This window comes from Nonomuraea sp. NPDC049269 (assembly GCF_043197155.1).
Lineage (GTDB): Bacteria > Actinomycetota > Actinomycetes > Streptosporangiales > Streptosporangiaceae > Nonomuraea.
Genome location: NZ_JBICSO010000015.1, coordinates 112,959 through 196,467 on the forward strand (window position 1 = coordinate 112,959; position 83,509 = coordinate 196,467).

Annotated in this window: 77 protein-coding genes and 1 pseudogene (1 of these 78 running past the window's edge); 46 read left to right on the plus strand and 32 right to left on the minus strand. The window is 70.1% G+C overall.

The annotated features are described in order from the left end of the window. Both ACGFNP_RS57495 and ACGFNP_RS57500 read right to left on the minus strand, forming a co-directional pair. On the minus strand, window positions 1-238 hold the 5' end (the start) of the coding sequence (locus ACGFNP_RS57495; RefSeq protein ID WP_393333137.1) for a lysylphosphatidylglycerol synthase domain-containing protein. It extends 722 nt beyond the left edge of the window; only the first 238 of its 960 coding nucleotides appear in the window; the start codon lies at window positions 236-238; its stop codon lies off the left edge, out of view. A 9-nt stretch (window positions 239-247) separates the two neighbouring features. Beyond that, window positions 248-646, minus strand: a complete 399-nt coding sequence (locus tag ACGFNP_RS57500) for a hypothetical protein (RefSeq protein WP_393333140.1) — start codon at window positions 644-646, stop codon at window positions 248-250. Between the two features lie 9 nt (window positions 647-655). Here ACGFNP_RS57500 and ACGFNP_RS57505 point away from each other — a divergent pair, with 9 nt between their 5' ends. Next, entirely contained in the window at window positions 656-793 is a 138-nt protein-coding gene (locus ACGFNP_RS57505) for a hypothetical protein (protein WP_393333143.1), read from the plus strand. Window positions 794-941: 148 nt separating this feature from the next. Here ACGFNP_RS57505 and ACGFNP_RS57510 read toward each other — a convergent pair whose 3' ends face one another. Continuing rightward, window positions 942-1,658, minus strand: coding sequence for an SPFH domain-containing protein (locus tag ACGFNP_RS57510; RefSeq protein ID WP_393333146.1), 717 nt, complete (start codon window positions 1,656-1,658; stop codon window positions 942-944). Between the two features lie 97 nt (window positions 1,659-1,755). Here ACGFNP_RS57510 and ACGFNP_RS57515 point away from each other — a divergent pair, with 97 nt between their 5' ends. The 7 genes from ACGFNP_RS57515 (at window position 1,756) to ACGFNP_RS57545 (ending at window position 11,627) form a co-directional block, all read left to right on the plus strand. Beyond that, window positions 1,756-2,583, plus strand: coding sequence for a class I SAM-dependent methyltransferase (locus ACGFNP_RS57515; protein WP_358335677.1), 828 nt, complete (start codon window positions 1,756-1,758; stop codon window positions 2,581-2,583). A 38-nt stretch (window positions 2,584-2,621) separates the two neighbouring features. Then, window positions 2,622-3,479 (plus strand): lysylphosphatidylglycerol synthase domain-containing protein, encoded by an 858-nt coding sequence (locus ACGFNP_RS57520; RefSeq protein ID WP_393333149.1) that lies wholly within the window; start codon window positions 2,622-2,624, stop codon window positions 3,477-3,479. Window positions 3,480-3,551: 72 nt separating this feature from the next. Then, a complete protein-coding gene (locus tag ACGFNP_RS57525) occupies window positions 3,552-4,691 on the plus strand; it encodes a glycosyltransferase family 4 protein (protein WP_393333281.1) in 1,140 nt (379 codons plus the stop codon). A gap of 20 nt (window positions 4,692-4,711) precedes the next feature. Beyond that, window positions 4,712-5,803, plus strand: coding sequence for an NDP-sugar synthase (locus ACGFNP_RS57530; RefSeq protein ID WP_219537448.1), 1,092 nt, complete (start codon window positions 4,712-4,714; stop codon window positions 5,801-5,803). A gap of 299 nt (window positions 5,804-6,102) precedes the next feature. Further along, entirely contained in the window at window positions 6,103-6,996 is an 894-nt protein-coding gene (locus tag ACGFNP_RS57535; RefSeq protein ID WP_358336088.1) for a DNA-3-methyladenine glycosylase 2 family protein, read from the plus strand. 48 nt (window positions 6,997-7,044) lie between these two features. Then, window positions 7,045-9,801, plus strand: a complete 2,757-nt coding sequence (locus ACGFNP_RS57540) for a bifunctional FO biosynthesis protein CofGH (protein WP_393333152.1) — start codon at window positions 7,045-7,047, stop codon at window positions 9,799-9,801. An 80-nt stretch (window positions 9,802-9,881) separates the two neighbouring features. After that, the gene (locus ACGFNP_RS57545; RefSeq protein ID WP_393333155.1) at window positions 9,882-11,627 is read left to right on the plus strand and encodes a substrate-binding and VWA domain-containing protein; all 1,746 of its coding nucleotides are present in this window, start codon (window positions 9,882-9,884) and stop codon (window positions 11,625-11,627) included. A 62-nt stretch (window positions 11,628-11,689) separates the two neighbouring features. Here the strand turns inward: ACGFNP_RS57545 and ACGFNP_RS57550 are convergent, their stop codons facing one another. The 3 genes from ACGFNP_RS57550 to cofD all read right to left on the minus strand — a co-directional run bounded on the left by ACGFNP_RS57550 (window position 11,690) and on the right by cofD (window position 14,756). Next, window positions 11,690-12,424, minus strand: a complete 735-nt coding sequence (locus ACGFNP_RS57550) for a lytic polysaccharide monooxygenase (RefSeq protein WP_393333158.1) — start codon at window positions 12,422-12,424, stop codon at window positions 11,690-11,692. A gap of 77 nt (window positions 12,425-12,501) precedes the next feature. Further along, the gene (locus ACGFNP_RS57555) at window positions 12,502-13,821 is read right to left on the minus strand and encodes a coenzyme F420-0:L-glutamate ligase (protein WP_393333161.1); all 1,320 of its coding nucleotides are present in this window, start codon (window positions 13,819-13,821) and stop codon (window positions 12,502-12,504) included. Next, entirely contained in the window at window positions 13,818-14,756 is a 939-nt protein-coding gene (gene cofD / locus ACGFNP_RS57560; RefSeq protein WP_358335697.1) for a 2-phospho-L-lactate transferase, read from the minus strand. The genes ACGFNP_RS57555 and cofD overlap by 4 nt, the downstream gene beginning before the upstream one ends. Window positions 14,757-14,949: 193 nt before the next feature. On the opposite strand from cofD, the gene ACGFNP_RS57565 reads away from it, so the two are divergent. The 4 genes from ACGFNP_RS57565 (at window position 14,950) to ACGFNP_RS57580 (ending at window position 21,659) form a co-directional block, all read left to right on the plus strand. Then, entirely contained in the window at window positions 14,950-16,872 is a 1,923-nt protein-coding gene (locus ACGFNP_RS57565) for a hypothetical protein (protein ID WP_393333165.1), read from the plus strand. 322 nt (window positions 16,873-17,194) lie between these two features. Beyond that, on the plus strand, window positions 17,195-17,455 hold the full coding sequence (locus ACGFNP_RS57570; RefSeq protein WP_214633495.1) for a WhiB family transcriptional regulator: 261 nt from the start codon (window positions 17,195-17,197) through the stop codon (window positions 17,453-17,455). A gap of 92 nt (window positions 17,456-17,547) precedes the next feature. After that, window positions 17,548-20,352: a glycosyltransferase gene (locus tag ACGFNP_RS57575; RefSeq protein WP_393333168.1), complete on the plus strand. Its 2,805-nt coding sequence runs from the start codon at window positions 17,548-17,550 to the stop codon at window positions 20,350-20,352. Then, window positions 20,352-21,659 carry a DUF5719 family protein gene (locus ACGFNP_RS57580; protein ID WP_393333171.1) on the plus strand — a complete coding sequence of 436 codons (1,308 nt, stop codon included), beginning with the start codon at window positions 20,352-20,354 and terminating at the stop codon, window positions 21,657-21,659. Before ACGFNP_RS57575 ends, ACGFNP_RS57580 begins: the two co-directional genes overlap by 1 nt. Here ACGFNP_RS57580 and ACGFNP_RS57585 read toward each other — a convergent pair. From ACGFNP_RS57585 to ACGFNP_RS57595, 3 genes are all read right to left on the minus strand, one after another. Then, window positions 21,619-22,794, minus strand: a complete 1,176-nt coding sequence (locus tag ACGFNP_RS57585; RefSeq protein ID WP_358335712.1) for a methyltransferase domain-containing protein — start codon at window positions 22,792-22,794, stop codon at window positions 21,619-21,621. The genes ACGFNP_RS57580 and ACGFNP_RS57585 overlap by 41 nt on opposite strands. Then, window positions 22,794-22,943: a hypothetical protein gene (locus ACGFNP_RS57590; protein WP_358335715.1), complete on the minus strand. Its 150-nt coding sequence runs from the start codon at window positions 22,941-22,943 to the stop codon at window positions 22,794-22,796. The genes ACGFNP_RS57585 and ACGFNP_RS57590 overlap by 1 nt, the downstream gene beginning before the upstream one ends. Window positions 22,944-23,050: 107 nt before the next feature. Next, a complete protein-coding gene (locus ACGFNP_RS57595) occupies window positions 23,051-23,443 on the minus strand; it encodes a metallopeptidase family protein (protein ID WP_214633498.1) in 393 nt (130 codons plus the stop codon). Window positions 23,444-23,626: 183 nt separating this feature from the next. On the opposite strand from ACGFNP_RS57595, the gene ACGFNP_RS57600 reads away from it, so the two are divergent. From ACGFNP_RS57600 to ACGFNP_RS57620, 5 genes are read left to right on the plus strand one after another with little or no spacing between them, the layout of a single operon-like run. Next, window positions 23,627-23,995: a DUF3499 domain-containing protein gene (locus ACGFNP_RS57600; RefSeq protein WP_214633499.1), complete on the plus strand. Its 369-nt coding sequence runs from the start codon at window positions 23,627-23,629 to the stop codon at window positions 23,993-23,995. A gap of 41 nt (window positions 23,996-24,036) precedes the next feature. Continuing rightward, a complete protein-coding gene (locus ACGFNP_RS57605; RefSeq protein WP_358335718.1) occupies window positions 24,037-25,386 on the plus strand; it encodes a phosphomannomutase/phosphoglucomutase in 1,350 nt (449 codons plus the stop codon). Beyond that, window positions 25,383-25,550, plus strand: a complete 168-nt coding sequence (locus ACGFNP_RS57610; RefSeq protein WP_214633501.1) for a Trm112 family protein — start codon at window positions 25,383-25,385, stop codon at window positions 25,548-25,550. The genes ACGFNP_RS57605 and ACGFNP_RS57610 overlap by 4 nt, the downstream gene beginning before the upstream one ends. Continuing rightward, on the plus strand, window positions 25,547-26,653 hold the full coding sequence (locus ACGFNP_RS57615; protein WP_358335722.1) for an SIS domain-containing protein: 1,107 nt from the start codon (window positions 25,547-25,549) through the stop codon (window positions 26,651-26,653). Before ACGFNP_RS57610 ends, ACGFNP_RS57615 begins: the two co-directional genes overlap by 4 nt. Before the next feature lie 51 nt (window positions 26,654-26,704). Next, window positions 26,705-27,631, plus strand: a complete 927-nt coding sequence (locus tag ACGFNP_RS57620) for a cation diffusion facilitator family transporter (RefSeq protein ID WP_393333178.1) — start codon at window positions 26,705-26,707, stop codon at window positions 27,629-27,631. 12 nt (window positions 27,632-27,643) lie between these two features. Here ACGFNP_RS57620 and ACGFNP_RS57625 read toward each other — a convergent pair whose 3' ends face one another. After that, window positions 27,644-29,368 (minus strand): phosphatidylglycerol lysyltransferase domain-containing protein, encoded by a 1,725-nt coding sequence (locus tag ACGFNP_RS57625; protein ID WP_393333181.1) that lies wholly within the window; start codon window positions 29,366-29,368, stop codon window positions 27,644-27,646. Between the two features lie 115 nt (window positions 29,369-29,483). Here ACGFNP_RS57625 and ACGFNP_RS57630 point away from each other — a divergent pair, with 115 nt between their 5' ends. Beyond that, window positions 29,484-30,569, plus strand: a complete 1,086-nt coding sequence (locus ACGFNP_RS57630) for an alpha/beta hydrolase (RefSeq protein ID WP_393333184.1) — start codon at window positions 29,484-29,486, stop codon at window positions 30,567-30,569. Window positions 30,570-30,583: 14 nt separating this feature from the next. On the opposite strand, the gene ACGFNP_RS57635 is transcribed toward ACGFNP_RS57630, so the two are convergent. The 3 genes from ACGFNP_RS57635 to ACGFNP_RS57645 form a co-directional block, all read right to left on the minus strand. Continuing rightward, window positions 30,584-31,381: an SAM-dependent methyltransferase gene (locus tag ACGFNP_RS57635; RefSeq protein ID WP_358335734.1), complete on the minus strand. Its 798-nt coding sequence runs from the start codon at window positions 31,379-31,381 to the stop codon at window positions 30,584-30,586. A gap of 80 nt (window positions 31,382-31,461) precedes the next feature. After that, complete coding sequence (locus ACGFNP_RS57640; protein WP_358335743.1) at window positions 31,462-31,917, minus strand: GerMN domain-containing protein; 456 nt, start codon at window positions 31,915-31,917, stop codon at window positions 31,462-31,464. Window positions 31,918-31,928: 11 nt separating this feature from the next. Next, a complete protein-coding gene (locus tag ACGFNP_RS57645; protein ID WP_358335746.1) occupies window positions 31,929-32,288 on the minus strand; it encodes a MerR family DNA-binding transcriptional regulator in 360 nt (119 codons plus the stop codon). A 103-nt stretch (window positions 32,289-32,391) separates the two neighbouring features. Between ACGFNP_RS57645 and ahcY the strand changes: the two genes are divergently transcribed. Together ahcY and ACGFNP_RS57655 are read left to right on the plus strand one after the other, a co-directional pair. Further along, entirely contained in the window at window positions 32,392-33,819 is a 1,428-nt protein-coding gene (gene ahcY, locus ACGFNP_RS57650) for an adenosylhomocysteinase (RefSeq protein WP_358335749.1), read from the plus strand. Window positions 33,820-33,979: 160 nt separating this feature from the next. Further along, complete coding sequence (locus ACGFNP_RS57655; RefSeq protein ID WP_393333191.1) at window positions 33,980-35,215, plus strand: adenosylhomocysteinase; 1,236 nt, start codon at window positions 33,980-33,982, stop codon at window positions 35,213-35,215. On the opposite strand, the gene ACGFNP_RS57660 is transcribed toward ACGFNP_RS57655, so the two are convergent. After that, on the minus strand, window positions 35,212-35,844 hold the full coding sequence (locus tag ACGFNP_RS57660) for a DUF305 domain-containing protein (protein WP_393333194.1): 633 nt from the start codon (window positions 35,842-35,844) through the stop codon (window positions 35,212-35,214). The genes ACGFNP_RS57655 and ACGFNP_RS57660 overlap by 4 nt on opposite strands. Before the next feature lie 174 nt (window positions 35,845-36,018). On the opposite strand from ACGFNP_RS57660, the gene ACGFNP_RS57665 reads away from it, so the two are divergent. Next, window positions 36,019-37,410, plus strand: coding sequence for an LVIVD repeat-containing protein (locus ACGFNP_RS57665; RefSeq protein WP_393333196.1), 1,392 nt, complete (start codon window positions 36,019-36,021; stop codon window positions 37,408-37,410). A 102-nt stretch (window positions 37,411-37,512) separates the two neighbouring features. Here the strand turns inward: ACGFNP_RS57665 and ACGFNP_RS57670 are convergent, their stop codons facing one another. After that, a complete protein-coding gene (locus tag ACGFNP_RS57670; RefSeq protein ID WP_393333198.1) occupies window positions 37,513-38,634 on the minus strand; it encodes an aminotransferase class V-fold PLP-dependent enzyme in 1,122 nt (373 codons plus the stop codon). A gap of 85 nt (window positions 38,635-38,719) precedes the next feature. On the opposite strand from ACGFNP_RS57670, the gene ACGFNP_RS57675 reads away from it, so the two are divergent. After that, window positions 38,720-39,256 (plus strand): XRE family transcriptional regulator, encoded by a 537-nt coding sequence (locus ACGFNP_RS57675; protein ID WP_358335760.1) that lies wholly within the window; start codon window positions 38,720-38,722, stop codon window positions 39,254-39,256. A 26-nt stretch (window positions 39,257-39,282) separates the two neighbouring features. Continuing rightward, the gene (locus ACGFNP_RS57680; RefSeq protein WP_393333202.1) at window positions 39,283-40,671 is read left to right on the plus strand and encodes an LVIVD repeat-containing protein; all 1,389 of its coding nucleotides are present in this window, start codon (window positions 39,283-39,285) and stop codon (window positions 40,669-40,671) included. Here ACGFNP_RS57680 and ACGFNP_RS57685 read toward each other — a convergent pair. Then, the gene (locus ACGFNP_RS57685) at window positions 40,665-41,639 is read right to left on the minus strand and encodes an RDD family protein (protein WP_393333205.1); all 975 of its coding nucleotides are present in this window, start codon (window positions 41,637-41,639) and stop codon (window positions 40,665-40,667) included. The two genes, ACGFNP_RS57680 and ACGFNP_RS57685, sit on opposite strands and share 7 nt — an antisense overlap. Before the next feature lie 51 nt (window positions 41,640-41,690). Between ACGFNP_RS57685 and ACGFNP_RS57690 the strand changes: the two genes are divergently transcribed. Further along, entirely contained in the window at window positions 41,691-42,683 is a 993-nt protein-coding gene (locus tag ACGFNP_RS57690; RefSeq protein WP_358335768.1) for a stage II sporulation protein M, read from the plus strand. 56 nt (window positions 42,684-42,739) lie between these two features. On the opposite strand, the gene ACGFNP_RS57695 is transcribed toward ACGFNP_RS57690, so the two are convergent. The 5 genes from ACGFNP_RS57695 to ACGFNP_RS57715 are packed head-to-tail and all read right to left on the minus strand — an operon-like array spanning window position 42,740 to window position 48,113. Then, window positions 42,740-44,113 carry a DUF58 domain-containing protein gene (locus ACGFNP_RS57695; protein ID WP_393333208.1) on the minus strand — a complete coding sequence of 458 codons (1,374 nt, stop codon included), beginning with the start codon at window positions 44,111-44,113 and terminating at the stop codon, window positions 42,740-42,742. Further along, on the minus strand, window positions 44,113-45,078 hold the full coding sequence (locus tag ACGFNP_RS57700) for a MoxR family ATPase (RefSeq protein WP_358336094.1): 966 nt from the start codon (window positions 45,076-45,078) through the stop codon (window positions 44,113-44,115). Before ACGFNP_RS57700 ends, ACGFNP_RS57695 begins: the two co-directional genes overlap by 1 nt. Window position 45,079: 1 nt before the next feature. Further along, window positions 45,080-46,267: a DUF4350 domain-containing protein gene (locus ACGFNP_RS57705; protein WP_393333210.1), complete on the minus strand. Its 1,188-nt coding sequence runs from the start codon at window positions 46,265-46,267 to the stop codon at window positions 45,080-45,082. Next, on the minus strand, window positions 46,264-46,896 hold the full coding sequence (locus tag ACGFNP_RS57710; RefSeq protein ID WP_393333213.1) for a DUF4129 domain-containing protein: 633 nt from the start codon (window positions 46,894-46,896) through the stop codon (window positions 46,264-46,266). The genes ACGFNP_RS57705 and ACGFNP_RS57710 overlap by 4 nt, the downstream gene beginning before the upstream one ends. Further along, a complete protein-coding gene (locus ACGFNP_RS57715) occupies window positions 46,893-48,113 on the minus strand; it encodes a glycerophosphoryl diester phosphodiesterase membrane domain-containing protein (protein WP_358335779.1) in 1,221 nt (406 codons plus the stop codon). Before ACGFNP_RS57715 ends, ACGFNP_RS57710 begins: the two co-directional genes overlap by 4 nt. Window positions 48,114-48,382: 269 nt before the next feature. Here ACGFNP_RS57715 and mtrA point away from each other — a divergent pair, with 269 nt between their 5' ends. The 6 genes from mtrA to ACGFNP_RS57745 all read left to right on the plus strand — a co-directional run bounded on the left by mtrA (window position 48,383) and on the right by ACGFNP_RS57745 (window position 55,521). Beyond that, the gene (gene mtrA, locus ACGFNP_RS57720) at window positions 48,383-49,060 is read left to right on the plus strand and encodes an MtrAB system response regulator MtrA (protein WP_043620615.1); all 678 of its coding nucleotides are present in this window, start codon (window positions 48,383-48,385) and stop codon (window positions 49,058-49,060) included. An 18-nt stretch (window positions 49,061-49,078) separates the two neighbouring features. After that, entirely contained in the window at window positions 49,079-50,824 is a 1,746-nt protein-coding gene (mtrB, locus tag ACGFNP_RS57725; RefSeq protein WP_358335782.1) for an MtrAB system histidine kinase MtrB, read from the plus strand. 7 nt (window positions 50,825-50,831) lie between these two features. Next, on the plus strand, window positions 50,832-52,628 hold the full coding sequence (locus ACGFNP_RS57730; protein WP_358335785.1) for an LpqB family beta-propeller domain-containing protein: 1,797 nt from the start codon (window positions 50,832-50,834) through the stop codon (window positions 52,626-52,628). Window positions 52,629-52,688: 60 nt separating this feature from the next. Further along, entirely contained in the window at window positions 52,689-53,363 is a 675-nt protein-coding gene (locus ACGFNP_RS57735; protein WP_393333217.1) for a ComF family protein, read from the plus strand. Window positions 53,364-53,992: 629 nt separating this feature from the next. Continuing rightward, complete coding sequence (gene hpf / locus ACGFNP_RS57740; protein WP_358335791.1) at window positions 53,993-54,652, plus strand: ribosome hibernation-promoting factor, HPF/YfiA family; 660 nt, start codon at window positions 53,993-53,995, stop codon at window positions 54,650-54,652. Window positions 54,653-54,822: 170 nt separating this feature from the next. Beyond that, entirely contained in the window at window positions 54,823-55,521 is a 699-nt protein-coding gene (locus ACGFNP_RS57745) for a response regulator transcription factor (protein WP_214633525.1), read from the plus strand. A 447-nt stretch (window positions 55,522-55,968) separates the two neighbouring features. Here the strand turns inward: ACGFNP_RS57745 and ACGFNP_RS57750 are convergent, their stop codons facing one another. Continuing rightward, the gene (locus ACGFNP_RS57750; RefSeq protein ID WP_358335794.1) at window positions 55,969-57,153 is read right to left on the minus strand and encodes a DNA glycosylase AlkZ-like family protein; all 1,185 of its coding nucleotides are present in this window, start codon (window positions 57,151-57,153) and stop codon (window positions 55,969-55,971) included. Between the two features lie 245 nt (window positions 57,154-57,398). Next, window positions 57,399-57,659, minus strand: coding sequence for an HGxxPAAW family protein (locus ACGFNP_RS57755; protein ID WP_358335797.1), 261 nt, complete (start codon window positions 57,657-57,659; stop codon window positions 57,399-57,401). 223 nt (window positions 57,660-57,882) lie between these two features. Here ACGFNP_RS57755 and secA point away from each other — a divergent pair, with 223 nt between their 5' ends. Beyond that, window positions 57,883-60,675 (plus strand): preprotein translocase subunit SecA, encoded by a 2,793-nt coding sequence (gene secA, locus ACGFNP_RS57760; protein ID WP_393333221.1) that lies wholly within the window; start codon window positions 57,883-57,885, stop codon window positions 60,673-60,675. Window positions 60,676-60,795: 120 nt separating this feature from the next. On the opposite strand, the gene ACGFNP_RS57765 is transcribed toward secA, so the two are convergent. The 3 genes from ACGFNP_RS57765 to ACGFNP_RS57775 all read right to left on the minus strand — a co-directional run bounded on the left by ACGFNP_RS57765 (window position 60,796) and on the right by ACGFNP_RS57775 (window position 63,596). Next, entirely contained in the window at window positions 60,796-61,164 is a 369-nt protein-coding gene (locus ACGFNP_RS57765) for an Rv3235 family protein (RefSeq protein ID WP_358335802.1), read from the minus strand. Between the two features lie 356 nt (window positions 61,165-61,520). Next, window positions 61,521-62,831 carry a PTS transporter subunit EIIC gene (locus ACGFNP_RS57770; RefSeq protein ID WP_358335805.1) on the minus strand — a complete coding sequence of 437 codons (1,311 nt, stop codon included), beginning with the start codon at window positions 62,829-62,831 and terminating at the stop codon, window positions 61,521-61,523. Window positions 62,832-62,855: 24 nt separating this feature from the next. Continuing rightward, window positions 62,856-63,596, minus strand: coding sequence for a GntR family transcriptional regulator (locus tag ACGFNP_RS57775; protein ID WP_214633529.1), 741 nt, complete (start codon window positions 63,594-63,596; stop codon window positions 62,856-62,858). 116 nt (window positions 63,597-63,712) lie between these two features. Here ACGFNP_RS57775 and ACGFNP_RS57780 point away from each other — a divergent pair, with 116 nt between their 5' ends. From ACGFNP_RS57780 to nagZ, 6 genes and pseudogenes are all read left to right on the plus strand, one after another. Beyond that, window positions 63,713-64,747, plus strand: coding sequence for an SIS domain-containing protein (locus tag ACGFNP_RS57780; RefSeq protein WP_393333287.1), 1,035 nt, complete (start codon window positions 63,713-63,715; stop codon window positions 64,745-64,747). Window positions 64,748-64,778: 31 nt separating this feature from the next. Beyond that, window positions 64,779-65,018 (plus strand): annotated as a pseudogene (locus ACGFNP_RS57785) (glucose PTS transporter subunit EIIB); the annotation flags it as partial. Window positions 65,019-65,029: 11 nt separating this feature from the next. Continuing rightward, window positions 65,030-65,476: a PTS glucose transporter subunit IIA gene (locus ACGFNP_RS57790; RefSeq protein WP_358335811.1), complete on the plus strand. Its 447-nt coding sequence runs from the start codon at window positions 65,030-65,032 to the stop codon at window positions 65,474-65,476. Between the two features lie 47 nt (window positions 65,477-65,523). Then, window positions 65,524-65,784 carry an HPr family phosphocarrier protein gene (locus ACGFNP_RS57795; RefSeq protein ID WP_214633533.1) on the plus strand — a complete coding sequence of 87 codons (261 nt, stop codon included), beginning with the start codon at window positions 65,524-65,526 and terminating at the stop codon, window positions 65,782-65,784. Beyond that, the gene (ptsP, locus tag ACGFNP_RS57800) at window positions 65,781-67,493 is read left to right on the plus strand and encodes a phosphoenolpyruvate--protein phosphotransferase (protein ID WP_358335815.1); all 1,713 of its coding nucleotides are present in this window, start codon (window positions 65,781-65,783) and stop codon (window positions 67,491-67,493) included. Before ACGFNP_RS57795 ends, ptsP begins: the two co-directional genes overlap by 4 nt. Window positions 67,494-67,611: 118 nt before the next feature. Beyond that, window positions 67,612-68,919 (plus strand): beta-N-acetylhexosaminidase, encoded by a 1,308-nt coding sequence (nagZ, locus tag ACGFNP_RS57805; protein WP_393333228.1) that lies wholly within the window; start codon window positions 67,612-67,614, stop codon window positions 68,917-68,919. On the opposite strand, the gene atpB is transcribed toward nagZ, so the two are convergent. After that, window positions 68,916-69,707, minus strand: a complete 792-nt coding sequence (gene atpB, locus ACGFNP_RS57810; RefSeq protein ID WP_393333231.1) for a F0F1 ATP synthase subunit A — start codon at window positions 69,705-69,707, stop codon at window positions 68,916-68,918. The genes nagZ and atpB overlap by 4 nt on opposite strands. A gap of 139 nt (window positions 69,708-69,846) precedes the next feature. Here atpB and ACGFNP_RS57815 point away from each other — a divergent pair, with 139 nt between their 5' ends. From ACGFNP_RS57815 to ACGFNP_RS57835, 5 genes are all read left to right on the plus strand, one after another. Further along, complete coding sequence (locus tag ACGFNP_RS57815) at window positions 69,847-70,491, plus strand: HAD family phosphatase (protein ID WP_358335823.1); 645 nt, start codon at window positions 69,847-69,849, stop codon at window positions 70,489-70,491. Window positions 70,492-70,525: 34 nt separating this feature from the next. Beyond that, complete coding sequence (locus ACGFNP_RS57820) at window positions 70,526-71,032, plus strand: DUF6912 family protein (RefSeq protein ID WP_358335826.1); 507 nt, start codon at window positions 70,526-70,528, stop codon at window positions 71,030-71,032. Between the two features lie 103 nt (window positions 71,033-71,135). After that, complete coding sequence (locus tag ACGFNP_RS57825) at window positions 71,136-71,591, plus strand: DUF2690 domain-containing protein (protein WP_358335829.1); 456 nt, start codon at window positions 71,136-71,138, stop codon at window positions 71,589-71,591. A 102-nt stretch (window positions 71,592-71,693) separates the two neighbouring features. After that, window positions 71,694-72,320 carry an HAD family hydrolase gene (locus ACGFNP_RS57830; protein WP_358335831.1) on the plus strand — a complete coding sequence of 209 codons (627 nt, stop codon included), beginning with the start codon at window positions 71,694-71,696 and terminating at the stop codon, window positions 72,318-72,320. 30 nt (window positions 72,321-72,350) lie between these two features. Further along, window positions 72,351-73,115, plus strand: coding sequence for an HAD family hydrolase (locus ACGFNP_RS57835; protein WP_393333236.1), 765 nt, complete (start codon window positions 72,351-72,353; stop codon window positions 73,113-73,115). Window positions 73,116-73,178: 63 nt separating this feature from the next. On the opposite strand, the gene ACGFNP_RS57840 is transcribed toward ACGFNP_RS57835, so the two are convergent. Continuing rightward, entirely contained in the window at window positions 73,179-74,738 is a 1,560-nt protein-coding gene (locus ACGFNP_RS57840; RefSeq protein ID WP_393333239.1) for a penicillin-binding transpeptidase domain-containing protein, read from the minus strand. 115 nt (window positions 74,739-74,853) lie between these two features. Here ACGFNP_RS57840 and ACGFNP_RS57845 point away from each other — a divergent pair, with 115 nt between their 5' ends. From ACGFNP_RS57845 to ACGFNP_RS57855, 3 genes are read left to right on the plus strand one after another with little or no spacing between them, the layout of a single operon-like run. Then, the gene (locus ACGFNP_RS57845; RefSeq protein WP_358335840.1) at window positions 74,854-75,771 is read left to right on the plus strand and encodes a LysR family transcriptional regulator; all 918 of its coding nucleotides are present in this window, start codon (window positions 74,854-74,856) and stop codon (window positions 75,769-75,771) included. Continuing rightward, a complete protein-coding gene (locus ACGFNP_RS57850; protein WP_358335843.1) occupies window positions 75,768-76,625 on the plus strand; it encodes a serine hydrolase in 858 nt (285 codons plus the stop codon). Before ACGFNP_RS57845 ends, ACGFNP_RS57850 begins: the two co-directional genes overlap by 4 nt. Before the next feature lie 58 nt (window positions 76,626-76,683). Further along, window positions 76,684-78,645 carry an acetoacetate--CoA ligase gene (locus tag ACGFNP_RS57855; protein WP_358335846.1) on the plus strand — a complete coding sequence of 654 codons (1,962 nt, stop codon included), beginning with the start codon at window positions 76,684-76,686 and terminating at the stop codon, window positions 78,643-78,645. 14 nt (window positions 78,646-78,659) lie between these two features. On the opposite strand, the gene ACGFNP_RS57860 is transcribed toward ACGFNP_RS57855, so the two are convergent. Together ACGFNP_RS57860 and ACGFNP_RS57865 are read right to left on the minus strand one after the other, a co-directional pair. Further along, window positions 78,660-79,223 carry an NAD(P)H-dependent oxidoreductase gene (locus tag ACGFNP_RS57860; RefSeq protein ID WP_358335849.1) on the minus strand — a complete coding sequence of 188 codons (564 nt, stop codon included), beginning with the start codon at window positions 79,221-79,223 and terminating at the stop codon, window positions 78,660-78,662. After that, window positions 79,220-80,134 (minus strand): NADP-dependent oxidoreductase, encoded by a 915-nt coding sequence (locus ACGFNP_RS57865; protein ID WP_393333244.1) that lies wholly within the window; start codon window positions 80,132-80,134, stop codon window positions 79,220-79,222. Before ACGFNP_RS57865 ends, ACGFNP_RS57860 begins: the two co-directional genes overlap by 4 nt. Before the next feature lie 90 nt (window positions 80,135-80,224). Here ACGFNP_RS57865 and ACGFNP_RS57870 point away from each other — a divergent pair, with 90 nt between their 5' ends. Next, window positions 80,225-81,184: an AraC family transcriptional regulator gene (locus ACGFNP_RS57870; protein ID WP_358335855.1), complete on the plus strand. Its 960-nt coding sequence runs from the start codon at window positions 80,225-80,227 to the stop codon at window positions 81,182-81,184. On the opposite strand, the gene ACGFNP_RS57875 is transcribed toward ACGFNP_RS57870, so the two are convergent. Together ACGFNP_RS57875 and ACGFNP_RS57880 are read right to left on the minus strand one after the other, a co-directional pair. Further along, window positions 81,181-81,810, minus strand: coding sequence for a GNAT family protein (locus ACGFNP_RS57875; RefSeq protein ID WP_358335858.1), 630 nt, complete (start codon window positions 81,808-81,810; stop codon window positions 81,181-81,183). The two genes, ACGFNP_RS57870 and ACGFNP_RS57875, sit on opposite strands and share 4 nt — an antisense overlap. A 42-nt stretch (window positions 81,811-81,852) precedes the next feature. Then, entirely contained in the window at window positions 81,853-83,313 is a 1,461-nt protein-coding gene (locus ACGFNP_RS57880) for an FAD-binding oxidoreductase (RefSeq protein WP_393333249.1), read from the minus strand. Window positions 83,314-83,509 lie beyond the last annotated feature (196 nt).

Below are 83,509 nucleotides of genomic sequence, written 5' to 3' on the forward strand. Positions count from 1 at the left end.
ACATGATCCGTCCGGTCACCCGCAACGGCATTGGCGACCCGAGCCCGGCCAGCACCTTCCGCCAGGCGAGCAGCATGCAGAACTGCCCGGCCAGCACCTCGGCGAACGCCCCGAGCACCGCCCAAGGCGACAGCGCGGCCACGGCCGCGATGGTCTCATCCCAGTTCCTGGCCAGTCCGTACCCGAGGAAACCGAGCGCGACCAGCGCGAGGAAGACGCGCAGCAGGCGGCGGAGCATTGGCCAAGGCTAACCGTGGTTGACCGCGTATATCCAGACGGCGCCGGTGACCACCGTGAGAACGGCCAGCACCACGAGCATGATCTTGACAGTGCTGTAGGGCCGGTCTCCCTGCACCTCGCCGTTGATCCCGTTGATGAGCACCTGGTACGCCTTGCCGCCGAACAGGTAGCAGCCGATCCACACCGGCAGCAGCATCAGCTTGAACGTGACGTCGGAGTAGTAGGTGTCGACGGAGTGCACGCGCTGCTCGTCGCCGCCGATGTCGTCGCGGCAGTCGCCCTCGATGACCTTCGCCATGCGGCCCTTGGCCTGCTCCAGAGCGCTCTGCGGCTCGGTGTCGTAGCGCAGGCTGTGGTGCCCGGCGACATAGCCCGGCTGGTAGGCACGGCGCTCTTCAACGGCCACGGTTCGAGCTTGTCGAGCCGCTCCTTGCTGACCTGGTCAGTGGCGCTGACCAGCACGTCGTCGAACGCGCGCGACACCCTGCCGCCGGCGGGGTACCAGCGGGTCTTACGGACCCGGCGGGTCCTGGTCTGGCCGTTCTCCATGTAGCTCTCGGTCACCCAGTAGTGCTCGCCGCGCTGGCCGGTGTAGTCGGAGACCGTACCGGCGTCGAACGTCCAGTGGGGCAGGTAGGTGCTCTTCATCGACTCCGCCTCGGAGACCTTCTTGAGGCGGTTCGGGGCGAACCAGCGGGTCTTCACCCAGCCGCGGAGGTGCTGCCGGGCGCCGTGGCGGTCGAGGGCGAACGGGAGCACCGCTTCCGGGGCGATCTGCGCGTCGGCCGTGGTGTCGGCGACCAGGGCGGTGCCGCAGAACTGGCAGAGCTTGGAGATCGCGTCGCTCTCGGTGCGGGCGTGGCAGCCCGGGCAGGCGAACTGGTTCGGGGCCGTCGACCGTACGCGTGGCTTGGCGAGGAAGGCGTCGTAGGAGTGCTCGCGGACGGCGCGGGCGGCGGCGGCCCCTGCTGCGCGGGCTGTTCCGGCTTGAGCGCGGCCGCCATCTGCTGACCCGCGGCGATGCCCATGCCGAGGCCCATCCCCTCGCCGACCCCGCCCGAGTTCTCCAGCGCGTTGGCCGCCTGGAACTTCGCGTACTGCCCCAGATCGCCCAGGATCCCCATCTGCGAGCGCTTGTCCAGCGCCTCCTCCACCTCGGGAGGCAGCGAGATGTTCTCGAAGGTGAAGTTCGGCACCGAGATGCCCACCCCGGCCAGATCCGCCGTGAGCACCTCGGCCAGTTGCCGGCCCATCGCGTGCTGGTTGGCCGCCATGTCCAGCACCGGCACGTTCGCGGTGCTCATGGCGTGGGCCAGCCGGCCGACGATCATCTGGCGGAGGTAGCCCTCCACCTCCTCGGTACGGAACTGGGCATCGGTCCCGGCCAGCTCGCCCCGGATCTTAGCGAAGAGCGCCATTTCTTCCCCGTCTTCCGCTATCTCACACAGGCGGGCAACCGTACCAAAGTCGTTTCGACCGGTCAGCGCCTCTCACACGCGGGTACTGTTGGGCGGCGTGGGTAAGGAACGGGTCGCACAGCTGGAGTACTCCGAGTTCCAGTCGGCGATGCTCGACGAGAAGAAGCGCCGGCGCAAGGCCGCGAAGATCATCGCGGTGGTGGAGCACTTCCACGGCCCGCTCGGCGGGCTGACCGTCGGCGATGTCGGCTGCTCGGCCGGGTTCATCGCCGACGAGCTGGCCGGGGCGGGGGCCAAGCACACGCTGGGCATCGACATCGACGTCCCCGGGCTGCGCAAGGCGGCGGACCGGTTCGGCGAGCGGGTGGCGTTCGTCTGCGGCGACGGCACGGCGCTGCCGTTCCCCGACGGCTCGGTGGACGTGCTGGTGTTCAACCACATCTACGAGCACGTGGTCGACCCCGACGCCGTGGTGGCCGAGATGCACCGCGTGCTGTCCGACGACGGCGTGCTCTACCTGGGGCTGGGCAACCGGCTCGGCGTCATCGAGCCGCACTACAAGCTGCCGTTCCTGTCGTACCTGCCGCCCGCGCTCGCCGACCGCTACGTGCGCGCCTCCGGTCGCGCCGACCACTACTACGAGCGCTTCCGCACCCGGCGCGGGCTGCGCAGGATGCTGCGGGCCTTCCACGTGTGGGACTACACCTTCCCGGTGCTGGCGACGCCGACCCGGTTCGCCGGGTCCGAGCTGTTCCCGGGCGCGCTCGGGCGCGTGGTGCAGGCCGTGCTCGCGCGTACGCCGCGCGCGGTGCTGCGGCTGCTCCTGCCGGTCGTGCCCACGTACCTGTGGGTGGCGACGAAGACTGCCCGGCGCCCGGCCGGCGCCGACCTTCCGCAGCCGCCCGAGCGGGTCCGCCCGCTGTGAGCACCATCAAACCCGGTACGTCAGGCAAGGCGCCCGTCGTGCGGAAGGTCGTGCGGTTCGGGTTCCTGCTGGTCGCCCTCGGGTTCGGCGTGTGGGCCGTGGCGTCGCAGTGGGACGCCGTGGTCGCCGGGTTCGCCCGGCTGAGCTGGCCGCTGCTCGCCGCCTCTCTGATCGGTGTCGTGGGCGCGCTGCTGGGCGCCATGCTGACCTGGCGCACCCTGCTGGCCGACCTGGGTTCGCCGCTGCCCCTTCGCTCCGCGGCCAAGGTGTTCTTCGTCGGCCAGCTCGGCAAGTACATCCCCGGCGCGGTCTGGCCGGTGCTCGCCCAGATGGAGATGGGCCGCGACCTCGGCGTGCCCCGCCCGCGCAGCGCGGCGGCGTTCTTCCTGACGATGCCGATCCAGCTGGCCACCGGCCTGCTCGTCACGCTGGTCACGCTCGGCTGGGACCGGTTCGGCTGGCTGCTGCTCCTCGTCCCCGTGCTGCTGGTGCTGCTGGAGCCCAAGGTGATCAACGGGCTGATCGGGTTCGGCCTGCGCCGGCTCAAGCGCGAGCCGCTCGAACACCCGCTCACCCGGCGCGGCATGCTCACCGCGCTCGGCTGGGCCCTGGCCGGCTGGGTCTGCTACGGACTGCACCTGTACTTCATCGTGCCGCAGGCCGGCCTGCTCTTCGCCATCGGCGCCTTCGCGCTGTCGTGGTGCCTGGGCATCATGTCGGTCGTGGTGCCCGCCGGGGCCGGTGTTCGGGAAGTGGTCATCGTGGGCGTGCTGTCGCCCGTGATGCCCTCGGGCCAGGCCATCGCCGTGGCTCTTTCATCGCGAATCGTCATCGTCATTGGTGACCTGATCTGCGCGGGTATGGCGGGAATCGCGGCTCGGCGCGACTCGGTGTGATTTAGGCCACGATTTGGGGGACGCTGGTCATAAGCTGAACCTAGAGGGGGATGACAAAGTCCCACGTTGATCTTGAGGGGAGAAGATCTTCGTAATGCCTCGTGTGCTCGTCGATGCCGCGGCGGTCCCCGCAGACCGTGGTGCGTTGATCAGATATGTGGACGGGCTCGTCGCCGGGCTCGACCGGGCCGGCGCCGACCTCGCCGTGGTCTGCCAGCGGGCGGACGCCGACCGCTATGGGCGGCTTGCGCCCTCGGCGCGGATCATGCCGGGCCCGGTCGCCATCACCAACCGGGCCGCCAGGCTCGCCTGGGAGCAGAGCGGAGTGCCACTGCTCGCCCGCCAGGCGGGGCGCAGGTCATTCACGCCCCCTACTACTCGATGCCGATCCGCGCGGGCCTGCCCACCGTGGTGACCGTGCACGACGTCACCTGGTTCACCGAGCCCGACCAGCACAGCGCGGTCCGGGCGTCGTTCTTCCGGTCCGCCACCCGCACCTCCGTACGTCACGCCACCCGGGTGATCGTGCCGTCCAAGGCGACGAGGGACGAGCTGATCCGGGTGCTCGCCGCCGATCCGACCCGCATCGACGTCGCCTACCACGGTGTCGACCAGCAGCTCTTCCACCCGCCGGACGAGGTCGAGATGCTCCGCGCGGCCACCAGGTGCGGCCTGCACGGCCAGTCGTACGTGGCCTTCCTGGGCGCGCTCGACCCGCGCAAGAACGTTCCCAACCTCATCCGCGGCTTCGCCATGGCCGTCAAGAGCCTGGACAGGCCGCCCGCGCTGGTGCTCGGCGGCGGGATCCACGAGGACGACGTCGACGCCGCCTGCCGGGAGGTCGAGGCCACGGTCAAGGTGGTGCGGCCGGGTTTCCTGCGCGTTCCGGACCTGCCGGGGTTCCTCGGCGGGGCGGCCGTGGTGGCGTTCCCGTCGCGCGGCGAGGGCTTCGGGCTGCCCGTGCTGGAGGCGATGGCCTGCGGCGCGCCGGTGCTCACCACGCACCGCACCTCGCTGCCCGAGGTGGGCGGCGACGCCGTCGCCTACACCGAGCCCGACGCCGACAGCATCGCCAGCGAGCTGGGCCGGCTGCTCGCCTCCCCCGAACGGCGGCGGCAGCTCCGCGAGGCCGGTCTGGCCAGGGCCCGCGAATTCACCTGGGAGGCGTCCGTGGAAGCGCATCTCAGTTCCTATCAACGCGCAATTGAATAGTCAGATAACCTCACCGAGTGATGGAGAGCTCTTTGCCGGACCTCGAGGCGATCCTCCTGGTCGGGGGGCAGGGCACGCGCCTGCGTCCGCTGACACTGGGCACGCCCAAGCCGCTGTTGCCCACCGCCGGAGTGCCGTTCCTGGCACACCAGCTGGCCCGGGCCCGATCGTTCGGGGTTCGCCGGATCGTCTTCGCGACCTCGTACAAAGCATCCATGTTCGAGCCGGTCTTCGGCGACGGGTCGGCGTTCGGGCTCTCGATCGAATACATGACGGAGGAGACGCCGCTCGGCACCGGCGGGGCGATCCGCAATGCCGCCGAGGCGCTCGGCTCGGGTCCCGACGACCCCGTGCTCATCCTCAACGGCGACATCCTGTCCGGTCACGACATAGGTGACCAGATCCGCACTCACCTGCGGCGATCCGCCGCTGTAACGCTCCATTTGACGGAGGTCGACGATCCGACCCGGTTCGGCTGCGTGCCCACCGACGACGACGGGCGGGTGACGGCCTTCCTGGAGAAGACGCCCAACCCGGTGACCAACCGCATCAACGCGGGCTGTTACGTGTTCACCCGCTCGGTCATCGACCAGATCCCCCGGGGCGAGGTGGTGTCGGTCGAGCGGCAGACCTTCCCGGGGCTCATCGAGTCGGGCGAGCTCGTGCTGGGCTACGCCGACCGCACCTACTGGCTCGACGTCGGCACGCCCGCCGCCTTCGTCCGCGGCTCGCGCGACCTGGTGCTCGGCCGGCTGGCCTCGCCTGCGCTGCCCGGTCCGACGGGCGAATACCTGGTGCTCGACGGCGCGGTGGTCTCTCCCGAGGCCAAGGTGCAGGGCGGCTCCACGGTGGGCGCGCGCGCCGTGGTCGAGGCTGGGGCCTCGGTGATGGGCAGCGTGCTGAGCGACGACTGCGTGATCCACTCGGGCGCGACCGTCACGGACTCGGTGGTGGGCCGGGGGGCGCGGGTGTGCGCGGGCGCGGTGGTGTGCGACGCCGTGATCGGCGACGGCGCGGTGGTGGGCGCGGGCAACGAGCTCCAGGCGGGGGTGCGCATCTGGCCGGGCATCGAGCTCCCTGAGCGCGCGGTCCGCTATTCGAGCGACGTCTGATTTCTGGCGAAAAGCCTTTTGTTCCTGTACGGCAAGCGGTGGGCACCCGCCACCCGCCGTACAGGGCTGGGGGCCTCCAGGAATACGGCCGCTGAGCCCGCACATGGTCGGGCGCCGATACGCGCGCCCGTGACAGGCGGCCACCGGCACCCGAGGCGTATCGGGACCCCCGGCACCCCGAGGCGGATCCGGACGGCGCCTCTTCACGGGCCCCCGGCACCCGGAGGCGGATCCAGACAGCGCCTCATCACAGGCCCACGGCACCCCTAGTCGGAATCGGACGGCAGACTGGTTGGGTGATGGAGCGTTGGTGGGTGCCTGAGGGGGCGCTGGATGTGGGCCTAGTGCTGGGGCCGCACCGGCGTGGTACCGGGGACCCGACCTGGCGGGCCACGCATGACGGCGCCGTCTGGCGTACCTCCCGTACCCCTGATGGGCCTGGCACGCTGCGGGTGAGCGCGCGGACGGGCAGTGTGCGCGGACAGGCTTGGGGGCCGGGGGCCGAGTGGCTTCTTGAGGGGCTGCCCGCGCTGCTCGGGGCCGAGGACGACGCGTCGGGGTTCAGTGTCCGGCACGCCGTGCTGGAGGACGTGGCCAGGAAGCACGCGGGGCTGCGCATCGGCAGGACCGGCCGGGTCATGGAGGCGCTGGTGCCTGCCGTGCTCGAACAGAAGGTCGTCGGGCGTGAGGCCTGGCGGGCCTGGCGGTGGTTGCTGAACCGCTACGGGGAGCCTGCCCCGGGACCCGCGCCCGAAGGGATGCGGGTCGTGCCCGAGGCGAGTGTGTGGCGGGAGGTGCCGTCCTGGCACTGGCATCGGGCCGGTGCCGAGGCGGTACGCGCCAGGACCATCGCCACCGCCGCCTGGCATGCCGACAAGCTGGAGGCCGCCGCCACCAGTGAGGAGCTCGACCGGCTGCTGCGGGCCCTGCCGGGGGTCGGGGTGTGGACGTCGGCGGAGGTTCGTCAGCGGGCCTTCGGCGATCCCGACGCCGTGAGCGTGGGCGACTTCCACCTGGCCAAGCTGGTGGGCTACGCGCTGACCGGCGAGAAGACCGACGATCCGGGCATGATGCGGCTGCTGGAGCCGTACAAGGGGCACCGGCACCGCGCGACGGTCCTGATCTGGCTCACCGGACTGCGTCCGCCGGCGCGCGGTCCGCGAATGCCGGTCCGCGACTACCGGGCCTTCTGACCTGCCCTAGGTGCGGGCCACGAACCCAGCCCACGTAGTGTGCCCGTTATGAGTCTCGTCAGTGAATCCGCACTTCGCCGTGCTCTCGCCAGGGCCCGCGATGGCAAGACCCTCGACGTCGCCGAGGCGACCGTGCTTCTCCACGCCCGCGATGAACACCTTGACACACTGCTCGAACACGCCTCGCGGGTCCGGGATGCCGGATTGACGGCGATAGGCCGGGAGGGGGTCATCACCTACAGCAGGAAGGTGTTCATCCCGCTGACCAGGCTCTGCCGGGACCGTTGTGGTTACTGCACGTTCGCGACCGCGCCGAACAAGTTGCCCGCGCCGTTCCTGAGTCCCGACGAGGTGCTGGAGATCGCCGCGCAGGGGGCGGCGATGGGGTGCAAGGAGGCGCTGTTCACGCTGGGGGACCGTCCCGAGGATCGCTGGCACCAGGCCCGCGAGTGGCTGGACGCGCACGGCTACGACGACACGCTGTCGTACGTACGCGCGATGTCGATCAGGGTCCTGGAGGAGACCGGGCTGCTCCCGCACCTGAACCCCGGCGTGCTGAGCTGGCGCGACCTGCAGCGGCTCAAGCCGGTCGCGCCGTCGATGGGCATGATGCTGGAGACGACCTCGCGGCGGCTGTTCGAGGAGAAGGGGGCGGCCCATTACGGCTCCCCCGACAAGGACCCGGCGGTACGCCTGCGCGTGCTGGAGGACGCGGGCCGCTCGAACGTGCCGTTCACCACCGGGATCCTGATCGGCATCGGCGAGACCATCGAGGACCGGGCCGAGTCGATCTTCGCGATCCGGCGGGTGGCGCGCGAGTACGGCGGTGTCCAGGAGGTCATCGTGCAGAACTTCCGCGCCAAGCCCGACACCGCCATGCGCGGCCTGCCCGACGCCGACCTCCAGGAACTGGCCGCCACGATCGCGGTCGCCCGGCTCGTGCTGGGGCCCCGGGTACGACTGCAAGCGCCGCCCAATCTGGTCGACGCGGAGTACGAGCTGATGATCCGGGCGGGGATCGACGACTGGGGTGGGGTGTCGCCGCTGACGCCCGACCACGTCAACCCGGAACGGCCATGGCCGCAGATCGACGACCTGGCGGCGCGGACCCGGGAGGCGGGGTTCGTGCTGCGGGAGCGGCTGACGATTTATCCGGAATATGTGTTGGCGGGGGAGCCCTGGCTGGATCCTCGGCTGTTCGGGCATGTGGCGGCGCTGGCTGATCCGGTCACCGGGCTGGCTCGGGAGGACGCGGTGCTCCAGGGGCGGCCGTGGCAGGAGCCGGATGGGGGATTCGCGGCTTCCGGGCGGGTGGACCTGCACGTCGAAGTGGACACCTTGGGCCGGACCAATGATCGGCGTGACGACTTCGACAACGTCTATGGCGACTGGGAGGCCCTGCGCGAACGCCTGGACCCCGCCGTACGCATTGCGCCGCCCGCCGCCGACCACCTCCTCGCCGCACCGGTGCCGGGAGAGCGGGCCGCCGTACCGGATCAGGGAGAGCAGACCGTACCCGCTCCCGGCCGGGGAGAGCACGGGAGCCCCGGGCAGGGGGAGCGCGCCGACTCCGGGCGGGCAGATCACGGAGACCCTGGGCAGGCAGAGCGCGCCGCGCGGGCGACTGGGGGACACACGCCCGCTGAAGTGCGGGCGGCGTTGCGGCGGGCGGAGGCGGATCCGGCGGGGTTGAGTGAGGCCGAGGCCGTGGCGTTGCTGTCGGCCGACGGCGAGGCGCTCGACGAGCTGGCCCGCATCGCCGACGACCTGCGCGCGCAGGCGGTCGGCGACGAGGTGACGTACGTCGTCAACAGGAACATCAACTTCACCAACGTCTGCTACACCGGCTGCCGCTTCTGCGCGTTCGCCCAGCGCAGGACCGATGCCGACGCCTACACGCTGAGCCTCGACCAGGTGGCCGACCGCGCCGAGGAGGCGTGGCGGGCCGGGGCGACCGAGGTGTGCATGCAGGGCGGCATCCACCCCGACCTTCCGGGCACCGCCTACTTCGACCTCGCCAGGGCGGTCAAGGCCAGGACACCGGGCATGCATGTGCACGCGTTCTCCCCGATGGAGGTCATCAACGGCGCCAGCCGGACGAACCTTTCCATCGAGGACTGGCTGCACGCGGCCAAGGAGGCGGGGGTCGACTCGCTGCCGGGCACGGCGGCGGAGATCCTCGACGACGACGTCCGCTGGGTGCTCACCAAGGGCAAGCTGCCCACCAGGGAGTGGATCGACGTCATCACCACCGCGCACCGGGTGGGCATCCCGACCACGTCCACGATGATGTACGGCCACGTGGACACCCACGTGCACTGGGTCAGGCACATCAAGCTGATCAGGCGGCTGCAGGAGGAGAGCGGCGGGTTCTCGGAGTTCGTGCTGCTGCCGTTCGTGCACACCAGCTCGCCGATCTACCTGGCGGGCGTCGCCCGGCCGGGACCGACCGCGCAGGAGAACCGGGCCGTGCACGCGCTGGCCAGGATCCTGCTGCACGGCGCCATCTCGAACATCCAGTGCTCCTGGGTCAAGCTCCAGGACGACCTGTGCCACCAGGTGCTCCAGGGCGGGGTGAACGACCTCGGCGGCACGCTGATGGAGGAGACCATCAGCCGCATGGCCGGGTCGGAGAACGGCTCGTACAAGACGATCAGCGAGCTGCGCGCGATGGTCGAGATCACCGGCCGGCCGGTCAGGCAGCGGACGACGGAGTACGGCCACCCGGACGGCGAGCGGCTGGCCGCGTCGGCGGCGAGCGACGGTGTCTGCCAGAGCGTCAGGCGGGTGCTCCCGATGGCTTAGATATAACAAGTTCTACCGACTCTTGCGCCAGTCGTGGGCGGCGCTGGGAGAATCGGCAGTCCCCTGGAGAGAGGTGCACCGTGCGGCTGGGTCGACACCGCGCAGCGCTGCCAGCCGAGCAGCGCCGCAGGAAGGCGCTGCAACGCGGCCTGCTGGCGGGGGCGGCGGCGCTGGCCATCGTCACCGCCACCGTGGTCGTCATCTTCGGCGGAGGTGGCGCGCTGTGCACGACACGAGAGCCTGTTCTGGTCAGCGTGGCCGCCGCGGTGGACGTTGCTCCGGCGGCCATGGAGGCGGCCGGACGCTTCAACGACGAGAAGAACACGGTCGGCAGCCGGTGCGTGCTCGTCCAGGTCACCGAGCAGCCCCCGGCCACCGTGCTGCGCACGCTGATCGGCGACCGGGCGGGGGTGCTGCGCGAGCGCCCCGACGGCTGGATCGCCGACTCCTCCGCCTGGATCCGGCTGGCCCGCAAGCAGGGCGCGAGCGCGTTACCCGCGGGTGAGAGCGTGGTGGCGACGTCGCCGCTGGTGTTCGCCACACGGTCCTCGCTGGCGCAGCGCTTCTCCGTCGGCAAGACCGAGATGAACTGGCGGATGGTCTTCCCCTCGACCGTGCGGGGACGGCTCACGCCCAACGCGAACGAGCCCGACATCGTGCGGGTTCCCGACCCGTCGCTGGCCGGCGCGGGCATCGCCACGGTCGCCGCCGCCAGGGACGTCGTGGGCAACGGGCCCGAGGCCGACAAGGCGCTGACCGCGTTCGTCCGCTGGGCGCAGGCGGGCTCGGCGCCCGACTACCGCTCGATGCTGGCCGCCGTGGACGACCACACGTTCTGGAAGCGGCCGGTGGTCATCGTGCCCGAGCAGTCGGTGTGGACGCACAACCGGCAGCCGTCGGCCGATCCGGTCGTCGCGCTGCGCCCGCGCGAGGGCACGATCAACCTCGACTACCCGTACGTCGTCACCGCCACCGACCCCACGGTCGCCGAGGCCTCGACGCTCTTCGCCGACTGGCTGCGCGGCTCCGAGGCCCAGGATCTCGTACGGCGGGCCGGGTTCCACTCGGGCGACGGCACGCTGGGCCCGGTCTCGCCGGGGCCGGAGATCCCGACGGGCACCCCGAAGACCAGGCCCTCGGTGTCGCCCGAGGACATCGACGAGGCCCTGCGAGCGTGGAGCAGGCTGGCGCCGCCGACGAACATCCTGGTGCTGGCCGACACCTCCAAGCACATGGCCGAGAAGCTGAAGGACACCACCCGGCTGGGCGTCGCGCTGTCCGCGGCCAAGATCGGGTTACAGCTGTTCCCCGACTCCACGCACATGGGGTTGTGGGAGTTCGCCGACGGGCTCGGGCAGGCCAAGGGCTACCAGCCGCGTGTCGGGCTCGGGCCGATCAACCGCCCCGAGACCGGCCAGCTGGTCCGGAGGAGCGTGCTCGACGAGCTCACCACCACGATCACCGCGCATCCCGACCGCGACAGCTCGCTCTATGACGCGATACTCGGCGGCTTCCACGAGGTCGCCGGCCATTATCGCGAGGAGATGAACAACACGCTCCTGGTGATCACCGCGGGCAAGGACGACGGCCGCGGCACCAGGCTGCCGCAGCTGCTCGACAAGCTTCACCAGGAGTGGAACCCCAACAAGCCCATCCAGATCGTCATCATCGCCTTCGGCAATGTGGATCGGGCCAGCCTGTCCGGCATCACGGCCGCCACGAACGGCTCCCTGCACGTCGCCCAGCAGCCCGACGAGATCATCGACGTCTTCCTGGCCGCGCTGGCCCGCCGCCTGTGTCACCCCACCTGCAAGCCGAGCACGTGATGACGTGACGAGGGGGCGCCGGGATCCCCGGCGCCCCCTCGTTCGCACGTGCGCGCAGAGGGCTAGACGCGCTGCCAGAGCGCGGGCACGTTCGGTGGCTCCCAGCCGGGGAGCGAGGTGTGCGCCTGGATGCACTTGTACGACAGCCCGGCGTAGGTGACCAGCGCACCCACCGCGTACGCGACATTCGGCGCCCAGGTGCCGCTCGGCACGGTCGGGGTCGGGGTCGGCGTGGGCGTCGGAGTGGGGGTCGGCGTCGGGGTGGGGGTCGGAGTTCCGCCTCCGCCGCCGCCGAACTTCAGGTCGACGCAGGCGTAGAAGGCGTTGGGCGTGTCGGCGACGTTCCAGATCGCCAGGACCTTCTGCCGGCCGGTGTAGCCGGAGAAGTTCACGGTGTGGGAGAGCGTCGCCGGTGGCTGGGCGCCTCCCTGACTGAAGGAGGCCACCCGGGTGTTGCCGATGTAGTACTCCCAGGTGGTGGTGGCGTGCCTGGCGGTGAGCGTCCAGTTGAAGGTCACCGTGTTGCCGACCGACGTGACGGGCCAGGGCTTGCTCTCGTCGCTGAGCTGGGCGAACCGGGCGACGTTGCCGTGGCAGTTACGCAGCCCCTTCGGCCCCTCCACGCTCTGCGGCTCGTAGATGATCTCGCCGCAGTCGGGCACTTTGCCCTGCGCGCAGAACGCCTGGCGGCTGGGCGGCGAGTTGATGTAGCCGTGCGCCAGGGCCGGCTGGGCGACGAAGACCGTGGCGGCGATCGAGATCACCGCCACGGTGAGTAACGTGAGCATCCTTCGCATGGATTGCTCCTTTACATGGGGGGATGCTCCGAATGTAAAGGAAACTTTATTAACGGTAAATGGTCATTGACTGCCTGTCAGCGCGTCAGGATGAAGTCCTGCGGATCGCGCGGCGGGCGGTCACGGGGCGGGGCCGCGGCGTGGCCCACCGCGACGCAGCCCATCGGGTCCCATGACTCCGGCAGGTCGAGCACCTCGCGCACCACCGGGCGGCAGAACATCGTGGACGACACCCACGCCGAGCCGAGTCCCTCCACGGCGAGCTGGATGAGGAAGTTCTCGACGCCCGCGCCCGTCGCCACGATGAACATCTCGCGCTCGGAGGCGTTGCGCCGGTCGTCACGGTAGGTGTGGGAGCCCTCCATCACCAGGCACGGCACGACCAGATAGGGGGCGTTGCGCAGCACGTCGCCGCGCCTGACCCGCTTGGTGATCGACTGCTCGGTGAACCCGTCGGCCCGCAGGTCGGCGATCCAGGCGTCGCGCATGGCGTCGAGCAGCTTCACCTTCGTCTCCGCCGACTCGACGAGCACGAACCGCCAGGGGGTCGTGTGGTGCGGCGCCGGGGCGGCGATGCCCGCCGCCACCGCCCGCCGTACCGCGTCGGGGTCCACGGGGTCGGCGGAGAACTCCCTGATCGTACGGCGGGCGAACACCACGTCCCGCGAGCCGTAGCGGAACAGGTCCTCGTCGGCCGGACGGACCAGCGCCCGGACACCCGGCCCGTCCTCCTCGGTCACCAGGTGGGACAGGCCACGGACGACGGCCACGGGCACGCCCGCGAGCTTGCCCTTGACCAGCTCGGCGGCGGCGGCGATCTCGTCGATCAGCGCGGTCACGGTGGCGTTGAGGGGATTGCCGTGGGTGTCGGTGCCGCCGCGCAGGTCTTCGAGCGGGGTCACGCCAGCGGCGCCGATGGCCACGTCGGTCAGCCCGTGGCGCCACGGGCGGCCGAACGTGTCGGAGACGATCACGCCCACCCGCGCGCGGGCCGCCAGAGCCGCCCTGATGCGGCGGGCGGAGGCGTCGGAGTCCTCGGGGAGCAGCAGGACCGTGCCGGGGGTGGTGTTGGAGGCGTCGACCCCGGCGGCGGCCATGACGAAGCCGTGGCGGGTCTGCGAGATGACGGTGTCGCCGCGCCTGGCCACGACGCGCTCGGTCTCGTCGGCGATGGCGGCCGCGCGGTCGGGGGCCTGCCGGACGCGGCCCTCGGCCTTGCTCACGATCTTGGAGGTGATGACGAGGATGTCGCCGTCGCGCAGGTCGGCACCGCCGAGAAGGGCCGCGACGTCGTCACCGGGCCGCACCTCGCCGATCCCCTGAACCCCGAACACCTCGACCCGCCCGGGCAGCCGGCTCGCCGAGTCCGCGGGGTCGGTCGAGTTTGTCAGGGTCATCGGGCGAGCTCCAGGGCCAGGTCGAGGGCGGCGCGGGCGATGTCGGCCGTCGCGTCGGCGTCATGCATGATCAGCGGCCGGGCCGTCACCCTGACCCCGTCGAGGGCGACGCCGGAGTCTTCTTCGGCGACCAGCCAGCCGTCGATCAGCTCCGCGCCGTACAGGTCGAGCACCGCCTGGGCGCTCGTCTCGACACCGATCGCGGTCAGGCAGGCGTCGGCCATGCCGCGCACCGGCGCCCCGCCGATGATGGGGGAGACGCCCACCACGGTCTTGGTCAGCAGCGCGTCGCGGATGCCCGGCACCTGCAGGATCGTGCCGATGCTCACCACCGGGTTGGACGGCGGCAGGATCACCACGTCGGCCTCCGCGATGGCCTCCAGCACGCCGGGGGCGGGCTTGGCGGTCTCGACCCCGACCAGTGCGATCGACTCGGCGGGGATGGAGGCGCGCAGTCGTACCCACCACTCCTGGAAGTGGATCGCCCGCCGCCCGCGCTCGTCGGAGACGACCACGTGCGTCTCGCAGCGCTCGTCGCTCATCGGCAGCAGCCGCACGCCCGGCTGCCAGCGCGCGCACAGCGCCTCGGTGATCTGGGAGAGCGGGTAGCCGGCCTCCAGCATCTGGGACCGGACGATATGCGTGGCGAAGTCGCGGTCGCCCAGCCCGAACCACTGCGGCTCGACCCCGTAGGCCGCCAGCTCCTCCTTGACGGTGTGGGACTCCTTGGCGCGGCCCCAGCCCTGCTCCTCGTCGATGCCGCCGCCCAGGGTGTACATGACGGTGTCGAGGTCGGGGCAGACGCGCAGGCCGAACAGGGTGATGTCGTCACCTGTGTTGCCGATGACGGTGATCTGGGCGTCGGGGGCCGTCGCCCGCAGGCCACGCAGGAAGCGGGCGCCGCCGATGCCGCCGGCGAGGGACACGATGTGCATGCGGACCAGTCTTGCACCGGCCTCCGACACGCCTGCCTCGGGAGCGGCCTTTACAACGCTTCGGTCTCCGAAAAACCCAGCAAATAGGGCCTAACTGGGACGTCTAGCACGTAAGAGGTTGCTGGGACCCCCGCCGTGAGAGGCGGCGATGTGGCACACTCCCTTCGGGCTAAAGGGTCCGATGGGGGTACTTGTGAGCAAACTTGACGTCGCCCGGCTGAGGGAGCCGGCCGCCTGGCTCATGCTCGCCGGCGGCGGGCTGAACATCCTCGTGGCCATCGGCAAGGTGCTCGTCAGCTCCTCGGGCTCGCTGTCCGGCGACCTCGCCCTCTCCTTCGCCGACCGCGCCTTCAGCAACTTCGGGAACTTCACCAGCCCTGTCACGACGGCGCTGCTCCTCGGCTCGGTGCTGCTGCTCACGAAGGTCGGTACACCGTCGCCCCAGGCCAAGCCGGTCGCGTTCGGCGCGGCGGCCATGCTCGGCATCGCCACCCTGTTCGGCGCGATCACGCTGGTGCTCGGGCTTTTCGCGGGCAACGGTGCGCGATTGACGGCGGAGTTCGTGCTCAGGGGTGTGCCGGTGCTCGCCCTGACGGGCATCGCGCTGGTCTACCTGCTGCCCCTGGTCCTCCCCGACCGTCCCGCCGTCCAGCCCCAGCAGGGGTACGGCCAGCAGTTCCCCAACGCCCCCTACGGCCAGCAACCCCCCATGCAGCAGCCGTACGGCGAGCAACCGCCTTTCGCCGGGGTTCCGGCGGAGCAGCAGGGTTACGGTCAGCAGCCGCCGAGCTACGGCGGTCAGCCTGAGCAGGTCGGTTACGGTCAGCAGCCGCCGAGTGTCGGCGGTCAGCTGGACGGCCAGGGTGCTCCGGTGGGGCAGCCGGGTTACGGTCAGCAGCCGCCGAGTTATGGTGGCGCGCCCGAGCAGCCCGGTTACGGTCAGCAGCCGCCGAGCTACGGCGGTCAGCCTGAGCAGGTCGGTTACGGCCAGCAGCCGCCGAGTGTCGGTGGTCAGCTGGACGGCCAGGGTGCTCCGGTGGGGCAGCCGGGCTATGGTCAGCAGCCGCCGAGTTATGGTGGCGCGCCTGAGCAGCCCGGTTATGCCCAGCAGCCAGCGCCCACGCCCCAGCCGGCCACCGCTGCGGCCGACCAGAATCACGGCCAGCCAGACCAGGGCTTCCCCCAGCCCGGCTTTGGCGCGACGGATCCGAGCTTCCCGCAGCCCAAGCCCGAGTACCAGCCCGCTCCCTACGTCCCCGCGGACAGCCAGCCGAACGCGTTCGGGCAGCCGTACAACACGCCGGACAACCAGGCGGTCCCGTACATCCCCGCGGACAGCCAGCCCAACGCGTACACCCCGGCGGCGAGCCCACCGAACACCTACGCCCCGGCCGACAATCAGGCGAACAGCTACCAGACCGTCGACAGCCAGCCCAACGCGTACACCCCGGCGGCGAACCCACCGAACCCCTTCGCACCCATCGACAACCAGCCGAACCCATGGGCACCGGCCGACCAGCCCCCGCCCGCGGCGCAGCCCCAGCCCCAGTTCGGCCAGCAGCCCTACGTGCCCAACGCCTTCGACCAGCCGCAGGGCCAGCCCTTCACCGGCTTCTCGGGCCAGGAGTACGCCACCCCGGCCGCCTACCAGGAGCCCGACCCGCCGGTGGACCCGCGTTCCCAGCAACTCCTGGACGCCTACCAGCAGGCCGAGACGTACCAGCACTCGGCGAACAGCGGCGCGCCCGACCTCCGCGTCCCCGACTACGCGAGCCAGCAGCAGGCCACGCCGTATGACGACCCCTTCGGGCACCCCCAGCAGCTCCAGCAGCCGGGCTACCCGCCGCAACCCCCCGCCCACCAGGCCCAGCCCCCCGCCCACCAGGCCCCATACGAGCCACACCAGGCCCAGTACGAGCCCCAGCCGGCCCAGTACGAGCCGCAGCCCTACCAGCCGCACCACCAGGCGGCGGGGTGGAACGAGCCCCCGACCGAGGCGACGGTCCGGCTTGACCAGTCGATGTTCCGGGGCGACGCGCTGGGCGATGGGCCAGGGCAGGGAGACGACCCGATCGACCCCACGGCCATATACGCCCCTAACGAGCCACGCAGGTAAGAGTCCGTTAAAGCACGGCTAGAGAGAAGGTGGGCCACGGGCGGGTGTCTTTCCTGCCCTGGTACGGTTCGGACCGCTGACAGACGTTCCAACACACCAGGCCAGAGCCACGGATCGAGGGCGTAGGCCAGGGTGCGAACATCACATGCCATGCACACCGGGGCGAGATCTGGTCTTTCCCCGGATACCGGCATGCCGCTTGACTCCACGTACGGCACACGCGTGTAATTACAACCATGTTGTTACGCCTTCCTGTGGGTGGGTAGTAAGGAAGGCGTTCCATGGGGGGCTCCATTGCGGGCGGGCGGCAGGGAGGTGTGCAGTGACCGATCTGGTCATCGCACAAGATGAGCTTGACGCTGAAGAACTCGGCTGGCAGGAGCGTGCGTTGTGCGCTCAGACGGATCCGGAGGCGTTCTTCCCGGAGAAAGGCGGCTCCACCCGAGAGGCCAAGAAGGTCTGCCGATCGTGCGAAGTGCGTGCGGAGTGTCTTGAGTACGCACTCGAACACGATGAGCGGTTCGGCATCTGGGGTGGGCTGTCCGAGCGGGAGCGCAGAAGGATCAAGCGAGAGGCCGTTTAGGGATATTAGAGAAGGGTCACGCGGTCTGCCGTGTGACCCTTTCTCGCATGTATGGTGGGCGCGCCTGATCCACTCCCCAGGAGTCACGCCCGATGCGCCGTCACTTCGTCACCGCGATCGTCGTCGCCCACGACGGCGGGCGCTGGCTCGGGGAGACCCTGCAGGCGGTGCTGGGCCAGAGCCGCAGACCGGATCGGCTGGTCGGCGCCGACAACGGCAGCAGGGACGGCTCGGCCGACGTGCTGGTCAAGGCGCTCGGCTCCGGAAACGTACTGAAACTGCCCCGCTCCACCGGGTTCGGCGAGGCGGTCGCCGAGGTGCTCGGCAAGTTACCCGGCAGCGGCCAGGACGAGTGGATCTGGCTGCTCCACGACGACTGCGCCCCTGATCACCGCGCGCTCGAAATGCTGCTGCACGAGGCTCAGCACAGCCCAAAAGCGGCGGGGCTCGGGCCGAAACTCCGCGACTGGCTGGACCGCAGGCGGCTGCTCGAAGTCGGCGTGACCGTCGACCGCACCGGGCGCAGGGACACCGGCCTGGAGCCCCGGGAGTTGGACCAGGGACAGCACGACGGCACCCGCGAGGCGCTGTCGGTCTCCACGGCGGGCATGCTGATCCGCCGCGAGGTGTGGGACGAGGTCGGCGGTCTGGACCCGTTCTTCCCCCTCTTCCGCGACGACCTCGACCTCTGCTGGCGGGTGCGCAACGCCGGGCACCGGGTGCTGGTCGTCACCACGGCGATCGCCTGGCACGCCGAGGCGGCGACCCGCAGACGGCGGCCCATCACGGTCAGCGGTGATCATCCGCGCAGGCTCGACCGGCGGAACGCGATCTTCGTCGTCATGGCGAACCTGCCGTTCCGCGCGCTGCTGGGAGCGCTGATCCGGAACGTCTTCGGCTCGTTCTTCCGCACGCTGCTCTATGTCGTCGGCAAGCAGCCCGCCAACGCGCTGGACGAGATGGTCGCGCTCGGCTCGATCCTGATCCACCCGATCCGGCTGCTCAAGGCCCGCCGCGCCCGCCGCCATGGCCGCAAAAAGGGATATATCCGGATTAAGCGGTTGCTGACGCCGCGAGGCGCGGCCTACCGGCGGCTGGTCGACATGGTCCAGAGCTTCCTCGCCGGAGAGGGACCCGTCGGCTCGGAAGGACGCCACCACTACGCCGCCGGCGACGAGGACGCCGAGGTGATGCCGTCCGACACCGGTGCCGTCAGACGGTTCCTCGGACGCCCGGGCGTGCTGCTCGTCGCCGCGCTCACCCTCGTCACGCTGGTGGCCGAACGCTCCCTGCTGGGCGGCGACCGGCTCGGCGGCGGCGCGCTGGTCCCCGTCACCGGTGACGCGGCCGACCTGTGGCGCTTCTACACCGAGGGCTTCCACGACATCGGCCTCGGTTCGACGGACTGGGCGCCGCCGTACGTCGCGGTGGTCGCCGCCCTGTCCACGCTGGCGTTCGGCAAGACCTGGCTGGCCGTCTCCGTGCTGCTGCTCGGCTCGGTGCCGCTGGGCGGGACCTCCGCCTACCTGGCGACCCGCCGCATCATCCCCGAGGTGCCCGCCCGGGTCTGGCTGGCCGCCACGTACGCGCTGCTGCCGGTCGCGACGGGCGCGATCGCGGCCGGCCGACTCGGCACGGCGGTGGTCTTCGTGCTGCTGCCGGTCTACGCCGCGCTCGCCACGAACCTCCTGTCCGGCGAGCGCCGCCGCGCCCGCCGCGCGGGCTGGGGCCTCGGCCTGCTGCTCGCGGTGGGCACGGCGTTCGTGCCGCTGGTCTACCCGCTGTTCGCGGTGCTCGGCGTGCTCGCCGCCGTGGCCTATGGCGGGGTACGGCGGGACGTGGTGACCTCGATGGCCATCGCCCTGACCGTCCCCGTGGCTCTGCTGTTCCCCTGGCTGGCCGGTCTGGTGCTCGACCCGGGCCGCCTGCTGCTCGAAGCCGGGCTGCACGACGCCGCGCTGTCCGACCAGGGGCTGGCTCCCGAGTCGCTGCTGGCCTTCAGTCCTGGGGGTCCCGGGCTGCCGCCGTTCTGGGTGACCGGCGGGCTGGTCGCCGCCGCGCTGGCCGCGCTGCTCATGCGGGCGCAGCGGATGATCGTCGCGATCGGGTGGGGCGTCGCGGTGTACGGGGTGCTGGTCGCGATCCTGGCCAGCCGCGTCACCGTCGAGGGGGCACGGGCCTGGCCGGGGGTGCCGCTGGCGTTCGCCGCCACCGGGCTGCTCGTGCTCGTGGGGCTGACCGCGCACCGGCTGGCCGAGTCGCGGGCCGCGGGCGGGCCGCGCCGGCTGGGCGCCACGCTGGTCGTGGCGGTCGCGTTCAGCACGCCGGTGCTCGCGGCCGGGTACTGGGTCGCCCAGGGTGTGCCGGGGCCGCTCCAGGGCAGCGCGGCCGACGTCATGCCCGCCATGGCTGCGCTCAAGTCCCAGCACGGCGAGCGCACCCTGGTGATCAGGGGCTCCGGCTTCACCGTGCTGCACGGCCGTACCCCGTTGATCGGCGAGGCGGAGCTGCCCGTCGCGTCGAAGACCCGCGCCCTGGTGGCCACCGCGGCCGAAGGGCTGGCCGGCGGGCGCGGCGGCAAGGACGCGGCCACGCTCGCGCGGAACGGCGTGGCGATGGTCGCGTTGGCGCCGCCCGTCGCGCCCGAACTGGTCAAGGCCCTCGACTCGGAACCGTCGCTGGAACGCGTGAACCTGTCGGACGCGGGCGGGCTGTGGCGGCTCCTGGAGCCGGTGGCCCACGTGCCCGCGCAACCGGAGAGCGCCCTGCACCGCCCCTGGCTCTGGACGCAGGCCGCGCTGGTGCTGCTCGTGGCGGTGCTGGCCGCTCCGGGCAGACGCGAGCCCACCGCCGAACGCGTCGAGGCGCCCGCCCCGGCCGCCCTGGTGAGTGTCTGATGAAGGCGTTCGTGGAGAACAGGTTCGGGCTGTTCCTGCTGGTGGTCGTCGCTCTCGGCGCACTGTACGGCGTCGCGTACGTGACCCGGCCGGCCCCGGCACCGCCCAAGGCCGAGGGGCCGCGCAAGGTGGCCGTGGAGTCGGTGACCGCCGTCTGCCCGGCGACCAAGGGTGAGCGGGTGAGCGTCTACCTGCCGGACACCCTGTCCCACGAGCCCATGAAGGACGCCAAGCCGTACGTGGTGAACGGCTCGGGCGGGCTGGAGGCCGGATACACCACGCGGGTCGCCAAGGGCACCCGGCGCGGGCTCGCCGGGGTGCGCTGCGCCGTGCCGGGAGCCACGACCTGGCTCGTCGGCCCAGGCCCCGCGGAGGCCGACGTCACGCTGCACCTCATGAACGCCGACCGGGCGCCCGCCCTGGCCGACGTCCAGATCTACGCGGCGGAGGGCGCGGTCTCCGCCGACAAGGGCCAGGGCCTGGAGATCCCACCGGGCGGCTACAGCGCGATCGACCTCAAGACGCTCGCACCCTCGGCGAACGTGATGGCCGTCGGCGTCACCGTCCTCACCGGCCGGCTCGCGGTCGCCGCGCAGGCCTCGCTCGGCGGGAACGGCGTCGACTGGCTCCCGGCCGCCGTACCGCCGTCGACCCGCGTCGTGGTCCCCGGCATACCCGGCGGAGGCGGCACCCGGCAACTGCTGGTCGCCGCTCCGGGCGACGCCGACGCGACCGTGGCCATCCAGGCGGTGACCGAGGACGCCGCGTACGCGATGAAGGGCCGCGAGTCCCTCGACGTCCCCGCGGGCAGCGTGGCCGCGCTCGACGTGACCACCGGCATCGGCGGGGAGGCGGCGGCGCTCGTGCTGACGTCGCGGACGCCCGTCGTGGCCGGCGTCGTCGTCACGGGCACGGGTGACAAACCGGATGTGGCGTTCACGGCCGGGACCCCGTCGCTCGACCTGGGCAGTGCGGTGGCGGCCAACGGCGCGGGGTCCCGGCTGGTCCTCACGGCGCCGGGGGCGGCGGGCCGGGTCAGCGTGCGGATCGTGCCGAACCGCGGCCCGGCCGGGCAGCCGTTCGTGGTGGACGTGCCCGCCGGGCGAACCAGGAACGTGCCGCTCAAGGGCAAGGGGGAGTTCGGGGTGGTGGTCACCCCGGTTTCGGGGGAGGTGTACGGGGGGCGGGTGACGGAGGAGCGGCTGAAGAGCGGGCTGCTGATCACCGACCAACCGTTGGCACCCGCCCGGACCTGGACTCTGCTCCCTAAGCTGACGGACACACCAACCGTTGTGGCTCCCCGATAGGGGTGCCGTCCAGGCATATCTGCTGGCCGTCAGGAGTGACCTTCATGCCGAACCGGTCGCGATCGGGCTCGCCCCAGCTCACCCAGCGGAAGTAGGCGTCGGTGACCTCGTCCCACAGGGGCCGGTCGCCGACCTGGTAGACCTCGTACTCCTCGGTGTTGGGCCGCCACTCCGCCACAGCCCAGGAGTATGAGCTGGAGGGGTCGGACACCCACAGCCGGTACATCTCACCGTCCTCGTCCGGTTCCGCGCTGCCGTTCGAGGTCAGGCCGGTCAGTGCCGAGATGGCGAGGTCCGATCCGGGCGGAGCGTAGGCGATCGTGCGGGGGTCGACGCGCGTGGTGAGGTGGTGGCTGTCCTCCGGCCCTCGCGCCGGGCGGTCCTCGACGGGACGCTGGGAGCGCATCATCATGTACGAGGCGAAGCCGGGGAAGAAGCCGTAGGCGGTGCCGTCCGGCGCGACAACGAGCCGCAGGGCGTGGTTGTGGCCGAACCCGGGGCAGTAGGGCAGCACGATCTCCCCACCAGGGCGGCACTGCTCCACCCAGGCGTATGGCACCGTGCGGATGCCACAGGTGACGTGAACCCGATCGAACGGCGCCCGCTCCGGACAGCCGGCCGCGCCGTCGCCGACGATCAGGTGCGGGTGCACGCCGGCCTCGCTCAGGTTCTTGGCCGCCTGCTCCGCCACCACAGGATCGATGTCGATCGAGGTCACGTTCTCCTCGCCGACGAGATAGGACAGCAGGGCGGCGGTCCAGCCGGTGCCCGTGCCGATCTCCAGCACCCGGCGGCCTGGCACGGTGTCCAGGATGTGGAGCAGGTAGGCGACGGTGCTCGGCGCTGAGGCCGAGGAGGAGTAGCCGCCTTCTATGGCTCTGAGGTCGGTGGCTCCATCGTCGAGCTGGGTGACGATGGAGTGAGGCGAGTAGACCGCGTCCCACCAGGCGTCGGGGTCGGCGTCGCGGTCGATGATGTACGCGCTGTCGGGGCTGGTCGGTACAGGGAGCCCGACCGTAGGGATGAACAGGTGACGGGGCACCGCGCGGATCGCCTCTTTGGCGCGTGGTCCGATGTCGTCGAACTCGTCGAGGTGCTCGATCAGGCGCTCGATCCCCTGCGCCGTGTCGTCCACTACTTCTTGCCACCCTTCTTCGGGTCGGCGCTGTGCGCGCCTTTGGCGGTGTGGTTGTGGTCCTCATTGGATCCGGATCCCCGGGCCGCGGTGGATTTCGGATCGAGGTCCACGGCCTTCGGGCTGTCGGGCTTCTCGTGTCTGCCCATGGATGCTCTCCTTCACATCGAATGAACACTCACGGTAATCGTATGGCTACTCTCTGCAACCAGGCAAGCGAGTGTCAAACTTTCGCCCGACAAGCCGATCTTCGTGGTCAGCGGCGGTCGTCGTAGCCCGGGTCGACGGTCTCCGGTGACAGGCCGAGGAGCGTGGCCACCTGCTCGACCACCGTGTCGTGCACCAGCGCCCCCAGCGTGTCGCGGTCGCGGGCGCGGGCTTCGAGCGGCCGCCGATAGACGACCACCGCGGCCGGGTCCTGGCCGCGCGCGACGTCGGCCCGCCCGAAGGGGATCGGCTCGGAGCCGGTGCTGGGCCCGTCGCCGAGCTCACTCAGCGGCGGCACCTCCTCGACCGCGAACTCCACCGCCGCCAGCTGCTTGCCCCACTGCGGCCGGAGCCGGTCGACCGCGTCGAGCACCAGGTCGTCGAACCGTTCGCTACGCGATCTGGCGATCGGCACGTGGGAAGGGGCGAGGGGGCCGCGCATGCCGCGACCGTGCCGGTCACGCCGTCTGGGGCCACGCCGTTGGTTCACACGGCAAGTGTACGGGGAGGCGGCTTCGGGGCATGTGGGGAGAAAGCCTGCGACAGGTGTCCGAATTGTGGCGACACGCTCGTTAAGAGCGCTCAGATAGTGGCGCCTCGCACTCTTACCAGATACGGTCCCTCCGTGAGCCCCGTCCGCCGCTGTTCCCGCACCGCTTGCAGCCAGCCTGCAGTCTTCACGCTCACGTACGTATACGCCGACTCGACCGCAGTTCTGGGCCCTCTGGCGACGTACGCCGAGCCACACTGTTACGACCTGTGCGCCGAACACGCCGAGCGGCTGACCGCTCCCCGCGGCTGGGAGGTGGTGCGGTTGCCCACGGACGGCACGTCGCCCAGCTCGGACGACCTCGAGGCGCTCGCCAACGCCGTCAGGGAGGCCGCCAGGCCCGCGCCGTCCGGCGGGGGCGAACCGGTCGGCCAAGGGGTCGAAGTCGGGCGTAGGGGGCACCTGCGCGTTCTGCGGTCCGCCCAGCAACATCGCGACCGGTAGGCTCGTTCGTACACGTGACGACCTAAGGGCGGAGCTGGAGAGTGGGCGACCTCGCCAAGATCTTCAAGGCGTACGACGTTCGCGGCGTAGTGCCTGACGAGCTGGACGAGCAGACCGCCGAGGCCGTGGGGGCGGCCTTCGTCGAGGTGACCGGGGCCCGATCGGCCGTGGTCGCGCATGACATGCGAGAGTCCTCCGTGCCGTTGTCGGCCGCGTTCGTGCGCGGTGCGCGCTCGCGCGGCGCCGATGTGGTGCACGCCGGGCTGGGCTCCACCGATCTGCTCTACTACGCCAGCGGCAGCCTCGGGCTGCCCGGTGTGATGTTCACCGCCAGCCACAACCCGGCCCGCTACAACGGCATGAAGATGTGCCGCGCGGGCGCGGTGCCGATCGGCGGCGACAGTGGTCTCGCCGAGATCCGTGACCGCGCGGCCGAGCTGGTCGGCAGCACGGCCCCGCCGACCGGGTCGCTGATCGAGAAGGACCTGTTGCAGGGCTACGCCGACCACCTGCGCACGCTGGTCGACCTGTCGGGCGTGCGGCCGTTGAAGGTCGTCGCCGACGCGGGCAACGGCATGGGCGGTCACACCGTCCCCGCCGTCTTCGCGGGCCTGCCCATCGACCTGGTCCCGCTCTACTTCGAGCTCGACGGCTCCTTCCCCAACCACGAGGCCAACCCGCTGGAGCCCGCCAACCTGCTCGATCTGCAGCGCGCCGTCCGCGAGACGGGCGCCGACCTCGGGCTGGCCTTCGACGGCGACGCCGACCGGTGCTGGGTGATCGACGAGCGTGGCGAGTCCGTCTCGCCGTCGGCCGTCACCGCGCTGGTGGCCGTACGCGAGCTGGGCAAATATCCCGGCGCGACGATCATCCACAATTTGATCACGTCGGCCGGCGTGCCGGAGATCGTCCGTGAGCACGGCGGCGAGCCGGTGCGCACCCGCGTCGGTCACTCGTTCATCAAGGCCGAGATGGCCCGCACGGGCGCGGTGTTCGGCGGCGAGCACTCGGCCCACTACTACTTCCGCGACTTCTGGTTCGCCGACTCCGGCATGCTCGCCGCGATGCACGTGCTGGCCGCCCTCGGCGAGCAGGACGGCCCGCTGTCGGAGCTGATCGGCGCCTACGCGCGCTACCACGCCTCGGGCGAGATCAACAGCACGGTCGCCGACCAGGACGCGGCCCTTCGGCGCGTACGCCGGGAGTTCGGCCCCAGGGGCACCGTCGACGAGCTCGACGGCCTGACCGTGACCGGCTCCGGCTGGTGGTTCAACCTGCGCGCCTCCAACACCGAGCCGCTGCTGCGGCTCAACGCCGAGGCGGCTGACGAGAGCAAGATGACGGCGATACGGGACGAGGTCCTCGCCATGGTTAGAGGGGTGTCAGTGTGAAGATCGACGACTGGCTGCTGGAGATCCTGGCCTGCCCGGCGTGCAAGTCACCGCTGCGCGCGGAGAGCGAGACCGAGGAGCTGGTCTGTACGGGGTGCGGCCTGATCTACCCGGTCAGGGATGACATTCCCGTTCTGCTCGTCGACGAGGCCAGGAAGCCGTGACCTGGGAGCCCGAGCGGCTCGATGACCAGGGGCATCTCGCTGAGGGTGATCCGGGCGGCATGCTGGTCGCGGTGGCGGCCTCGGCCGCCCAGGTGCGCATCGCCTACCGGGCCTCGGTCGAGGCGGGCGTCGACCGGCTGACCTCTCGGGTCCGGCCGCGCGCGGTCGTGGTCGTGGGCATGGGGGCCTCCGCCGTCGCGGGCGACGTCCTCGCTGCGGTCTGCGGCCGCGGCTCCCCGCTGCCCGTCGTGACCCTGCGCTCCCACCAGTTGCCCGGCTGGGTGGGCGCCACCGATCTGGTCATCGCGGTGTCGTGCTCGGGTCATACCGAGGAGACGCTGTCGGCGGCCCTGGAGGCCGTGCGGCGCGGCTGCTCGCTGATCGCGGTCGGCAGCGCCGGCTCGCCCCTGGAGTCGATCGCCAGGCAGGCGTCCGCCGTCTACGTGCCGGTGCCGGCGACCGGGCAGCCCCGCGCCAACGTCTGGCTGCTGACGATCCCGCTGATCGTGTCCGCCGCGGCACTCGGCCTGATCAAGGCCGACGAGGAGCTGTACGAACGGGTGGCCGCGATGCTGGAGGACATCGCGCACCGGTGCCGGCCGTCCAGCGAGTCGTTCGTCAACCCGGGCAAGACGCTGGCCATGGAGCTGGCCGAGAGCGTGCCGATGATCTGGGGCTCGTCCTCCGTCACCGCGGTCGCCGGCTACCGGCTGGCCTGCCAGCTCAACACGAACGCCAAATACCCGGCGATCTTCGGTGAGCTGCCCGAGGCCGGCCACAACCAGGTGGCCGCCTTCGACGGGCCGCTGGCCAGGCGCGACATCTTCGCCGACGACGCCGGCCACACGCTCAGGCTGGTGATGCTGCGCGACGTCGAAGAGGACCCGCGGGTGTCACGCCGCCGCGAGGCGTCCGTACGGCTGGCGCACGACCGCGACGTACCCGTCACCGAGCTGTCCGCGGAAGGCTCGCACCCGCTGGAGCGGGTCGCCTCGCTGATCGGCCTGGGCGACTATGCGGCCACCTATCTGGCCCTCGGGTATGGAGTCGATCCGACCCCTGTGTCGGCGATCACGGAGCTTAAGGCCAGAATTTCGCAATAGGATCCCATTTCGGGCCTTTGACTACATGATCATGATGAGTGGAGTTTTCCGGTGAGCGCGAGTGGCGGTAACAAGGCGATCATTGCGGCGTTGACCGCCAATCTGGCGATCGCCGTGTCGAAGTTCGTGGCCGCCTTCTTCACCGGGTCGTCTTCGATGCTCGCCGAAGGCATCCACTCCGTCGCCGACTCGGGCAACCAGTTGCTCCTGCTGATCGGCGGCAGGCGGGCGCAGCGGGAGAGGGACAAGGCGCATCCGTTCGGCTATGGCCGCGAGCGCTACTTCTACGCGTTCGTGGTGGCCGTGGTGCTGTTCACGATCGGCGCGGCGTTCTCGCTGTACGAGGGTGTCACCAAGATCGTGCATCCGCACGACGTGGAGTCGCCGATCTGGGCGTTCGCGGTGCTGATCTTCGCGATCATCGCGGAGAGTTTCTCGTTCCGCACGGCGATCATGGAGTCCAACCCGCTGCGTGGCAAGCAGTCGTGGGTCACGTTCATCCGCCGGTCCAAGTCGCCCGAGCTGCCGGTCATCCTGCTGGAGGACCTCGGCGCGCTGCTCGGCCTGATCTTCGCGCTGTTCGGTGTGGCGATGGCGGTCATCACCGGCGACGGCGTGTGGGACGGCATCGGCACGCTGATGATCGGCCTGCTGCTGGCCGTGATCGCGGTCGTGCTGGCCATCGAGACCAAGTCGCTGCTGGTGGGTGAGGGCGCCTCGCCCGAGATGGAGCAGCAGATCCGGACCGCGCTGGAGAGCGCGCCGGAGGTCGACCGGGTGATCCACATGCGCACGATGCACCTCGGGCCGGAAGAGCTGCTGGTGGCGGCCAAGATCGCGGTCTCGCACGACGACTCGGCCGCCGAGGTCGCCAGGGGCATCGACGAGGCCGAGCGGCGGATCCGCGAGGCCGTACCGATCGCGCGGGTCATCTACCTGGAGCCGGACCTGGACCGCTCGCACACGCCGACCGCCTGAGGAATCGGGCTCTTACGAGACGAGGTGGGCCGCGTCGCGCCGGATGAGGCGGAAGGCGCGGCGACCGGGGGAGGGCAGGCCGAGCTTGATGAACGCCTCGGCCTGCAGCGCCGACACCCCGATCCGCGGCAGATCACGGGCGTTGGGATAGACCACGAACCGCGGCTCCCAGATCGGCCGGAACTTCGCGTTGAACCGGTACAGCGACTCGATCTGGAACCAGTGCGACAGGAACACCAGCAGCCCGCGCCACGCCCGCAGCACCGGCCCGGCGCCGAGCCGCTCGCCCCTGGCCAGCACCGCCCGGAACATCGCGAAGTTCAGCGAGACCTGCTCGATCCCCATCGCGGGCGCGGCCTGGAGGGTCTTGACGATCAGCAGCTCGTTCAGCCCCGGCTCGGCGTCGCGGTCCCTGCGCATCAGGTCGAGTGAGATGCCGTGCGGCCCCCACGGCACGAAGTGCAGCACGGCCCTGATCTCGCCCTCCTTGTGCGCGGTGGCCACCACGCACTCCGCGTCGGCGGGGTCGCCGAAGCGGCCGAGCGCCATGGAGAAGCCGCGTTCGGTCTCGGTGCCACGCCAGGAGACGGCGGCCTGCTTGATCCGTTCCTTCTCGGTCTCGGACAGGTCGGCGACCCGTCGTACGCGGCAGGTGTAGCCCGCGCGCTCGACCCTGTTGGCCATCTGGCGGACGTTGCGCATGGCCCGGCCCTCCAGCGTGAAGCCGGCGACCTCGACCACCGCCTCGTCGCCGAGCTCCAGCGCCGACATCCCGGTCCTGCGCGTCCACACCTCGCCGCCGGTCTCGCCGCAGCCGATGACCGCGGGCACCCAGGCGTGCCGCCTGGCCTCGGTCATGAACCTGTCGATCGCCGCCGGCCACGCCTCGCGGTCGCCGATCGGGTCGCCGCTCGCCAGCATGACGCCCGAGACGACCCGGTAGGCGATCGCCGCCTTGCCCGAGGGGGAGAAGAGCACGCTCTTGTCGCGGCGGAGCGCGAAGTAGCCGAGCGAGTCGCGCCGTCCGTGCCTGTCGAGCAGCTCGCGCAGCCGCTGCTCGTCGTCTTCGGTGAGCTCGGAGATCGGGCGTTCCGGGCGCAGCAGGAGGTACAGAGTGCTGACCACGGTCAGCGTGCCGAGCGCGAGCAGCGAGAAGTAGACCAGGTCCGAGATGCGCTCGACGGAGTAGGTGACCGGCCCCTCGATGCCGACGAGGCCGAGCACCACGTGCTCCAGCCTGTCGAGCACGCTCGGGTGGCCGACGGTGGCCATCGGGTGGGTGCTGACCAGCAGGAAGCCGAGGACCAGGTCGAGGGTGCCGAGGCCGAGCAGGTTCCACAGCGGCCGCCAGCGGGTGCGGGGGTCGGACAGGGCGGCGAACTCGCGCTTGTTCAGCAGCAGCGCCACGCAGACGGCCAGACTCAGCCCGCCCGTGAACAGGTGACGCAGATGGATGAGCTCCACGGCCGCGCTCACCGGCAGCAGCACCACCATCGCCCGCCAGGCCCGCGCCTTCCTGCGGCGCAGGCCGTGCGCCAGCATCACCAGCAGGATGCCGACGACCAGCGACGACGCCCGCGCGACCGTGGTGACGATGCCGGGCAGCAGGTCGGACCACTGGCCCATCCGTGTCTGACCGAACCCCGGCGCCACGACCTTGATGATGTCGAGCAGGCCGATCATCAGAGACGCGTAGCCTGTGACGGCCGGCACCCACGGGCGCGCGATCCTCTTCACAGTTCGATATTAAACGCAGCCCTCTATAACGCCCGCGTTAAGTCCTGAGGGGTGCGCGGAGCGTGCGTTAACCCGCTTCTTACGCTTCGCGGAGTATCCCTGTCGTGGAGGCGAGATGGAACTGACCTCGGTAAAACTGCAACTCCTGGTGGCCGGGCTCGCGGTGGCGGCGCTGGTCGCGACCGTCTGGCTGTGGCCGCGGCTGAGCGGCCGCAGCTGGCCGGCCGTCCTGGGCAGGGTGGGTGTGCTCGTGGGCGACCAGGTGCTCACGCTGACGGCGCTCGGCCTGATCGGGAACTCGTACTTCGGCTTCTACAGCTCGTGGCCCGACCTGCTCGGCACCGACACGGCCACCGCGCCCATCACGGTCGCGGGCGTCGGCGCGGGGATCCGGGTGCTGACCCAGCATGCCGTACGGGGCGGCCGGATCGAGCAGGTGATCATGCCGGGGCCGACCACGCACCTCAGTGAGGAGGCGTACATCTTCCTGCCCTCGGCCTACTTCACGGACAAGCACCAGCGCTTTCCCGCGATCCTGTCGCTGACCGGCTATCCGGGCGACCCGCGCAACCTCATGACCCGGCTCGACCTGCCGGGCCGGATGGCCAAAGCGATCGCCGAGCACCAGGTCAAGCCGACGATCCTGGTGATGATGCGGCCCAGCGTGGTGCTGCCGCGCGACACCGAGTGCGTCGATGTGCCGCGCGGGCCGCAGTCGCAGGCGTACTTCGCCACTGACGTGCGGCAGGACATGATCGACTCGTACCGGGTGGGGAGCGGCCGAGAGTACTGGGGATTACTGGGTGGCTCGACCGGCGGCTACTGCGCGCTGAAGATCGCCATGAGCCATCCGGACAGGTTCTCGGCCGCCGTGTCGCTCTCGGGCTACTACAAGACGATCATCGACGGGACCACCGGAGACCTGTTCGCCGGGGACAAGACGGTCGAGCAACGCAACGACCTCATGTGGCGGCTGGCCGGCCTGCCCGCGCCGCCGGTCAACGTGCTGGTCACCACCAGCAAGAAGGGGGAGGGCAACTATCAGTCGACACAGCGGTTCCTGGCCGCGGTGAAGCCGCCGATGCAGGCGTCGTCGCTGATCCTGCCCAGCGGTGGGCACAACTTCAACACCTGGAACAGGGAGTTGCCACAGGCGCTACCGTGGCTCGCCCAGCAGCTCCACGCGCCCGCCGCCGTGTAGCGTCCCGTGGGGCTTCAGAGCTTCCGGCCGACGACGCCGTACCCTCCCGCGAAGACCTTCTTCGGCACGCCGCCCTCGGGGCGCCACTGGTGGCCGACGACCAGTCCGGGCTCGACGAACGCGTAGCCGTCGAAGAAGCGCGCGATCTCGGGCCCGCTGCGGTGGGTCATCCCGGTCGGGGTGTCGCGGTAGATCTCCGCCATGGCCGCCATCGCCTCGGGCTCGAAGTCAGCGGTCGTGTGGGAGATCGCCAGGTAACTGCCAGGGCAGACGGCGGCCGAGTAGGCCTTGACCGCGCTCCACGGGTCGAGCTCGTTCCTGATGTGCATGAGCGTGCCGATGATGATCACGGCTGTCGGCTTGCTGAAGTCGAGTGTGTCGAGCACGCTCCGATCGCCGAGGACCGTCTCGGGCTCCAGCAGGTCCGCCTCGATGTAGGTGGTGCGCCCCTCCTCGGAGCCGCGTAACAGGGCTCGGGCGTGGTTCATGACGATCGGGTCGTTGTCCACGTAGACGATGCGGGCGGCGGGGTTCACCGACTGGGCCACCTCGTGCGTGTTGCCCTGGGTGGGGATGCCGGTGCCGATGTCGAGGAACTGGCTGATGCCCGCTTCGGCCAGGTAGCGCACCACCCGGCCGAGGAAGGCGCGGTTCTCCCGGACCGCCTCGATCATCCCCGGCTCGGCCTTGAGCACCATCTCGGCCACCACCCGGTCGGCCTCGAAGTTGTCCTTGCCGCCGAGCCAGTAGTCGTAGACGCGGGCTGGGTGGGGCACGGACGTGTCGATGCGGTGCTCGATCTCTTTGGTCACCCGAAACCTCCACGGAAGCCGCTTTTGCCGGAGATCGTAACCCGCAGTCGATCACCTGTCCGCTGGAGTGGGTGGCCGGTTCACTCGTGGCCGGTCAGGCAGGACGTGCCCGCGTCCGTCTCGTCGAACAGGCAGCGGCCGTCCTTGTTGAGCGAGATCACCTTCTTGACGGACTTGAACTGCTTCAACGTGGCGGAGATCGTGTGCAGGGCCCGCGCGTCGCTGCCGACCCCGGCGCCCCACACCGTCCGGCAGAAGCGCAGTGTGGCGGTGCCGTCCTTGATCTTCAGCTTGAAGTCGGCGCCGCAGTCGGACGGGCCGCGGAGCCGTCCGGTCAGCTCGGAGCGCAGGCCCTTCCCGCGCTCGGCCTTGGTCGGGCCCGCGATCAGTTGCCCGATCGCGAACCGGGCGACGCCCCGATCGGGAGCCTTCCTGGTGACCGCGACCACCTTGCCGGGAATGCCGTCTCCCTTGGAGAAGTACACCTTCACCTCGCCGCCCAGCTGCACCGGAGACAGGGCGAGTACGGTGGCCATCAGCAGCTCCATCATGACCATTTGGACGTCTGGCCAGGGGCGGAAGTTCGCAGCAGCCGCAGCGCTTTCTCCTTCTCGAAGTCCAGGGCCCGGCGCGGTGCCTGGATACGGCCGATCCGTACGCCGAGATCGCGTACGGCGACCGCCACGGCGGGGTCGCTGAGCACCCGCAACGCGAACGCCAGCTCGGCGGGCGAGATGTCGAACCGCTTCTCCAGCTCGATCCCCTGAGCCACGGCCGCGAGCTCGTCCGGGCCGAACCGCCGGTGCGCGCCCTGCTCCCGGACGGGCGGCAGAAGGCCCAGAGCCTCCCGGTATCGGAGCATTCGTGGGGACATGCCGAGCCGCCTGGCCGCTTCAGTGATGCGCATTCTTACATTCTTACGTCAGTTTTCGGGTGGTCAGGATGCGACCTTGCTCCAACGGCGCCTAAACTCGTCCGCGACAACACCGTGGACGCGAGGGGAAAACCCGATGGACTTCAAGGTCGCCGACCTTTCACTTGCCGACTTCGGCCGCAAGGAGATCCGGCTCGCCGAGCATGAGATGCCCGGCCTCATGGCGATCCGCCGTGAATACGCAAGTGCGCGACCCCTGTCCGGTGCGCGGATCATGGGCTCCCTGCACATGACGATCCAGACCGCCGTCCTCATCGAGACGCTGGTCGCGCTCGGCGCCGAGGTCCGCTGGGTCAGCTGCAACATCTTCTCCACCCAGGACCACGCCGCCGCAGCGGTCGTCGTCGGCCCTCAGGGCACCGTCGACGACCCCAAGGGCGTCCCGGTCTTCGCCTGGAAGGGCGAGACGCTGGAGGAGTACTGGTGGTGCACCGAGCAGGCGCTCACCTGGCCCGGCGGCGTGACCCCCAACATGATCCTCGACGACGGCGGCGACGCCACGATGCTCGTCCACAAGGGCGCCGAGTACGAGAAGGCCGGGGCCGTCCCGTCCGCCACGGATGAGGACCCGGAGGAGTGGCACGTCGTCATCGACCTGCTCCGCCGCACGGTCGGCGACGACAAGCGGTGGACCGCGATCGCCGACAGCATCAAGGGCGTGACCGAGGAGACCACGACCGGCGTGCACCGCCTGTACGAGATGCACAAGACCGGTTCGCTGCGGTTCCCGGCGATCAACGTCAACGACTCGGTGACCAAGTCGAAGTTCGACAACAAGTACGGCTGCCGCCACTCGGTGATCGACGGCCTCAACCGCGCCACCGACGTGCTGATCGGCGGCAAGGTGGCCGTGGTCTGCGGCTACGGCGACGTCGGCAAGGGCTGTGCCGACGCGCTGCGCGGCCAGGGCGCCCGCGTCATCGTGACCGAGATCGACCCGATCTGCGCACTCCAGGCGGCCATGGACGGCTTCCAGGTCACCACGCTGGACGAGGTCGTCGGCCTGGCCGACATCTTCGTCACCGCGACGGGCAACTTCGACATCATCACCGCCGCGCACATGGCGAAGATGAAGCACCAGGCGATCGTCTCCAACATCGGGCACTTCGACAACGAGATCGACATGGCCGGCCTGGCCAAGCTGCCCGGCGTCGAGAAGCGCAACATCAAGCCGCAGGTGGACGAGTGGGTGTTCGCCGACGGCCACTCGATCATCGTCCTGGCCGAGGGCCGGCTGATGAACCTGGGCTGCGCCACCGGCCACCCGAGCTTCGTGATGTCCAACTCGTTCACGAACCAGGTGATCGCGCAGATCGAGCTGTTCGCGAAGACGGACGAGTACCCGATCGGCGTCTACGTGCTGCCCAAGCACCTGGACGAGAAGGTCGCCCGCCTGCACCTCGACGCGCTGGGCGTGAAGCTCACCGAGCTGACCAAGGTCCAGGCCGAGTACATCGGCGTCCCCGTCGAGGGCCCGTTCAAGTCCGACCACTATCGGTACTGATTTTTAGAAAAGCGGCTTTTTCTTTACGGCAGAGCACGGTGGGCGCCAACCCCGCACGGGGTTGGCGTCTGTCCAGGGGAACGCTCCTCCGGTGATGCGGGGCTGGGCGCCGTTACGTGCGTCTTCTTGGCCGTCTTCTTCGGGGAAATGTGGGGTGGGCATGGATCTTTCCGAGAGTGGAGAGCGGCATATCAGTTGGGCTGCTCGGTCCATGCCCGTTCTTACGGCCATTGGGGAGCGGTTCGCTGTTTCCCGGCCGCTTGATGGGCTGAAGATCGCTGCTTGTCTGCATGTCACCGCTGAGACCGCTGTGCTCATGGGGGCGTTGAAGGCCGGGGGAGCTGAGATCGCTCTTGCCGCTTCCAATCCCTTGTCCACTCAGGATGATGTCGCCCAGGCATTGCGTGACTATGGGATCGACGTTCATGCGCGGGCCGGGGTGGATCGGGCGACCTATTACCGGCATATTCATCAGGCGCTTGATCTGGGGCCTGACCTGGTGCTGGATGACGGGTGTGATCTCGTCAATATCCTGCACACCGAGCGGACCGATCTTCTGGACGGGGTCTCCGGAGGTTGTGAGGAGACCACGACCGGGATCATTCGGTTGCGGCAGATGGCCGCCGAGAGCGCGTTGCGATTTCCGGTCGTGGCCGTGAACGACACCCGGACCAAGCGGATGTTCGACAACCGCTACGGCACCGGGCAGTCCACGCTCGACGGGATCATGCGGGCCACCAACACCATGCTCGCCGGGCGGACGGTCGTGGTGGCCGGGTTCGGCTACTGCGGCCGGGGGGTCGCCGAGCGGGCCAAGGGGCTGGGGGCGCGGGTGGTCGTCACCGAGATCGACGCCGTCAAAGCGCTCGACGCCACACTTCAGGGTTATGAGGTGCGGCCCATGGCGGAGGCCGTCATCACCGGAGACCTGTTCATCACCGTCACCGGGAATCGGGACGTCATCCGGGGCGAGCATCTGGCCGCCATGAAGGACGGCGCCATTCTCGCCAACGCCGGGCATTTCGATATCGAGATCGACGTGCGGGCGCTTGACGAGCTGGCCGAGGAAATCCATCACGGCGTGCGGCCCAATACCGATGAATATGTGCTGGCGGACGGGCGGCGGCTGCTGTTGCTGGCCGAAGGGCGGCTGGTCAATCTGACCGCCGCCGAGGGGCATCCGGCCGCGGTGATGGACATGTCGTTCTCGGCCCAGGCATTGGCCGTCGCCTGGCTGGCCGAGGAGCGGGTGCGGCTGGTGCCGGGCGTCTACGACGTGCCCGAGGAGATCGATCAGGAGGTGGCCCGGCTCAAGCTGGCCGCCGCCGGGATCGGGATCGACACGCTCACCGGCAAGCAGGAGGACTACCTGCACTCCTGGCGCGTCGGCTCCTAGAGCAGCTGCCCCATGCGGCGGATCTCCACCGCCTGGCTCACCGAGATGTCCTCGGCGATCTCCTGAACGCGTATGTGCGAGCCCTTGGTGATGACCTCGGTCGACATGGTGATCGCGCCTTGGTGATGGGCGGTCATCAGCTGGATGAACAGGCGGTCGAACGCCGCCCCCTTGGCCGCTTCGAGGCTCGCCAGCTGCTCCGGCGTGGCCATGCCCGGCATGCCCTCATGGCCGGCGTGGTGGTCGGGCACCTGCTGGCCCTGGGCCTTCAGCCAGTCCGTCATCATGGCGATCTCCGAGCCCTGCGCCTGGTTGATCCTCGACGCCAGGCGCTTGACGCCGTCGTTCGACGCCCGCGAGCCCGCCAGCAGGCTCATGTCGAGGGCCTGGCGGTGGTGGATGATCATGTTCTGCATGTAGCGGATGTCGGCCGCGTTGGCCTTCTCGGGCGGTACGGCGGTGGCGGCCTCGCTCGGGTTCAGCGTCCTGGCCTCCTCGCCGGGCCGTCCGGGAGCGATGACGGGCGCCGTACCGGCGGCCGTCGGGGCGGGTGGCGCCGCCGAGGTGCCCCCCGAGCAGCCGGTGACGAGCAGGATCGCGCAGGTGCCGACGGTTAGTGCGTTGCGCACCTGACCTCCTTGACCGCGGGGAGTCGCGACGTCGCACTATAGACGCCCCATCAACTCCCGGGAAATAGGGCAAGTCAGCAGATTTCTTGACACAGTGCTCGCTAGGCATGGCTGACAGTTCGGGTCAGAATTTTGTCATTTATGTGTGCCTTATGACCCGGAAGGAGCCCGAGGGTGCTGACCCTTCGCAGAACCCTGTTGGCGGCCGGAGTCGCTGTGGCGTTAGGACTGACGACGATGCCGGCCTTGGCCGCCGACATTCCGCCGCCCGACACCGTGGTGACCAGCCCGAACGTGACGCATGTGCTGAACATCCCCAAGCCGGCGCCCATCGCCGCCACCATCAACACCGACATGGCCTTCCAAGGTGACTACGCCTACGTGGGCAACTATGGCGGCTTCTCGATCTACGACATCCGGAACCCGAAGAAGGCCACGCCGGTCAGTTCGGTGGTCTGTCCCGGAAGCCAGATGGATGTCACCGTCTACGGCAACCTGCTCTTCAGCGCCGTCGACTCCTCGCGCAGTGACGACTCCTGCAACAGCACGGCCCTGTCGGCGGACCACAAGGAGGCCTGGGAAGGCATCCGGATCTTCGACATCAGTGACAAGGCCGCGCCCAAGTACATCAAGTCCGTCGAGACCAACTGCGGCTCGCACACGCTGACGCTGGTACCGGGCAAGGGCTGGGACAAGAAGAAGAACGTCTACATCTACGTCCAGTCGTACAACCCGAACGCCGCCTTCCCCGACTGCCAGCCGCCGCACGACAAGATCTCGATCGTCAAGGTCCCGCTCAAGGACCCGACCGCCGCGGCCGTCGCGGCCACCCCGGTCGTCTTCCCCGACGGCGGCAACGAGACCCAGCCCGGGCTGCTCGTCCCGACCAGCGGCTGCCACGACATCACCGTGTACGCGGAGAAGGACATCGCGGCCGGCGCCTGCATGGGTGACGGCGTGCTGTTCGACATCTCCGACCGGCTGAACCCGAAGGTCACGGCCAGGACCACCGACCCGAACTTCGCCTTCTGGCACTCGGCGACGTTCAGCAACGACGCCAGGAAGGTCGTCTTCACCGACGAGCTCGGCGGCGGCGGCGCGGCCACCTGCAACGAGGCGACCGGTCCTAACCGCGGCGCGGACGCGATCTACGACATCTCGCACGGCAAGCTCGTGTTCAAGAGCTACTTCAAGATCCCGCGCTACCAGGCCGACAGCGAGAACTGCGTGGCGCACAACGGCTCGCTGATCCCGGTCAAGGGCAAGGACATCATGGTCCAGGCCTGGTACATGGGCGGGGTCTCGATCTGGGACTTCACCAACTCGGCGGCACCCAGGGAGATCGGCTACTTCGAGCGCGGCCCCCGCGCCGACAACAGCGGCGGCGGTGTGTGGTCCGCGTACTACTACAACGGCTACATCTACGCCTCCGACTTCCACCAGGGCCTGGAGGTCATCAAGATCAACGACCGGCTCACCAACGGCGCCGACCGCGTACACGCCGACCAGCTGAACGTCCAGACCCAGCAGTCCTACCGCGAGTGGGGCTGGGGCCACGACGACTGACCCGTCCACCCGGTACGGCGGCGCCCACCCGGCGCCGCCGTACCGGCTCCGTCCGCCTACCTCCGTCCGCTCGGCGGAGCCGTGTCGGCGTGGGCGGGGGTCTCAGGACTTCCGGCAGAGGGCGATAGCGTCGGCGACCGCCGCCACGTCGGACCGGTCGTTGTAGTAGTGGAAGGACATGCGTAGCAGGCGGCCGCGCGGCGCGGTCACGATGCGTCGTGCGGCCAGCCGTGCCGCCAGCGCGTCGGGGTCGTCGTCCACGATCGCCACCTGCGGCCCGCGTGCGCCGGCCGGGCTCGCCACCCGCTCGCCCGCCGCCGCCAGCCGTTCGGCCAGCTCTTCGACCAGCTCCGACACGTGATCCTGTACGGCCCGCGGGTCCACCCGCTCGATGAGGTCGAACCCGGCGTTGGCCGCGTAGGCCGACGGCACGGGCGGCGTGCCGGTCTCGAAGCGCCGCGCGTCGCCGGGGAAGTCCAGCAGCCGGGTGTCGAACGCGAACGGGTTCACCCGGCCGAACCAGCCGGTGAGCTCCGGGTCGCGCTGATGTTCCAGCCCGTCGCGTACGTACAGGAACGCGATGCCGGGCAGGCCGAGAAGGTACTTCAGCGAGCCGGAGGTCAGGTAGTCGCAGTCGAGCTCGCGCACGTCGACCGGGATGACCCCGGTCCCCTGATAGGCGTCCACGAACACCCGCGCCCCGTGCTCGTGCGCCAGCCGTACGACGTCCGGGACGGGCAGGCGGGCACCGTTGCGGTAGGTGATCAGCGGCACCGACACCAGGTTGACGCTCTCGTCCACGACCCGCTCGTACGCTCCGGCCTCGACGTTCTCGCCCGTGTCCGCGGCCACCCGTACCTGGGCGCCGCGTCCGGCCTGGGCCAGCCAGACGTGCGCGATCGACGGGAACTCCAGGTCGTTGGTCACGATGCCGGGCCGACGTGACCAGTCCAGCGACGAGGCGACCTGGAAGGCGGCCTCCGACGCGCACGAGAGCACCGCGACCTCGCCGGGGGCGGCCTTGATGAGCCGGGCGAACCGCTCGCGCGCCCACTCGACCTCGGCCATCCACGCGCCCCAGGGCGCGCCCTTGTCCCGGAGCGAATAGCCGATCTCCTGCAGCGAGTACGCCAGCCGGGCGGACAGGGCGCCCTGGCTGCAGCTCGCCAGATGCACGGTGTCGGCCAGCGAAGGGAACTCCGCCCGGAATTGGGCGGAATTCAACATTCGTAACATTTCGGGCCGCCTATCAGCCGCTTTCATTGAATTCAATAAACCTTCAATCACGTTACATCGATAGGATCGCCGGATGATTGGCACCAGAATTCGCGAGCTCCGGTCCGAACGTGGTCTGACCGTGGCACAGCTCGCGACGGCCGCGGGGGTGGCCTCGGGGTTGATCAGCCAGGTCGAGCGCGATCTGGCCGATCCCAGCCTGGAGGCGCTACGGAAGATCGCCAAGGCGTTGGACCTGCCGCTGTTCAGCCTGTTCCAGGAGCCGGATCCGGCACTCGTGGCGGTGATCCGCGCCGACAGCCGGGTGCGGGTCAAATCGCCGTCCGACGGGATCACCTACGCGCGCGTGTCGCCGGGACGCGGCCGGCTGGAGGTCCTGGAGGGACACCTGCTGCCCGGCGGCTCGTCGGCCGCCGAGCCGTGGTCGCATCCGTCGGAGGAGTGCGTGCTGGTGCTGCGGGGGCGGCTCGTCGTCGAGGTCTCGGGCTTCGACCACGAACTGGAGGAGGGCGACAGCTGCTACTTCGACTCTTCGCTGCCGCACCGCTACCTGAATCCGGGCGAGGAACCCACCGAGTTCATCATTGCCGCTACGCCTCCTAGTTACTGATTTTTCCTGTCATAGTGAGGCGCCTCATGCCCATTCAACTCAGGAGGTTCTTCGTGGTGTCCAGATTCGGCCGCGCCCTGATCCTGGCGGGAGCGGCGGTGCTGGTGTTGCAGGTGCTCCCGGCCCACGCGTCGGGCGACGTCAAGTCCAGCGCCAACGTCAAGCTCGTCGGCGGCATCCCGAAGCAGGGGCCGTTCAAGGGCGACGACGCCTACGACACCGACCTGGCCTTCCAGGGTGACTACGCCTACCAGGGCAACTACCACGGCTTCACGATCTACGACATCAAGAACCCGGCCAAGCCGGCGGTCGTCAGCCGGGTCACCTGCCCCGCCGCCCAGAACGACGTCTCGGTCCAGGGCGACCTGCTCTTCCTGTCGGTGGACGAGTCGCTCTCCAGCGACTCCTGCAAGGCCGAGGCCGAGACGCCCAGCGTGAAGTCGGCGTGGGAGGGCATCCGGATCTTCGACATCAGCGACAAGAAGCGGCCCAAGTACATCAAGTCCATCGAGACCGCCTGTGGCTCACACACGCACACGCTCGTGCCGGACAAGACGCGGGCGGGCAAGAAGAGCGAGGCCGTCTACCTGTACGTCTCGTCGTACGGGCCCAGCAGGTCGTACCCCGACTGCAAGCCGCCGCACGACCGGATCTCGATCGTCAAGGTGCCGCTCGGCAAGCCCACCTCGGCCAAGGTGGTCTCGCGCCCGGTGCTGTTCCCCGACGGCGGCAACGAGAAGCAGGAGAACCTGCTCGTTCCCACCACGGGCTGCCACGACATCACCGTGTTCCCGGAGAAGGACCTGGCCGCGGGCGCCTGCATGGGCGACGGCGTGCTGATGGACATCTCCGACAGGGAGCACCCGAAGGTCACGACCAGGGTCACCGACGAGAACTTCGCGTTCTGGCACTCGGCCACGTTCAACAACACCGGCACCAAGGTCGTCTTCACCGACGAACTGGGCGGGGGCATCGTGGCCACCTGCAACGCGGCGACCGGTCCCCAGCGAGGCGCGGACGCGGTCTACGACATCGTGGACGGCCGGCTCACGTTCAAGAGCTACTACAAGATCCCGCGCAACCAGAGCCCGGCCGAGAACTGCGTGGCGCACAACGGCTCGCTGATCCCGGTCAAGGGCCGCGACATCATGGTCCAGGCGTGGTACCAGGGCGGAGTGTCCATCTGGGACTTCACCGACTCGTCGGCGCCCGCGGAGATCGGCTACTTCGACCGCGGCCCGCTCAAGCCCCAGAACCTCGGCGGCTCCTGGTCGGCCTACTACTACAACGGCCACATCTACAGCAGCGACATCCAGCGGGGCCTGGACGTGCTGACCATCACCGACCAGCGGACCGACCCGGCCGCCGCGAAGCGGCTGAAGGTCCTCAACACCCAGACCCAGTACGCCTACTGAGGCGGCGCGAACCCACCCGGAGTCGCCTGCGGCGGCGACTCCGGCGCGCTCGGCGCCTGCGGCTGGTACGACGGCGGCTGGTAAGACGGCTGCCCACCCGGCTGGTACGGCTGGGCGGGCGGCATCGGCGGCGGGTACGGTCCCTGCTGCTGGGCAGGTGGATACGGTCCCTGCTGCTGGCGCGGCGGCCCAGGCCGGCCGTAGGCCGGTGGCGCCATGCCGTTGCGCTGGGCCAGCCGTACCTGGTCGCGCCTGCGGCGCTCGGCCAGGACGGCGCTCAGGTACGCGTGCGGCGGCACCCCGGACGGCGCGGCGGGCGAGACGAACGCCGCCACCTGAGCCGCGATGCGCGTCCCCATCTCGTGCTGGATCTGCGGCGACAGGTCGTGCCAGCGGGAGAGGTACTGCCGGGCGGCCATCGCCACCTCCTCGGGCAGCTGCGAGAGCTCCAGCGTCGCCGCCCAGGCGGCCAGCTGCGGCGGCATCACGATGAGGTGCCCCGCGGATCGCGGGCCGCGCTCGGAGATCACGATCGTGCCCGCGAAGATGTCGCCCAGCCGCTTGCCCCGCTGCGAGATCAGTGAGGAGATCAGCGCCGGCGCCCCCGAGAACATCCAGAACTCCACCAGCCCGGCCAGCCCGCGGAACAACGCCTGCCTGAACCGTTCGGGGCTCCCGTCGTCACTGACCACCCGCAACCCGAGCGCCAGCTTGCCCAGGCTCCGCCCTCTGCTCAGGGTCTCGAAGATCACCGGGTAACCCACGATCACCAGCACGACCAGCACGATCGACACGGCGGCGAACAACGCCATGTCGGTGACCAGGAAGAACGCTTCCAGCACCACGTATGAGGCGATCAGGACGGTCATCTGGACCGCCATGTCGATGATGAGCGCCAGGGCGCGGGACGGCATCTGGGCCACCCGTACCTCGACGACGACGGCGTCACCGGTCACAACCTCTGACATACGTGGAGCCTAACGGCATTGGCCCGATGGATGACCGGCCACAATGGTCCGGTGGACATCGATGCGTTCGTCACCGCACACCGCCCGGCGTGGGACAGACTGGAGCACCTGATCAAACGCCGCTCCTCGCTGACCGGGCCCGAGGTCGACGAGCTGGTCGACCTCTACCAGCGGGTGTCCACGCATCTGTCGATCGTCCGCTCGTCCTCCGCGGACGCGATGCTCACCGGCCGGCTGTCCGCGCTGGTGGCCAGGGCGCGGTCGGCGGTGACGGGGGCGCACACGCCCGCCTGGCGGGAGTTCGTCAGATTCGTCACGGTGTCGTTCCCGGTGGTGGCCTACCGGGCCCGGTGGTGGTGGCTGGCCACGTCGCTGGCGTGCGTCGCCGTCGCGTGGGTGCTCGGCGTGTGGGTGGCGAGCAACCCGCAGGTGCAGACCTCGATCGCCTCGCCCGACGAGATCACCCAGCTCGTCGAGCACGACTTCGCCGACTACTACTCCGAGAACCCGGCCGCCTCCTTCGCCAGCCATGTGTGGATCAACAACGCGTGGGTCTCGGCGCAGGTCATCATCTACGCGATCTTCCTGGGGCTGCCGATCCCCCTGGTGCTCTGGTCGAACGCGGCCAACCTCGGCGTCTCCGCCGGGCTGATGGCCTCGCGTGACAAGCTCGACATCTTCTTCGGGCTGATCATGCCGCACGGCCTGCTGGAGCTGACCGCCGTCTTCCTGGCGGCGTCGGTCGGCATGCGGCTGGGGTGGACGGTCATCGACCCCGGGCCGCGCAAGCGCGTCGAGGCGCTGGCGGAGCAGGGCCGGGCGGTGGTCAGCGTGGCGCTCGGGCTGGTCGGGGTGCTGTTCGTGTCGGGGCTCATCGAGGCGTTCGTCACGCCGTCCGGGCTGCCGACCCCGGTGCGGGTGGGCATCGGGGTGCTCGCCGAAGGGGCCTTCCTCGCGTACGTGATCGTCTTCGGCAGGCGGGCGCTGAGCCAGAACGAGACGGGCGACCTCGAACGCGCCCCGGACGTGGCCCCGAGCGCCTGAACCCGCCGAGCGCCCGAGCCCAAGCCCGTCCGGCGCCTGAAGCTGCCTGAAGCCGCCTACAGGCGGCCGGCGGCCTTCAGCGCCAGGTACGCGTCGGCCAGGGCCGGGGCGATGTCCTCGGGTGGCGCGTCCACCACTTCGACGCCGTGGCGGCGCAGCCGGGCGGTGATGCGCCTGCGCCCCAGCTCCGTGTGCTCGGCCGCCGCCGCGTCGTACACCTGCTCGGCCGTGCCCTTCTGGGCCGCCATCGCCGCCACGCGCGGATCGGAGACGCCCGCCACCAGCACCAGGTGGCGCGAGGAGAGCTGCGGCAGCACCGGCATCAGCCCCTCGTCGAGCGCGGCCGAGTTGAGGTCGGTGAGCAGCACGACCAGGCAGCGCCGCTTGGCCCGGGACAGGACCGCCGCGACCATGCCCTGCGAGTCGGCCTCGATCAGCTCCGCCTCGATCGGCGCCATGGCGTTGACCAGCGACGACAGCAGCTCGGTACGCGAGGCCCCGGCCACCCAGGCGCGTACGGCCCGGTCGTAGGCCAGGAAGTCCACCTGGTCGCCCGCCCTGGCGGCGAGCGCGGCGAGCAGCAGGGCGGCGTCCATCGACCAGTCGAGCCGCGGCCAGCCGGGCACCGGGCGGGGATCCGGTTTGACCAGCAGCCCGCCGCCGCCCGCCGCGGCGCCGGCCAGCGGCATCGGGGCGTCGCCCACCCGGCCCGCGGAGGTGCGGCCGGTGTCGAGCACGATCAGCACCCGCCGGTCCCGCTCCGGACGCCAGGTGCGGACGACCACGTCGTGGCGGCGCGCGGTGGCCCGCCAGTCGATCGAGCGCACGTCGTCGCCCACCACGTACTCGCGCAGCGAGTCGAACTCGGTGCCCTGCCCGCGTACCAGGGCCGGGTGCTGGCCGTCGAGCTCGCGCAGCCTGGCCAGCCGGGAGGGCAGGTGCTTGCGCGACAGGAACGGCGGCAGCACCCGCACCGACCACGGCGCCCGGTGGGTGCCCTGGCGGGCGGCCAGGCCGAGCGGCCCGAGCGAGCGGACGGTGAGCGCCACGGACTCGCGGTCGCCGCGCCTGGTCGGGGTGAGCGTCACGACCAGCTTGCGGCGCTCTCCGGCGGGCACGTCGAGCGGCAGGGAACGCGGTGACGCGCCCGCGGAGGGCGGCCAGGCGTCCCGCAGCAGGCCGCGTACCCGCCGGCCGCCCGGGTTCTCCACCACCAGCTCGACCGTGGCCTGGCCGCCGAGACGGACCAGCCGGTCGCCCGAGCGGTGGAAGCGGAGCGGGCGGACCGCGCCCGCGAACACCAGGTCCACGACGATCGCGGCGGCCAGCAGCAGGCAGACGCCCGCCACCGCGTACCCCGGATCGGGCGCCAGCAGCACGACCACGACGCCGAGCGCCGCCACCAGCCCGGCGCGTCCCGTCAGAGCCATCAGCGCGGGACCGGGACCGAGGCCAGGATGCCGTCGAGCAGGCCGTCGGCGGTCGCGCCCTCCAGCTCGGCCTCGGGCCTGAGCTGGATCCGGTGCCGCAGCGCGGGCCTGGCCAGCGCCTTGACGTCGTCGGGCGTGACGTAGCCGCGGCCCGACAGCCACGCCCAGGCCCGCGAGGCGGCCAGCAGCGCGGTCGCGCCACGCGGCGAGACGCCGAGCTGGAGCGACGGGGAGTTCCTGGTGGCCCGCGCCACGTCCACGATGTAGCCGAGCACCTCGGATCCCACGTGCACCTTCGCCACCGCCTCGCGGCCCGCTTCCAGGTCCTGGGCGGTGGCGACGGGCTTGATCTCGGACAGGTCGCGTGGGTCGAAGCCCTGCGCGTGGCGTTCGAGGACCATGATCTCCTGGTCGCGCGGCGGCAGCGGCACGGTCAGCTTGAGCTGGAACCGGTCGAGCTGCGCCTCCGGTAGCTGGTAGGTGCCCTCGTACTCGATCGGGTTCTGCGTCGCGCACACCACGAACGGGTCGGGCAGCTTGCGCGCGTCGCCCTCGACGCTGACCTGCCGCTCCTCCATCGCCTCCAGCAGCGCGGCCTGCGTCTTCGGCGGGGTGCGGTTGATCTCGTCGGCCAGCAGCAGGTTGGTGAAGACCGGCCCCTCGCGGAACTCGAACCGCGCCGTCTTCGCGTCATAGATCAGCGAGCCCGTCACGTCGCCCGGCATCAGGTCGGGCGTGAACTGCACCCGCTTGAAGTCCAGCGAGAGCGCGGCGGACAGCGTGCGGACCATGAGTGTCTTGGCCACGCCCGGCACGCCTTCGAGCAGCACGTGCCCCCGGCACAACAGCGCGATGACCAGTCCGGTCACCACGGCGTCCTGGCCCACCACGGCCTTGGACACCTCGGCGCGCAGCGCGCTCAGCGCGTTCCTGGCCGAGTCACCGCCGGGCGCCTGGGCGGTCATCTCAATGTTCACTGACGGTCCTCTCGATGAAGTCCAAGTAGCCTGCCAGGGCGACGAGCCCGGCGTCGTCGGCGGGTGGTGGGCCGTACAACGCGGCGCCGATCTCCTGCGCGTCCTGGCCGGTCCGTACGGCGACGGCGGCCACCAGCTCGTGCCGGCCCGAGCCGGAGCCGAGACCGAGCCGGGGCGTGAGCCGGTCGATCGTGCCGGCCCTGAGCGCGTCGGCCGCCCTGCCCCTGGCCCGCCTGGCCCGGTAGAGCCGCCCGCGCCCCTCGACCGTCTCCGCGGCCCGCACCACGACGGGCAGCCGCTCGGTCACGACCGGCCCCAGCCGCCTGCCCCGCCAGAACGCCACCATCAGCACCGTGATGACCGCCATCAGCACGGCCCAGGGGATGCTCGCGGGCATGAGGTCGTACATCGACTGGCCGTCCGCGCCCGGCAGTTCGCCCACGGGCGGTGTCTCCGGCGCGACCAGCCAGGTCACGGCCTTGGCCGAACCCAGCAGGTTCAGGGCGAGCGCGGCGTTGCCGTCCTCGGTCAGGCGCTGGTTGGTCATGAACTCGGCGCTGCCCAGGACCGTGGTGGTGCCGCCCGCGTTGGGGTAGCTGACCAGCGTCCATCCGTCGCCCGCCGGATAACAGCCGGTGGAGCCGGCCGGTCCGGTGAACGCGGAGCCGCCGATGAACGCGCTGCCCGCGGCCCTGGCGGCGGGCAGCGAGCAGCCGGGCTCGCGCGAGCGCTCGCGTGCGGACCCCCGCTCCGGCCGCACCCCGGGAGCCAGCTCATCGAGCGTGAAGATGTTGTCGACGATCACCCGGTCGCCCTGGATCCCGGCCAGGACGCGCGGGTCGGCGTAGGAGGCGTCGGTGACCAGCAGCAGCCGGTCTCCCGGCGCGGCACCGGTGGCCTTCGCCGCCGCGGCCTCCGCCGTGTCGACCCTGTCGACGGTGACACCTCGGTCGCGCAGCAGCTCGGCCAGCGCCATCGAGCCCGCCAGCGTGGCGTCGGTGGGATCCAGATGGCGGGGCGGACGGGTGTCCGGTTTGAGCAGCACGCTGAGCACCGCGGCGAGCACCATGAGCGCGCCGAGCAGGAGGATCAGCCGGCTCGCCCGCCAGGTGGAGCGCACGGTGGGGGAGGTGGAGTGGGACTCGCCGGTCTCCTGCGGTCGCATGTCGAGGCTCATGAGGTGCTCCCGAGCGTGGGCGCGGCCAGCGGGACCGGCCTGGCCTGGCGGAGCCGCTCGTCGAGACCGCTCATGGCGTCGTACGTCTCCCGGGTGCCCGGCTCGGCGCCGTAGGTGACGTCGTCGAACGAGCGGGCGGCGGCGGTCAGCTCGTCGGCGAACCCGGGCAGCGCCAGGCCCGCCTCGGCGGCCAGCTCGTCGGCCGTACGCCCCGGCATCCCGTCGACCAGGGCCCGCTCCTCCAGGTCGCGGGCGATGGCGCGCAGCCGCTCCTGGATCGCCTCGGCCCAGCTGCCCATGGCGGCCAGCCGCTCGGCCGCCTGGCGGTGCTCGGCGGCGGTCATCGTCCGCTCGCCGAACAGGCCGTCCGGCGCCGCCGCGTTCCTGCGCGAGGTCTTGCGGAGCCGCCACACGATCAGCGCGACCACCCCGCTGATGATCAGTGTGATCACGATGGCGGAGATGACGCCACCGGTCGTGCCGCTGCCCGTGGCCGCGTCCATGAGGTCGCCGACGAACTGCTGGAAGCGCCGCCACGCCTGGTCCAGCAGCGCTTCCCGCTCGTAGCCCGGCTTGAGGAGCTCCTCCGCGGCTCTGCGCGCGGCCTCCCCCCTGTCGATCGGGGTCACGGCCTGGCGGAGTTGGACGGATGCCAGAGCTCGTCCGCCGAGGCGTGCACCCAGCCCTGACGCTGCTGCTCGATCGCCGCCGTCTGCAGCACCAGGTCGAACGCCTCACTGCGCATCCGCCGGTCGGCGTAGAGGAGGCCCGCGACACCCGCCTCGAACGGGTAGGTGATCAGCGCGCCGAGCGTGCCGCCGAGGGCGAGCAGCACGGCCGCCAGCACGGCGGTGCCGGGAGACTTGCCGAGCAGGCCGAGGAGGGTCCCGGCGATGGTGAACGGGACCTCCAGGATGCCCGCGACGAGCCCCACCAGCAGCGAGGTGAGCAGCAGGATGCCGAGCACCCGCCAGAAGTCGCCGGTCACCAGGTTCCAGGAGCGGCGCAGCGCCTCGATGGGGCCCTTGCCCTCCAGCACCACGGCCGGCGCCGCGAGCGCGAAGCGGGTCCTGAAGTACAGCACGTAGCAGAAGTACAGGATGAGCAGCAGCACGGAGATCACGATCACGCCGCCCGCCGCGGCGGGTGAGTCGTCGCCCGTGCCGGTCGCGATGATCGCGACGATGAGCAGGGCGATGACGGCCAGCGGGACCAGCACGATGACGGCCATCAGCCCCACCACGCCGAACAGCGCCGGGACGCGGCCCTTGGTCAGCTGCCACGCCTCCCCGGCGGAGATCTTGCCGCCGAACACGGCGCGGCCGAGTATCCGCATCAGCACACCGGTCAGCAGGGTCACCACGACGAAGCTGACCGCGGTGGAGACGATCGCGCCGCCGTACTGGGCGATGAACCCGCCGTACATCCCGGACAGGTCGGCCGGATCGGCCGAGGCCGGATCGTCGAGCAGGCCACGCATGGAGTCGAAGGCGAACACCTGCCCGATCGCGATCGGGAGGGCTCCGAGGAGGGCGGCGACCGCCGAGAGGCCCAGCACCGCCTTGGGGTTCGACCGGACGAGTTTGATCGTTCCGTCGAGGATGTCGCCCAGCCCCAGTGGCCGTAGCGGTATGATCCCGGGGCGCAGTGCGGGTGGCGGCGGCATGTAGCCGTATCCAGGCGGCGGTTGCTGATAGGGCGCCTGCGGGCCGGGGCCCGGTGGAGGCTGTTGCTGTTCGAAGCCGGGGGCGGTCCACGGCGAGGTCTGCGGGGCGCCGTAGGGAGGGGGCTGTTCTGGAGCCCAGCCTGGTGGCGTCTCGGGCGAGGGACCGTGACCGTCTGACATATCCCAATCCTGGCATGGTGGGCGGGGCAATGGTGTCGTGCGTGCGATTCGCCGGCTCATCTTGCCCGCATTCCGGGGCGTTCCTGCTCAAGGATCTCATCGAAGGATGGCCGAAAGTCGGTCTGTTACCGCAGACTGAGATTGCGGTCTCGGCTGCAAGTCTAAAACTTGTCTTTTGTACGTCTCGTGTCCCATGCATGGGCCAACGAAGGGCAACCTTCAGCGATCGTGCGGGTATGTCCCAGAATGCGTAGAACGAATGAGGGGCCATGAAAGGTCGCGTGCTGGTCGTCGATGACGACGCCGCTCTCGCCGAGATGCTGGGTATCGTGTTGCGCGGCGAAGGCTTCGAGCCATCCTTTGTCTCAGATGGTGACAAAGCCCTTGACGCTTTCCGGGACACACGCCCGGACCTGGTGTTGCTCGACCTGATGCTGCCGGGGGCGGACGGCATCGACGTGGCGCGCAGAATCAGGGCGGAGTCGGGCGTGCCCATCGTCATGCTCACCGCCAAGAGCGACACGATCGACGTCGTGCTCGGTCTGGAATCGGGCGCCGACGACTACATCGTCAAGCCGTTCAAGCCGAAGGAACTCGTGGCCAGGGTGCGGGCGCGGCTGCGCCGTACCGACGAGCCCACCCCGGAGATCCTGCAGATCGGCGACATCACCATCGACGTGGCCGGTCACTCGGTCAAGCGTGGTGAGGAGACCATCAACCTGACGCCGCTCGAGTTCGACCTGCTCGTCGCGCTGGCCCGCAAGCCGCGCCAGGTCTTCACCCGGGAGGTCCTCCTGGAGCAGGTCTGGGGCTACCGGCACGCGGCCGACACCCGTCTGGTCAACGTGCACGTCCAGCGGCTCCGGGCGAAGATCGAGAAGGACCCGGAGCACCCCGAGATCGTCGTCACGGTCCGCGGCGTGGGTTACAAAGCCGGGCCGGCCTGACCTCCGCCCGACCTGGCCATGGCCTCGACTAGCAGGAAACGACTCCGCCGCCGTACTCTCCGCCAGATTCTGGGCGGGGTCCGGCGGCGGACGCGGCGTGCGGCGGGTCGCGTACGGAGCGTCTGGCGGCGCTCACTCCAGCTCCAGGTGGTCACCAGCACGCTGGTGATCTCCGTGACCGTGGTGGTCGTGCTCGGCGTCTTCCTGTCCGACCAGATCAACAGATCGGTCATCGAGAGCCGCCAGCAGTCGTCGGCCACCGAGGCGCTCGCCGACCGCGTGCAGATCGCGGACGCGCTCAGCCAGAAGCCCGACGACCAGGCCAAGTCGACCGCCGACACGGGCGGCAACACGCCCGTCGACCCGCTCGACGAGGTGATGGACACGATCACCGGCTCGGGCGAGAACGGCTCCAAGAAGCGCTACGAGGTGCTGGTGCTCAACACCTCCCGCCCCGGCCAGTCGCGCGCCTCGGGCAATGTCGCGCCCGAGAACGTGCCGCAGGCGCTGCAGCAGAAGCTGCGGAGCCAGGAGCAGAAGTACATCTTCGACAAGCCGCAGCGCTTCACCGCGCCCATCACGTTCACCGGTGACAGCCAGGCCACGCCCACGCTGGTCATCGGCGGCGTGGTCGACATCAACGGCGAGAACTACGAGGTCTACCACTTCTTCCCGATCAACGAGGAAGAGCAGATGCTGTCCAACGTCAGGCTCGCCCTCGCCGTGGTGGGTCTGGGACTCGTGCTGCTGCTCGCCGCCATCGCCTACCTGGTGGCCCGCCAGGTCGTCAGCCCGGTGCGCCTGGCCCGTCAGGCGGCCGAGCGCCTGGCCGCGGGCAAGCTCGACGAGCGGCTGAAGGTACGCGGCGAGGACGACCTGGCCCGCCTGGCCACCTCGTTCAACGAGATGGCCGTCAACCTGGCGCTGAAGATCCACCAGTTGGAGGAGCTGTCCCAGGTTCAGCGGCAGTTCGTGTCCGACGTCTCCCACGAGCTGCGCACCCCGCTGACCACCGTGCGGATGGCCGCCGACCTGCTCTACGACGCCCGCGAGGACTTCGACCCGATGGCCGCCCGCTCGGCCGAGCTCATGCAGGCCCAGCTGGAGCGGTTCGAGTCGATGCTGGCCGACCTGCTGGAGATCAGCCGCTACGACGCCGGCGCCGCCACGCTCGACCTCGACCCCGTCGACGTGCGTGACGTGGTGCTGCGCGCGATCGGCGACTCCGAGGCGCTGGCCGAGCGTCACTCCACCCGCTTCGAGCTGCGGCTGCCCAACGAGCCGTGCATGGTGGAGATCGACAACCGGCGGGTCGAGCGCATCCTGCGCAACCTGCTGTTCAACGCCATCGAGCACGGCGAGGGCAGGGACGTCGTGGTGACGGTGGGCGCCGACCGGGACGCCGTGGCCGTCGCCGTACGCGATCACGGGATCGGCCTGAAGGCGGGCGAGGACACCATGGTCTTCGACCGGTTCTGGCGCGCCGACCCCTCACGGGCGCGGACCATCGGCGGCACCGGGCTGGGCCTGGCCATCTCGCGCGAGGACGCCTCGCTGCACGGCGGCTGGCTGCAGGCGTGGGGGCAGCAAGGGGAGGGCTCGCAGTTCCGGCTGACACTGCCCCGGGTGGCCGGGACCGACCTGAAGGGGTCGCCGCTGTCGCTGGTGCCGCCCGAGATCGAGATGCGGCGCACGTGGCGCGGGCAGATGACGCCGGTGCTGCTGCCCGCGTCGGCGGATGGGGCCGGTTATGACGAGGACTAGGCCGGTTGTGACGAGGACCGGCAGGCCGCTTCGCGCACGGCTCAGGCGGCTCGGCGCCGTCGGCGTCGTCATCGCGACTCTCACCTGGAGCTCGGCCTGCGCGGTGATCCCCGTGGGCGGGCCGTTCGCGGTCGGCGAGGCCGGTGACAACGACCCGATGAGCAAGCCGTTCCAGCGCATGGTCGCCATCGAGCCGCAGCCCGGCTGGTCGCCGCAGCAGGTGGTGGAGGGCTTGCAGGCCGCCATGGCCGCTTACGCCGACGACCCGGAGATCCTGGCGAAGTACCTGACGGACGAGGCTCGGCAGGCGTGGAAGCCCGGCGGTCCGGTGACGGTGCTCGACAACGGGGCTAAATACGATGAATCTGGGAAGATCGGCGACAAGGAGGTCACCGTCGTCATCTCGGGCACCCAGGTGGCCCGGATCGAGGACGACGACACCTACGTGCCCGTGTCCGTGGGCGTGGACAGGAAGTTCACCCTGGTCAAGGACAAGACAGGCGAATATCGGGTCAATTCCCTGCTCGGGGGCCTCGTGCTCACCGAGGCGGACGTCGCTCGCGCGTACCGGCCGACGAACCTGTACTACCTGAACGGCGCGCCCGGCAGCGGCGGCGCCAACGCGGACATGCTGGTCGTCGACCGGGTGCGACTGCGGCTCAAGCCCACCGAGAGCTTCGCCAAGACCATCATCGAACGCCTGCTCAAGGGCCCGAGCAAAGCGCTGCAGGGCGCCGTGGAGAATGTCTTCCCGCATGGCACGCGGGTCGAGTACGTACGCGCGGGCGACGACCGCGTGGTGATCAACCTCAGCGGTCCCATCGACGCGGACGACATCTTCAGCAGGGGACTCCAGGCCCAGCTCAGATGGAGCCTCACCAGCAACAACGTGGCCAACGGCCGGTCCATCGAGGTGCTGCTCGACGGCGAGCCGTTCTTCTCCTCGGACACGATGACCATCCCGCCCAACATGCCCGACGACTGGCTGGGCGCCGCCTCCAACGTCGTCTACTACACCAACAGCAAAGGCGCCGTCTCTTCGGTGGGCCACGACGGGCCGGGCAGGGTCGTGGCCGGGCCCGCCGGTCAGCCGAACAGCCAGTACTCCGACTTCGCCGTGATCGCCGGCGGCTACGCCACCGGTCAGGGCGCCGACCTCATCGCGGCCAAGTCGAAGACGGGCGGCATCTGGGTCACCAGGGCCGCCGCGGACGGCCGCTGGCAGCAGTGGATCCAGGGGGCGAGCACCGACCTCACGGCGCCCTCCTGGCACAGGGATGGCACCCTATGGACGTACGACCGCCGCAACGGGGCCGTGCTCCGGTGCAACCCGAGCGCCGGGCGCGGGCCCGAGCGCATCGCCGCGCCGAGCCTCGACGGGTTCGACGTCACGCGGTTGCGGGTCGCCAGGGACGGCGTGCGGGTGGCGGTCACGATCGGCAAGCACGAGATCCGCGTCGGCGCCATCACCGGAGGGGGCGCCTCCACCATGCTCGGAAATTTCCAGACATTGAGCACGGTGGACGAGGAGAACATCATGGACCTGGCCTGGCGTGACGGCGAGCACCTGGTGGTGCTCTCGCAGAGCAAGGCCGGGTCGGTGGTCAAGGAGATCAACGTGGGCGACGGCACGGTCACCAAGCTGCCGTCGGACAAGCGGCTGCGCACACTGGCCGCGCAGGGTGAGCGGATCCTGGCGGGGACCTTGCAGAAGAACGAGATCCTGGAATCCAACCTGGACAAGCAGAGCTGGACCGCCAAGATCGCCGCCGACGCCGACACCCCGATCTTCCCCCTGGGCTGACCCGCTGCGGGCCGCCTGACCTGCGATCTCGCGGCACCGAAACTGTCGGGGGCGCCGGGCATGCTGGTCCCCGTGTTCGCCGCTCTCGCCGATCTGATCCTGCCGCAGCACTGCCTGGGCTGTGCCGCCGGTGGCCCGCGTCTGTGCGGGAGGTGCCTGGCCCCCGTCCCGGCCCGCCGCATGCCGAGACCGGTCCCGGCCGGGCTCCCCGAGTGCTGGTCGGCCGCCGACTACGCGGGGGCCGTGCGCGCGGCGATCGTCGCCTACAAGGAGCGCGGCCAGACCACGCTGGCCCGTCCACTGGCGGCGGCCCTGGCCTTCACCGCCTGCCATGCCCTGGCGTCCCGGCCCGCCGCGCCGGTGGCGGTCGTCCCCGTCCCCAGCGCCGTCCGCGCCCGCCGGTCGAGGGGACACGACCCGGTCGGCAGACTGGCCGCGCTGGCCGTACGGCAACTGGTGGCATCCGGTCGCCGGGCGGAGCTGTGGCCCGCGCTCGGGCAGGCGCGCCAGATAGGCGACCAGGCGGGCCTGAGCGCCACGCAGCGGGCCGCCAACCTCGCCGCCTCCCATCGGGTCACCCCCGCAGGGAAGGCCCGCCCAGCGGCCTCTGTGCTGCTCGTGGACGACATCGTGACGACGGGCTCCACCCTGGCCGAAGCGGCCAGGACACTCCGGGCGAACGGCGTCGAAGTCCTCCTGGCGGTCACCGTCGCCGCGACACGCCGAAGATCTTGAAATCCATTACGGTCACCCTGGGTAAAGAAAGATCTATTTGTCGGCCCTGACCTGGAGGCCACATGTCACTGCCCACCGAGCGGCGGCGGGGCAGCTCAGCACTCCACGATGGGACGGATATATAGGCGGCCGTACGCAGAAAAGGGCACGCATCATGCCCGTCACACTGGTGAAAAATCACAGAAAGTGATCGTTTGCCCGATCCGTAGGCTGACATTCGGTCGCGATCCGGATAGCGTTCTGACATGGCACCCGTTCGGGTCCGTGGTTGCGCAGGGTCGGGGCTCCCGGCTCTGCTAGCCGATGCCAGCCGCAGGCAAAACGGTCCACGTAAGGCGACTCTTTGTCGACCGATCACGGTGCGGCTTAGGGGTAAGTCCTGCCTTCCCGGGGGTCCAGATGTCCCCCGTCAGGAGAGAAGGGCAGTAGTGGCATCAGAGCCGCGAAATCCTCAGCAGGCGGATGTGGGGTCGAAGACCAGGTCGGCCGGGCGGGTGCCACCCGAGATCCCGGTGACGGAACGTCGGAAGAGGGTAACGGTGACAGCAGAGAGGCAGACGGAAGACCCCGCCCGGCAAGAACGTCGTCGGGCGCTCTTTCTCAGTCGTTAGACGAAGGGGGGCTGTTGCATGGACATCATCGTCAAGGGCCGGCACACAGGAGTGAGTGATCGGTTCCGAGACCAGGTGACGACCAAGCTGGCCAGGATCGAGCGTCTGGACAACAAGCTCATTCGAGTCGATGTGGAGGTGTCGAAGGAGCGCAATCCGCGCATCGCCAGCCAGCGAGAGCGCGTCGAGCTGACCATTCACTCTCGAGGACCCGCCATCCGTGCGGAGGCTTCCGCCGACGATCGATTCGCCGCCCTAGACATGGCGCTGGACAAACTGGAAGGTCGCCTCAGGCGGCTCTCCGACCGGCGCAAAGTGCATCACGGCAACCACTGCCCGCCCTCCGTCGCGGAGCTCACCGCGACGCTCCCCGAAGTCGCCGACCTGGCACCCCGCGAGGTCGAGGCCGAGGCCGTCCCCGAGTTCGAAGAAGATCAGCTACCCGATGACAAGCAGTACGACGACATCGTCCCGATCGAGATGGAGGGCGACGGGCCGCTCATCGTACGGGAGAAACACCACAAAGCGGAACCAATGACCATCGACCAGGCTCTCCTTGAGATGGAGCTGGTCGGCCACGACTTCTACCTGTTCCGTGACAAGGAGAGTGGCCAGCCGTGTGTCGTTTACAACCGGCGCGGCTATAACTACGGCGTGCTGCGGCTCGTAGAGCCGTGACAGCGCGCTAAAAGATCTTCTCGACCACCCTAGGACCGCGTTAGACGTGCCATCATTGGCGGTCCAACGGCTCTGGCCCCCCGACGAGGAGGAGACGTGAGCGAGCTCAGTCAGGTGATGAGCGAGCGAACCGCGGAGAAGGCAGTCGCGAGGCTGATCGAGGAGGCCTGGTGACGGAGTCTGGCGAGGCCCGCGCGTCAGGAGGCGAGCCGATCCGCGTCCTGATCGTGGACGATCACGAGTTGATCAGGCGGAGCCTGGCTCTGGCGCTGGCCGCCGAGCCGGACATCGAGGTGGTCGGTGAAGCCAGCGACGGGCACGAGGCGGTCGAAATGGCCGACCGCCTCATGCCCGACGTGGTGCTCATGGACGTACGCATGCCGCGACAGGACGGCATCGAGGCGGCGAAGGGCATCAAGGCCTCCGTGCCGAGCACCCGCATCATCATGCTGACGGTCAGCGACGAGGAAGAAGACCTCTTCGAGGCCATCAAGGCGGGCGCGACCGGCTATCTGCTCAAGGACGTGCAGATCAACGACGTCCCCGCCGCCGTGCGCGGAGTGCACGAAGGCCAGTCGCTCATCAATCCGGCCATGGCCGCCAAACTCATCAACGAGTTCGCGAACATGAGCAAGAAAGAGAGCGAACGCCCACCCCAGCTCCCCGTGCCCCGGCTGACCGAACGCGAGATGGAGGTGCTGCGCCTGGTGGCCAAGGGGATGAACAACCGCGAGATCGCCAAGCAGCTCTTCATCTCCGAGAACACGGTCAAGAACCACGTCCGCAACATCCTCGACAAGCTGCAACTCCACTCACGCATGGAGGCCGTGGTCTACGCGGTGCGCGAACGCATGCTGGAAATCACCTGACGCCCCCGCCGAGGCGGCGACGGATGGCGAACACCCGGCCCCCCACGGAGTGCGACGGGTGGCGAACGCCCAGCCCCCGACGGGTGCGACGGGTGGCGACCATCCGACGCGCGCCCTGGGCATCCGACGCGCCACCGCGGAGCGCGTCTGCGCGGGCGGGCGAGCGCACCCGAGCCGCCCTGGCTGGCGCCCGCAGGCCGCCACCGGCGCCTGGCGTAACCTGGGGCGCCCAGGGCGGGCGGTGAAGGGTGACGATCACCCGGTGTCCGTCCCGAACGGGTACGGAGGGTAGCGGTCAGCCGGTGCTCGTGCCCCGCGGGTGCGGAGGACGGCGTTCTGCCGGAACTCGCCGCTGGATAGGCGACGAGCGCGGTGGTCAGGTGATGCTCGTGCCCTGGTGGGTGACCGAGGTGGTGTCTGTCGTCAAGTAGGCGACGAGGGCCGTGGTCAGTCGGCGGGTGCTTCCAGGTGGGTGATGAGGGTGGGGTCGGCGCGTTCGACTCGTACGGCGTCGCAGCCCACCCACTCGGCCGCTGACCACAGGGCGTCGCGCAGGGCGTCGGCCCACTTGGCGGCGGTGAGGCCGGGCTCCAGGCTGAGTTGCCTGGCCACCAGGGTGGTGCCCTCGCGGGCCGGGTCCACGCGGCCGATCAGCCGGCCGCCGGCCAGCACCGGCATCGTGAAGTAGCCGTGCACCCGCTTGTGCTTGGGCACGTAGAGCTCGAGCTGGTAGTTGAAGCCGAAGACCCGCTCGGTCCGGCCGCGATGCCAGATGAGCGAGTCGAACGGCGACACCAGCGTCGTGCGGTGCCGGCCGCGCGGCGCCGACGCAAGGCCCGCCGGATCGGCCCACGCGTTGGTCTGCCCCCTGGTCGAGGGCCAGCCGGTCACGTGTACGGGCACCAGCCCGGTGGCCCCGCTGAGCAGCACCTCGTCGAGGATCGCGGCGAACCTCCCCTTGAGCCGCAGGAAGTCGATCAGGTCACCCCTGGTCGCCACGCCCAGCGAGGCGCCGGCTATGGCCGCCAGCCGTACGATGCACTCCTCGTCGGAGAGGTCCTCGGCCAGGAGCTCGGCGGGGACCACCCGCTCGGACAGGTCGTAGACCCTGCGCCAGCCGACGCGGCGGCTGCAGACGATATCGCCGATGTCGAGCAGCCACTCCAGGCCGATCTTCGAGTCGGACCAGTCCCACCAGGGGCCGCCGTTCTTGGCGCCGCCGACGTCCGACGTGGTGAGGGGGCCCGAGTCGCGTACCTGATCCCGCAGCTTGTCGACGTGGTCGGGGACCTCGTGCCAGCGGTAGCGGCGGTCGCGGTAGGCGCGCCGCCTGAAGGCGTAGAGGGGCCAGTGCTCGATCGGCAGGATGCAGGCGGCGTGGCACCAGTATTCGAAGCTCTGGGCGGGGTTGTGCCAGTAGGCGCGCTCGACCTTGGGCCTGCCCACCGCGCCCAGGCGCGCGTAGGCGACCAGTTCGTGGGAGCGGGCCAGAACGGAGATGGTGTCGAGCTGGATGGCGCCGAGCCTGCGGAGCATGCCGTGCACGCCGCCCCGGCGCGCGTCCGCGCCGCCGAGCAGGCCCTGGGCCCGCAGGATGATCCGCCGCGCCTCGTCGGCCGTCAGATCCGTCATATCAGCACATTGGTACGGCTAGGCATGCCGCGAATGCTAGCGGCGGGCACCGACAGAAACGGCGGCCCGCCGCGAGACGTACGCATCAGCGGCGGGGCCTGTCTCGCCTCCGTCTCGGAGGTTGGGCGGCGACCCTCCGCGTCGGTCCATGGATGCGGCGGTTTGGCGGTTGCCGCCCGTTATGTCCCGGGGGTGAGCGGTGGCCGCATCCGCCGGCGGAGGTGGGGCGGAGGTGAGGCAGTGGTTCAGCGGTGGTCTTCCGCGCGCAGTCCGGCTCGGGGGGCGTCGATCACGACGTCGGTGACGATGTCGAAGACGAGGGCGAGGATTGCGCCCACGACGAACACCCCGGCCCCGATCCAGACGAGCGTCCAGTTGGCGGCGGTCAACCCATAGCCGGCGACGACGGTGCCGAGCACCATCACGGTCACCGCGAGCCATGAGGACGCACGGCCGCCATGGCTGCCGAGATTCTCCGCATGCTCTGACTTGCGCCCCTCAACCATCACAAATCCTTCCCTTTACCGGATATCCCGCTAATGGTGCGAACCGGCGTCTTACCGGCATACGCTCTGCCTAACCCCATTCTCCCAGACGTGCCCGACGCTCTCGTCGTCGCGGTGGCTGTGTCTGGTTGCGGAACCGCCTACGATGGCAACGGGGAAGTTTGTCTCAGCCTCTCCTCCTGGCGGCGCCGCCGGGGTAGACCTGCGAGGAGCTTTACATAAAGTGGCAGCCATTCTCGACAAGATCCTACGCGCCGGCGAAGGCAAGACCCTGCGCAAGCTCAAGCGGATCGCCGATCAGGTCAACTCCATCGAGGACGACTTCACGAGCCTGTCCGACGCGGAGTTGCGCGCCCTGACGGACGAATTCAAGCAGCGGCTCGACGCTGGCGAAACCCTCGACGATCTGCTTCCCGAAGCGTTCGCGACCGTGCGCGAGGCGGCCCGCCGCGTGCTCGGCCAGCGTCACTTCGACGTGCAGATCATGGGCGGCGCGAGCCTCCACATGGGCAACATCTCGGAGATGAAGACCGGCGAGGGCAAGACCCTCACCTGCACCCTCCCCGCCTACCTCAACGCGCTCGCCGGCAACGGCGTGCACGTCATCACGGTCAACGACTACCTGGTCAAGGTCGGCGCCGAGCACATGGGCCGCGTCTACCGCTTCCTCGGCCTCGAAGTCGGCATGATCCTGTCCGGGCAGGCCCCCGACGAGCGGCGCAAGCAGTACGAGGCGGACATCACCTACGGCACCAACAACGAGTTCGGCTTCGACTACCTGCGCGACAACATGGCGTGGTCGCTGGACGAGTGCGTGCAGCGCGGCCACCACTTCGCGATCGTCGACGAGGTCGACTCCATCCTCATCGACGAGGCCCGCACCCCGCTGATCATCTCCGGTCCCGGGGAGCAGTCGGGTAAGTGGTACACCGAGTTCGCCAAGATCGTGCCCCGCCTGCGCAGGGGCGTCGAGGCCAAGTCGCCCGACGAGGAGAGCACCGGCGACTACATCGTCGACGAGAAGAAGCGCACGGTCGGCGTCCTGGAGTCCGGTGTCGCCAAGGTCGAGGACTGGCTCGGCATCGACAACCTCTACAAGGCCGAGCACACCCACCTGGTCGGCTTCCTGAACAACGCCCTGAAGGCCAAGGACCTGTTCAAGAAGGACAAGGACTACATCGTCTCCGACGGCGAGGTGCTGATCGTCGACGAGTTCACCGGTCGCATCCTGCACGGCCGCCGCTACAACGAGGGCATGCACCAGGCCATCGAGGCCAAAGAGGGTGTGAAGATCAAGGACGAGAACCAGACTCTCGCCACGGTCACCCTGCAGAACTACTTCCGCCTCTACAAGAAGCTGTCCGGCATGACCGGCACGGCCGTCACCGAGGCGAACGAGTTCCACCAGACGTACAAGCTCGGCGTGGTCCCGATCCCGACGAACCGTCCGATGATCCGCAAGGACCAGGCCGACGTCGTCTACAAGACCGAGGACGCCAAGTTCGCCGCGGTCGTCGAGGACATCAAGGAGCGCTACGAGGCCGGCCAGCCGGTGCTCGTCGGCACCACCTCGGTCGAGAAGTCCGAGCGGCTGTCGAAGGCGCTCAAGCGCCGCGGCGTTCCGCACGAGGTGCTCAACGCGAAGAACCACGCGCGCGAGGCCGCGATCGTCGCGGAGGCGGGCCGCAAGGGCGCCGTCACCGTGGCCACCAACATGGCCGGTCGAGGCACCGACATCATGCTCGGCGGCAACTCCGAGTTCCGCGCCGACCTGGAGCTGCGCCAGCGCGGTCTCGACCCGCTCGAAACGCCCGAAGAGTACGAGAAGGCGTGGCCCGAGGCGCTGGAGAAGGCCAAGGCGGCCGTCAAGGCCGAGCACGACGAGGTCACCCAGATCGGCGGCCTCTACGTTCTCGGCACCGAGCGCCACGAGTCGCGCCGCATCGACAACCAGCTGCGTGGCCGCTCCGGCCGTCAGGGCGACCCGGGCGAGTCGCGCTTCTACCTCTCGCTGGGCGACGACCTCATGCGCCTGTTCAACTCGGCCCGGGTCGAGATGATCATGACGAGGCTCAACATCCCGGACGACCAGCCGATCGAGTCCGGCATCGTCTCCAAGGCCATCGCCTCCGCCCAGCACCAGGTCGAGCAGCAGAACTTCGAGATCCGCAAGGAAGTTCTCAAGTACGACGAGGTCATGAACCGGCAGCGCAAGGTGATCTACGCCGAGCGCCACCGCGTCCTGGAGGGCGCCGACCTGCACGAGCAGGTGCGCGGCTTCGTCGGCGAGGTGATCGACGGCTACGTCGCCGGTGCCACGGCCGAGGGGTTCGCCGAGGAGTGGGACCTCGACAAGCTGTGGAAGGCGTTCGGCGAGCTCTACCCCGTCACGCTCACCATCGACAACGTCGTCGAGGAGGCCGGCAGCCGCGAGGAGCTCACCGCCGAGCTGATCTCCGAGAAGGTGAAGAAGGACGCGCTGGAGGCCTACGCCAGGCGCGAGGAGGAGCTCGGCGCCGACGCCACCCGCGAGTTCGAGCGCCGCGTCATCCTGTCGGTCCTCGACCGCAAGTGGCGTGAGCACCTCTACGAGATGGACTACCTGCGCGAGGGCATCGGCATGCGGGCCTACGCGCAGAAGGACCCGCAGATCGAGTACCAGCGCGAGGGCTTCGAGATGTTCGCCGCGATGCTGGAGGGCATCAAGGAGGACTCGGTCGGCTTCCTGTTCAACATCGAGGTCGAGGTTCAGGAGAACCCGATCGTCGAGGAAGAGGACGCGATGATGGCGGAGACCCGCTCTATCATCGCGCGCGGCCTGCGTGGGCCCGAGCGGCCCGCCGAGCTCGAATACACCGCGCCGGGCGAGGCGGGCGAGGTCGAGCACACCCGGGTCCGCAGCACGTCGGCCGAGCGCGCCGCCTACGGCAACGTCGAGCGCAACGCGCCCTGCCCCTGTGGCTCGGGCAAGAAGTACAAGCGCTGCCACGGCGACCCCAAGCACGCCGAGGCGTAACAACGCCCAGTGCCGCGAAAGAGGCCCTCGCCGCCCGGCGGGGGCCTCTTTCACGTGCTGCGTCAGGCCGTCTCGAATAGCCGCTTCGGGCCGTCTCGAATGGCCGTCTCAAATGCCGCGTCAGGCCGTCTCGAAGTCCGTGCACAGCCATTGCACGCCGCGCCGCTCCAGCCGGACGGCCAGCACGTGGCTGCGTTCGCCGCAGTGGACGAGCAGGCACATCTCCACCGCGCCGTCCTTGGGCTCCTTCACGTGCGGGCTCCCCACGAACGGCGGCCGTTTCGCGTCGATCATCCGCCCCGCCCTGACGAGCTCACGGTAGGCCCGCTCGGTGAACCGGTCGGCGACACTCTCAGCCGGCCGCCGTCCCGCGAGCACCTCGGCCAGTGCCTGTCCGAGCGACCTCAGCTTGCGCTCGTCGGGGATGGCCCCCGGCGGCCCCCACACGAGCGGGTCGGGAACGGCGGCGGCGTGCGGAAGAGATGACATGGGTCCTCCGATGTCATAGGGGGAGAGGGATCGATACATAGAGTTTCCGGCCCCGCCCCCGAATACATCGGCCACCAACTTTCCCGCCTGGGCCACCGATTCGAGGTGATTGGCGAACAAGATCACCGAAAGCTGGAGTGGTCCAGCAAAATTTCGGTCCGGCCCACCCTGCTACCGGCCCGTCCAGAACGGATCCGGCCCACCCCGATGCTCCATTACCGCCTGGGCGGTAGGCCCCGGCCAAGAAGACGCGCGTCTCGGCGCCCAGCCACCTCCACCGGAGGAGCGTGCCCCTGGACAGATCTCAGCCCTGTATGGCGGGTGGGGCTCACCGGGCTTGCCGTAAAAAATGGAAGTTATTCGCCCGAGTCGACGTCAGGTTCGGGCTCGCGACCGGGGGTCAGGATGTTGAGTTTGCGGATGAGGAAAGTGAACACCACGTAATAGACCACCCCATAGATCACCCCCAGCAACAGGATCCCCGGCAGATTATGGGTGTTCGACTTGCTGGCGTTGAGGAGCATGTCGAGCAGTCCCGCGGAGAAGCCGAAGCCCAGTTGCCCGCCGATGAGTGTGGTGAGCGCCATCGCCAGACCGGTCAGCACCGCGTGTACGACCAGCAGCACCGGTGCCACGAAGATGAACGCGAACTCGATCGGCTCGGTGATGCCGGTGACGAACGAGGCCAGCCCGGCCGACAGCATGATGCCGCCCACGGCCGCCCGACGGTGCGGAGGCGCGGCCCGCCACATGGCCAGCGCGGCGGCCGGCAGCGCGAACATCATGATCGGGAAGAACCCGGCCATGAACTGGCCGGAGTGCGGGGCGCCGCCGAAGTAGCAGTTCCAGTCGCCGCCGAGGACCTGGCCGCCGACCTCGCACTGGGGGACCACGTACCAGACGATCGAGTTCACGAAGTGGTGCAGGCCGAGCGGGATCAGCAGCCGGTTGATCAGGCCGTAGATGCCGGTGCCCAGCGGCCCGAGCGTGGTCAGGGCCTCGCCCGCGTGGCCGATCCACTCGCCGAGTATCGGCCACACCCAGCCGATCAGCACGCCGAGCAGCAGCGCCGCGATCGAGGTGATGATCGGTACGAACCGGCGCCCGCCGAAGAAGGCCAGCCAGGACGGCAGCTTGATCCGGTGGAACCGCTGCCAGAGCATGGCGGTGACCAGCCCGATCATGATGCCGCCGAGCACCTGGGTGGGATTCTGCATGCCGTAGTTGATGATCTCCTTGATGCCCTGAGGCTGCTCCGCCCTGATCAGGACCGTGTTCCTGATGGCCGAGCCGAAGAACATCACCTTGGTCACGCGGTCGAACACCAGGTAGCCGACCACCGCGGCGAGCGCGGTCGAGCCGTCGGACTTGCGGGCGAACCCGATCGCCACCCCCACCGCGAACAGCAGCGGCAGGTTCTCGAACAGCGCCGCACCGGCGGCGGCCAGCACCTCGGCGACCTGGTTCATCCAGCCGAAGCCGGCCACGTCGGCCAGGCCGCCGGGGTCGGCGCCGTTGGAGCCGAGCATGTCGGGCTGGCCGAAGCGGAGCAGCAGCGCGGCCGCGGGTAGGGCGGCGATGGGCAGCATGAGCGAGCGGCCCAGCCGCTGGAGCACGTTCATCACGCGTGAGAACGGCGAAGGCCTGGCGGCGGTGGTCTCGTTCACCGGGGGTTCCTCCGGATCGGGCCCTCAGCCCCGTCTGGTGGGCGTTTCCAGAATGGTGCGCAGCTGGTAGCGGTCCGCGCGATAGGTGGACACGCCCAGCTCCGCGCAGACGCCGCCGGAGAAGGATCTGCGCTGCAACAGTAGTACGGCCCCGCCCCGGGCGAGCTTGAGCAGGTCGGCGTCGCTCGGATCGGCGATGCCCCCGTCGATGGTCAGCTCGCCGGCGTCCATGACCAGCCCGTAGCGGCTCTCCAGCAGCTCGTAGAGTGACCTGCCGGACAGGTCGTGCTCGGCCAGGTCGGGGGCGAGCTTGACCGGGATGTGCGCCCGCTCGATGGACAGCGGCTCGCCGTCGGCGGTCCGCAGCCGTTCGATGAAGTGCACTTCCTCGCCCGGCTGGATGCCCAGTTCCTTGGCCAGATGGGCGCTGGCGCGTACGACCCTTCTGTCCAGGTCGCGCGAGCCCGGCTCCATGCCGCGCGCCCGCATATCGTCGGTGAACGACGTGAGCTGCAGCGCGAGCTCGATCTTGGGCCTGGCCACAAAGGTGCCCTTGCCGGGCACCCGGTGCAGCCGGCCCTCGGACACCAGGTGGTCGACCGCCTGCCGGACGGTCATCCTGGACAGGCCGAAGCGCTGGCAGAGCTCGCGCTCGGACGGGATCGCCGCGCCGATGCTCAGCTCGTCGCTGTCGATGAGATCCAGCAGGATCTCGCGGAGCTGGAAGTACTTGGGCACCGGGCTGTCCGGATCGATGTGCGCCACGGATCCTCCCCTCGATCTGACCTGGGCAATGGGCTATGGTTCGTACTGGTCTAGTCCGGACTAGACCACATGTCGTAAAACAGGGTCAAGTCTGCACGGTAACGATTTGAGGGATGATGACCACCAAGATGCGCAGCGAGATCGCTGAGCAACCCCAGGCTCTGCGGGCCACGCTCGACTCCCTGCTCCCCAGGATCGGCGAGGTGAGAGCGCTGGGTGAGCAGACCCGGCAACTGCTGTTCATCGCGCGTGGCACCTCCGACAATGCCGCAGTCTACGGCCGCTACCTGGTCGAAGCCCACGCGGGCCGGCTGGCCGCGCTCGCCGCCCCGTCCGTCGCGACGACGTACAAGCGCAAGCTGGACCTCGACGGCGTGCTGGCCGTGGCCATCTCGCAGTCGGGCCGGACCGAGGAGATCGTCGAGACGCTGACCTGGGCCAAGGACTGCGGGGCCAGGACGGTCGGCGTGACGAACGGCGGTCCGGACAGCCCGCTCGCCCAGGCCGCCGACCTGGCGCTGTGCACGCTGGCGGGCGAGGAGAAGGCGGTCCCCGCCACGAAGACCTACACCACCCAGCTCGCCGCGCTGGCCGTGCTCGCGCTCGGCCTCGGCGCCGACGTGGACGCGGCCGACCTGCAGCGGGTCCCCGACGCGGTCGAGAAGCTGATCGCCGAGCCTGGTGACCTCGACGCGGTCGTCGAGGGCCTGGCCGACAAGCCCGGGGCCGTGGTCTCCGCCCGCGGCCTGGCCTTCTCCACCGCGCTGGAGACCGCGCTCAAGCTCAAGGAGGCGTGCTACCTGCACGCCATGGGCCTGTCGTACGCCGACCTGCTGCACGGGCCGATCGCCGTGGTCGACGCCGACACCCCCGCGCTGCTGGTCGCCGCCGAGAACAGCCCGACGCTGTCCGGGACCGTGGCGCTGGCCGAGCGCGTCGTCGCCGCGGGCGCCGCGGCCTTCACCATCGGCGGCGGTCCGGCGCTGGCCCACGCGGGCACGGCGGCGCTCAACGGCCCGGACCTGCCCGAGTGGGTCGCGCCCATGGGCCTCATCGTGCCGGGGCAGTTGCTCACCGAGGCGCTGGCCAGGAGGCTGGGCATCGATCCCGACGCGCCGCGCGGGCTCAACAAGGTGACCCAGACCGACTGACGTTTAGCCTGGTCGTAACGTACGAGGAGGACGGATGGCGGCTGACGCCAGCGCGATCATCGCGGGGCTCGGCGGTGCCGGCAACATCATCGACATCGAACCCTGCATCACCCGGCTACGGACAGAGGTGCGTGACGTCTCCAAGGTCGACCAGGCCGCGCTCAAGGCGGCGGGCGCGCACGGCGTCATGGCCGCGGGCAACGTGGTGCAGGTCGTCGTCGGGCCCGAGGCGGACACGATCGCCAGCGACATCGAGGACATCATCGGCTAGAGGGCGAGACCATGACGACTGTTCTCGCCCCGGTCGAGGGGGTGGCCGTCGGGCTGTCGGCCGTGCCCGATCCGGTGTTCTCCGCGGGCATGGTCGGGCCGGGAACGGCGATAGATCCAGCGCGGGGACCGGGCACGGCCGTAGCCCCGATAACAGGAAAAATCATGAAATTGCATCCGCATGCCTATGTCATCGTGGGGGACGACGGCAAGGGCGTGCTGGTGCACCTGGGCATCGATACCGTTCAGCTGAAGGGGAAGGGGTTCGAGCTTCTCGCGGCCGAGGGTGACAGGGTGTGCGCGGGCCAGCCCGTGGTGGCCTGGGACCCGGCCGCGATCGAGGCCGGTGGCCGCTCGCCGGTCTGCCCGGTGGTGGCGCTCGACGCGCCCGCCGGGTCGGTGACGGCCATGGCCGGCGGGTCGGTACTCGCCGGAGACGAGCTTTTTCTCTGGGATTAGCACGATCTGAGTCCGGGTGGTCCGGACCGGTGGACAAGGAGGAATACATGGCCGAGCGCAAGGTCACCGTGGCGGCGGAAGTGGGCTTGCACGCCCGCCCGGCGGCGACGTTCGTGCAGACCGCCGTCAAGGCCCCGATGGACATCACCGTGACCAAGGGCGTGGGGGGCACGCCGGTCAACGGCAAGAGCATCCTGCAGATCCTGGGGCTGGACGTCCGGCAGGGCGAGGACATCGTGATCAGGGCCGAGGGCGAGGGCGCCGACGAGGTGCTCGACCAGCTCGCGGCGATCGCCGGGACCCCATGAACCTGCGGGGGGCCGGGGTCAGCCCGGGGATCGGGTTGGGTGCCGCGTACGTGCTGACCGGCGCCGTACCCGAGCCTGCCCCCGGCTCCACGTACGAGGGCCCGCCGGAGCCGGAGCGGGAGCGGGCGGTGGCCGCCCTCCGGCAGGTGGCGGGAGAGCTGGAGGCCCGCGGCAACCGGGCCGGCGGCGAGGCCAAGGAGATCCTCAAGGCCCAGGCGCTGATCGCCGAGGATCCCGGCCTGGTGGTGGGGGTCAAGGCCCTGATCGACGAGGGGATCGCGGCTCCCCGGGCGGTCTACCAAGCTTTCGCGAAATATCGGGACATGCTGGTTAGTGCGGGCGGATATCTCGGCGAGCGCGTCGCCGACCTGGACGACATCAGGGACCGCGTGATCGCCCGCCTCACCGGCCACCCCCTGCCGGCCCCGCCTCCCGATCCCGGCACGGGCGAGCCGTATGTGCTGATCGCCATCGATCTGGCGCCCGCCGACACCGCGTTGCTGTCGAAGGACGTCGTGGCCGCGTTCGTGACCGAGGGCGGCGGGCCGACCAGCCACACCGCGATCCTGTCCAGGGCGATGGGCGTGCCCGCCGTCGTGGCCTGTCCGGGCGCGACCGAGATCCCGCCCGGCACCCGGGTGCTGGTCGACGGCAACACCGGAGAGGTACGCCTGGAGCCCACCGAGTCCGACGTGGCCCGGCACGTCGGCGCGAACGAGGCCAGGCGGCAACGGATGACGACCGGCGGCCCCGGCCGGACCCGCGACGGCTACCTGGTGCAACTGCTGGCCAACATCGGCGGCCCGGGCGACCTCGACGGGGCGCTGGCGGCCGGGGCGGAGGGGGTCGGGCTCTATCGCACCGAGTTCCTCTTCCTCGGGCGGCCCGAGGCGCCCTCCGTGGCGGAGCAGGAGCAGGTCTACCGGGCGGCGCTGGCCGCGTTCCCGGGCGGAAGGGTGGTGGTGCGGACGCTGGACGCCGGAGCCGACAAGCCGCTGGCGTTCCTGCCGCCGGCCGCGCCCGAGCCGAACCCGGCACTCGGCGAGCGTGGCCTGCGGTTGTTCGAGAAGTTCCCCGAGGTGATGGACGCCCAGCTGGAAGCGCTGTCGGTGGCGGCGGCGGTGGACCGCGCGGCCGCGGTCCGGGCGGGCACGGCGGCGGCCGAGCTCCAGGTGATGGCTCCGATGGTCGCCACGGCCAAGGAGGCCAAGTGGTTCGCCGACGCCTGCCACGCCAGAGGGCTCCCGCAGGCGGGCGTGATGATCGAGATCCCGGCCGCGGTGCTGCGGGCGGAGAGCCTGGTCACGGTGGTCGACTTCGTGTCGATCGGGACCAATGACCTGGCGCAGTACGCCTTCGCCGCCGACCGTCAGTCCGGCGCGCTGGGCTCGTTGCAGGACCCGTGGCAGCCCGCGCTGCTCGACCTCGTCGCCATGACCGCGACGGCCGCCGCCGACAACGGCAAACCGTGCGGCGTCTGCGGGGAGTCGGCCGCCGACCCGGCCATGGCCTGCGTGTTCGTGGGGCTCGGGGTGACCACGCTGTCCATGGGCGCCGCCGCGCTGCCCGCCGTACGGACCGGGCTTGGCGCGCACACGCTGGACCAGTGCCAGCTCGCCGCGCAGGCGGCGCGGGGAGCCAGTACGCCGGCGCACGCCCGCGCGGCGGCCCGCTCGCATCTGCCCGGCCTCGTTCCGCTGGGCGTCTAGGAGCCTCTGCGTTTGGGAGCCTCTGCGTTCAGGAGCCTCTGCGTTCAGGAGCGCTGACCGGAGGCCGGAAGGACGGCTTGTGGTCCGGGCGTCCCGGCGGCATGGATACCGTTGGGGCATGCTTCGACGGACAGGTACGACCGGGCTCCTGGTGATGGCTCTCGCGGCATGCGCCGGTGGTGGTGGCGCTCCGGCGGGCGCCGCTCCGGCGACGAGGCCCGAGGTGGCGACCCCGGCCACGACCCAGCCGACCCAGCCGTCCCGGCCGAGCCCCTCGCGGTCCGGCGAGGGCGCCGATCTGCGGCTGGTCGTGTCGAAGATGAGCGTGGAGGAGAAGGTCGGCCAGCTGTTCATGCCCGTCCTGTACGGCACGGCGCCCGGCACCGTGTCGGGCGAGAACCAGGCAAGATACGGCGTCCAGACCCCGGCCAAGGTGGTCGCCCGATACCACCTCGGCGGCGTGATCCTCTTCCCGGCCAACATCCAGGGCGTCGACCAGGTCGTCAACCTGACCAACGGGCTGCAGCAGGCGTCCAAGGGTGTCCCGCTCCTGATCGGTACCGACCAGGAGAACGGCCTGGTGTCCAGGATGGGCGCGTTGATGACCGACTTCCCCGGCGCCTCGGAGGTGGGCGCGACCAAGGACACCGCGCTCGCGCGGGCCGTGGCCAAGGCCACCGGCGAGGAGCTGCGCGCGGTCGGCGTGAACCTGGACTTCGCCCCGGTCGCCGACGTGAACGTCGACCCGAGGAACCCGGTCATCGGCAAGCGCGCCTTCGGCGACCAGCCGGGTGAGGTGGCCAAGATGGTGGCCGCGTCGGTCAAGGGCTTCAGGGACGCCAAGGTCGCCGCCACCGCCAAGCACTTCCCCGGCCACGGCGACACCAACATCGACAGCCACACCGGGCTGCCGGTGATCAAGCACACGAAGCAGCAGTGGGAGCGGATCGACGCGCCACCGTTCAAGGCCGCGATCGCCGCCGGCGTCGACGCCGTGATGAGCGCGCACATCGTCTTCCCCAAGCTCGACCCGTCACGCGACCCCGCGACGCTGTCCAAGCCCATCCTTACCGGGCTGCTCAGGAACAAGCTCGGCTTCCAGGGAGTGATCTCCACGGACGCGCTCAACATGGAAGGGGTGCGCAAGAAGTACAACGACGCCGAGATCCCCGTGCGCGCCATCCAGGCGGGCGCCGACCTGCTGCTCATGCCGAACGACCTGCCCAAGGCGTACAACGCGGTGCTGGCGGCGGTGAAGTCGGGCAAGATCTCGCAGCAGCGCCTCGACGAGTCGGTGACCCGGCTGCTCAAGCTCAAGCAGGGCCGTGGCCTGCTGCCCAAGGCGCCCGTGGCGTCGGCCGCCCAGGCGGCCAAGGTGCTCCGCAGCGCGGAGCACCGCAGGCTGGCCGCCCGCGTCGCGCGTTAGTGCGAGCCCTTCAGCCCGCTGGCGATGAACATCGAGGCGAGCAGGGCGAACAGGAACGCCTGTAGGAACATGATGAACATCTCGAACGCGGTCATCAGTATCGTCATCACCACGCCGAGGACGCCGATGCCCGCGCCGAGCACGGTCAGTCGCTCGAACAGGAACCAGAAGCCGACCGAGCTGAAGAACGCCAGGAGGAGATGGCCGGCGAACATGTTCGCGAACAGCCGGATGAAGTGCGTGAACAGCGAGTTGATGAAGGTCTCCGCGATGATCAGCGGGGCGTAGATCCCGTAGGCCCAGCCGGGCAGGCCCTCCAGGTACACGACGCCTTTCAGGTAGCCGCGGACACCGTGGTGCTTGACGCCCAGGTAGACCTTGATGACGTACACGCTGACCGCCAGCACCAAGGGGAAGGAGATGTTCGCGGCGACGGGGAACTGGATGAACGGGATGACGCCCATCAGATTCCAGACCAGCACGGTCAGGAAGACGGTGAGGAGCAGGCCCATCCACTTGTCGGCGTCCTTGCCGAGGTTGGGCCTGGCGATCTGTTCGCGGACGAACATGTAGGCGTACTCGCCGGCGTTCTGCCAGCCTCTGGGGACCAGTTTCGGCTTGGCGAAGGCGGCCCAGCACAAGGCGATGATCAGGGCCGAGGAGAGCAGAGCGAGAAGTACGGGCTTGGTCAGCCACTCCGGGCCGCCGGGGAGTATCGGGTCGAAGTCGAACAGCTCCGTCCCTGGAGCTTTGAACTCATCCGAGGTGATCAGGATCGTCGTACGCACGGCGGTCCCTTCCGGGGGTCAGCTCAATGGAACCTCACCATAGCCGGGCAATTTGCTTGTCCTTTATCAGGGGTTTGTGCCGGTCACCGTGGGATGTGCGACGCTCAACTACCCTAGAACGGGATTCCAAGGAGGGACCTTGATCACAGGGGTGCTGATCGACTGGGGTGGCGTGCTCACGACCAGTCTCTCCGTGTCCATCGGCAAGTGGATCGAGGCGGATCGCATCGACGACGCCCACTACCGATCCGTCATGCGCGAGCTGATCGACCAGGCCTACGGCGGTGACCAGGAGAGCGTCGTGCACGCGCTGGAGCGCGGGGAGCTGGACGGGGCCGCGTTCGAGCGCGACCTGGCCGCCCGGCTGCGGACCGTCGACGGGGTGTCGCCCGAGGCCGAGGGGCTGCTGGAGCGGATGTTCGCCGGCTTCGAGCGGGTCGACGCGATGTACGACATGCTGCACGACGTCAAACGCAACGGCTTCAAGACCTGCCTGCTGTCCAACTCCTGGTCCAACGTCTATCCCCGGGACGGCTGGGACGAGCTCTTCGACGCGATCGTGATCTCCGGCGAGGTCGGCATGCGCAAGCCTGAGCCGCGCATCTTCGAGCACGCGCTCGGCAGGGTCGGGCTGCCCGGCGAGGCGTGCGTGTTCATCGACGACATCGAGGCCAACATCGTGGCCGCGCGGGGGCTCGGCATGGCGGGCATCCACCACCGCGACGCCGATTCGACCATCACGGAACTCGAGTCTCTGCTCCAACTTCCGTTGCGACGGGCATGATAGAGCCCCCCTTGCATGTTGTGAAAGGTTCGTGATGCGCGTCTATCTGCCGTGCACGCTCCCCGCCCTGACCCGAGCGGTCGAGGCGGGAGAGCTAGGCCCGGCCCCGCTGACCGGTTACGCGGTGACCCCCGCGCTGACCGAGTGGTACGCCTCGGGAGACACCGAGGAGCTCGAATACGTGGCACTCACCGAGGCGGCCCGCGCCTCGCTGCGCATGCTGGCCGCCGACCACGCCGACGGCGTCGAGGCGGGCTCCCGCCGCCTGGTCGTCGTCGCCGAGGTGCCGGACGGCGCCCTCTCCATAGGCGCCGACCTGGAAGAACGGGCCAGAGTACGGGTGGCGGAGCCGGTGCCGATGGCCAAGGTGGCCGCGGTCCACGTGGACGACCTCTACGCGGTCGCCGACATCCAGGCCGCGATCGCCGCCCTTCCCGCCGCCGACGGAGGCGACGACGACGCCCGCTTCACCGTGGACGGCGCCGAGGCGCATGAGCTCATGTGGTTCGCCACGCAGGAGATCCCTGATCTCATAGAGTAACGTTAGGAACACGTTAAATAGATCACCGAACCTTGACCGTCTCCTGAGGCTTATCGCTAAGGTCCCCACGGATCCCATCCCCAGCTCAAGGAGTCGGTTCCAGGTGAAGTTCCGAGTAACGGCCATCGCGGTCGGCGCGGTGGCGGCGGCCCTCCTCACGGTCGCTCCCGTCAGCGCGCAGGCGGCCCCCAAGCACTACTACTACGACCACAAGGACCCCTACAAGACCGGCTGCGGCAACGCGGCCCAGGTGGTGCGGAGCGCGTCGCTCAGCAACCGCATCGAAGGCAAGGTCGGCACGATCCAGCTCTGGTGGTCGAGCAGGTGCAAGACCAACTGGATCGAGATCAGGACGGCCTCGTCCGCGCACGGCACCATCAGCGTCTACACGGACGACAGGTACGACCGGTTCTCCTTCAAGCAGGGCAACGGCGGCCGTCACTGGGGCAACATGCTGTACGGCAACAACATGTGCGCCTGGGGCGGTGCCAGCGTGGTGTTCGGCTCCGGCCAGGGCGGCCAGAACGGCTCCGGCACCACCTCCAAGGCCTGCGGCTAGCCACGCGGGTCTGACTCGCAGTCACGGGTGAAGCCGCGGCCAACGGGCTGCGGCTTCGCCGTTCATCGGGATGTCACACCCGCCGGTTAAACTGATCGTGACATGACAAAGCACATCATCTGGGACTGGAACGGCACGCTGTTCCACGACATCGACGCCGTTGTCGGAGCCACCAACGAGGTCTTCAGGCCGTACGAGCTGCCGCCGCTGACCGCGGACGAATTCCGCGCGGTCTACACCCGGCCCATCTGGGTCGCCTACGAGCGGCTGCTCGGCCGCCCGCTCAACGAGGGCGAGTGGGAGCTGCTGGACGAAGGCTTCCACGAGCACTACTTCCGCCTCAGCGTGGCCTGCCAGTTGGCCGCCGACGCCGAGCTGTCACTCACCAGCTGGACGGGCACCCAGTCGCTCTGCTCGATGGCCCCGCACACCCACCTGGTGCCGCTGATCGAGTCCTTCGGCATCACCCGGCACTTCACCAGGGTCGACGGCCTGGTGGGGCTGACGGGTGGCGAGAAGGCCGCGCACCTGACCGCCCACATCGAGGCCATCGACGTCGAGGCCCGCGAGATCCTGGTGATCGGCGACAGCGTCGACGACGGGCTCGCCGCCAAGCACGTGGGCGCCAGGGCCGTCCTCTACACCGGCGGCATGACCACGCGCGCCGAGCTGGAGGCCACCGGGCTGCCGGTCGTCGACACCCTCGCGCAAGCGCTCACGTATGCCTGAATCGCGTCGCCGGCCGTCCTGGCCCGGCGGATGGCCGTACCCTGGCTGGGTCCCCTTCAGGAGGTCGCCATCAAACGCCTTGTGCTCTGGAACATCGACCTCACACTGGTCGACGTCGCGATAGTGACCAGGGACGCCTACGCCGAGGCGTTCCGCGCCGTGACCGGGCGTCCGATGCTCAAACTGGCGCCGGCGCGCGGCCGCCCCGACTCAGAGATCGTCTTCGAGACCCTCGCGGTCAACGGCATCGTCACCGAGGACGACACCCTGCCGCGGTTCTTGTCCGCGCTGGCGATGGCGTTCGCCGACCGGCGCAAGCGCCTGGCCACCGAGGGCCGCGCGATGGCGGGCGCCAAGGAGGCGCTCAAGGCCGTCGCCAAACTCGACGGCGTGGTCCAGACGGTGCTCACCGGCACGATCAAGAGCAACGCCGTGCACAAGCTCAAGGCGTTCGGGCTCGAGAAGTACATCGACTTCGAGCTCGGCGGCTACGGCGAGGAGGTCTACCCCAAGGCGTCGCTGCTCCAGGTCGCCCAGGGGCGGGCGAAGGCGCGTTTCGGGGTGCCGTTCACCTCGGCCAACACCGTGGTCATCGGGGACTCGACGCGTGACGTACAGGCCGCCAAGATCGGTGGGGCGGCGATGATCGGGGTGGCCTCCGGCCGGTCGATGGCCGGCGAGCTACGCGAGGCCGGGGCCGACCTCGTGCTGCCCGACCTGTCCAACGCCTCAGAGGTGGTGGCCGCGGTCGCCAGCCTCACCACACCGGTGGACCGCAAGCCGGTCAGCCCCTGAGCCGCGCCGGTCGGCCGCTTGGCCGGGCCGATCGGAGCGGGGCGGTGGTGAAGCGGAGGCGGGTCAGCTCAGCGCGTTGAGGAAGCGGGCCGCGATCGGGGCCGCCACCGCGGAGCCGGCGCCGCCGCCCTCCACGATCACCGCGAACGCCAGGTCCCCCCGGTAGCCGATGAACCAGGAGTGCGCGGGCGGCTCCTTGCCGGAGCCGTACTCGGCCGTCCCGGTCTTGCCCGCCGTACCCGAGGGGAACTTCACCGCGTGCGCGGTGCCGTCGGTGACGACGGCGGGCATGAGCTCGCGCAGGGCCCGCACCACGCCGTCCTCCAGCGGGCGCGGCCGGAGCGTGCGGTCCGGCATCAGCTCCTGGGCGACCAGGCGGGGCGGACGCCAGGAGCCGTCGGCGATGGCGGCCGCGACCGAGGCCATGTTGAGCGGGCTGGCCAGCACCCTGCCCTGCCCGATGGAGGCGGAGGCGAGGTCGGTGTCGTCCTTGGGCGCGGGGAACTCGGCCTTCACCGCCGGCACACCCGGCGTGATCGCGGAACCGAATCCGAAGCCGGCGGCCACCTCGGCGAGCCGCCCGTCCCCGAGCTTCGCCACCCCCATCGCGCCGAACGTGGTGTTGCACGAGTGGGCGAAGGCGTCGCGGAAGGAGAGCCGGCCGTAGTCGTGGAAGCCGGCGTTGTGGAAGGGGAAGCCGCCGATGTTCTGTTCGGCCGGGCATTCGACCTGCTCGTCGGGCTTCGCCCCGTCCGCGACCAGCGCGGAGGCGGTCACGACCTTGAACGTCGAGCCGGGCGGGTACTTGCCGAGCAGTGCCCGGTTGAACCCGCCCGGCTTGTTGACCACCGAAAGGATCTCGCCGGTCGACGGCCGGATGGCGACCAGCGAGGCCGGCTTCCGCACGCCGTCGAGCGCGGCGGCGCCCGCCCGGTGCACCTTGAGGTCGATCGTGGTGCGCAGCGGCTCCTTCTCGTCCGGCTTGACCACCGTCTGGAGGAACTCCTCGCCCTGGTAGAGGTCGATCCGGCGGGACTGCCCGTCGGCGAGCCGGTCGGGATAGGTCTGCTTGAGCCCTTCCACGAGCTGCAGCACCGAGCCGGGAGCGTCCGGGGTGTCGACGCGGCTGCCGTCGGCCGCCAGGACCGGCGGCGTCGCGGCCTTCTCCGTGATCAGCCGCAGGGATCTGCCCTGCTTGAGCGAGGGGTTGATGGTGGCGGGGGTCCAGGCGACCTTCCACGAGCCGCCGCGCTCCAGGAGTTTGAGCTTGCCGTCGTACTTCCAGTTCCTCGGGCCGGTGAGGCCGGCGTGGAAGGTGATAGTGCCGCCCGTGGAGGTCGCGTCGCGCTTGAAGGTCGCCCCGGTGAGCTGGAGGTCGGCGCGGAAGCGCTGGTGCCGGCGCTCGAAGTCGGCGGGCGGGTCGGCGACGAGCTCCCGCATCCGCGCATAGTCCTGGACGGACCAGGCGGACAGGTACGAGTCGGCAGTCTCCTCAGGCGTGCCCTTCGTCCGCAGCACCCAGAGCGTGCCGGCCGTCGTGAGAGCGAGCACCAGGGCGGCGGCGGTGATCCACGGCCACCACCTGCGCCTTCGCCTGGGCAGCGTCTCAGGCTGAAGATTCATGAAATTTGTCCCCATTTGCGGCCCCATGCCGCCAGAGCACACCAGAGCCCGCCGTGTGGTGTCCAATACCGATATGGATGATGTAAAGATATAAAGTCGGATATAGTTGCTGGTCATGGACCTTGTCCGGCATCTGCGTTACTTCACCGTGGTGGCGGAGGAACTCCACTTCGGCAATGCCGCGATCCGGCTCGGCATGGCCCAGCCGCCGCTCAGCCAGCGGATCAAGCGCCTGGAGGAGGAGCTCGGCGTGCGGCTCTTCGACCGCTCCGCCCGTCAGGTCCGGCTGACCGAGGCGGGCCGCCTGCTGGTCGGCGAGGCCCGCGAGATCGTCGCCAGGGCCGACCGGCTGCGCGAGCTCGTCCGCCACGGCGCGGGCACGGTGCTCAAGCTCGGCGTCCCGCCCGACCTGGCCGCCGCGGTGATCGCCGCCCTGGTGGCCGGCTTCCGCGCGAGCAACCCGGACGTACGGCTCGCACCCGCGGAGATCTGGACGGCCGACCAGGTGGCCGCGCTGAGCGAGGGCGCCATCGACGTCGGCATCGTGCGCCACCCGATCAGCGCGCCGGGACTGAGCTTCGGGCAGGTGCTGGTGCAGCCGCACGGCGTGCTGCTGGCCGAGGGGGACCCACTGGCCCGGTCCGGGGAACTGCACCTGGCCGACCTGGCGGGCCGCGAGCTGCTGCTGCCGCCCAAGGAGGGGGAGCCGGGGCTGCACGCCGCGACGCTGGCGGAGTGCCGCCACCACGGCTACGTGCCCGCCCAGGTGCACCAGGGCGCCGGGCTCGGCCTGGTGCTGGCCGGGGTGGCGGTGGCGTTCGGGGCCAGGGTGGACCTGCCTGGGCTCGCCTGGCGCCCGCTGCTAGGCTCGCCGATCAGTTCCCGGGTCTCCACGGCCTGGCGGATCGAGACGGACGCGGTCACCGGTTTCTCGGCGGTGGCCGTACGAACGCTGAAAGAGAGCGCCGGGATGACGGACGAGGCGGCGGCGCCCGTGCGGCACATCAGCCGCAGGCCGGGGATGCTGGCATGAACGAGCCGGACCTGGCGGCCCTGTTCGGCTCGGCGGGCGTGACCGGGTGGCTGCACGTGGCCGACCTGCGCTCGGGCCGGGAGATCGGGCTCGGCTCCGACGAGCCGGTGTCGATCGCCTCGATCTTCAAGGTGCCGCTGATGGTGGAGTTCTGCCGTCAGGCCGACGCCGGGCTGGTCGATCCGGCGAGCCGGGTGACCGTGGGGGCCGCCGATCGGGTGACCGGCCCCACGGGCCTGTCCGCGATGCTGGACGACGTCACGATCTCGCTGCGTGACCTGGCCTACCTGATGATCACGCTGAGTGACAACACCGCGGCCGACGCGCTTCTGGCCCGAGTCGGGTGCGACGCGGTCAACACGATGCTCGCCGGGTTCGGGCTGCACGGCACGCGAGTGCGGCAGAGCTGCCGGGACATCTTCGAGAGCATGGCCGAGGACAGCGGTCACGGCTGGCCGTTCCTCGATCCGGAGGACATCAAGCGTCTGCGGGTGCTCGACCCGGCACGGACCAACAGCAGTACGCCGCGCGAGATGGCCGCGCTGTTCGGGATGATCTGGCGGGATGAGGCGGCCTCGGCCGAGTCGTGCGCCTGGATGCGCGGCGTCCTGAACCTCCAGGTCTGGCCGCACCGGCTGGCCTCCGGCTTCCCGTACGACGACGTGGAGGTCGGCGGCAAGACCGGGACGCTCCCGACGCTCCGCAACGAGGCCGGCGTGGTGGAGTACCCCGACGGCGGCCAGTACGCGGTGGCGGTCTTCACCCGCTCGGTCAGCACCGCGCTCAACCAGCCACGGGCCGACGCGATGATCGGCACGGCCGCGCGTATGGCGGTTGACCACCTACGGAGGTAGCAAGTTATGTGGCGTCCTGGGTATGACTTTCCGTCTACCGGCCGACAGGATGGGGCACATGGTTGCTGAAGGCACGCTTCTCTGGGAACCGACCGAGGACATCGTCGCGCGCGCCAAGCTGACCCGCTACCTCGAGTGGCTGGGCCGGGCCGGGTCGGGGTACGAGGAGGTGTGGCGCTGGTCGGTCGACAGTCCAGCGGAGTTCTGGACGTCGATCTGGGACTATTTCCAGGTCATCGGCGAACGTGGTGACGGGCCCGTCATGACTGGGACGATGCCCGCCGCCGAATGGTTCACCGGAAGTTCCGTCAATTACGCGGAGAACGCGCTACGCGAACGTGACGGCATCGCGGCCGTCTTCGTCTCGGAGGACGGCGCCCGCCAGGAGCTGACCCACGCCGAGCTGCGCGACGAGGTCGCCCGCGTCCGGGCCGGCCTGGTGCGCCTGGGCGTCCGGCGCGGCGACCGGGTGGCGGGCTACCTGCCGAACATCCCGCAGGCCCTGATCGCCTTCCTGGCCACCGCGTCCCTCGGCGCGATCTGGTCGGCCGGCTCCCCGGACTTCGGCGTGCCGAGCGTCGTCGACCGGTTCAAGCAGATCGAGCCCAAGGTGCTGATCGCGGTCGACGGCTACCACTACAACGGCAAGAGCTACGACCGGTCGGCGGCCGTCAACGAGATCGCCGCCGAGCTGCCCTCGCTCCGCGCGACCGTCTGGATCCCGTATCTCTCGGCGGTGGAGGAGGGGCAGCCGCCACAGTGGGCCGAGCCCGGCGCCGCGCACACCGACTCCGTGCCGCACGGCGAGGTGATCGGCTGGGAGGGGCTGCGCGCGGAGGAGGCGCCGCTGGAGTTCGAGCGGGTGCCCTTCGACCACCCGCTGTGGATCCTCTATTCCAGCGGCACGACAGGGCTGCCCAAACCCATCGTGCACGGGCACGGGGGAGTGATACTCGAACACCTCAAGTCACTCTCCTTCCACCAGGATCTCGGTGAGGGGGATGTGTTCTTCTGGTACACCACCACGGGCTGGATGATGTGGAACTACCTCATCGGCGCCCTGCTGGTGGGCGCCACCCCGGTGCTGTACGACGGCTCGGCCACCCACCCCTCGCCCGCCGTGCTCTGGCGGATCGCCGCCTCCGAAGGGGTGACCTACTTCGGGGTCGGCGCGCCGTACATCATGGCCTCGCTGAAGGCCGGGATCGTCCCTGAGGGGCTGGAGGCGCTGCGCGGCATCGGCTCGACCGGGTCGCCGCTGCCGCCCGAGGGGTTCACCTGGGTGGCCGAGCAGTTGCCGGGGATCCCGCTCGGGTCGTTCTCCGGCGGCACCGACGTGTGCACGGGGTTCGTCGGCGCGACCATGCTGCATCCGATCAGGGCGGGCATCATCCCCTGCCGGTCGCTGGGGGCGCGGGTGGAGTCGTTCAACCCCCTGGGCGAGCCGGTCGTGGGGGAGGTGGGCGAGCTCGTGCTCACGCAGCCGATGCCGTCGATGCCGGTCATGTTCTGGAACGACCCCGACGGTGAGCGTTACCGCGAGAGCTACTTCGACGTCTACCCGGGCGTGTGGCGGCACGGCGACTGGATCAAGCTGAACGAGGACGGGAGCTGCGTGATCTACGGCCGCTCCGACTCGACACTGAACCGGGGCGGCGTCCGGATGGGCACCAGCGAGTTCTACCGGGTCGTCGAGCGGTTCGAGGAGATCGCCGACAGCCTGGTGATCGACACCGGCCAGCTCGGGCAGGAGGGGCGGCTGCTGCTCTACCTCACGCTGGCGGAGGGCGCCACGTTGTCGGACGCGCTGGTCGATGCCCTGCGTACGGCCCTGCGGCAGGAGCTGTCACCCCGGCACGTGCCCAACGAGATCCACGCGGTGCCCGGCATCCCGCGCACCTTGTCAGGCAAGAAGCTCGAGGTACCGGTCCGCAAGATCCTCCTCGGCACCCCGGTCGAGGAGGCGGCCAACCCCGACGCCATGGCCAACCCCGAGGTGCTGCGCCACTTCAAGCCCTGACTCTCGCCGCCACCTTAGGCTGCGGCCCTCAGCGGGCGCAGCGCGGTAGCCCAGGAGACGACCTGGTCCAGCATCGTGGTGACCGCCTCCTCGCGGTGCGCCGCCGGCTTGAAGTCGGTGAAGGCCTCGAAGTCCGTGTGGAGCGAGAGCGCGACCTGGGCCGAGACGTCGGCGACCTTGACCCGGCCGAGCACCTGCCGCAGGTGCTCGGCCGCGCGGGCGCCGCCGTCGACGCCGTAGCTGACGAAACCGGCCGCCTTGTCCGCCCACTCGGCGAAGAGGAAGTCGATCGCGTTCTTCAGCACGCCCGAGGTGGAGCTGTTGTACTCCGGGGTCACGAACACGTAGCCGTCGAACGAGGCGACGCGGTCCGACCAGGCGCGGGTGTGGGGGTGTTCGTACTGGCCATAGGCGGCGGGGAACGCCTCGTCCAGGTGCGGCAGGGGGAAGTCCCGCAGATCCACCAGCTCGAACTCGGCGTCGCCACGCTTGACGGCCAGGTCGCGCACCCACTCGGCGACGGCCTCCGCGTTGCGGCCCGGCCGGGTGCTGCCGACGATGATGCCAATCCTGATCACGATTTAACCTCTTCATCCAGATTTATGGTGATTTTTCCGTGTGTCTGGCCGGCCTCGGCCCGGCGATGCACGCCGTCGAGGCCGGTCAGCGGGTGGGACTCCGTGATCTCGACCACGAGCTCCCCCTTGTCGATGAGCGCCACCAGCCGGGCCAGGTGCGCCGGGTCGTTCCTGGCCACGAAGTAGGTGGCCCGGGGTGACTCGATCGGGGTGGCGATGGTGACGATCGCCTCGCCCAAGGTGGCCAGCGTCGCCGCCTGCTCCGGGCCGACGGCCGCCAGGTTGAGCACCACGTCCATCCCGCCGGGCAGCGGGGTCGTGGTGTAGTCGACGACCTCGTCGGCGCCATAGCGCCGCACCGCCGCCGCGCTGCGCGGACTGGCCGTGGCTGTCACGGTCGCGCCCGCCAGCTTGGCCAGCTGCACGGCGAACAGCCCCACCCCGCCGCCCGCCCCGTTGATCAGCACCCGCTGCCCCGGCGCGATGCGGGCGTGCTCGTGCACCGCCTGCCAGGCGGTGAGCCCGGCGACCGGGATGGCGGCGGCGTCCGCCAGGGGCAGCCGCTCCGGCGCCCTGGCCAGCGTGCTCGCCGCCGCCACCGTGTACTCGGCCGCCGCCCCCTCCACGAGGCCGATGACCCGGTCTCCGACGGCCGGCCCACGCACCCCCGCGCCCACCTCGACGACCGTGCCGGACAGATCCAGACCCAGCGTGTACGGAAGAGTGACAGGGAGTATGTCGCGCAGGAACCCGGCCCGCAGTCCCACCTCGGACGGGTTGAACGAGGTGGCGGCCACCCGGACCAGCACCTCCCCGGGCCCCGGAGACGGCCGGGGGATCCGGTCGTAGCGGATCACGGAGGCGTCGCCGTACTCGTGGATCCGGGCGGCGGACATTGTTGCTGCGCTCATGTGGAACAACCGTAGGAGCCATCCGCGAGATGGCCAATGCTTCTGTGTCTGCATTTTCTACGCGATCGTCTCGCAGGGTAGACTTGGACCATGGACGTGCTCAGCGATGTGATAGCGATCGTACGCACCGGACGGCCGCGCTCGGCGCTCATCGAGTGGCATGCCCCCTGGGGGCAGCGGTTCCCGTCGGCGCCGGGCTCGGCGGGGTTCCAGGTGATCCTCCAGGGCTCCCCGTGGCTCCTCCCGCCGGACGGCGACCCCGTCCAGCTGAGCGTCGGCGACGTGCTCTTCTTCCCGCACGGCCACGGCTACGCGATGGCCGACAGCCCGGCCACCCCGGTGACCGAGCCTGACTGCGACCCCCAGTTGGAGGCGGGACTGTTCGCCTCGGCGTCCAGCGCGGGGTCCGGCGCGGCCACGGTCCTGCTCTGCGGCGGCTACCGGCTCGACCCCGACCGGGCCCACCCGATGCTCCGCGACCTGCCCGACATGGTCCACCTGCCCGCCCGGTTCGGCCACCACCCCGAGCTCCGCGCGGCCGTCGACCTGCTCGGCAGCGAGATCGGCAATCCGCGCCTCGGCGCCGACACCGTCGTCTCCTCGCTGCTCGACACGCTGCTGGTCTACATCCTGCGCGCCTGGCTCGACACCGAGCCCGAGCACTGCCAGACCGGCGGCTGGGCCGTCGCCCTGGCCGACCCCGCGATCGGCGCGGCGCTCAACGCGATCCACCGCGATCCCGCACATCCCTGGACGGTCCAGGAGCTCGGCGGCAAAGCCGGGCTCTCCCGCGCGGCCTTCTCCCGCCGCTTCACCACATTGATCGGCCAGCCGCCGCTCACCTACCTCACGTGGTGGCGCCTGGCCAGGGCGGCCCGCCTGCTACGCGAGTCGGAGGACTCGCTGAGCGAGATCTCCTCGCGCGTCGGCTACACCTCCGAGTTCGCCTTCGCCAACGCCTTCAAGCGTGAGTACGGCACTCCGCCCGGCAGATATCGCCGCCAGGTCTGCCCGCAGCCCCTGCGTGCCGAAGTGGCCGAAGCGCCTTAGAGCCCGAAGAGCGGCAGGCAGGGCTCCAGGTTGTGGATCTCGATGCCGTCCATGGGCTTCCAGTCGTCCCGCGGCAGGCGGAAGCGGCGGGTCGTGGCCACCTCGCCCTTCCGGTTGTGCAGGGTGATGCCGTCCTCGTGATAGCCGAGCCGGCGCGTCACCGCGAGCGAGGCGTGGTTGTCATGGAACGCCTCCGTCGTGGCGTACTCCGCGCCCAGGCCCTCGAAGGCCAGGTGGAGCACGGCCGCGCGCATCTCCCTGCCGATGCCCCTGCCCTGGAAGCGTTTGCCGAGCCACGAGCCCGAGCCGGCCTCCCGCGTGACCAGGAAGTCGGCGGCCGTCAGCGCCTGCACGCCGACCACCTGTCCGTCGGAGACCACCGCGAACTCCAGCGTCCACTTCTCCCGGCTGAACTCCGCCCAGGTGCGGAAGTGATAGCGGACGGTGGCCCTGGCCCGCTCCTGCGGCTCGGCGTCGGACCACGGGAACAGGAACGGCATGTATCCCGGCTCGTGTACGCCCTCGGCCGCCCGATCACCGAGCTCGTCGAGGTCCGCGAGCGACGGCATGCGGAGTTCGAGACGCGGGGTGGTGATGGAGAGCTCGAAGAGCGGCCAATTGCGCATATCGCCGATCTTCCCAGGTCATGCACCGGCCAGGCGACCGATTTAGACTCCCTGGGGCAGGTGAAAGATCCGGCCGGGATCGTAGGCGGCCTTCACGGCGGCCAGGCGCGGCGCGTTGGCGCCGTAGTAGGCGGAGCGCCAGTCGGTCAGGTCCGGGTCGATGTAGTTCACGTACGCGTGATCGCCCAGGTGCTTCCGCATGTCGGCGTGGATGCCGCGGAGCCAGGTCCGGCCGGTGCCCTTGGAGTAGTACTGGACGCCGAACAACGCCGCCCGGTGCGGGAAGGCGGTGGCGTCCGGGCGGACCCGGGCGACCGCGCCGCCCAGCGCGTCCAGCTGCACGGTGTGCCGGCCCGCCCGGGCCACGCCGGCCACCAGCGCCTTGATCCCGTCCGCCGACAGCTTCTGGTAGGCCAGGTGCGACTTGGCCGCGAAGGTGTCCCTGCTGAGCCGGCCGGCGGCGGTCTGACCTGGTAGATGGCACTGCGCGACCGAGAGCGACGAGCACCCCGCCATGACCATCATGGCGTGCTGGTAGGACGTCGCGGTGGCGTAGCGGGAGGAGGGAGTGCCGATCGCGGCCACGAGCGGCGCCAGGAGGCGGTCGAGCCCCGCCTTCCCGCCCAGGTAGGTGCCGCCGATCTGCACGTCAAGCCCGTTGTCGTTCGACAGGTGCAGGGTGGACCACAGCTCGTCCGGCGCGGTGGGCGCCCAGGACTGCCAGGCCTTGACCGCCGCGCCGGCCTTGCGCCACGGCCAGTGCAGGAAGAAGACCGTGATGCCGCGGGTCTGGTGGGTGCGGAAGGTGAAGGACACCGCCACGCCGAAGTTGCCGCCGCCACCGCCCCGGCACGCCCAGTAGAGGTCCGGGTGCTGGTTGGCGTCGCAGGTCAGGAGGCGGCCGTCGGCCGTGACGATCTGGATGGATTCGAGGGTGTCGCAGGTCAGGCCGTACTTCCTGGAGACCACGCCGATCCCGCCACCCAGCGCCAGACCGCTCACCCCGACCGTGGGGCACGAACCGGCGGGGATGCTCACGCCGTGGCGGCCCAGCTTGTCGTAGACGTCGACCAGCTTGGCCCCGGCGCCGACCGTGGCCCGGCCGCCCTTGTAGCCGACGGACTTCATCCGTGAGACGTCGATCACCAGGCCGGTGCCGGTGGACCAGCCCGCGTAGGAGTGGCCGCCCGAGCGGGCGGTGACGGGGAGGCGGTTCGAGCGGACGAAGGACAGGCACGCGGAGACGTCGGCCGGGCTCGCGCAGTAGGCGACACCGCCCGGCCTGATGCCGTCGAAGGCGGGATTGAACAGGCGCCTGGCCGCGTCGTAGCCCGCGTCGGCCGGCCGTACCAGCGTGCCGGTGAGGCGGCGGCGCAGTCCGGCCCAGTCGGGGGCGGCGGAGGCGAGTGCGGGCGGGGCGAAGGAGGCGAGTGCGGGCGGCGCGGAGACCAGCCCGAGCATGGGCGCCAGCGTGGCGGCGCGGAGGAAGTCGCGGCGGTCCATGGTCGTCTCCCGGTGATCGTGGTGAACCGATCGGTGAGACGGTCCCGGAGGCCGTCCGGTTGGTAACAAATGCATCACTTCGGATGCGCGGTCCGCCCCCCCGGGCGGCCGGCCGCGGGCGGGCCCGGGGGGCAAACCCGCCCGAACGCGAACGGCCCCGTTGGGGGCCCGGCCCCCGCGGGGCCCAAGTCCCCCG

What these genes read in the sequence shown, in the direction of transcription:
- ACGFNP_RS57820 (WP_358335826.1), top strand. Translation starts at nt 70,526, where the DNA reads ATGCGCGTCTATCTGCCGTGCACGCTCCCCGCCCTGACCCGAGCGGTC.
- mtrB (WP_358335782.1), top strand. Translation starts at nt 49,079, where the DNA reads ATGGCCTCGACTAGCAGGAAACGACTCCGCCGCCGTACTCTCCGCCAG.
- ACGFNP_RS57735 (WP_393333217.1), top strand. Translation starts at nt 52,689, where the DNA reads ATGCTGGTCCCCGTGTTCGCCGCTCTCGCCGATCTGATCCTGCCGCAG.
- ACGFNP_RS57880 (WP_393333249.1), bottom strand. Translation starts at nt 83,313, where the DNA reads ATGGACCGCCGCGACTTCCTCCGCGCCGCCACGCTGGCGCCCATGCTC.
- ACGFNP_RS57550 (WP_393333158.1), bottom strand. Translation starts at nt 12,424, where the DNA reads ATGCGAAGGATGCTCACGTTACTCACCGTGGCGGTGATCTCGATCGCC.
- ACGFNP_RS57865 (WP_393333244.1), bottom strand. Translation starts at nt 80,134, where the DNA reads ATGAGCGCAGCAACAATGTCCGCCGCCCGGATCCACGAGTACGGCGAC.
- ACGFNP_RS57840 (WP_393333239.1), bottom strand. Translation starts at nt 74,738, where the DNA reads ATGAATCTTCAGCCTGAGACGCTGCCCAGGCGAAGGCGCAGGTGGTGG.
- ahcY (WP_358335749.1), top strand. Translation starts at nt 32,392, where the DNA reads ATGGACTTCAAGGTCGCCGACCTTTCACTTGCCGACTTCGGCCGCAAG.
- ACGFNP_RS57700 (WP_358336094.1), bottom strand. Translation starts at nt 45,078, where the DNA reads ATGACCGCCCAGGCGCCCGGCGGTGACTCGGCCAGGAACGCGCTGAGC.
- ACGFNP_RS57630 (WP_393333184.1), top strand. Translation starts at nt 29,484, where the DNA reads ATGGAACTGACCTCGGTAAAACTGCAACTCCTGGTGGCCGGGCTCGCG.
- ACGFNP_RS57830 (WP_358335831.1), top strand. Translation starts at nt 71,694, where the DNA reads ATGACAAAGCACATCATCTGGGACTGGAACGGCACGCTGTTCCACGAC.
- hpf (WP_358335791.1), top strand. Translation starts at nt 53,993, where the DNA reads ATGGACATCATCGTCAAGGGCCGGCACACAGGAGTGAGTGATCGGTTC.
- ACGFNP_RS57580 (WP_393333171.1), top strand. Translation starts at nt 20,352, where the DNA reads ATGAAGGCGTTCGTGGAGAACAGGTTCGGGCTGTTCCTGCTGGTGGTC.
- ACGFNP_RS57640 (WP_358335743.1), bottom strand. Translation starts at nt 31,917, where the DNA reads ATGGCCACCGTACTCGCCCTGTCTCCGGTGCAGCTGGGCGGCGAGGTG.
- ACGFNP_RS57765 (WP_358335802.1), bottom strand. Translation starts at nt 61,164, where the DNA reads ATGTCATCTCTTCCGCACGCCGCCGCCGTTCCCGACCCGCTCGTGTGG.
- ACGFNP_RS57530 (WP_219537448.1), top strand. Translation starts at nt 4,712, where the DNA reads ATGGAGAGCTCTTTGCCGGACCTCGAGGCGATCCTCCTGGTCGGGGGG.
- ACGFNP_RS57855 (WP_358335846.1), top strand. Translation starts at nt 76,684, where the DNA reads ATGGTTGCTGAAGGCACGCTTCTCTGGGAACCGACCGAGGACATCGTC.
- ACGFNP_RS57715 (WP_358335779.1), bottom strand. Translation starts at nt 48,113, where the DNA reads ATGTCAGACGGTCACGGTCCCTCGCCCGAGACGCCACCAGGCTGGGCT.
- ACGFNP_RS57675 (WP_358335760.1), top strand. Translation starts at nt 38,720, where the DNA reads ATGATTGGCACCAGAATTCGCGAGCTCCGGTCCGAACGTGGTCTGACC.
- ACGFNP_RS57695 (WP_393333208.1), bottom strand. Translation starts at nt 44,113, where the DNA reads ATGGCTCTGACGGGACGCGCCGGGCTGGTGGCGGCGCTCGGCGTCGTG.
- ACGFNP_RS57875 (WP_358335858.1), bottom strand. Translation starts at nt 81,810, where the DNA reads ATGCGCAATTGGCCGCTCTTCGAGCTCTCCATCACCACCCCGCGTCTC.
- ACGFNP_RS57705 (WP_393333210.1), bottom strand. Translation starts at nt 46,267, where the DNA reads ATGAGCCTCGACATGCGACCGCAGGAGACCGGCGAGTCCCACTCCACC.
- ACGFNP_RS57835 (WP_393333236.1), top strand. Translation starts at nt 72,351, where the DNA reads ATGGCCGTACCCTGGCTGGGTCCCCTTCAGGAGGTCGCCATCAAACGC.
- ACGFNP_RS57680 (WP_393333202.1), top strand. Translation starts at nt 39,283, where the DNA reads ATGCCCATTCAACTCAGGAGGTTCTTCGTGGTGTCCAGATTCGGCCGC.
- ACGFNP_RS57575 (WP_393333168.1), top strand. Translation starts at nt 17,548, where the DNA reads ATGCGCCGTCACTTCGTCACCGCGATCGTCGTCGCCCACGACGGCGGG.
- ACGFNP_RS57645 (WP_358335746.1), bottom strand. Translation starts at nt 32,288, where the DNA reads ATGCGCATCACTGAAGCGGCCAGGCGGCTCGGCATGTCCCCACGAATG.
- ACGFNP_RS57845 (WP_358335840.1), top strand. Translation starts at nt 74,854, where the DNA reads ATGGACCTTGTCCGGCATCTGCGTTACTTCACCGTGGTGGCGGAGGAA.
- ACGFNP_RS57750 (WP_358335794.1), bottom strand. Translation starts at nt 57,153, where the DNA reads ATGACGGATCTGACGGCCGACGAGGCGCGGCGGATCATCCTGCGGGCC.
- ACGFNP_RS57790 (WP_358335811.1), top strand. Translation starts at nt 65,030, where the DNA reads ATGACGACTGTTCTCGCCCCGGTCGAGGGGGTGGCCGTCGGGCTGTCG.
- ACGFNP_RS57555 (WP_393333161.1), bottom strand. Translation starts at nt 13,821, where the DNA reads ATGACCCTGACAAACTCGACCGACCCCGCGGACTCGGCGAGCCGGCTG.
- mtrA (WP_043620615.1), top strand. Translation starts at nt 48,383, where the DNA reads ATGAAAGGTCGCGTGCTGGTCGTCGATGACGACGCCGCTCTCGCCGAG.
- ACGFNP_RS57870 (WP_358335855.1), top strand. Translation starts at nt 80,225, where the DNA reads ATGGACGTGCTCAGCGATGTGATAGCGATCGTACGCACCGGACGGCCG.
- ACGFNP_RS57850 (WP_358335843.1), top strand. Translation starts at nt 75,768, where the DNA reads ATGAACGAGCCGGACCTGGCGGCCCTGTTCGGCTCGGCGGGCGTGACC.
- ACGFNP_RS57535 (WP_358336088.1), top strand. Translation starts at nt 6,103, where the DNA reads ATGGAGCGTTGGTGGGTGCCTGAGGGGGCGCTGGATGTGGGCCTAGTG.
- ACGFNP_RS57755 (WP_358335797.1), bottom strand. Translation starts at nt 57,659, where the DNA reads ATGGTTGAGGGGCGCAAGTCAGAGCATGCGGAGAATCTCGGCAGCCAT.
- nagZ (WP_393333228.1), top strand. Translation starts at nt 67,612, where the DNA reads ATGCTTCGACGGACAGGTACGACCGGGCTCCTGGTGATGGCTCTCGCG.
- ACGFNP_RS57595 (WP_214633498.1), bottom strand. Translation starts at nt 23,443, where the DNA reads ATGCGCGGCCCCCTCGCCCCTTCCCACGTGCCGATCGCCAGATCGCGT.
- ACGFNP_RS57590 (WP_358335715.1), bottom strand. Translation starts at nt 22,943, where the DNA reads ATGGGCAGACACGAGAAGCCCGACAGCCCGAAGGCCGTGGACCTCGAT.
- ACGFNP_RS57795 (WP_214633533.1), top strand. Translation starts at nt 65,524, where the DNA reads ATGGCCGAGCGCAAGGTCACCGTGGCGGCGGAAGTGGGCTTGCACGCC.
- ACGFNP_RS57685 (WP_393333205.1), bottom strand. Translation starts at nt 41,639, where the DNA reads ATGTCAGAGGTTGTGACCGGTGACGCCGTCGTCGTCGAGGTACGGGTG.
- cofD (WP_358335697.1), bottom strand. Translation starts at nt 14,756, where the DNA reads ATGCACATCGTGTCCCTCGCCGGCGGCATCGGCGGCGCCCGCTTCCTG.
- ACGFNP_RS57540 (WP_393333152.1), top strand. Translation starts at nt 7,045, where the DNA reads ATGAGTCTCGTCAGTGAATCCGCACTTCGCCGTGCTCTCGCCAGGGCC.
- ACGFNP_RS57655 (WP_393333191.1), top strand. Translation starts at nt 33,980, where the DNA reads ATGGATCTTTCCGAGAGTGGAGAGCGGCATATCAGTTGGGCTGCTCGG.
- ACGFNP_RS57780 (WP_393333287.1), top strand. Translation starts at nt 63,713, where the DNA reads ATGACCACCAAGATGCGCAGCGAGATCGCTGAGCAACCCCAGGCTCTG.
- ptsP (WP_358335815.1), top strand. Translation starts at nt 65,781, where the DNA reads ATGAACCTGCGGGGGGCCGGGGTCAGCCCGGGGATCGGGTTGGGTGCC.
- ACGFNP_RS57510 (WP_393333146.1), bottom strand. Translation starts at nt 1,658, where the DNA reads ATGGCGCTCTTCGCTAAGATCCGGGGCGAGCTGGCCGGGACCGATGCC.